Origin of the sequence: Chryseobacterium lathyri, assembly GCF_019970085.1 — a bacterium.
Lineage (GTDB): Bacteria > Bacteroidota > Bacteroidia > Flavobacteriales > Weeksellaceae > Chryseobacterium > Chryseobacterium lathyri.
The window spans coordinates 173,015-288,357 of the sequence record NZ_JAHXYG010000005.1 but is presented as its reverse complement, the minus strand read 5'-3'; the positions used below and the strand labels follow the sequence as shown (position 1 = coordinate 288,357).

Genomic DNA, 115,343 nt, shown 5'->3' with positions numbered 1-115,343 from the left:
CCTAATGATGGATCTGTCAGCCAGAAATGGAATCCACCCCATATATTGGAAGGGTTCATTACCGTTGCAATAAAAGGATGGTTGTATGGGTATGTTCCGCTATTGGCAGGGTTGACAGGATCTGTGACATACCATGTTGTAATAGGAAGAGAAGCTGTACCTGATGTACTGAATGTATTATATTGTGTAGTAACTCCGGCAGGAACAGTGTAGGTACCGTAAGGAGCATTAGGAGCTGCAAACATATAAGGACCGGGCACTCCCGGTGTACCGGTACGGAGTCGGCCTACGGCATCATATGCACTATAGTTTTGTATAATCAGGGGAGAAGTCTGGGCAAAAGAAAGAACTCCTGCCAAAGCTGATAAAAGTAATGATATCTTTTTCATAGTAATAAGGGTTATTGGATGATCAGGTAAGTGTAAACATCTGTTCCGGAAGTGATGGTAAACCATTTGGCGCTTCCCCACGATGTTGTAACAGTGTCAGGGGCAGTATTACACGGAGCGGCAGTTCCTCCGATATCCCCATTGAAGTAGGTCTCAGGTACTGAAGTTCCGGCATGATACATCTGGAATTTAGACATAGACCATTTTGTGTTATTGGAAATAACGCCGCCCGGAACTAGGCTTCCATGATTCCAGGGTCTTGGTGAGGCAGGGGATCCTGCTCCCAAAATAACATCCCAGGTAGAAATCGGGTAACCGGAAAAAGAATATTGATCTCTGTAATTCTCATATTTTACAATAGTGCCTGGCGGTATGATTATGGGGTCAGGATCTTTGGAGATAACTAACGGATAACATCCTCCTCCTACGTTGTTATTGGCATAAATAGTTCCATGGAAATCATAATTGGAAGTCAGATTCTGAATGATCAGAGTTCCTCCCTGGGCGTATGCTGAGGAAACAGAACAGATCCCCAGCAGGAGTAGCAGCTTCTTCATGATCTATTTCTCAGATTTTAAGTTTTTACGGATCTCATCACTTTTCTGCATGTAGATGTTGGTGGCCCATACAATAATCTGGCTCATATCGCCTCCTGTCTTTCTCATTAATTCGGCTTCTGTTACGCCTGAGGAAATAATAAGTTCTTTGGAAGCCGGTACAAGAAGTGCTTTTCTTCTGTCACTCAGTTCGGAAGTGTTCCTTTTCTTTTCTTCTTCGGTAGGTCTGTTCTGAGGATCACCAAGACTTTTGAAAGCTTTGTCGAAGTTTTCCATTTGAGGAGTCTTCATACTTTGTACAGTATTGACAGCTGCTCCTTCACTATTACAGGAGATAATACTTATTACAGCAATTGCTGATAATAATAAATGTTTTTTCATAGCTAAAGTTTAATGATTGGGGGTTAAAAATTAATTTTTGATAAATTTATAAAAAAAACTAATATGAACAACATATTATTCACTTTTTAGTGTCTTCTATGTTAAATTTATTTTATCTTATTTAGCTACGACGTAATAATTTACACTTATGTATTATTCACCTTCAAGGGTTTTTTTTGCTTCGGCAAGCTCTGTTTTTTCCTTTTCTCCAAGTTGAGGATACTTCAGATCCATCTTCTCCAGAGTATCAATAATAATCTGTATAGCGGCTACTCTTGCAAACCATTTATTATCTGCGGGAAGTATATACCATGGGGCGTGATCCTTTGAAGTTTCGTTGATAGCGGTTTCATAAACTTCCATATACTTTGGGAAAAGCGCTCTTTCAGGAAGATCTGCGGCAGAAAATTTCCAGTTTTTTTCCTGTTCATCAATTCTGTCCAGAAGCCTCTTCTTTTGCTCGTCCTTAGAAACATTTAAAAATATTTTCACAATAGTAGTTCCGTTCTGTGCCAGGTGCTGCTCAAAATTTCGGATACTTTCATATCTGTTTTCCCAGAATTTTGCATCAAAATCCTTTACAGAAGACCATGTTTTCTCGCTGAGGTTATATTCAGGATGGACCTTACATACCAGAACACTCTCATAATGTGATCTGTTAAAAATACCAATCATTCCTTTCTGCGGGAGCGCCAGATAATGTCTCCACAGAAAATCGTGGGAATATTCCTTTGAACTTGGAGCCTTAAAGCTGGTAACATTGCATCCCTGTGGATTTACACCTCCGAAAACATGCTCTATCAAACTGTCTTTTCCCGCTGCATCCATTGCCTGAAGAACCACAAGCAGGGATTTGCTGCCATCAGCATAAAGCTTTTCCTGCAGTTCGCGCAGTTTTTCTTTTTCAGCGATTAACAACTGCTCACCTTCTTCTTTTGTGAGCTTTCCTTTATACTCTGTTGAAATTTTTTTTATCGAAATTTTTCCCTTTATCAGGAAATCATCTGAAAAATTGGTATCCATATTTTTTAATATTTAAAGATTGAAAAATTGAAGATTTAAAGATTAAGAATTAAAAGGTATTATTAACTAATATCCAAATTTAACTTCTAAATCTTACTTAAATGTAATAAAAAAACCGTCTTCATATGAAGACGGTTTTTTTATTTTTTTAGTAGAGATTACTTTGCTGCTGCTTTTTTAGCAAGTTTAGCCGCTTTCTTTTCAGCTTTTGCTGCTGCTTTCTGCTCTTCAGCTGTTAAAGGCTTTGGTTCAGGAGCATTAGCGTCTACATTACCTTTGATGTAGATTACGCTTCTGCTGTTAGCAGGGTCATTAGAGAAAACTTCGATCATTTTATTGAAAGGTCCGTTAAGAGTAGTGTTATATCCCACTTTAATCTTAGCAGATTTTCCTGGCATAATAGGATCCTGGCTGAACTCAGGTGTAGTACATCCACAAGAAGGTTTTACATTAGAAAGGATCAAAGGCTTGTCACCAGTGTTTGTTACTGTAAAGAATCTTGTACCGTCAGCACTTGGCTTAATAGTACCATAGTCAAAAGTAGTTTTGTCAAACGTAATTGTTTGTGCAGATGCCAATGCAAATGTTCCGAATAATGCAATTCCTGCAATTAATTTTTTCATATTCTTGAATGTTAATATGTTTGTTAGATAAATTTCAAGAAACAAAGTTAAAAATTATTTTAATTCATACTTAAAATTTTTTTTCTTTAGACTATTTTTGCAAATTGTAAGCAAAAGAAATAGAATTTTATGCAGATTTCAGAAAAGTACAATCCACAGGAAACTGAACAGAAATGGTACAACTTCTGGATGGAAAACAAATTTTTCCATTCGGAACCCAATGAGAAACCACCATATACTGTGGTAATTCCTCCGCCAAACGTAACGGGGATATTACACATGGGACATATGCTGAACAATACCATTCAAGATGTTCTCGTCCGCCGTGCAAGAATGCAGGGCTTTAATGCCTGCTGGATTCCGGGCACAGATCACGCTTCAATTGCCACTGAAGCCAAAGTTGTTGCTAAACTGAAGTCTGAAGGGATCAATAAATCAGATATTACCCGTGAAGAATTCTTAAAGCATGCCTGGGAATGGACCGATAAATATGGAGGAACTATTCTTGAACAGCTGAAAAAGCTGGGATGTTCATGCGACTGGGACAGAACCCGTTTCACCATGGAAGAAAAACTTTCTCAACAGGTGATTAAAAGCTTTGTAGATCTATATAATAAAGGATTAATCTACAGAGGTTACAGAATGGTTAACTGGGATCCGGAAGCAAAGACCAATATTTCTGATGAAGAAGTAATATTTAAAGAACAGAACGGAAAACTATATTTCCTTAAATATAAAATTGAAGGGTCAGAAGAATTTCTTTCCGTAGCTACAACACGTCCCGAGACTATTTTCGGGGATACTGCCGTATGCATCAATCCTAATGATGAAAGATATGCTCATCTGAAAGGTAAAAATGTAATCGTACCGATTGTTGACAGAGTAATTCCTATTATTGAAGACGAATATGTAGACATTGAATTCGGAACCGGAGCGTTGAAAATTACGCCTGCCCATGATACCAACGACTACGAGATAGGGCAGAAGCATCAGTTAAAAATGATCGATGCTTTGGATGATGACGGAAATCTTAACGAGCACGGTTTACACTATGCAGGTAAAAACAGATTTGATGTAAGAAAGCAGATCGCAAAAGAATTACAGGAAAAAGATCTTTTACTGAAAGCAGAAGATTATGTAAATAAAGTAGGAACTTCAGAAAGAACAGGTGCAGTTATTGAGCCTAAAGTTTCAGTTCAGTGGTTCTTAAAAATGTCTGAAATTGCTAAGCCTGCATTGGATGTAGTAATGGATGATGAAGTGAAATTCTACCCGGAAAAATTCAAGAATACCTACAAGCACTGGATGGAAAACATCCGTGACTGGAATATCTCCCGTCAGCTTTGGTGGGGACAGCAGATTCCGGCATTCTACTACGGAGATGGAGAAAATGATTTTGTGGTTGCAGAGACTAAAGAAGAAGCTTTAGAATTGGCAAAACAAAAAACAGGAAATCAGGAATTAACTCTTGAAGGTCTGAAACAGGACGAAGATGCTCTTGATACCTGGTTCTCATCATGGTTATGGCCAATGTCTGTATTTGACGGTCTTCTGGATCCTGAAAATAAAGATATCAACTATTATTATCCAACCTCTGATCTGGTTACAGGTCCCGATATTATTTTCTTCTGGGTAGCCAGAATGATCATGGCCGGACTGGAATACAGAAAAGAAGTTCCGTTCAAAAATGTTTATTTTACAGGAATTGTAAGAGATAAGCAGAGAAGAAAGATGTCAAAATCTTTAGGAAACTCTCCGGATCCGCTTGAACTGATGGATAAATATGGTGCAGATGGAGTTCGTGTAGGAATCTTATTGAGTTCTGCAGCAGGAAATGACCTTCTCTTTGACGAAGATCTGATGCTTCAGGGAAGAAACTTTATGACGAAAATCTGGAGTGCATTCCGTTTAACCCAAGGATGGAACAGAGAAGATAAACCATTGAACGATTCAGATAAAAATGCAATCGAATGGTTTGAACATAAATTAAATAAAACAATCGGGGAGATTGAGCAGCAGTTTGAGAAATTCAGAATTTCTGATGCTTTACACCTAATTTATAAACTAATTTGGGATGATTTCTGCGGATGGTACCTAGAAGCAGTGAAACCAAACTATGGGGAAGGAGTTTCTGAAGAAGTGTATAAGACAACAATAGCCTTCTTTGAAGAGTTGATGAAACTTGTTCATCCGTTTATGCCGTTCCAGTCTGAAGAAATCTGGCAGCTTATCTCGGAAAGAAGTATTGAAGAAGCTTTAATTGTTGCTCAGCAGAAGAAAGCTGCAGTATTTAATGAAGAGATAATCAAAAACTTTGAAACTGCTGAAGAAATCATTTCCGGAATCAGAAATTACCGTCAGACCAAAGGAATTTCGCCTAAAGAAGCTGTTGAGGTTTATACAAGTGCCTCAAACTTTGAAAATGAAGCGGTGATCAGAAAGCTGGCTAATGTTACTGAAATTCATTTCGGAGCAAAGACAGATAAGCCTAGCTTTACATTCCTTGTTAGTGCAACAGAAATTTCTATTCCTCTGAGCGAAAATTTAGATTTGGGTGAAGAGAAAAAGAAAACAGAAGAAGAATTGGCTTATTTGAAAGGATTTCTAATCTCTGTAGACAAGAAGCTTTCCAATGAAAAGTTTGTAGCTAACGCTAAATCTGAAGTTGTAGAAGTAGAGCGCCAGAAACAAAAAGATGCTCAGGATAAAATTGCAATTCTGGAAGAGAAACTGAAAAGTTTGTAAATTTAAAAGATAGACAGTAAGTTTGTCGGAATGTCAGGCTGAGCACAGATAAAAATCTGCGAACGAAAGTTCACGAAGCCTGATATCTTAAAATGAAACAATATTTTGTATATATTTTAAAATGTTTCGACGGCTCTTATTATACAGGAGTTACCAATGATATTGAAGCCAGATTGGCTCAGTATCAGTCTGGAAAATTTCCTGAAAGCTATACACACAAAAGAAGACCCGTAGAATTGGTCTTCTTTTGTGAATTTAATGACATTATGCAGGCTATTTTATTTGAAAAACAAGTGAAAGGATGGAGCCGAAAGAAAAAAGAAGCGATTATAAATGATAACTGGGAACAGTTAAAAGAATTATCTGTTTGTAAAAACAAAAGTCATTCGGATAATTTGGAGCAAGATCAAAAAGGCTTCGACTCCGCTCAGCCTGACAGTGTAAACAACAAAAATTAAAATGACACACATAGACAACATAAAAAAACTATTCTCAAGAAACTTCGTGGAAAGTCCTTTACTGGAAAGCTTTGAAGTTGGGAAACTCTATCTTTCCAGTGGAAAGCTCGTTGCCTGTGATCCTTTGATCACAAATGACATGTTGCCTTTCACAACAGAATTTCCAAAAGGTAATTTCTCTGTTTTACTACATAAAGAAAGAGAAAGCAACTGTGTTGCGTATGCAGAAGTTATTTTCAGCAATACAGAAATTACAGACTGGAAAATGGCTGTTACTGAAGGCCAGGATATCAAAGATCTTGCTGAAGAGGAAGTTTTCGGATATCCTGTAGAAAGCGGAATGGGATGCCTGATGGATGTAGATACCCAGCATAGCCTTAACGAGCTTGAAAAAAAGTTGTATCACAATAAAGGGGCAGATTTCATGGGAATCTATGAAGAATTTTTCCATGATTATTTCTTTGATGAGAAAGGAGCTATAGACCAGTATGCATTTCTGAAACCTGCTGAGGAGCATCCCGGAACAATCTTTGCCTTTGAAACAGGATATGGCGAAGGGTTTTATGCCAGCTATATTGCATACGACCAGGATCACAAACCTGTGAAGATAATTACCGAATTTATTGAAATAAGTTAATTAAATTAGTTATTTTTGAACCTAGTTCTCTGAAAACATTATATTAAACTCAGATAAAAGCACCAATGAAATTCTCATCAGAACAACCCAAAATTATTGTAGTAGGCAGCTCATCAATTGATCTCGTTTTAGAAACCGAAAAAATTCCTCAATCCAATGAGACGGTTCTAGCTGTCAAATCAGATAGTTATTTTGGAGGAAAAGGGGCCAATCAGGCGGTGGGAACTGCAAGGCTGGGAGCCAGTGTCTATTTTATAGGATGTGTGGGGATGGATCCTCTTGGCCAGCAGATCATGAGAAATCTTGTAGGTGAAGGTGTAAATGTAGGCTTTGTCCATGAAACCGATATGGAATCTACGGGAACAGCATATGTAACTACCAGCCATGGAAATGCAGCCATCGTAGTAGTTCCTGCTGCTAATAAACACCTCAGCATTCAGCATGTGGAAGATGCGGACCGTTATTTTAACAGTGTGGATCTTGTTCTCGTTCAGCTTGAAGTGGCGATGGAGGTAGTAGAATATGCAATCCGAAAAGCTAAAAAATACGGAAAAAAAGTAGGCCTTTATGCTTCGCCGGCGATGAGAATCAGTGAAGGAATTATAGAAAATGTAGATTTTATTGTGACAAAAAGTAGTGAACTGCATACTGTTTTCGGTGAAGATAAGCGAGAAGAGATCCTTAAAAAATATTTCAATAAGGTTTTCGTAAGGGATGATACCAATTCAACGGTTTATTTTGACGGAACGGAAATGAAGTACTATAGGAATGATAAAGACGAGACGGTTTACAAAATGGGAATGGGAGATGCCTTTACTTCAGGATTTGCTGTAGCACTATGCCACGGAAATTCTATCGAAGATTGTGTGAAATTCGGTAATGAAGTTTCTTCGAGGGTTTCCGGAGGGAAAGGTTCACAGACCGGACTTCCCAGAATGTCGGATTTCCTTTCCTAAAGCTATTTGCCGCATATTGAAAGCTGTAAACTTAACATAAAAATATAAGTAAAATCTCCACTTTTATAGTGGATTTTTTCTTTTTATAATATGGAAAAACTGGAACTCATTACAAAAGACCATATATCTCTGGCAGCTCATCTTTTCAGGCCTGGAAAAAGTAACGGAAAGCTGCTTCTGATCAACTCTGCAACAGGTGTAAAGCAGCAGGTGTACTTTTCATTTGCCCATTTCTTCTCAGAACATGGATTTACGGTCCTAGCTTATGATTACAGAGGAATAGGACTGTCAAAACCGGAAAACATGAAAGGTTTTAAAGCCTCCATGAGAATCTGGGGTTCTGAAGACTATAAAACGATCACTCAATATATTAAAACAGAATTTCCGGAATATAAGAAGTATTGTCTTGGACACTCGGTCGGGGCATTGATTCTTGGTATGAATGAAGATTCCATGATGTTTGATGAATTCATTTTTGTGGGAACTCAGAATGCATTCGTAGGAAACCTGAAGATTCGCACAAAAATAGAAGCTTATCTTGGCTTTGGAATTGTTCAGCCACTAACCACCAGATTATTAGGCTATTTTCCGGCAAACTGGTTTGGACTTGGAGAAAGTCTGCCAAAAAATTGTGCATATGACTGGAGAACCTTAATTTTAAACAGGAAATCAACCAACAGGCTGTTGGAGAAAATTGATGACTATTCTAAAACATTGACGCAAAAAGTGTTTGTGATCCGGGCAGAAGACGATGTATGGCTGACTGAAAAAGGAGTATTGAGCCTTTTGAACAATACATATCCTAACCTTAGACCTATTTACAGGCTGATAAAAGCCTCAGAATCTGATAAAAACGAAATCGGGCACGTCAATTTTTTTAGAAGTTATAACAAAAAACTCTGGAATATTATTTTAAACGAATTGGCAGATAAATGAAAAGTACGATCGAAAACACTGTAGAATTTGTAAAAGAAAAATTAGAAGGCGCCGAAGCCGGGCACGACTGGTATCACATTGAAAGAGTATGGAAGCTGTCGAAAAAAATAGCGGCATCAGAAGACTGTAACCAGGAAGTTGTGGAGCTTTCCGCATTGCTGCATGATATTGCTGATCCAAAGTTTCATAACGGAGACGAAACCATTGCTCCAAAAATAGCAAGAGAATTTTTAGAAGAACAACAGGTTTCTGAAGAAGTGATAGAAAAAGTTTTATTTATCATTAAAAATATCTCGTTTAAAAACAGGGGCGAAGTTCCGGCTGAATTGCCAATTGAGCTTAAGATTGTACAGGATGCAGACCGTATAGATGCGATAGGTGCTATTGGAATTGGAAGGACGTTCAATTTTGGAGGCTTTAAAAATAATCCGATGTATGACCCGGAAGTTCAGCCAAGTCTGAATATGTCTAAAGATGAATATAAAAAGTCTAACGGAACAACGATTAATCATTTCTATGAAAAGCTTCTGCTTTTAAAAGACCTGATGAATACTGAGAAAGGGAAGGAGATCGCTCAGCAAAGGCATGATTATATGCTGGGATTCCTGGATCAGTTCTACAAAGAATGGAATGTAGATTAACATTCCTCTGAAAAATCTTAAATCAGTATCTTTGCAGTATGGTATTTATCATTTTTGTTATCTTTTGGGCTTGTGTCCTTTCTTTGGTTTTATTTAAAGTAAAATCGGGAAGGCTGGCAAAATGGGCAAAGCTGTTCCGTATCCTTACACTGGTTTTTTCAATCTCAACGTTTACGTATTGGTTCATTAAAAAAAGTGCGGTAAGCTTTGTAGATAATTCTGTAGGACTACAGGTGGTCAATAAGCTTCCACAGACACTGGATTTTTATCTGATCAAAGTGGATACTGCCAAAATCCAGAATCTGGAACCTAAACATATCGGGAAAATACGTCCGGAATATTATAGGATAGAATATCTTAAAATGGACCAATCCGACGAATACTGGATCATAGGATATTTAGGCAAAAAGAATATGGTCTATTTCTCCCAACATGCTGTTCCAAACAAAAATATTGACCAGATTGTTGAAGTCCAAAACTATATCAACCAGAGTGTAAAACTTTCGGAAACAGCAAAAAAACAGGTGGAGACCTATAACTATGAAAATGCAAAGCTGGGAATCTGGGTATCCTTAGATCTCCTGCTCCTCTTCCTGAACCTCGTACTTTTGTTAAGAAAAAATAAGCAATGAGTAATAAGCAATAAGTAATAAGCAGTTTTTTTAAACCTTATTACTCATTGCTTATATATTATGGATAATCAAGAATCTGCATGACTTGTTCCTTAAATTCTTCAGGACAGTTTTTAATCAGCTTATCTTTATTGTGCTTACTGATCTGGTGGGGTTCCAGCCACTCGGTCCGGTTGGAACTCAGACTATGGTTATCGTAGACTCTTTTTATTTTATGATCCTCGTAAAACGTATATTCATCACCGAGCCACGTACTGGCAATACTGATTGTGCAAATTTCTTTTTCCATGACATTTGTTTTTAGGATACTGTGCTTTATAATGAACATCAGTATATCCTAATTTACTGTTTTTTTTCAACAAAAATAGCTTTTTAAGCATCTTTTTGCAGGTCTGGCTGAAAAATGCAACAATTAAAAACTTATTTGGTTAATTTAGTTAAAACAGAGTTCCGTTATTATCGGTGGCCATTTGCGGGATATGTAGATCGGTTTTCCATTCCTCATTCATCTGTTTAATGAAATAGGCGGAAAGTAGGGGAGACGCTTTTTCAATATTCTGATGAACAAAGAAGTATACATTCTGCAGACCTTCTTTTTTCCATTTTGTCAGACGTTTCATCCAATCATCCAGCCTTTCATAGTCGCTTTCAGCATTGGCGCCAACATATCGGATAAAAGCGTTGGGAGTAGTGAGGCGCATATGGAGCATATCTCTTCTCCCGGCAGTATCTACAATAATATTGGTAATGTTGTTGGCTTCAAAAAGCTCGCAGGTTGTATTGAAGATCTCTTCATCAGAGAACCATTCCGTATTGCGGAGTTCAATAGCAAGAGGAACTTCCTGAGGCCAGTCTTTTACAAATTTTTCCAGCCTGTCATAATCTTTAGGTTTAAAATTATCATGAAGCTGTAAAAAAGCCATGCCTAGTTTCTGATCAAAATTCATGATGGCCGATGCAAAATTGGTTACCGGTTCAGTAACGTCAATCAGTCTTCTGAAATGCGAAACAGTATTGGTGATTTTTGGAAAAAATTTAAAATTTTCAGGCGTCTTTTCTTTCCAGACCGCTACCTGTTCTGGGGTAGGCATTCCGTAAAAAGTAGCATTCAGCTCAATAGAATTAAACTGTTTGGCGTAATAGGTCAATTCGTCCTTGTTTCCTTTAGGATAAAATCCTTTAAGATCGGTTTTGTTCCATTTTGCACATCCAATAGAAATATTTTCCAATCCTTTTTTATTCTGACTTAGAATTTCCTTAGTTCCGGAATGATCTTTAGGAAGTGTAAAATCTATTTTTGAAGGGTCTTCTACCTGGCCGAATTTCATATCTATATTTTTAGGATTAAACGAGTATAACAAATATAAAACAAAACCGCAGAAATTTTCTGCGGTTTTATCAAATTAATGTAAATGATATTTTATTAGAATAAAAATATTATTTTATAGGTATAGCAACAATACTCACATTGTCATTAGTGGCTACTCCAAATTGTCCATTATAGGAGGAGCTGGTAACATTTGATAATCGTCCGGTTAGAACTACGGTGTATGTACCTGCAATTAGCTTAAGAGACATATTGGGAGTCGTATTCATATTTCCTGTTGTACCACCTGCGGCACTGGCTCCTGTATAAATACCGGAACTCGGACCATAGGCAGCTCCTGTAGTTAATGTAGAACCGGCAGGTAGTGCTGTAAACTGCCAAAAAACACGATATAGTCTTGGTACCCCATCTGTTATTGCATTTCCTGTAGTGGTTGTTAAACTTGCTGAAACATTTGCGCTGAAAGTAACTAAAGAAGGTCTGGTTAATGTAAAATTAAACGTACTTAAATTAGTATCAACATTAGTTACAGCATTAGGCACTGTTATCGTCGCTGATGTAGCCACACCGTCTGTACCATCTGCTCCGACCAGTATACTAACATCATTTGTGCTTAATGAACGTCCCCATTTTGCACCGTCATTTATATATTCGCCAGGATAAACCTCATTACCTGCAGATGATGTATTGGTTGCCGTATTATATACTTTCATACCTGCCACATGTGCGGAAAGCGGAGAGGCAAGGGCTGTAGAAGTAAGAGTTACTCTTGGAAATAAAAGCCCTTTTGATGATGAGCTTAATTCTAATAATGCATTGGCATTGGGTGCTGTAGTTCCTATTCCTACATTACCTCCATTAATAACTGTAAGGGCTGTGGTTCCATTGGTCATAAGGTTGACAGGAGCTGTACTTCCCGTAGATGAACCTAAGAACAGTCCCGTAGAAGTTCCTCTAATGGCAACTTGCGCTGCTGACCCTACATCCTGAAAAATATCAAGGAAAGAGGCGGCATTAGAAGACCATGTCATACTGGAACGGTTGGTTCCCTGAACAGTGGCCTGACCATCAGTAGCCGTGTGAAGAAGTCTGAAAAACGGTCCGGATGCAGTATTCTGGAATCTTAAAAAATTGGTTCCCATTTCAACCGTTCTGTTTCCGGCAAGTGTTCCGTCTGAGTTATAAATATTAACATCATTTCCTGTATTTATTTTTACCCAGACAGATCCGTCAAATGAATAATACCCAACTGCATTTATGTTGGCAGCGGTTCCTGTTTGAGTTCCCGTTGCAATGCTATTCACATAAATGAGAGTCGAAGTAGGAACAGAAGCCATGCTTTGCGCTCTTTGTCTGTCTACACGGGGTATTAGCAAACCATCTACGTTGGTAGTGGTTCCTGTTGCATTTTTAGCAGTTACATCTAATGTTGCAGCTGGAGTAGATGTATTTATACCTACTTGTGCGGAATAAAATAACGGGAAAATAACTATCCCGAATAACACATTTTTTTTCATTTGTTTATTTGTATTTAATTGAAAATTATTATTTTAATAAGGCCGAAAAGATATTAATGAATTTTAAATTCATTAATACTTTTTATTTAAATCAAATTGGAAATGGATTTATAATATTATTCAGACTTCACGGGAGTCAGTTAAATCCTATGAACTAACTTGTACCCAGGTTGTATAAATCTTTAATAATCAGTGTAGAAAGTTTTACAATTCAGTATTTCGCAGTGAAATTCATTTAAACAGTATAATCAATAATGTTTTATGTACTTCCTTTTATAGCAACTAATATCAAAAACTTACGAACGAGTCTGTCAATCTTATTTGTATCTTATGAAATACAAACAATAGAGAAGGGATATAATGTAAAATTTAATTTCATAAATGTGTGTGTGTTTGTTTATATAAAGTTAATAAATATTTTTATAAAAAATGATTTCATTTTTTTATATACTAAATAATCTATTGGAGGTGTAAGATTTATTTTTAATGATCTTCTACTGGTCTGAATTTCATGATTAAACTGATATAATAAAACAAAAAGCTGGGACATTTTTGTTTGTTCCAGCTTTATTTATTATTGAACTGTCTTGTTTGTCGTCTTATTTTACTCCCTGTGTTACCATTCTGTTCGAAATAACAGAATAAATACAACCTGTGGTTTTTAAATTGACAGTAATAGTAGCGGGAGTAGACCGGTAAGCAGTATCACCATATGGCTCAATGATCTTACCGTTTGAGTCTTTTACAGTTCTCCCCTTTATCGTATAGGTCATCGTTGCTGTTCCTATAAATCCGCTTGAAGGATTGAAGGTAACAATACCTGTCGTTTTATTATAAGTCCATGTTCCCTGTGGAGTCACTTTTTTACGGTACAGCGTAAGATCTGTATCATTGTTTTTTGTAAAACTGAATGTCGAATAATCAATATTAGAATTGCTTCCGGTTGGTGGGGTCGTAACGCTGATAGGGCCTTTATAAGCTATATCATTAGTGAAGACAGGAATATTAACCGGTTGTAACTTACACGTAGAAGCTATATCATCATTAGCAACAGCGGCATAAGGAAGAGTAAGCTTTACATTTCTGATAATATGCTGTTGATAAGCTCCTCCTGTAGCTGCTGCAAAACCAAGCTTCAAAACAGCCGGAACCGTTGCATCCAAAGTTTGAGGAGTAGCGGCTCCTTCAACATCCGAAGTATTAAAATCAGTGATCTGAGGATTGGCATTCTCGGTATAAGGTACTGAAGTTTTGTAGTGGTAATAATTGATGACATTCACAGGAGTTCCGTTCTGTGTAGTCTGGATATCCACTTTTATATCAAACCCGTCTGTTGTGGTCGGAGTTGTAAAATGGGGAATTAGATCTAGGTATACTTTCCTGAACTCTCCGGCGTTGTTTCTGAGGTCAAATAAAGAGGGAAGTGAATTGGAAGTCGCAAGATAGCTTCTGTCAGTTTGCAGGATTCTTCCTACCGCACCTGAGTTGCTTAAGGTAGAACGGGTAACCAATACGGGATATCCGGTATATCCCAATCCTAAACCATTGGCATTAATGGCGGCTCCTCTTGCCCCTCTTAAAGTGACATGGCTTGTTGCCTGGCTCCATGCTACCCCCGCAATACCATTTACTCTGGATTCACCCTGAAAACGCTTCGATTTAAAATTTCCGAACTCATCCAGGGCAATACCCAGATAAGCCCCAGATAAACCAGCTTTTCTTTGGCTTGCATAGGTATTTTGTGTCCTGTTATAGGAATATCCGATACCGGCACCAGGTGCTCCAATGGTAGGGCTTGTTACTGCTCCGTCATAAAGGAAAAAAGACAATCCGTCTCCATAGGCACCACCCAAGGGTGTTCCATTTTTCATGTCATATTCAAATTCAACATGAAGCCCGTTTACCGAAGTAAAAGTTCTTCCGTTGATAAACAATCCTCCAAACTGTCCTGAGCTTGCAGGAGTAAGCTGTATTCCTGTAGAAGTATGGGAAGCGCTTCCTTGTATCGAAAGTTCTGGTGCCGCAGAAGCATTCATTAATGAACTTGAATAGGAATAAAACCCATAAATACTTGCTACCTCAGTACTATCTGTCTGTGCATACGCGAAGTTGGTAAACAGAACGAAAATCAGGCTCATCCAAGACAGCCCTTTTAAATTCTTTTTCATAGCTGCTTATTTTACAACAAATACGATGTTGATGAAAGATGCTGAGGTAGCATTTGATAAAACATCATAATTTAATACACCTGTGTTGCTGATGCTGTTTATTTTGAAAACAGAAGTATCATAACCCGTTACATAATAGTGTAAATCTGTTGCGTTTGGAAAAAACGGAATCGCAGCCGGAGCTGATGTGCTTCTTGCATTTGCCGGGATATTGGAAAACTGGTTTTTATATAAAGTATACAGATCCTTTGTCTGTCCTGTTGCAGGAGTAGTTGTGTCAAAAACTACGCTCGGCATGTAAAAGAACTTAGCAACATACGGAGAAAGGCATACCCAGTCCGGAGCGGCAGGCGTTCCTACATTTTGACTGATACATTTTTTGTTGGTATCAAAAATAACGAGTCCTGTTGCTGGATTGGTAACTGTTGCTAGATTGCTTATTCTTGGTAAAAGAAGTCCTTTAGAAGTGCTTGTAATGTCTAAAGCTGAGCTTGGATCAGGTGTAGAAGTGTTAATACCCACCTGAGCAGTAATGGTACAAAAAGCCATTACCAAAATTAAAGTAATAATCTTGTGCATTTCGAAATAATTTTTTTGTGTTGTTTTTGTGTACTATTAGCAAACTTCCTGCCAATAGTAAATTAATTGTTTAATTAAATTTTTTTGTTATTTTATATTATAAATAAAATTTGTTAAATTCATCGTTTAGCATTTATACAAAGCTGTTTTTTTGTGTTTTTTTCTATTTATACATTTTGGTATTCCTGTATTTTATTTGTGTTTTTTTATGAATACCTATTTCTTTTGTATAATCTGGAAATGAATTATTATAATTAATTTCTGTTTTTGATTACAAATGTTTAATATTAAATTATATCATATTTATTCAGAATATATCTGCTTTATATATTTTAATAAAGCTCAAATGATCTATTTTTCTTGCTGATTTAATATTAAATACTTTAATTTGGAATCTGTGTTTTTTAATAAATTTTCAACAAATGTAATATAAAATTATGAAAGATAATACTTAGAAATTATTGCAGCAGACACTTGATTCACTATTTGGTGAATGTAGAGTGAGTATTTTAAGCATTAATGAAGGATTAATGAGAAGTTTTGTTTTTCTAACTTGAGCGTTAAAATTTGTTAAAATTTTGATATAAACAAAAAGCACACTTTTCAGTGTGCTTTTAATATTTAGTTAGTTCATTACAAATTGCTATGCCTCACAAGCGGAGCAGGTCACAAAATTGACCATCATTTCTTTAGAGACAGAGGAGCTTCTTTGGTAATAAAGAGTTTTTACACCTTTTTTCCAAGCCTCGATATAAAGATAATTGACATCTTTTACAGGCATTGTAGATGGAATCTGTAAGTTCAGAGATTGAGCCTGATCAATATATTGCTGTCTTTGAGCAGCCTGAGAGATAATTTCCATAGGAGAAATCTCTTTGAACGTTTTGAATACTGCTTTCTCTTCGTCTGTCAGCTCTTTAAGATGCTGTACAGAACCATGGTTCAGCATGATCGTTCTCCAGGTTTCTTCATTATCAAGACCTTTTTCTTCAAGTAATTTTGCCAAATATTTGTTCTTACGCATAAAGTTTCCTTTGGCAAGACCTGCTTTATAATAGTTAGAAGCAAATGGCTCAATTCCAGGAGAAGTCTGTCCTAAGATCGCAGAACTTGAAGTGGTAGGAGCAATAGCCATTGTGGTGGTATTTCTCAATCCGTAACCTTTCAGTAATTCCGGCTCTCCATAGATGTTGGCTAATTCTCTTGAAGCAGTTTCTGCCTGCTCTTTGATGTGTTTGAAAGCTCTCGCATTGAATTGAGTTGCCTCAAAACTTTCAAACGGGATCATATTTTTCTGTAAATAAGAATGGTATCCTAAAACTCCCAATCCAAGCGCTCTGTGACGCAGTGCAAAGTTTCTGGCTCCCTGCAGGTAGTAGTTTCCTTCTGTTTTTTCAATGAATTCAGTCAAAACAGCATCCAAGAAATAAACAGCTAATTTTACAGCATCAGTATCTTTCCACTCGTCATATAATTCCAGGTTCATAGAAGATAAACAGCAGATGAAAGATTCTTCTCTGGTAGAAGGAAGCATAATTTCGGAACAAAGATTACTTGCATTGACAGGCATTCCTAAGTCCTTGTAAACCTGAGGTTTGTTTCTGTTAACATTATCGGTGAAGAAAATATATGGAAGACCTTTTTGTTGGCGGCTTTCAAGAACTCTTGCCCAGATTTTACGCTTATCCATATCCCCATCAATCATATCCTGCATCCAGTAATCAGGAACGCAGATCCCTGTAAACAGGTTCTGGATCGGGCTACCGATATCTTTGATGGATAAGAATTCTTCAATATCGCCGTGGTCAATATCCAGATAAGCAGCAAAAGCACCTCTTCTTACGCCTCCCTGAGAAACTACATCCATTGCTGTATCGAATAATTTCATGAACGAAACCGCTCCTGAAGATTTTCCGTTATCCGTTACGGCAGTCCCTCTGTTTCTAAGCTCTCCAAAGTACCCTGAAGTTCCGCCTCCGATTTTCGTCTGCATAATAACTTCACCCATTTTGTGAGTAATTCCTTCAATGCTGTCAGGAATGTGAACATTGAAACAAGAGATAGGAAGACCTCTTTGTGTTCCCATGTTCGCCCATACAGGAGATGAGAAACTGATCCATCCTTTGGTAATCATTTCTTTGAAAGCAGGTTGTAGTTCCGGCTTGTATAATTTTTTTGCAGCTGCAGTGGTAATTCTGTCGATGGCTCCGTCCACAGTTTCTCCTTTCAACAGATATCCTCTGTTCAGCATCTGCTCAGACTCTTCATTGAGCCACCATATATTTGAATTTTGTTCTTCCATAGATGTTATATTTTCGAATTCCGGAACAGTGTTTGTACTCCGGAATTTTGTTGCTTTTTATATTGATTGTAATATTTCCACTTTGTGCGTACCGTTCAGTCCGCTTTCATCTCTTAATCTTTGAAACTCCTTAAAAGAAGGAGTATTCAAAACCTCATGCTGAACCTCTTCATTAATGTAGTTTGAATAATGTAAAAAAGTAACTCCGTCTTCTTTTACGTACACCTTATATTCAAATGTCTCCTGATCCAGATTTTTAAAATCATCCAGAAACTTTTGAATATGGGTTTTGTTTTCTGAAACATATTCAGGCTTTACGGTGTAGGTTACAATTACATTGATCATTGTTGTACTTTGAATTTTTTGTCGCTGTAAAGAATGAAGAAACTTTATTTGAATGATATAATTCGATAGGCTCAGTTTGATATTGCTGATACTATCTGCTTTGACGCTCGCTTCGCTCGCGCTACATTCACTTATATTAAAACAAATCGTTCGCTGTAATACTCTTGTCGTGTTTTGTATAATCTACCGGTCTTTTAGCAAAGAAATCATCCATTGAATTTGCGAAAACTTCTTCCTCAAACCATTTCATTGGACGGTATTGCTCAGGGGAAACATTGTAACGGGTTTCCATATCGATTTTCTTTAAGCTGTCGTCTACACGGTATTTCATGAAGTTCAGAAGATCTTCTTTTGAGAAAACGCTTAATTCTCCCAGTTCGAAGATCCAGTCAAGGATTTCACCTTCCAGCTCAATGGACTGATCTACCAATGTGTAGATGTCTTCAATATCTGAATCTGTCAACAGATCAGGCTGTTCTTCACGGATCTTGTTGATCAGATAGATTCCTGCATTGGCGTGAATCTGCTCGTCAACGGATGTCCATGCGATGATATTGGAAACATTCTTCATATACCCTTTGAATCTTGTGAAAGAAAGGATGATCGCAAATTGTGAGAATAAGGATACGTTTTCGATCAGGATGCTGAATAATAAAAGAGAAGATACATATTCTTTCGGTGTTGTAGAATTGGCGTGTTTCAGAACGTTTGACAGGAAGTCAATTCTCTTTTTCACGGCAGGAATTTCTATAACATTGGAAAATTCTTCGTTATATCCTAATACCTCTACCAATCGGGAATAGGCTTCAGAATGACGGAATTCACATTCTGCAAAAGTAGCTCCAAGGCCGTTGAATTCAGGTTTTGGCAAGTGGTTGTATAGGTTCCCCCAGAATGTCTTTACAGACACCTCGATCTGTGCAATGGCTAAAAGTGCATTTTTTACAGCGTGTTTTTCGTGCGGCTCTAACTGCGAATGAAAATCCTGAACATCTGCAGTAAAATCCACTTCCGAATGCACCCAGAACGATTTGTTGATCGCCTCTACAAACTGAAGAACCTCAGGGTATTCAAATGGCTTGTAACTTACTCTTTTATCGAAAATTCCCATATTAAAATAGCTTTAAAAATTAAATAATCTGCATCACTGTGGATAACGTTGAAGTAATGCTTAACTTCTTGTATGTTTGGTATTTACGTGAGAAACATATTCACATTCATGAGTGGAGGTTTCTTGTAAAGAACTAATGACAAAGTTCGAAAAAAAGAACTGATTTTGAAAGGGGTAAATAGTAATTGGCTGAGTTTTAACTGTAAAAGTTTTCCACATTTACATGAAACCAGCACGGATAATGGCTTAGACGGGGGTATGAGTAAAAAATAAATGAAAAATTAAAGTTACAGTTAAACACTTTTCCTTAATGTACTGTAAATAAAGGTTTAAAAAGTTAAACAATAAAATATTCGAATAAATTATTGTTCTTGTAACAAATTGAAAATAACACCTACTTATTGGGTATAAAACAAGCATCACTTCATGTTAGTAATTCAGGATTTACATAAATCATACGATACGGGGAAAAGCAAACTGCACGTTCTTAAGGGGATTAATCTTAATATTTCCGAGGGCGAGTTTGTTTCTATTATGGGAAGTTCCGGTTCCGGGAAATCTACACTTCTTAATATCATCGGTATTCTGGATGAAAAAGATTCGGGAACATATGAGCTGGATAATGTTCCGATTGAGCATCTGTCTGAAGTGAAAGCTGCAGAGTACAGGAGCAAGTTTCTGGGTTTTATTTTTCAGTCCTTCAACCTGATCAGCTATAAAACAGCTCTGGAAAATGTAGCGCTTCCTTTATATTACCAAAACGTTCCGAGAAAAGAGCGTAACCAGAAAGCATTGGAATATCTGGAAAAAGTAGGTCTCGGGCAATGGGCAGGACATCTTCCCAACGAGCTTTCCGGAGGACAGAAGCAGAGAGTAGCCATTGCAAGAGCGCTGATCACAGATCCTAAAGTAGTTCTGGCCGATGAGCCAACCGGAGCGCTGGATTCAAAAACTACGCACGATATTATGAAACTTCTTCAGGATATCAATAATGAAGGAAGAACCATCATCGTTGTCACCCATGAACCAGATGTAGCCGCACAGACGAAAAGAAACGTAATACTGAAGGATGGCATCATAGAAAGTGATGAGTTTATCAAGCAGATTGTTTTGTAAACTGTATTGATTTGAATTTGATAATAAGATAATTTGAAAATTTAGAGCCTGTTTTTTAATCTTTAAATTTTCAATCTTTAAATACTAATAAAAATGTTTGACCTAGATCGTTGGCAGGAAATATTCAGTTCTATTCGCAGTAATGTATTGCGGACGGTGCTTTCGGGGTTTACAGTGGCTTTGGGGCTTTTTATTTTTGTTGTTCTTTTCGGAATAGGGAAAGGGCTTCAGAATGCCTTTACCGAAGGTTTTGCAAGAGATGCACAGAATCTTATCACGATCTATACCGGTAAAACCACGTTGGCCTATAAAGGACTTCAGTCTGACAGAACGGTCACCATGGATAATGAAGATTATGATTTCCTGATCAATACAGATAAAGAAAAAGTAGGTGATGCCAGCCCAAGATATACCACAAGTTTAATGGTAAAATACGGAAAGGAAAGCGGTACTTACCAGATTAACGGAGCGGAACCGGGAGAAAAGGTTATTGAGAACAGGAAGATGCTGGACGGGCGCTATCTTTCGCCTATGGACCTTGCAAGAAAACAGAATGTAGCGGTGATCGGAAGGATGGTTCAGCGTGACCTCATCAAGAACGGAAGTCCGGTGGGAAAAGACCTGAATATCAACGGAACCATGTTCAAAGTAGTAGGGGTATTTTCCGATGACGGAGGAGACTGGGACGAAAGACATATTACCGTTCCTATTACAACCCTTCAACAGATGAAAAAAGGTTCGGATACCGTATCTACCGCATATATTGCCTATAACGAAAAACTAACACCCCAGGAAGCCATAAAATATGGGGATGAGCTTAAAGACCGCTTAAAAGCCAGGAAGAATGTTGCTCCTGACGATGAAAACGGAGTCCGTGTCTGGAATAATGCCCAGAATATGAATGAAACCTTCCAGTTTATGGCCGTGCTTACCCTTATTGTAGGCTTTATCGGACTGGGAACATTGCTGGCAGGAATTATCGGGATCAGTAATATCATGGTGTATATCGTAAAAGAAAGAACCAAAGAGATTGGTGTACGTAAGGCTATTGGAGCCAAACCGAAAAGTATTGTAGCTCTTATTGTACAGGAAAGTGTGGTGATAACGGTAGTTTCAGGAATTGTTGGAGTGGCAGTAGGTGTATTGGCGCTTAGTTTAATAGGAGACAGTCTTGAAGAATATTTCATCAAAAGCCCGAGTGTAGGGTGGGGAACCATCTTTATGGCATTTATAGCTTTGGTGTGTTCAGGGCTTATTGCAGGATTCGTTCCGGCATACAGAGCTTCGAGGATTAAACCAATAGAGGCGTTAAGAACTGAGTAGTGATGCGGTAAACAGATGATTCTTACGACATCATCATTGATCAATTATCAATCATCATTCATATATTATTTTAAACTTATAACTCAAAGAAGTGAACATTTTATTTAAAAAAGATACTTGGCAGGAAATTTATTATTCACTGAGGAATAATAAGCTCCGCACGTTCCTTACCATGATTGGGGTAGGTTGGGGAATGTTTTTGTATGTGAGTCTTCTTGGAGCGGCAAAAGGGATGGAAAATGGTTTCGATAAGCTGTTCTCCGGATTTGCGACTAACTCTATTTTTCTTTGGGCTCAGAAAACCTCTATTCCATATGAGGGATTTCCGAAAGGAAGGGAAGTTCATCTGCAGTTATCCGATATGGATATGCTGAAAAGAAAAGTGTCTGCTATAGATTACATCTCTCCGCAAAATGCTAGGGGAAGCTTTACCGGAACACCCGGTGAATCCATGTCAAGAAACGGTAAAAACGGCACCTATTCCCTGACGGGAGATTATGCGGTAGGAAATAAAATTTCTGAGAAAAAACTTATTTTCGGACGCTATCTTAACGATGCTGATGTTATGGGAAATAAGAATGTAGTGGTGATTGGGGAAGAGATTTATAAGAATTTCTTTGATGCCAAGAAAAAAGAAAATCCCGTTGGGAAGCAAGTCAATATAAAAGGACTGTTCTTTAATGTGATTGGTGTTTTCAGAGTGAAAAAAGGAGGTGGTTTTGAAAATGACCGGACTGCTTTTATTCCTCTTTCAACCTATACAAAAATGTATAACGCCGGAGAACAGATTGATATGTTTGCCATCGTGAGCAAGCCCAATGCTAACGTTAATGGAGTAGAAGAAGACGTAAAACTTGTACTGAAGACTAAAAATAAAGTATCTCCCGAAGATACCAATGCTTTCGGAAGTTTTAACCTAGGTAAAGAATTTAAAAAACTGACAGGTTTCCTTACAGGAATGCAGCTTTTAACAATCATCGTAGGAACACTGACGATCCTTGCAGGAGTTATTGCCATCTCGAATATCCTTCTGATCACGGTAAAAGAAAGAACAAAGGAAATCGGGATAAGAAGAGCTTTAGGAGCAAAACCAGCTGAAGTAAGAAACCAGATTCTTCTGGAAAGTGTTGTTATTACACTCTCTTCGGGGATTCTCGGATTCATGTGCGGGATATTTGTTCTGATTATTTTAAATATGGTGACCCAGAACCAGGATGAGTTTCCATTTTATAACCCAACCGTAAATTATGGAAACGTATTCGGAGCCATGGCAGTAATGGTGATTCTTGGCTTGATTATCGGGATGATTCCTGCACAGCGTGCAGTAAAGATCCGGCCGATTGAAGCCCTAAGATCAGAATAGTAATATGTTAATTTGAAAATAAAATAATTTGAAAAAATAATGATTGGCTTTAATGTTTAAATATTTAAATCCTCTCAATTAATTTTTCTCCTTTTAATCGTAAAAAATAAACTAGATATATGAAAAAGAAATTCACTTGGAAAAAAGCCATTTATATTGTACTCGGGCTTTTATTTGCAGTGGCATTGATCTTCGGGATTGGGTATCTCGTAAAATCAAATTCTAAAGAAAGTGAAGCTTTCCTGACCAGAAAACCAAAATACCAGGACATGGAAGATAAGGTGATGGCGACAGGGAAGATCATTCCAAAAGAAGAGATCGAGATCAAGCCGAATATTGCAGGAATCATTGATAAAATTCTGGTGGATGAAGGAGATAAGGTAACGGCAGGACAGCTGATTGCTACAGTAAGAATCATTCCTAATATTGCTGATGTAAACAATGCTCAGCAGGAAGTGGTGAATTCTCAGCTGCAGATCAGCAACGCTAAAATGAATGTGGATAATATGCAGAAGCAATATTCTATGCAGGAAAAACTGTACAAGCAAGGCGTTATTTCCAAGCAGGAGTACTTGAACTCTCAGCAGCAACTGTTTTCACAGCAGCAGACCCTTAGAAATGCCAACCAGCAGCTGGCTACAGCTCAAAAAAGATTACAGATCGTAAAAACGGGGGCTACTCCGGAACTTCAGGGCCTTGCAACAACGCAGATCCGTTCCAAAGCAGCAGGTACTGTTCTTGAAGTTCCTGTAAAAGTAGGAAGCCAGGTAATCGAGGCTAACTCATTCAACGCAGGGACAACCATCTGCTCCATTGCAGACCTTAATTCTTTGATCTTTCAGGGAGAAATAGATGAAGCTCAGGCAGGAAAACTGAAGCAGGGAATGGATATGAAAATCGTGATCGGTGCCCTTCAGAACAAAACATTTCCGGGAAAACTGACCATGATTGCTCCTAAAGGAAAAGATAATCTGGGAACGATAAAATTCCCGGTAGAAGGTGACGTAAATAACCCTAACAACGAATACATCAGAGCCGGATTTTCTGCTAACGGTGAAATTGTCCTGAAATCTGAAAAAAATGCATTGCTTTTGGATGAATCACTTATCCAGTACGAAAAGAAAAACGGAAAAGATACCCCTTTTGTAGAAGTGAAACAGCCGGATGGAAAGTTCAAGAAAGTATATGTGAAATTAGGGGCCAGCGACGGGATCAATGTTCAGATCCTTTCAGGAATCACCAAAGACTCTGAAGTGAAAGTATGGAACCCTTCCGATAAGGACAAGGAAGAGCTTAAAGAAAAGAAAAAATAGTAAACAATCACTATATATTTAAACTGTAAGATCCTGGGAAATTTTTTCTCAGGATTTTTATTGTTTAAATGGATGTAATGGATATTTTTAATAAATTGTCTTACAAGAAACAGTAACCATACAATCTCATAACTATGAAGAAAAGCTACCTGATTCTCTTTTTCTTTATCATTGTAAAATTCATCCTCCAATATTCTCTGATCAGCTCCGAATATGAGTTACACAGAGATGAATACCTCCATCTGGATCAGGGCAATCATCTGGCTTGGGGATATCTTTCCGTTCCGCCGGTGAATTCATGGCTGGCCTGGCTCGTTAAAACACTCGGAGGGTCCATATTTTGGGTGAAATTTTTCCCGGCATTCTTCGGAGCAATGACCATTGTTGTTGTATGGAAAATTATTGATGAGCTTCAGGGTAGTTTGTATGCCAAAATATTGGCTTCAACAGGGATCCTGCTTTCAGTACTTCTTCGCATCAATTTGCTTTTTCAGCCGACTTCCCTGGAGGTATTGCTATGGACCCTTATCTATTATGTTCTGATCCTGTATTTTAATTCCGAAAAAGTAAAATGGCTCTACCTTGCTGCGGTGATCTTTGGGATAGGCTTTTTGAATAAATATAATATTGTCTTTTCCGTATTGGGAATTATTCCTGCCGTTCTACTGACCAGACAAAGAAAAATATTTGCTCAGCCTCATCTTTATGGTGCGGCCTTCGTAGCTGTATTAATTATGCTTCCTAATCTGATCTGGCAATACAAATTCGATTTTCCAGTTGTTTCACATATGAAAGAACTTTCGGAAAGACAACTGGTTCATGTTGACCGGTTCGGTTTTTTTAAATCCCAGATCCTTTTCTTTATAGGCTCGTTATTGGTCATTATTGCAGGCTTTTATGCGTTGTTATTTTACAAACCGTTTGAGAAATTCAGATCTTTCTTTTGGGCATATGTCATAACTATTGCCCTGTTTTTATTTTTCAAAGCTAAAGATTATTACGCTGTTGGGATTTATCCGGTTTTCATAGCATTCGGGGCTGTTTTTCTGGCGCATATCTTTGATAAAAGTTGGAAAAAGTTTCTTAAGCCTGTTTTTATCCTTGTTCCTGTACTTCTGTTTCTGCCTCTGTATAATCTTGCTTTTCCCAATAAAAGTCCGGAATACATAGTCAACCATCCTGAAAAATATAAAAAAATGGGATTGCTCCGCTGGGAAGACGGTAAAGACCATCCGCTGCCCCAGGATTTTGCAGATATGCAGGGATGGAAAGAGCTTGCCCAAAAGGTTGATAAGGAATATTCTCAGCTTTCAGAAAGTGGCAGGACTTTGGTTCTTTGTGATAATTATGGACAGGCAGGAGCTGTTAATTACTATTCCAAAAAAGGAGTACAGGCAGTTTCCTTCAATGCGGATTACATCAATTGGTTTGATCTCAGTAAAAAATACGATAACCTGATCCGGGTAAAAGAATTTTCCAAAGAAGAAGATGAATTAAAAGAGACAGGTCCTTATTTCGAAAACTCCAAAGCCGCAGATTCCATTGTCAATAAATTTGCCCGTGAAAAAGGAACTACAATCTTTAGTTTTAAAGGAGCAAAAATTGACATCCGTACAAACATCAGGGAGGAAATTAATGAGGTGAAGCACAGATATTAACACTTAATTAACTATAATGGATCATATCATAGGGTGAAATATTTTCTAATTTCGCTGTAATTGTAATGCCCTATGAAATCACTATCCAAAATTTTATTTTTATCCTCAGCTTTGTTATTTTTAAGCTGCAGTTCTCAGAAAGAAACTCAGAAGGCCCAAGTAGTCTATAAAACAGATAACCTCTCCATCATTCAGCTGTCCAATGGTATTTATCAGCATATTTCCTATCTGAACACAGACTCCTTTGGAAAAGTAGAATGTAATGGGATGATTGTGAAAGACGGAAATGAAACCATAATCCTGGATAGCCCTGCCAATGATAAAAGCACAGAGGAATTGATTTCATGGATTAAGAATAACCTTCATTCCAAAGTGAATGCTGTTGTGGCAACCCATTTCCATGATGACTGTGTAGGCGGACTGAAAGAGTTTGGTAAAAATAATATTCCGTCTTATGCCAGCAATAAAACCATTGAACTGGCAAAGCAAAATGGAGCAAATGTTCCGGAGCATGGATTTAATGATACCATCACACTGAATGCCGGAAAACACAAAATTTTGGTGAAATACTTTGGAGAAGGACATACAAAAGACAATGTAGTAGCCTATATTCCTGATGAGAAAGCAATGTTCGGAGGTTGTCTGATCAAAGAAATGAATGCTACAAAAGGATACCTCGGAGATGCCAATGTTCAGGCCTGGTCCCAAACCGTTGAAAAAGTAAAAGCCCAATATCCTGATGTCAAACTTATAATTCCGGGACATGGAGAAACAGGTGGGATAGAACTCCTGGATTACACCATAAAACTCTTCAAAAATAATTGATTCACAGATTATATTCGACAATAAATATGACTGACAGCTGATTTTAAATTTTAATAAGTTTAAAATCAGCTGTTTCTTTTTTTAATCTTTTTATTATTGTAATAAAATATTAACGCAACAATATTGCATTAATGAGATTTTATTTTAACTTTGTGATGAGAAGCGAACAGCTGAAAAACAGACTAACATCCAATATTATTTAGTAAAATGAAAAATTTCGAGGTTATTATTATAGGCGGAAGCTATGCCGGGTTATCAGCAGGAATGTCTTTAGGAAGATCATTAAGAAATACCCTGATCATAGACAGTGGGAAACCATGTAACAGACAGACGCCCCATTCACATAACTTTATTACCCATGACGGAAAAGCGCCAAAAGAAATTGCTGATCTTGCCCGCAAGCAGGTCGAAGCATATGATACAGTGAAGTTTCATGAAGATTCTGTCATAAAACTGAGAAAAACTGATGAAGGATTTGAAACGGAAACTTCTGGGGGCGAAAAATTTTACGCTAAAAAACTGATTTTGGCATCAGGAGTGATTGACCTCATGCCTGATATTCCCGGATTTACAGAATGCTGGGGAATTTCAGTTCTCCATTGCCCGTACTGCCATGGCTATGAAGTGAGAGATGAAGTAACCGGAATTTTTTCAGATGGTGATATGGCCTTTGAGTTTTCAAAACTGGTATATAACCTGACAAAGAACCTCTTCATATTCAGTAATGGCCAATCGGCTCTTTCAAAAGATCAGAAAAACAAACTGGCCCAGAATAATATCATTCTTGTTGAAGATGAAATTGAAAAAATAGAGCATGAAAGCGGAAACATCCGGAAAGTCATCTTTAAAAGCGGAAAAGAAATCTCCTTGAAAGCACTGTATGCCAAAATACCTTTTGAGCAGAACATCAATGCTTCAGGATATCTTGGCTGTGAGCTTACCGAACATGGGTTTATCAAAATTGACTCTATGCATAAAACCAATATTTCCGGTGTTTTTGCTTGTGGTGACAATGTCACCATGATGAGGTCTGTAGCCAATGCTGTTGCCCAGGGAAATTTCACAGGAGCTATTGTCAATAAAGAGCTTGCAGAAGAAAGTTTTTAATTATATATTATAAATTGGTGCCGTCCCCGCAGAAATTTTCTGTGGGGATTTTTTACTTAAAATTTTGTTGCTAAAATATATTATCGTAATATTGCGATATAATAAAAAGTATGGGAGCTACAAAAACAGATTTCTTTACAGATGAGCAGAATAAGATCGCTGTCATAGCAAAAGCTTTGGGACATCCGGCAAGAATTGCCATCATTGAATATCTTCTGAAAGTTAATGAATGCATCTGCGGAGATATTGTCAATGAATTGCCTCTTGCACAGCCTACCGTTTCCCAGCATCTGAAAGAATTAAAGAATGCAGGCCTAATCAAAGGAAACATTGAAGGCAATTCTGTATGTTACTGTATCGATGAAAAAGCGTTCGAAATTTTAAATGCTTTCTTTTCAAATATTATTTCCACCGTTAAAAAGCAGAATTGCTGCTAAATTTTTTTGAATTGAATCATCGTAATATTGCATTATAACAATTAAAATATTGAATTATGAAATTATCAGACATTAAAAGCATTTTACCAGGCTTGGAAAATGTAGAATTCCAACTGGAGGACGGAAGATTTGTACCGGAACACTTCCACGTTACTGAGATAGGAATGGTTACCAAAAACTTCATCGATTGCGGAGGAACCATCAGAAGAGAAGAACACATAAATTTTCAGCTCTGGAATGCAGAAGATTACGAACACCGTCTTAAACCCGGAAAATTATTACATATTATTAATTTGTCAGAAGAGAAGCTGGGAATCGGAGATTTTGAAATTGAAGTAGAATATCAGGATCAGACTATTGGAAAATATGATCTGGAATTTAACGGTAACAACTTTATCTTAAAAAATAAACTGACGGCTTGTTTAGCTACAGACGCCTGTGGAATTCCTCAGGAAAAGCAAAAAATAAGCTTAAGCGGGCTGAAGGCTAATCAGGATTCTAGCTGTACACCAGGTTCGGGCTGTTGCTAATATTAACCTTTATAATGACTGGAATGTATCTTAAATTGACAAAATATATAGAAGAACTTCTTTCTATAGAGATCGGCGAAGAAAGAAAAGCTGTTCTGCAGCCATTAATAGATTTTGTAGAGCAGAAAAAAAGAAATCAAGAATCAATATCTATTAATTTTATCTGTACCCATAATTCCCGGAGAAGCCATCTGGCACAAATCTGGGCACAAACTGCATCCGCCTATTTTAAAATCTCTAATGTAAACTGCTATTCCGGAGGTACAGAGACAACTGCTTTATTTCCTAAAGTTGTTGAAACATTGATGGAAGCTGGCTTTCATATTTGGAAATTAAGTGAAAGCGAAAACCCTGTATATGCTGTTAAGTATTCTGAAAATGCTTTACCTGTCATTGGATTTTCTAAAAAATACGATGATCATTTTAATCCAAATACAGGTTTTGCTGCAGTTATGACCTGCTCCCAGGCAGATGAAGGATGCCCTTTCATTTCAGGTGCAGAGAAACGTATTCCTGTTACCTTTGAAGATCCGAAAATCTCAGATAGCACGCCTGAACAAACCAGAATATACAGAGAAAGAAGTCTACAAATCGGGGCCGAAATGTTTTACGTTTTTTCCCAAATAAATCATTAAAAATGAAGACCAAATTAAAATTTCTTGACCGGTATTTAACTCTTTGGATTTTTCTGGCTATGATCATCGGAGTCGGTTTGGGATATTTTTTTCCTGGTATCTCTGTAATAACAAATTCATTTTCTTCAGGTACGACTAACATCCCTTTAGCTGTCGGCTTAATCCTGATGATGTATCCACCTCTGGCGAAAGTAGATTATAGCCTATTGCCACAAGTGTTCCGGGATAAAAAAGTAATATCTGTTTCGTTATTATTAAACTGGGTCGTAGGTCCAGTCTTGATGTTTGTTTTAGCTGTTATTTTTCTTAAGAATGAGCCGGATTTTATGATAGGGCTCATTCTTATAGGCCTGGCAAGATGCATTGCCATGGTTATTGTCTGGAATGATCTGGCAAAAGGAAACCGGGAATATGCAGCTTTGCTGATCGCCTTAAATAGTATTTTTCAGATTATATCCTATAGCTTTATGGTATGGCTGTTTATTAATATTCTTCCTCAAAAATTAGGATTGGGTAATTTTAATGTTTCTGTACCTATCAGCGACGTAATGGAAAGCGTTTTAATTTATCTGGGAATTCCTTTTTTAGCCGGTTTTCTAAGCCGTTATTTTCTTACGAAACTCAAAGGAAAAGAATGGTACAGCCAAAAATTCATTCCAGTCATATCACCTGTTACTTTATACGCCTTATTATTTACGATTGTCTTAATGTTTAGCCTAAAAGGGGATAAAATATTGGAACTGCCCATGGACGTGGTAAAAATTGCAATTCCACTGATCATTTATTTTGTATTGATGTTTTTTATTAGTTTTTCAATAAACAAATGGCTGAAAGTTCCTTATGATAAAAATGTCTCCATTGCTTTTACGGCGACAGGAAATAATTTTGAATTGGCTATTGCAGTAAGTATTGCTGTTTTTGGAATTCATTCCTCACAGGCTTTTGTAGGAGTTATCGGTCCTTTAGTGGAAGTTCCTATATTGATATTATTGGTTAAAGCAAGTTTGTATTTAAAAAGCAGGTATAAATTGGAGTAAAAAAGTCACCATTGATGGTAAATTACTGCATAATGCCTGAAATTTTATTCCAAAATCGGATTTTAGGATAAAGAAATCTTACAGGAAATTCCGTACATTTGGGGTGAAAAATTTCAAAAACTAAAAGTAAAATGGACATTATTTTCGACCTGATTGAAAAAGAGAGACAAAGACAATCCCATGGATTAGAGCTTATTGCATCAGAAAACTTTGTTTCTGAGAACGTAATGAAAGCAATGGGAAGTGTACTGACCAACAAATATGCTGAAGGATATCCCGGAAAAAGATATTACGGAGGCTGTGAAGTAGTAGATGAGGTTGAAACATTAGCCATCGACAGAGCAAAAGAGCTTTTCGGTGTTGACTATGTTAATGTACAGCCGCATTCAGGATCTCAGGCGAATGCTGCCGTTTATCTTGCCGTTTTGAAAGCAGGAGACAAAATCATGGGTATGGATCTTTCAATGGGAGGACACCTTACTCATGGTTCAGGGGTTAATTTCTCAGGAATTCAGTATCAGGTGGTTTCTTATGGTGTTCAGAAAGAAACAGGACTTATCGATTACGATCAGATGAGAGAGGTTGCTTTGAGAGAAAGACCGAAAATGCTTATTGCAGGTTTCTCGGCCTATTCAAGAGATCTTGATTATGCTAAATTCAGAGAGGTTGCAGATGAGATCGGGGCTACACTTTGGGCAGATATTGCTCACCCGGCTGGTTTAGTGGCCAAAGGGCTGTTGAACTCTCCGTTTGAACACTGTCATGTAGTAACGACTACTACCCACAAGACTTTAAGAGGTCCAAGAGGAGGAATGATTATGATGGGCAAAGACTTTGAAAATACATATGGCCACAAAACGCCGAAAGGAGAAACAAAAATGATGAGCCAGGTATTGGATGGAGCCGTTTTCCCTGGAATTCAGGGTGGGCCGCTTGAGCACGTTATTGCTGGTAAAGCAGTTGCTTTCGGAGAGGCATTGGATGGTCAGTTCGAGACCTATGCCAAGCAGGTTAAATCTAATGCACAGGCACTGTCAAAAGCTATGACTGACAGAGGCTTCAATATTGTAAGCGGTGGTACAGACAATCACTTAATGTTGGTAGACCTTAGAAATAAGAATGTAAACGGAAAAGAAACAGAAAAAGCTTTAGTGCTTGCAGATATTACATGTAACAAAAATATGGTTCCTTTTGATGACAAGTCGCCATTCACCACTTCCGGTATCAGATTGGGAACGGCAGCGATCACGACAAGAGGCCTTAAAGAAAACGATATGGATACGATTGCGGGACTAATTTCTGATGTGGTTGACAATATTAAAAATGAAGAAGTTATTGCTTCAGTAAGAAAGAAAGTAAATGAACTGATGGAAGGCAAAGCCCTGTTCAACTATTAATTTGATTAAAAAACATTATAATAAAGAATGGGCATCTGTCCATTCTTTTTCATATCTATTATGGAGAAGAAATCTTTCACCTTTGATGAAATAAAGCTGAAACTGGTAAATTACTGCGTTTATCAGGACCGCTGTCATGCAGAAGTTGAGCAAAAAATGAGAGAATTTCTGCTGATTGATGAGGCAAAAGATGAAATTATCCTCTACCTTTTGAAAGAGAATTATCTTAACGAAGAAAGGTTTACACGCAGCTATATCAGGGGAAAGTTTTATATCAAGCACTGGGGTAGAAATAAGATAAGAATGCATCTTAAGCAAAAACAGATCTCGGAAAAGCTAATTAACAGCTGTTTTGATGAAATAGATGAAGATGATTATGAAAAAATGATCAGGAAAATCTTCGAAGATTATTATTCCAGGCAAAAAGGAATGCAGGAATATCAGAAAAAATCTAAAACAATAAAATATTTAATGAGCAGAGGCTTTGAATATGAAAAAATAAGTGATACTTTTGACGAAACATAAATAGATAATTGAAAAAAGAAAAAATTTGGCTTTCACCTCCTCATATGGGAGGAAGTGAGCTTGAATATATACACAACGCATTTGATACCAACTGGATTTCCCAATACGGCTCTAACATAGATGAATTTGAAAAGAGCCTGGAAAATTACTTAGGCAACAATTCGCATGTCACAGCTTTGTCTTCCGGTACTGCAGCTATCCATCTGGCATTGAGATTATTAAATGTAGAAGAAGGAGATTTTGTGATCTGCCAGTCTTTTACCTTTGTAGCCTCTGCCAATCCTATTCTTTATCTTAAAGCCATTCCTGTATTCGTAGATAGCGAAAGCGAGACCTGGAATATGTGTCCAAATGCCCTGGAAGATGCCGTAAAGCATTGCATACAGCAAGGAAAAAAGCCTAAAGCTATTATTGCAGTATCCTTATACGGAATGCCCTTTATGGCAACAGAAATACTCCAGATCTCAAGAAAATATGAAATTCCTATTGTTGAAGACAGTGCAGAAGCACTGGGAAGTAAATATAAAGGACAGCCCTGCGGAACTTTTGGAGACCTTTCTGTTATAAGTTTTAACGGAAACAAAATTATTACAACCGGTGGCGGCGGAATTTTGATCTCAAGAAATGCACAATTCAAAAGCAGAGCACTTATTCTTGCAACACAAGCCAAGGATAATGCAGAATTTTACAGCCATTCTGAATTAGGATATAATTACAGAATGGATAATATTGCAGCAGGGATCGGAAGAGGACAGATGGAAACACTGGACGAAAAAATCAAACAGAAAAGAAAAAATCATGATTTTTATCAAGAACTGGTGAAAAATAATGAAAATATTGAGCTGTTTTCTGCTCCCAACAATGACTTTTTTTCAAACTATTGGCTTAATACCGTTATTTTAAAAAATGAGCTTTCAAAAGAAAAGCTTAGAGAGATATTTTCACAGAATGATATAGAAACCAGATATCTATGGAAACCAATGCACCTTCAGCCCCTATATAAAAAGTGTGATTTTTTTGGAAATAATTTATGTGGTACACTTTTTGACACAGGACTTTGCCTGCCGTCCGGGACCAATTTAACAAATGATTATAGATCTAGAATTTCTGAAGTTTTAGAAAATGAAATTCATTAAATTTGTTTAAAATTTAAGGATAGATAGGATTTTATTTTATTTTTGTATCCATTCTTAAAGAATTAATATTAATAAAAGCAGGTGTTAACCTATTTAAACATGAACACATATTCAGACAATGTATAACTCTCTTAGAAAAAAAATATTTGGAGGTGATAATGTTGTCAATCTCTCAGACGTAAGATATCTTCCCAGATGGATAATACTTGTAATAGATATTATTATTCTGGTAATGTCTTTATTTCTTTCTACTTATACTATTGAAAAAATTACCCAAAAAGAGTTTATTTATCATGAAGATAAAAGCATTGTTTTTGCCTTTATTATTTTGATAAATACAATCTTTATGTATTTTTTCAAAACTTATGCAGGAATTATAAGGCACTCTACGTTTATTGATCTTTTCAAACTGCTGATTTCCTGCTTCTGTACTATGACAGTAGTAGGATTAGTCAACCTTATTTATTTCTGGTCTACAGGCGGAAAGTTTATACTGACACCATTCCTGATACTCTACTTCATCATTTCTTTTATGGGACTGTTTCTTTTCAGATTGTATGTGAAAGAATTTTTTCATATCGTCAGAGAATATAGAAGAAGTGCTCTAAAAAAGAGGATTTTGGTATTGGGTATTGATGAGCAGTCTATTGCTATAGCCCGTGCTATTTTAGATAATCCAAGCTTGCCTTATCAGGTAGTAGGATTTCTTACGCAGAGAACAGACTCCAAAAGGGCTTCTTTATTAGGAAAGCCTATCTATGAGAAAAGCAGGATTGAAGAATCTACAAAAGACGATCTTATTATTGACGGAGTCATTATTGTAAAAGAAATGATGTCTAAAGATGAAATGAACTCATGGGTTAATTTATTTTTAGAAAAAGACTTAAATATTTTCAAAGCTCCATCTGTACAGAAATTAAGAGACAGTGACTTGGGGGGAGCAATCAGGAATCTTCAGATAGAGGATCTTCTTAACAGGAAACCAATAAAAATAGAAAGCGAAGAGGTCAAAAGCAGACATTTTAATAAAAACATCTTAGTGACTGGTGGTGCCGGATCTATCGGAAGCGAAATCGTAAGACAGGTAGCTCAGTTCAATCCTGCATTGATTGTTGTACTGGATCAGGCTGAAACTCCGTTATATGATATTGAACTCGAAATGAAGGAAAAATTTCCTCATATCAGATTTAAATTTGTTTTGGCTGATGTTTCAAATATACATAGAGTTGAACCTATATTTCAGATCTATAACTTTTCAATGGTGTACCATGCTGCCGCTTATAAACATGTTCCATTGGTTGAGGAAAATCCTAATGAAGCTATCCGTGTTAATGTTTTAGGTTCAAAAAACATTGCTGTTTTATCAAGTCGTTATAAAGTCAACAGATTTGTAATGATCTCTACAGATAAAGCTGTAAATCCTACCAATGTAATGGGGGCTTCCAAAAGGGCCGCTGAATTATTCGTTCAATCCTTACAGCATGTTGAAGGAAATAAAACAAAATTTATTACAACAAGATTTGGAAACGTATTAGGTTCAAACGGTTCCGTTATTCCACATTTTAAACGACAGATTGAAGCTGGGGGACCAGTGACGATTACCCATCCTGATATCGTAAGATATTTTATGACAATTCCTGAAGCTTGCGAACTAGTTCTCCAGGCGGGAACAATGGGACAGGGAGGAGAAATTTTTGTTTTCGATATGGGAGAACCTGTGAAAATACTTGATCTTGCGAGAAGAATGATTAAATTATCAGGTTTTGAACCTAACATTGATATAAAAATTATCTATACAGGTCTTAGACCAGGTGAAAAACTGTATGAAGAGCTTTTAAGCGATAATGCTAAAACACTTCCTACTCATAATGAAAAGATCATGATTTCTAAAGATCCAACTATGGAATTCCTGGAAATAGAAAGCCTCATTAAGTTGATTACTGATGCTTCTGTAATGGAAGATAAAGTAAATGTGGTCAAGCTTTTAAAAACAATTGTTCCGGAGTTTAAGAGCAATAATTCTGTGTATGAACAATTAGATAAATAAATGAATTATAAATGTATATTTGTACAATTTAAGAATATGAAAAGTAAAATATTGGTTGTATTAACTGCGCTTTGGTTGGTGTCTTGCAAAACGAATCCAAATGCGAAAAATGACCTAAATTATATGCAGAATATAGAAAAGGTAGCTATTGAATCATCTTCCAGAAATTCTAATAATACAATACAAGTTGGTGATCAATTGGTAATATTGATTACTGCTAAAGATATGGATGTTGTAAAACCGTTCAATCAAAACTACTCTTCATCTGAGATTATCCAAACAAATGCCTTCGCTGGTGGAAATACTCCAAATCAAGGAGTTACAAGTATTTCAGGGCCTACCTATATTGTTGATAATAATGGTGAAATAGATTTTCCAGTGTTAGGTAAAATTAATACAAATAATAAAACATTAATTGAACTTAAAGATGAATTAAGAAGAGAATTGAGTCAGTTTATTATTAATCCTACTGTAAATATAAGGCTTGCAAATTTTAAAGTCACTGTTTTGGGAGAAGTAAATAAACAAGGAGATTACACTATTTCCAGTGGACAGGCTACTGTTTTAAATGCATTAGGTTTAGCGGGGGACCTAACTATATATGGAAAAAGAGATGATGTATTGGTAATAAGAACTGAAAATGGATTAGTGACTCATGGAAGAATTAATCTTAAGGATGCCAATATGATTAATTCTCCTTACTTTAATTTAAAACAGGGCGATGCTATTATTGTAGCAGCTACCAATGTAAAAGATCTGGCAGCTAAACAAAATCCAAATACAGGGATTTACTTAACAGCATTTTCAATTGCAATTACAGCGGCAGCTGTTGTTGTAAGTTTAATAAAAAAATAAATTATAGTAAATTAATTGATTATAGCGTTGAGGTTGATATTTTGATTTTTGAGCTGACAAATTAGAAGTAGAAATGAAGATGAAATAGTTATTTTAGATAAAACTAATCTGAAGATAAAAGTATGATTCTATTTTATTGTAGTTTCCCATCATGATTTTTTTAAGCTCAATTTTGGGATACTAAAGAGAATGCTTTTATCTATGAAGCTAAGCTTGTATAGATAGAATTTAATTGATTCGAGATAATATATAAAAATACAAAAGAGTATTTACTTAACAAGGTGAAAACACAATTTTAAATTTAGATAATGGATAATCCAACTGCAGAGGAATCAAAAGAAATAAATATTCAAGAAATAACAAAGCCCTACTTGAAAAGATGGTTTTGGTTTATAATTATTCCCATAATATCTTTAATTATAACTTATTTCTATTTAAAGCTAGCAACTCCAATATATAATATTAAGTCATCTGTACTTATAAAAGATGCTAAAAAAGTACCCTCTGTAGCGGGCGACTTCGGTGTTTTACAGGATTTATCAGGCCTTGGGGGTATGGGAACAAATAGTATTGAAAATGAGATAGAGATCTTTAAGTCTAAAAAATTAATGGAGCAGGTGGTCAATAAATTAAGGTTACACACATCAATATATTCAAAGTATAATTTTAGATCAAAAGAACTTTATAAAGATACATCCCCAGTAATAATTCAGGTCATTAACGAAAAGCTCTATGAGAAAGGACCTAAAGAGCCTATTTCTATCAAAATTTCGGGACAAAATGTAATTTTGAGTAGTAAAGAATTACCTGAAATTGAAACTCAATTTAATAGAACTATTAGTCTACCCTATGCAAATTTGATAATTTTAAAAAATCCAAACTTTAATAAAATAAAAGCAAAGGAAATAGGAGAATTATACTTTACTTATTCTACAGTTGAAAATTGTGTAGATGGTTTACAGAAGATGCTAAAGGTAAGTTTATTAAATAAAGATGCTACTGTCATTGGGTTATCTTTAGATTATTCTAACATAGATAAAGCGAAAGATATTGTTAATAGCCTTGTGGGTGCATATAATAATGAAGCCATTTATGATAAAAATTCAGAATCCAAGAAAACAAAAGACTTTATTGATGAGAGAATTAATATAATATCAACTGAACTTGGGCAAGTAGAAAATGAAAAGGAAGATTTTAAGGCTGCTAATAATATTACTGACATAGCTACTGAAGTGAAGATTAATCTTGAAACTTCGGCTGAGGCTAGGGCAAAACAAATTGATTTGGAATCTCAACTTGAATTGACAAATAATTTAGTTGATTTTATGGGCAGGCAAAGTACTTCTCAAGTATTACCCTCTAACATTGGTTTAAATAATAGTACTGCTACTGCAAATATCACCGCTTATAATCAGCTAGTTTTAGAACGCAACAGATTGCTTGAAAATGCTACACCTCAAAATCCACTAATTATAGATTTAAATAAGCAGATATTAGCTTTGAAAGGATCTGTAATGGAAAGCTTAATTAAAAATAGAACAGGACTTCAATTGGCAAAGAGTCAATATGAGAGTGAACAAAATAAAATTAACTCGAAAATTACAAAAATTCCATCTCAGGAAAAGAAATTTAGAAGTATTGAAAGACAACAACAGATAAAAGAAAATCTTTATCTATTGTTATTAGAGAAAAGAGAAGAAACAGCAATTTCTTTAGCTGTTACTGCTGATAAAGCTAGAATTATAGATTATGCATATGCTTCTTCCAGACCTGTTGCTCCTAAAAAAAATATTTACTTAGGGGGAGCATTATTTATTGGATTATTGATACCTTTTGGTTTGATCTATGTAAGAGAGCTGCTGAATAATAAAGTCAAATCAAAGCATGATTTAGAATTCCTATCCCGAGGTAAGGCTGTAATAGGTGAGATTCCTAGTCTCAATAAAGGGCAAGATGAACTGATAAAACTTAATGATCTCTCACCTTTAGCCGAAGCATTTAGGATTCTAATTACAAATATGAATTTTATGCTTCCAAAAAAGGAAAAGGCAAAAATAGTTTTTGTTACATCTACTGTAAAAGGTGAAGGAAAGACATTTATTTCTGTTAATTTAGCCCTTACCCTTGCAACACCAAGTAAAAAGGTACTTATAATTGGCTCTGATATTAGAAATCCTCAACTTCAGAGATATAATACGGCAAGAAAAGGATTATTAGGGCTCACTGAATATTTGTACGATAGTAAGGTAGACATTAGTAAAATTGTTCATTTATCAACATTTAACCCTTATCTTGATGTCATTTATTCTGGAAGTATACCTCCTAATCCTACAGAGCTTCTTACGAATGGTAGATATGAACAATTAGTTAGTGAATTACAAGATAGTTATGATTATATAATATTAGATACAGCGCCTTTAATGTTAGTTACTGATTCTTTCCTAATCGCTGAAATGGCTGATGTAACATTATATGTGTCAAGATCTGGTTATACAGAGAAAGCATTAATGGAATTTGCAAATAACAGTATTGATTCAGGAAAAATAAAAAATGTTGCGTTTGTATTGAATGATGTAAATAAAGACTTTTTAGGCTACGGTAATAAATATGGTTATGGATATAATGCTGAGGAAACAAAATGGTGGCAAAAAATATTTAATAAATAAAAATGTCTATAATAAATGTTATTTTAAGTGGTGGAATAGGTTCAAGGCTTTGGCCTCTTTCGCGAAAACGGAATCCTAAACAATACCTTAAGATATTTCAAGGTGAATCTTTGTTTAGTTTAACAATTAATAGAAATAAAAATTTTGTTGATAGTTTAACAATTATATCAAATTCGGATCATTTTAAAATTGGAGAAGAATGGCTTAGAGATATATGTATACCTGTGCAATCAATTATAGAATCTATTCCGCGTAACACTGCTGCTGCTGTTGCTTTGGCTTGTCTTGCTGCTAAGCCGGAAGACATTTTGTTGGTGACCCCTTCGGATCATATAATTGATTGTGCTCCCTCTTATGAAAATGCTGTTCAAGAGGCGATTTTATTAGCTACGCAAGGGTACATTGCGACATTTGGGATTAAGCCTAATAAACCTGAAACTGGATACGGGTATATTGAATACAAGGGTAATGATGTTTTAAGATTTCGAGAAAAACCAAATAGAGAGACTGCTATAGAGTTCGTTAAAAGTGGAAATTTTATGTGGAATAGTGGCATGTTTTGTTTTAAAGCCCAAACAATGCTTGATGAACTGCTCTTTCATGCTCCTGAAATATTAGATACTGCAAAAAATGCGTGGGACAATAAGGTTGATAGTACTTCTATATCTGCAGAGCTAATGAAGATTATCCCATCAAGAAGTATAGATTATGCTGTGATGGAGAAAAGTAAGAAAATAAAAATGGTTAAATCTGATTTTTTCTGGTCTGATTTAGGAACTTTTGATTCTTTATATGATTATCTTATAAAGAATGGACATTCAGTTGATGAAAATGGAAATATGTATATAGGAGATGAGAAAAAATTCGCCCAATTTATTGGATTTGAGAACTCTATAATTGTTGATACTTCAGATGCTATATTGGTCTTAAATAAAGAAAATTCTCAAGATGTCAAGTACATATATGAAAATCTTGAGAGAAAAAATCCTGGCTTAACATAGCTTTAAAAACTCTCTGAACTAAATAAGCTTTAAATAATTAATAATAAATATAATTTAGAACACAAATATGGGGAAAATAGCACTAATTACCGGAATTACTGGACAAGATGGATCCTTTTTAGCTGAATTTTTGATTGAAAAAGGGTATGAAGTTCATGGCATTATACGTCGTTCATCATCTTTTAATACTGATCGAATAGAACATCTTTATTTTGATGAATGGGTAAAGGATATGCATCAATCTAGATCGATAAATTTGCATTATGGGGATATGACAGATTCTAGCTCATTAATGAGAGTTATACAGCTTACCCAGCCTGACGAAATTTATAATTTGGCCGCTCAGAGCCACGTTAAAGTTAGTTTTGATGTACCAGAATATACTGCTGAAACAGATGCTGTAGGAACATTGAGGCTTTTAGAAGCTATAAGAATTTTAGGAATGGAAAAAAAGACTAAAATATATCAAGCCTCTACATCTGAATTATTTGGCTTAGTTCAAGAAGTTCCTCAAAAAGAAACTACACCTTTCTATCCTAGAAGTCCATATGGCGTTGCTAAGCAATATGGTTTTTGGATTACAAAAAATTATAGAGAATCCTATGGTATGTTCGCGGTAAATGGTATCCTTTTTAATCATGAAAGCGAAAGAAGAGGAGAGAATTTTGTCACAAGAAAAGTAACACTTGCTGTAGCTAGAATTGTTCATGACTTGCAAAAAAAGCTTTATATGGGGAATCTTGACTCCTTAAGAGATTGGGGATATGCTAAAGATTATGTAGAATGTATGTGGCTTATGCTTCAGCATGATAGACCTGAAGATTTTGTTATTGCAACAGGGGAAATGCATACAGTACGTGAATTTATTACTAAAGCTTTTAAAGTTGCAGGCATTGAAATACACTGGGAGGGAACAGGAGTTGATGAAAAAGGTATAGATAATGCTTCGGGAAAAATTCTAGTTGAAGTAGATCCTAAATATTTCAGACCTGCTGAAGTTGAACAACTTTTGGGAGATCCTACTAAAGCCAAAACAATATTAGGATGGAATCCGACAAGAACATCATTTGATGAACTTATAGAGATCATGGTTAAACATGATTTAGAATATGTAAAAAAGAGTTAGGCGAATATGGAAAAGGATAGTAAAATATATATAGCAGGGCATAAAGGCTTGGTTGGCTCTGCAATTTGGAAAAAACTTTCTGAAGCTGGCTATTCAAATTTGATTGGAAAAACTTCTAAAGAGCTTGATTTAATGGATGCTGCTGCAACAGCAACTTTTTTTGAAGAAGTGAAACCCGAATATGTTTTTCTAGCTGCTGCTTATGTTGGGGGAATTATGGCTAATAATAAATATAGAGCCGACTTTATATATAAAAACTTACAAATTCAGCAAAACATAATTTACCAATCTTATAAACACAATATTAAAAAACTTCTTTTCTTAGGAAGTACATGCATTTACCCCAAAAATGCTCATCAGCCTATAAGTGAAAATGAACTTCTCACAGATATATTGGAATATACTAATGAACCTTATGCTATTGCAAAGATAGCAGGAATTAAGCTTTGTGAAAGTTTTAATATCCAGTATGGGACAAATTTTATTTCCGTAATGCCTACAAATCTTTATGGTCCTAATGATAATTTTGATTTGGAGAAAAGTCATGTTCTTCCAGCCATGATTAGAAAAATACATCTAGCATATTCATTAATGAATGATAATTGGGAGGCTGTTCGTAAAGATTTAAATAGAAGACCAATTGAGAGTATTTCAGGTTCTGATAGCAATCAGAGTATCGAAAATATTTTGTCACAGTATGGAATCTATAAAGACAGAGTTGAACTATGGGGGACTGGTAAACCTATGAGAGAATTTTTGTGGAGTGAGGATATGGCTGATGCATGTGTATTTTTAATGCAAAATATTAATTTCAATGATGTTATAGAAGGAGTAGGAGAAGTTAGGAATACTCATATTAACATTGGTACAGGTAAAGATATTACTATTCACAATTTGTCCAATTTAATTGCGAAAGAAGTAGGTTTTGTAGGTAATATTGTCTTTGATTCTTCTAAACCTGACGGGACAATGAGAAAACTGGTAGATGTGTCAAAGTTGAATTCTTTAGGATGGAAGCATACCGTTGAGATTGAAAATGGAATTAAAGAGATTTACAATTGGTATATTAATAATTTGTAATGAATATCGGAAGAAGTGATATTGTTTGGAATTATTTAGCAACTTTTTTTAAGATTGCTTCTTCTGCCTTACTACTGCCCGTTATTTTAAATAAAATGCCGGCAGAAACTGTAGGAATATGGACTGTATTTATTTCTATTACGGCATTTTCTTATCTTTTGGATTTTGGCTTCAATCCATCCTTTGCCAGAAACGTTACTTATGTTTTTAGTGGAGTGAAAAAATTACAATCAAATGGTTTTGAAAGTAATTTATCGGAAAACGAAATAAGCTATCCTTTATTAAAAGGTCTAATCATTGCAATGCGGTGGTTTTATGCTAGACTGGCTGTTATATGTTTAATTCTATTATCTATACTAGGAACCTTTTATATTTTTACATTACTTAAAAAATATAATGGATCTCATTCTGAAGTTTATATTTCTTGGGCAATTTTGTGTGCTATAACATCTTATAATTTATACACACTTTATTATGATTCCCTCTTGGAGGGAAGAGGTATGATAAAAAGATTAAAACAAATTAATGTCATCGGACAAATTTGTTATCTGGTATGTGCAGCGATTTTAATCTGGATGAATTTTGGGCTTATTGCTATTGTTTCAGCTCAGTTGTTATCCGTTTTGATAATACGTTTTTTTTCTTATCGCAGTTTTTACGATGCTGAAATAACAAAAAAATTACAAGCATGTAAAGGAAGTCCTCAAAAAGATATACTTAACTCTATTTTTCCTAATGCTGTGAAAATGGGTTTAACCTCATTAGGTGGATTTATGGTAACTAAGTCTTCTCTTATTATCGGGTCGTTTTATTTAACGTTAAATGATATAGCATCTTACGGTATAACAATACAGTTGGTAAGTGTTGTTTCAGGATTAGGTAGTATATATATACTAACTTTTATACCTAAAATAGTAGACTCTAGAGTTAAAAATAATATAGATTTTATTAGCTTAATTTATAAACGTGGTATTATTTTTCTGCTTTTTACTTATTTCGCATGTGGATTTATGATAATCGTGGCGGGACCTTACATTTTAGAAATCTTAAATAGTAAAACTCACTTAATGTTGTCTTCACTGATAGCACTGCTTTTATTTTCGTCATTATTAGAAACAAATGTATCTATGGCTGGAGCTATACTTGTAACTAAAAACTCTGTTCCTTTTTTCAGAGCATCACTTCTCTCAGGGCTGGCAATTGTAGTTGGGTTATTACTCTATTTTATTTTTTTTGAAAAAAATGTTTTAGGAATGATTCTAATCCCTTTTATAGTAACTTTAGTTTATCAGGGCTGGAAATGGCCGTATGAGGTATTAAAAGATTTGAAAATAATTAAAAAAAATAAGAATGGCTGAAGTAATTATAATTTCTTATTTTTTTCTAAGTTTTATTTCTTTATTTAGTATTTTGGAATATAAAACATTCCCGGTAAAAAACTTTTTGATTTTTTTTGTGGCCGTAAGTCTAATTCTCATTGCTGCTTTAAGACCTCCATTTTTTGACAGGGATTATGGTTTATATTATTTTATGTTTTTAGATCAATATGAAACAGAATCAAAAGAACCTTCATTTAATTTTATTTTATTTTTCGTAAAACAATTTTTAAAACCTGATTTTGATTATTTTGTTCTGATATATGCTATTCTGGGAGTAGGTACTAAAGTTTATGCTATAAAAAAATATAGTGAATTTCCTTTATTATCACTATTAGTATATTTTTCATATTTGTTTTTGCTACAGGATATGACCCAAATTAGAGCTGGAGTAGCCTGCGGTTTAATTTTATTATGCATAAAACCTCTACAGGATAGAAATTGGAAACTCTTTTTAACTTTAGCTTTAGTAGCATTTCTATTTCATTATTCTGCTTTTTTTGTGTTTCTATTTTGGTTTATAAATCCTACAAAAATTAATAAAAAAGTTTACGCATTCTTGATTCCAGTATCTTATATAGTGTCTAGTGTGTCATCTGGAACACTAGCAATGGTTCAAGACTATCTTCCTCTTTTTATGCAAAAAAAAGTAAATGCTTATGATTTCATAGATGGTACCGAATTAAATATTTTTAATGCATGGCAGCTGATGAGAATTGCAATAGCCTACTTTGCACTTTATCATTTAGATAAATTGGAGCGATTGAATAAATACAGTATACTGCTGTTTAAATTTTATATTTTTAGTATTTGTACATTTGCACTATTGTCCTTTAACCCTGTTTATGCAGGACGAATATCAGATTTATTTATAGCAGGGGATATTCTTTTCATTCCAATAGTTTTCTCTGTTTTAACACCTAAATTGTTAGGGAGAATCATTGTAATTGTGATAAGTTTCGCATATTTTTATTTAAACTTTTTTTATATAGGTATTTTTAAACCTTAAACAAATGATGGAAGTATCAATTATTATTATTAATTATAATACAGAAGAATTGCTGAAAAAATGCATAGCTTCGATAATTTGTAAGACAGAAAATTTAGTATACGAAATTATCGTAGTAGACAATCATTCTGAAAATAGCCCTCATAAAATGTTAGCAGAAAATTTTCCAGATGTAATTTTTGTACCCAGCACAGAAAATCTAGGTTTTGGAAAAGCAAATAATTTAGGAGCATCATATGCAACAGGAAAGTATTTATTTCTTTTAAATAGTGACACTATCTTGATTAATAATGCGATTAAAGTGTTATTTGATTATAAAGAAAAAGATATAAGGAAAGAAATAGGTGTTTGTGGAGGAAATTTATTTACACAAGATATGAAACCGAATTTTTCTTTCTCTATGTATTACCCTTCTTTATACTCGATAATAGCCTATCGTCTTCATTTATCATTTTTATTGAATAATGAAATCTTTAATTTTATAGGTACACCAAAAGAAGTTTCTATAATAATTGGAGCAGATCTCTTCATGGAAAGAAAATTATTTAATGATCTAAATGGTTTTGATCCGGCGTTTTTTATGTATGTAGAAGATGGAGAATTACAACTTAGAATAAAAAAGAAAGGTTTAAAAATGATGTCTGTTCCGGAAGCAGAAATTATCCATTTACAGGGAGCATCTTCAAGTACTTTTTTCAAAATGAAAACTGAGTTTGATAGTTATTTTTACTATTTCAAAAAACAGTTTAACAGAAAAAGTCAAAGTAGGTATAAGAACATCGAGCTTTTTTCAAATTCTCTCAAATTGTTTTACTTTATCTTGATAAATAATAAGTCCAAGAAAAAAGATTATTTAGATATCCTAAAATATATTTATGCAAAACAATAATTCAAAATTGTATAAAATTCTTCACAATCCTATCTTGTATATGTTAACTTTTCTAAGACTTTTAGGGAATGTTTTGCTATATCCGGTTAATATCATTTTATTTAAAAAAATAGGTTTTTTATCATATGTATCACTAAGAAGTTCAATAAGAAATCATAAAAATATTAAAATAGGAAAAAAAGTACAGATTAACCCTTTTGTTACTTTATGGCCTATTAAATTAGATATAGGTAATAATACACAAATTAATCCGGGAACAGCGGTCTACGGAATAGTCTCAATAGGTGAGAATGTAATGATTGCACCTAATTGTATGATTGCAGGAGGAAATCATATGTTTTCACAAACCGACATACCTATGATCCAACAAGGCTCAAGTGAATATGGTATTATAATTGAAGATGATGTTTGGATAGGTGCAAATTCTGTGATTACTGATGGTGTTATTATAAAAAAAGGAAGTATAATTGCGGCAGGAGCTGTAGTAACAAAAAATACCGAACTAAATTCTATAAATGCTGGAGTACCTTCAAAAATTATAAAATACAGAAAATAATGATTTATGTAAAAATATCCGGAGGGTTAGGTAACCAACTTTTTCAGTATGCATTTGGTCAATATGCTGCTGGAATATTGAATACGGAGGTTAAATATTTTTCACAAACTAGAATAGATAATAAAAATTTCACTAAAAGAGAGCTTGATATTCAACAGTTTGATCTGCCAATTCTTTTTGAAGATGATTTTGATGAAAATTTATATTATAGATCTAAAGGAGCTTTAAGGTCAATTGAACGTAAGTTAATTCAAAAACTTCCTTTTCTTAATCGTAAACATAGAGTACAAAATGTGCACATTCATAGCCCAGAAGTGTATATAAATAATCATTGTTATTATGATGGTTATTGGCAGAATGAAATGTATCCAAATTATATTTTCAAATTGTTAAAGGATAAGATTAAACTTGATTCTAAATCTTCTATTAAGCTTGAAAATTTAATTTTAAGAATTAAGAATTCAAACTCTGTAAGTATTCATATCAGAAGAGGTGATTATATAAATATAAAAGCTAATGCTAAAATTTTTCAAATATGTACCAATGATTATTATAATAGATCAATTAAGTTTATTAAAGAAAAAGTAGATAATCCTATCTTTTTTATTTTTACTGAAGATAAGGAATGGGCAAGGGAGAATTTTAAAGGAGATGAATTTTATTTTGTTGATGGAAACACTGCGATTGAAGATATGTTGCTTATGAGCATGTGTGAGAATCAAATTATAGCAAACAGTACTTTCAGTTGGTGGGCTGCATGGTTAAATTCAAACGAGACCAAAATAGTAATAGCGCCAGAAGATTGGTATGTTAATTTTTTAAAAGATAATGTACAGCATTTTATTCCTAACAATTGGGTTAGATTATAATGATTGGTAAGTATAAATTAAAAATATGAATGAGAACATTTTAGTTTCAATTGCAATTCCGTTATTTAATGCAGAGAAGTTTTTAAGTTTTACCTTAGATTCTATTTTGAACCAAACATATAAAAATTTTGAATTAATTATTACTGATGATGGTAGTACAGACAGATCTATAGAAATTGTAAATTTGTATAATGATCCAAGAATAAAATTGTATATTGATGGTATGAATAAAGGAATATCTTTCCGGCTTAATCAGCAGATTGATTTGGCCAAGGGGAAATATTTTATAAGAATGGATGCAGACGATATTATGTTTGAAGATCGTATAGAAAAACAGATAAAATTTCTAGAAAATAATCCAGATGTAGATGTGGTAGGTTCCTCAGCGGTAATAATAGGAGATGATAATGAAATCATTGGATATAGATCGGCTTATATTCCCAAATCATATGATGAAGCCTTGAAAAAATCTACGTTTATACACCCTACAGTAGCAGGTAAAACAAAGTGGTTTCGGAAGTATAAATACGATGAGGGACTCATTGGAGCGGAAGATTTTGATTTGTGGCTTAGAAGTAGAGAGTTCTCAGTATTTCAAATAATAAAAGAACCCTTACTTTTTTACAGAGATCCATTAAAATTTAAGCTTAAAACATATAACTTTCGTTTAAAACAGCAAAGAAAAATTTTTAGTAAAGATAATTATTTGAAAAAAAATAATATTAAACAGAAGAAAATAATTTTGATTTCATATATAAAAAGTTTTTTAGCTTTTTCTATAAGTATAGTTGGACTGGATAACTATTATATTGCTAAGAGAAATTCGAATTCAGATATTAATATGGCTCTTAAATATGAAGAAATTTTAAAAAAAATGTTGACTAAACATTAAAATATGAAAATAAAAACACATTTGATTTTTTGTTACATTTTATTAGCAAGCTTTTTTAGTTGCCAGGATCCTTCTTTCACATATAAAGATCCTTCCAAATCATTGCTTAATACTTACAAATCCAGAATGCTAATTGATAACAAAAAAAATTATAATATTATATATTATGATTTAACCCAATCTTTGCCAGCAAATTATTCTAAAAATGGAGATGTAGATTATACAGACATTATTCAAAACGTTTTAAATGAGAAAAGGAATGTCAAATTTCCTAATTTCCCATTGCTTATCAACAGTAAAGGACTTTATTTAAGAAGTAATTCTAATATTTATTTTCAACCTCAATCTGTAATTTTAACAAAACCAGATAGCTCACCTAAAGAAGATATTGGAAGTATTAAAGATTGGTATGATATCATACGAATTTATAATGTTGAAAATGTTATTATATATAATCCCAATATTATTGGCGACAGAAAAAAGCATATAGATAATAGAGGAGAGTGGGGGGCAGGAATAGGAATAAGAAATGCTAAAAAAGTTTCTGTTTATAATGCAAATATAAAAAATACTTGGGGAGAAGGACTTTTTATTGGTTCTGAAGATGGTGGATATTGTGAGGAAATCAATATTCGGGACTTGAGAGTAGATTTTGCAAGAAGAAATGGAGTTGCTGTTACTTCTGGAAAAAATATTTTTTTAGATAACATACTGGTTACAAATACTTACGGTACGAATCCAATGTTTGGTATTGATATAGAACCCAGCTGGCACAAAGATATTATCGACAATGTAAATCTTAAAAATATTATAACATTTAACAATAATAATGGCGGGCTCTATATTGTCCTTTTTGGTTTTTCAACAGATGATATAAAATATAGGAGAAATGTTAGTGTTAATATAGATAATTACTTCAGTGATGATTATAATTATCCTTTTGGATTTCTGACAAGTAAAGTGAAAAGTAAATATGAACCTACCGGAACTATCAATATTACAAACGGAAATTGGAAAATTTTAAAAGAAAGTTTTATAGATCTACAAAATGATAATAAAAAAGTTAAATTAAACATTAAAAATATATCGACGGTAGATTATAAAAATACAAAACGAACTCTTAATAGGAAAAACTACTAACAGAATATATTTTGGATAATCATAAAGTTCTTCACATTATAACTGTATCTTTTACAATTAATCATTTTTTTGGAAAACAGTTTAAATATCTTAGCAATAGAACAAATAATCGTTATTTTCTTGGATGTACACCATCAGAAGAGTTTTTTCAGCTGTCAGATTCTTTAGGATATGTGCCATTTCCTGTAAATGTTACAAGAAGTATTAGCCCGATTACAGATTTAGTAGCAATTTATAAGATCTATAAGTTTATACGTAAAAATAATATAGAAACTGTTGTAGGGCATACTCCAAAAGGTGGTATGGTTGCTATGATTGCTGCTTTTTTTGCCAGAACTGAAGATAGAGTGTATTTTAGACATGGCATTATTTATGAGACAAGTACAGGGTTAAAAAGACTTTTACTTAAAAATATTGACAGACTTTCAGGAACATTGGCTGCCAAAGTTGTTTGCGTAAGCCATTCTGTAAGAGAATTTAGTAATACTGATCGTTTAAATTCACCCTCTAAGAATATTATTTTAGGTTTGGGAACTTGTAATGGAATTGATACTGAAAATAAATTTAATCCTGAAAAACAAGACTTGTCATTAGTTAACCGTATTAGATCTGATATAAAAATTGATGAAAAAGATTTTGTAATCGGTTATGTTGGCAGGCTAGTTAAAGATAAAGGAATTAATGAGCTTATTGAAGCTTGGCAAATATTGAAATTAAAGTATGCGAATTTAAAGCTTCTTCTAGTTGGGCCGATTGAGGATAGAGATTCAATTAGTGAAGAATCAAAAAAAACTATTGAAAATGATCCTCTTATTATACATACTGGATTTGTATTAAACGCAGCACCATATTTTAATTTGATGGATATATTTGTGTTACCTACCTACCGTGAAGGTTTTCCAACTGTTTCTTTGGAAGCTTCTTCGATGAATTTGCCAGTACTAATTACTAAAGCAACCGGATGTACTGAGTCAATCATTGAGAATAAAACAGGGCTTTTTATAAAAAATGATTCTTCGGATATCATTCAAAAAATAGAATTTTATATTGAAAATCCAGACATGAAAAAACTTCATGGGTATGAGGGAAGGAATTTTGTACAACAAAATTTTGAAGAAACTAAAATATGGGATTTAATACATGAAAATTTAGGTTATTAAAATGAATATTATTATCACAGGAGTTTCCGGGTTTATAGGAGAAAATCTATCAAATTATTTAGTCGGGTGTGAATACAATCCCTCAAGATTGTCTTTGAGAAGCAATTGGAAGCTTGCAAATACTTCAGACGCTATAATTCACCTTGCAGGAAAAGCTCATGATACAGAAAATACTTCTTCAGATGAAGAATATTTTGAAGTAAACACAGAATTGACAAAAAAAATATTTGATGAATTCTTAGATTCCGAAATTAGTGATTTCATATATTTTAGCAGTGTAAAAGCAACAGCAGATACGGTTGAAGGAATTTTAGATGAAGATCACATATCTAATCCTCAGACGCCTTACGGAAAATCAAAACTTTTAGCAGAACAATATTTATTATCTAAAGATCTGCATGAAGGTCAAAGGTTATTCATCATTCGTCCATGTATGGTTCACGGTCCGGGAAATAAGGGAAACCTAAATCTTTTATATAAAGTAGTGGAGAAAGGAATTCCGTGGCCGTTGGCAGCATTTGAAAACGAACGCTCTTTTCTAAGTATTGATAATCTCAATTTCTTGATATTGCAAATACTTAAAGATAAAAATATTCAGTCAGGAATTTATAATTTTGCAGACGATGAAAGTATTTCTACAAATGATTTGATAGAAATTATAGGAAAGGCTTCAGGCAGAAAAAGCAAACTGTGGAGGTTGCCTTCCGGAATGATTACTGCAGCAGCAAAATTAGGTGATATATTAAAGTTGCCTTTAAATTCTGAAAGATTGAAAAAGCTAACGGAAAGTTATCAGGTTTCTAATGAAAAAATTAAAAATGCTTTGCGTATAAAAAAACTTCCTGTTTCTGCAGAAGAAGGACTTTTTAAAACAATAAAAAGCTTTAAAAACACATGATGGAATATATAATTATAATAATTATCTTATTTATTGTAATACTGTTATATTTTAAAATAGCTGATAAATATAATATTATTGACAAACCCAATCACAGAAGTGCACATACTCAGATTACATTAAGAGGAGGAGGGATTATTTTTCCTGTAGCATTTGTTATCTTTTGTTTATTCAACCTTAATGAAGCCGTACAGAACTATTGGTCCTTTGGATTAGGACTTTTGGCAATTTGTATCATTAGCTTTGTTGATGATGTTAAAACCTTATCAAATAAAATCAGACTTTCGGTTCATTTAATTTCGGTAATTCTGCTTTTGTATTTTACAGGAGCTTTTAGCCTAATGTCTTTTTGGGTTTGGCCTATTTTATTTGTTATGATAATAGGAACCTTGAATGCTTATAATTTTATGGATGGAATTAATGGAATGACAGGGATTTATAGTCTTATAACTTTAGGTTCATTAGCATATATTAATAAGAATATTATTCAGTTTACAGATGAAAATTTTATCGTATATCCGATTTTGGCATGTTTGGTTTTTTTGTTTTTTAATTTTAGAAAAAAAGCGAAATGTTTTGCAGGAGATGTCGGAAGTATGGGGATAGGCTTTTGGGTAATAGGCCTTGTCACACTCCTTATTATGAGAACAGGTGAATACAAATATATCCTGTTACTTTCAATTTATGGAATGGAAGTAGTTCTTACGATTACAGAAAGGATACTGTTAAAAGAAAATATTTTTGAAGCTCACAGGAGACATTTATATCAGCTTTTTGCCAATGAGAAAAAAGTTTCACATTTAATAATAAGTTCAGTTTATGCTATTTGTCAGTTATTAATCAATATATTTTTAATTTATTCACAATTTCCTATTTGGTTCATAATTTTGATTATATTTATTCCACTTGGAGGAATATATCTGAGCCTAAAATGGAAACTTAAAAAGGAATATAATTTATAGAAACATAAGATGAAAATAAAAGAAACACTCTTAAAAGATTGTTATATCATCGAGCCTACAATTTTTGAAGATGATAGAGGATACTTCTTTGAAAAGTATAATGAAAAAAAATTTGAAGAATTAACAGGAATGAATGGCCATTTTGTTCAGGATAACATTTCAAAATCTTCATATGGTGTGCTCAGGGGACTCCATTTACAGAAAGGAGAATATGCTCAGGCCAAACTAGTGTCATGCTTGGAAGGAAGAGTTTTTGATGTAGCAGTTGATTTGAGAGAAGATTCACCAACATTTGGAAAATGGTTCGGTATCGAATTGACTCCAGAGAATAAGCTTCAGCTTTATGTTCCCCGGGGATTCGGACATGGGTTTTCGGTTTTAAGCGAAACAGCTGTTTTTTCTTATAAATGTGATAACTTTTACAATAAAGAATCTGAAGGAAGTGTTATATGGAACGATCCGGATTTGAATATTGATTGGAAGCTTCCAATCGAATCTATCATACTTTCTGAAAAAGACAGAGTGCTCCCTAATTTTTCCGAGAAAAATTTTTAAATAATATATTGATAACCACTTTCCTAAAGTGGTTATTATTTTTTACACCTCACTCTTTTATATTTTGTATCTTTGCACACTCAAAATCAAAACGATGCGCACAAAATCTGTAGGGAAGAAGAAAATCAATGTGGTTACACTTGGATGCTCCAAGAATGTATATGATTCTGAAGTATTAATGAGTCAGCTGAAAGCAAATGGAAAGGAAGTGGTTCACGAAGGCCGCGGAGATATTGTAGTAATTAATACATGCGGATTTATTGATAATGCCAAGGAAGAATCAATTAATACAATTCTTGATTATGTAGACGCAAAAAACAGAGGTGAAGTCGAAAAAGTTTTTGTTACAGGCTGTCTTTCCGAAAGATACAAACCGGATCTTATTAAGGAAATTCCTGACGTAGATCAGTATTTCGGGACAAGAGATTTGCCCATTCTCCTAAAGCACCTTGGTGCAGATTATAAACATGAATTGGTAGGAGAAAGACTGACAACAACTCCCAAACATTATGCGTACCTCAAGATCTCAGAAGGTTGTGACCGACCTTGTTCTTTCTGTGCGATTCCTTTAATGAGAGGCGGACATATATCCACGCCTATCGAAAAATTGGTTTTGGAAACTCAAAAGCTTGCAAAAAAAGGAACAAAAGAGATTATTCTTATTGCGCAGGACCTTACTTATTATGGTCTGGACCTTTATAAAAAACGTGCGCTTGGAGAACTTTTAAAAGAGCTTGTAAAAGTTGAGGGGATAGAGTGGATCCGCCTTCATTATGCTTTTCCAAGTGGTTTCCCAGAAGATGTTCTTGATATTATCCGTGAAGAGCCTAAAGTTTGTAATTACATTGATATCCCTCTTCAGCATATCAATTCAGATCTGTTGAAATCAATGAAACGTGGAACAACTCATGAAAAAACAAATGCATTATTAGCTAAGTTTAGAGAAAAGGTTCCGGATATGGCTGTTAGAACTACCTTGATTGTAGGTTATCCGGGAGAAACAGAAGAAAGATTCCAGGAATTGAAAGACTGGGTAAGAGAGCAAAAATTTGACAGGTTGGGTTGCTTCACCTATTCTCATGAAGAAAATACAGGAGCTTATGTCTTAGAGGATGATATTCCACAGGAAGTGAAAGAAGCAAGAGTAGAAGAGATTATGGAGCTGCAATCACAGATTTCTTGGGAGAAGAATCAGGAGAAGATTGGAAAAACTTTCAGATGTATATTTGATCGAAAAGAAGGCAATTATTTTATAGGAAGAACAGAATTTGATTCACCTGACGTAGACAATACTGTTTTGGTTTCGGCCGATGAAACTTACATTTCTATAGGAGAATTTGCTGAAGTGAAAATTACTTCTGCAGAAGAATTTGACTTATATGGGGAGTTGATTTAACAATCTAGTCCTGTTGCAATTATAACAATTGTATGGCTTTAGCAGATAATTAAAAATATTAATAAAATTTAACATAATTAAAGTAGCTATTAATTTAATGATTAGGCTGATTTTCAGGTAGTTGGTGTTTTGCCTGGTAAAACTCTTTTATTTTTTTTATATAAAATGAATAAATTTGAAAATTATGTCTTAAATTTGCGCAATAAGCAATGTTTTAAAATCAAATGCTTCAATAAGTTATCTATCTAATAATGTTAAATAGGAACTTTAATGTTTAGCACAAGTTGGGATGCATGTCCCATTTGCAAATATTGATGGAAAATAATGTAATTTAAAATCTTTAAAAACTTATGAAAAAATTTTTATTAACAGCGACAATGCTCGTTGGCCTTTCGGCAGTTTCCAAGGCTCAGACAACGGGTCGTGTAGGTATTAACACAACTACACCAGCCGCAACACTAGACGTAGTAGCTAATACTACTGACAATGCTAGACCTGATGCCTTACTAGTCCCTCGTTTGTCAAGAGCTCAGTTAGCAGCTAAAGATGCAGCATATACGGCTGCTCAGAATGGTGCCCTTACATTTGTTACCACTTTAGATGGTAGTGCAGCTGGTAAGACAGTAAATGTAATTGGAACTGGCTTCTATTACTATGATGCTCCAAATTCTGTTTGGGTTGCTGTAGGTGGTGGTGGTTCAACACCTCCAAACTTCCAGATTCAGAAAGGTAGACTTCACTCTTTAAATGCTCCTATTACATGGGCATCGGATGATTATTCTGTCGTTACTACTGCTATGGGAGGAACTAGCCAGCTATTATTGCCTGCAGCCACGTCACTGCCATTAAACTCAGTAAGATGTGTATCTGCGAATGGCCCAGGTAACGTGGGTTGGGATCCTGCAGCGGTTCCAGGTATCACTAGAGGAATGAATAGCATACCATCAACGGTAACTTCAGGTGGATCTTTCTGCTTTATTGTAGTGAGTAATGCTGGTGTAAATAACTGGGGTATTCTTTCAGGTAGATAATAACAATCATTAAATTTTAAACAGATGAAAAAAATCATATTAGCACTGTTTGTATCACTAGGTACATTGGCCAGTGCACAGGCTTTATCTAACGGTGTAATTGCAAACACTTTCCCTAATGAAAACATTTTCTTAGATGCCTCTACAAATAACAATGCTGCAGTAAATGACGGTAAAGGTCTATTGTTTCCTACAACAGATCTAACAGCTTTTACATTTAAAGTAGCTAGTTTAGATGGTATTAACTTCCCTTCTGCTTATGATGGCATGATAGTTTTTAATATTGGTGTTGGTAACACGCTTACAAATGATGGCGTTGTTTCTACACCAGTAAGCCGTGGTTTCTATTATTTTGATAACCCTAATAAAAGTACTGATGTTACCGGAGGTAGATGGCTACCAATAGGAGGTGGTAATGCCAAATTTGACGTAACCGCTGCTGAAACAGCTACAAATACATTAGTAGCAAATAAGCAAGTTTACGCTATTAAAGGGACATTTAACGCAACAGGAAGTTCAACAGCTGTAAATATCCCAGCGCCGACGGGTATGACTGCTTTATATGGTATTACTATTTATAAAGCGGGTACAAACACTGTATATGACAGAAGCTTGTATTCTTATACAATTGCAACTACTGCAGGAAATGCAATTACAGGTTCGCCAAGTATGTCAGTGGTTTATCCTTCTGGAACATATGACTATGTAATAGAATATTTAAAATAAGATAATACTTATATCTAAATATAAATTAAAACCAATGAGAAATCATTGGTTTTTTGTTTTAATATGATGAAGTTTATTAATAAGAAGAATCCTTAATATTCAAAATCTCATTTGGTACTTAATTTGAATATGAAGAAGAATGTTTAAAATGAAGATTTTACTAATTATATTTTTTAAACATAGAAATTGATGTTTAATCCATTCTACTGTTAAAACCTTTGTTAAAATAAATATAGAGTGATATATGCTGTGCTCTTGTTGACTTCTATTAAGCGCTTCTGTCCATTTGATATCATAAAATTTTTATTTTTTCGAGTGAGCTGTACTTATATTTTAAATTTTCATTGAATATTTAAAATACTGATTATCAATTATTTGTATAGTTCATATTTTGAATTTTTTTGACAATAAGTTAATTATATTAACTTTTAGGTTGTTTTTTTAACGTTTTTTAACAGTGCTATCTAAAACCCCTGATAATAGGGACTTACAGCTCTTGTTAACATATAATTTTGTTTTCATTAACGGTTTTTAACATATGGAGTAGGGACTTAACAACATTCCTTATACTTTTGCTCCGTCAAAACCAATAAAATTCAAGATGATGAAAAGATTCATTCTCGTAATCATAATGATGATTTCAACCTTAGGTGTTTATTCTTTTACAGGTAATACCTTAGATGCGAAGAAAACAAGTTATGCATCGTACTACCACGATAAGTTTAATGGTAGAAAAACAGCAAGCGGAGAGATTTTTAGTAACTCAAAGTTCACTGCTGCAAACAGAACGCTTCCGTTTGGGACTAATATTAGAGTTACCAATCTGAACAATGGAAAACAGGTGATAGTGAAGATCAATGATAGAGGACCTTTCCATGCATCAAGAGCATTAGATATTTCTAAAGCTGCGTTCGATGAAATCGGGGATACCAATCGTGGTACCATTCCGGTTGAATATGAAATTGTCGACTAAATTTATGATTTAAATTTATAAAAGCCAGCTGAATCAGCTGGCTTTTTATTTTTAGTCTTTCTATACATTAAATTCCAATAAAGCTGGGCAGTGATCAGAATGTACAGCTTCTTTTAGAATTACTGCTCGTGAGAGCTTATCTTTCAAAGTATAGGTTGCGAAATTATAATCCAGTCTCCAGCCTTTGTTCTTCGCCCGGGAATTCTGTCTGTAGCTCCACCACGTATAATTATCGGGCTCATTATTGAAAAAACGGAAACTGTCGATCAGTTCACATTCCTCAATAAAACTGGTCATCCATTCTCTTTCCATTGGCAGAAAGCCGGAAACGTTCTTTAAACGGACCGGATCATGAATGTCAATAGCCTGATGGCATATATTGAAATCGCCGGAAATAATAAGGTTAGGAATCGTTTTTCTCAACTCCTTTATATAAGCCAGGAAATCATGGCAGAACTGCATTTTGAAATCCAGCCTTTCAATATTGCTGGCAGACGGAACATACACTGAAATGACAGAGTATCCGTCAAAATCTGCACGGATGATCCTGCCTTCATTATCATAGCTTTCGATACCACATCCATATTCAATATGGTTAGGTTTGATTTTAGACGCAATTCCGACGCCGCTGTAGCCTTTTCTTACGGCAGAATGCCAATAGCTGTGATAACCGACTTTTTCGAGACTTTCAATGTCTATCTGATCGTTTCCTGCTTTACTTTCCTGAATACAGACAATATCCGGATCAGCAGTTTTCAGCCATCCCAAAAAATCCTTAGTAAAGGCAGCCCTGATTCCGTTAACGTTATATGTGATTAACCTCATGAGTTTTTAATGAAATTTAAAATGTTCGTTATATTTTGATGGAATAAATTCAGTGATATCATAATCTGCTACCTGATGAATATAAAAAGGATCTTCTTTAATGATGTCTTCAATTTCATATTTAGAAGCTGCATTGGCAAGAATAATTCCTCCCGTTCTCGGTTCTTTTCTTCCGGAAGCAATGAAGTTTCCGGAGGCGTAATGTTTTTCAAGAAAGTTATTGTGTTCCGGGATCAACCGTTCCACATTTTCCAGGTCACTTTTGTAGGTCAGCGAGATAATAAACATTGTTTTTTTGCTAAGATATGAACTCTTTAAGATTATTAAAAGTGGTTATAAAAAGAGGCGGCAAAAATCATTCGATTTTTGCCGCCTTAAACCCAAAATTTAAATAAACTATGAAAAAAACTACTTGGGTTCTAAAATGCTGATAGGAATAATACACTCTTCCAATGAAATTCCTCCGTGTTGGTATGTCTCTTTATAGTAATTCACAAAGTGATTGTAATTCTTCGGATAAGCCAGGAAAATATTGTTTTTTGCAAAAATATATTTCGAACTTAAATTCCCTTTTGGTAGAAACAGTTTTTCAGGGTTGGTAACGGCCCATACATCACTGTCGTCATAGGTTAAACTCTTTCCTGTTTTATAACGGATATTGGTTGATGTTTCACGGTCTCCAACTACTTTACTAGGTTTTTTAACGTATACTGTTCCGTGGTCTGTAGTGATCACAAGTTTGTATCCACTTTCTGCAGCCGCTTTAATAATCTTCAGCAATGATGAATTCTCAAACCAGTTAAGCGTAAGAGATCTGAATGTTTTATCGTCCCTGATTAGCTGGTCTACAATATGATTATCTGTTTTAGCGTGAGAAAGAATATCAATAAAGTTGTAAACAATTACCAGAAGGTCATTATTTTTATGCTGGTTGAAATCATCATAAATCTTTCGCTCAAAATCCGCATTCAAAACTTTAAGATACTTCATAGATTTAGACCCTAAACCAATTCTTTTCATTTGGTCTTCCAGGAAATCGCGCTCAAACTCATTCTTATTTCCCTCTTCATTATCATTGAACCATTTATCCGGAAAACGCTTCTCAATTTCAGAAGGCATCAGTCCGGCAAAGAAAGAGTTTCTAGCATACTGAGTGGCTGTAGGAAGAATACTGTAATAATAATCTTCCGATATTTTATTGTAATATTTTGTGAATAATGGTTCAATAACCCTCCACTGGTCAAAGCGGAGATTATCCACCATAAGAAGAAGAACCTTTTCTTTCTCTACCTCGGGCTTTACTTTTTCTTTAAAAAGAGTATGGCTCATTAATGGTTTGTCAGGATCCGTAAGCCAACTTTCGTAATTTTTTTCAATGAATTTGGCAAACTGGATATTGGCTTCCTCTTTCTGTGATTGCAGAAGATCGGAGAACTCATTATCCGCTACCTTATCAAATTTAATCTCCCAGCTTAGAATCTTCTTATAATATTCTGCCCATTCCTGGTAAGTTCTGATATAAGAAAGTTCCATAGACAGGTTTCTGAATTCCTGCTGGTACTGGAGAATTGTTTTCTGCTCTACAAGATTATCCTCCTGAAGATTCTTTTTTAACGACAATAAAATCTGGTTAGGGTTTACCGGCTTTAGTATGTAATCAGCAATCTGAGATCCGATGGCTTCTTCCATGATATGTTCCTCCTCACTTTTTGTTACCATCACAATCTTTAAAGAATTATCTTTTTCCTTAATCATGGGAATGGCTTCCAATCCCGAAATGCCGGGCATATTTTCATCAATAAGCGTTAATGCGAATTTCTCTGAATCCATTAGTTCCAGAGCTTCATTCACGTTGTTAACAGGGGTTACCTGGTAACCTTTTTTTTCTAAAAATACGATATGGGGCTTGAGTAAATCTATTTCATCATCTATCCATAATATCTTTTCCGACATAATTTATTTTTTTACATGGTTATAGCATCAAAATGTTGACCAATCCCTTTTAAATTCTCACAAATTAGAGACAACAAAAGTTAAATATTAGTTAAATGAAAATCCTGCCATTATTATTGACATTCAATTCATTTAAAAACCGGTCTTTATATAATTTAAAGCTCTTTCCAGAACTTCATCTTTTCCTTCCTTTATGCCTGTTATAGTGGGCTTTATGACAATATCGGGGATAATTCCTATCCTTTGGGTTTCCCTTCCGTCAGGATAATATGCTCCCAGTCCTGTAAAACAGGTATCCAGATCCGCAATTTTAAATCTGATCACATCCCCGTTGGCTCCCGAAGTATTACTCCCGATTACCTTAGCTTTTGGGTGCTGCTTAAACATCATAGCAGTGGTTTCTGCCTGGCTCTGTGTATTCTCATTCACTAAGACCACAACATTTCCTTTGTAGTAATCCGGATTCTTTCTGCCGATGCTGCTTTTTGCGCTATAAAATTTACTTAAATATTCCGTCTCAGGGAAATTAAATTGATAATAAATTGATTTTTCCGGAAGAATCAGCTTGCTTAAAGGAAAAATGGTCTGTTTAGGATAATTTCTGAGATCAAAAATGATGGATGTTGTTGTTTTTAAATCCCTATACATATCGTTCAGGTCACTTTTTTCAATACTACCCATATTGACATAGCCTGTTTTCTTACTTTCATCCAGAAATTTCCACTTCGGCTGAACAGTTGGTGTTTCCCTGACAATATCTTTAAGAAGATAGGTTTTGGCAGTAACAGCAAGGTTTTGTCCGTTGCGCTCTATTTTTAAGGCAATAGAATCATTATTACTGAAAAGAAAAAGATGTTTCACTTTTGAAATCTTCCCCCAGGAATTGGAAGCCGGAATATATTTTCCAAAACTGTTGACCATCTGAGGAATTGTCCGCCCATTGACGTCGTAAATGACATCTCCGGCTTTCAAAAATGTTTCTTCGTTCAATTTATTTTTAATGATCTTCGTTACCATCAGTTTTCCTTCTGCATAAATATATTCCACAGGAACTTTTCGTCTCCCATATTGATGGGCATTGAAGGTAGGTGAATAAAGAAAAGCATGCAAGTCATCAATTTTTGCCACCAGTTCCGCAAGAGCCAAATGATAGCTTTCATCATTATTAATATTGAGGAACTTTGGGATCATTTCCGTTAAGACATCATTCCAGTTCTGATCTGTTTGATACTTGTATGGGAAAAAGTATTCTACCAGATTCCAGTATCTGAACAGTTCCAGAAGACCGATTTCTTTTGAAGTGAATTGTGAACCGTATGAATTTTCATTCTTAAAGTAAACCTTTTTTCCACCTTTTCCGAAATAATGACTGCTGCCTGAATTTCTGTTCTTTTGAATAAAAAGCAACTTTTGACTTACCTCTTGAGTGAATATTTCTTCATTTCCAATCCAATTCAGATCAAAATTTCTTAAAAAATAGACCTTTTTTTTATCTTCTTTCGAGCATTTTTTACATTCCTCCACTTTTCCAAGACTGCTGATCCATTTGGAATATAATTCGTTCAACTGATTTTTATCTTGGATATGCTCAAGCTGTTCAATTTTTTGAAAAAGCTGCTGATCCCAATCAAATTCCCCTTTTGCAACACGGGGATGATAGTATTTTAAAAATCCCCAGACTTTACAGAGTGATTCTAATTTTTGAGTTTCAGATAATGACTGCGCAGAAAAATGTAAGCTGAAAAAAAATAAGATGAAAAGAGAAATTTTTCTCATTAAAATGAAGCATTATTTATGCTATCAAAGATATATGTTTAAAACAGAATATGGCGAAAAACATCTGTGTAAATTTGTGTAATCTGTGGTTAAAAATAAAAACATAACTCACATACATATCTTCACAAGTATCACAAATAATTACTTCATGGGCCATGCAGATAATATGTTTTCTCAAGTTTGAATTCTTTAATAGCAATTTATCATGCTTAAAATTTAAAATCCCTAACTTTGTTTACTAATACCAAAGTTTCAATGCAGAATAAGCTAAAGATCATTAACGACCCCGTTCATGGTTTCATCAGAATCCCACACGAAATTTTATTTGACGTTATAGAGCATCCTTATTTCCAGAGACTGCGCAGAATCGGACAGACCGGACTTCTGAATCTGATCTTTCCGGGAGCCACCCATACAAGATTCCATCACGCTTTGGGAGCGATGCATTTGATGTTTACGGCATTAGAAACCCTACGCCAGAAAGGAGTTAAAATTACTGAAGAGGAAGAAAAAGGAGCCATGCTTGCCATCCTGATGCATGATATTGGTCATGGGCCTTTCTCTCATGCATTGGAAAACATGCTGATGGACGACTGGCATCACGAAAAACTTTCACTGCTGTTAATGAATAAGTTAAACGAGGAATTTGATGGGCAGCTTTCTATAGCTATCGAAATGTTTCAGGGAAAATATCATAAAAAGTTTTTTAACCAACTTATTTCCTCCCAGCTTGATGTCGACAGGCTTGATTATCTGAACAGGGACAGCTTTTTCACAGGCGTTTCTGAAGGAAACATCAATACCCAAAGAATCATTTCTATGATGAATGTCTGCAGCGAGGGCGAGTTAGTTATTGATGCCAAAGGAGTCTATTCCATTGAAAACTTTCTGACAGCCAGAATGTTTATGTATTGGCAGGTATACTATCATAAAACATCTGCATTGGCAGAGTTTCTTTTAGTTAAGATCCTGGAAAGAGCAAAATATCTGATTTCCGAAGGGATGGATCTGCCTGCCGGGGAAAACCTGAAATATTTTCTGAATCGTGGAAAAAGTTCTGCTACCGATGAAGATATTTATAGATTTACGCAACTTGATGACAATGATATAATTCATGCGATGAAATCCTGGCAGGATTCAGAAGACTTTATTCTTTCCTATTGGTGCAGATGTGTGATCCAGCGAAACCTTCCGAAAACGGTTATCTCAACACGTCCTTTCAAACGAAAATTTATTGAGGAAAAAATAAAAAACACCAATGAATTTTTCGGAATCAATAATGGAAAAGAGCTTGTACACGAGATTAAAAGAAAATTACTGCCTTATGACACCAAAAAACAGCCAATTTATTTACTCCAGAAAAACGGTAAAAAGATTAGGTTAGAAGAGTCACAGGACCAGTTATTGTCTGGGCTTATGGTACACAAGACTACCCGGTATATTCTTACCTTTCCAAGAGATATTTCCCACATAATATCTTAAATAATCTTAAAATTCACGTTCCTAAAATCAAAAAATGTTTGCGAATTACAGAATTTCTTATCTTTGCAGAATATGGAATTTACAGCTTCGCAAATTGCAAGTTTTATTGACGGACAAATAATAGGCGACGAAAGTACGGTTATTACAGGGGTTTCACCAATTGAGAATGGTGAATCAGGACATCTTTCTTTTATAGCACAGGATCGATTTTCACATTTTTTAAATACCTCAAAATGCTCCGTTATTATTGTTTCGGAAAAACTTATAGATAAAGTTGATTATAATCCTACCTTAATTGTTGTAAAGGATGCCTACCTTTCTTTCCAGGTTTTAATGAATCTGTACCAGGAAATGCAGGGAAGAAAAGAGGGAATCGAAACCGGTTCTTCTATTCATGAGACTGCAGTAATTGGAGAAAAGGCCTATATCGGAGCATTTACTTATGTTTCGGAGAAAGCTAAGATTGGAGAAGGTTCTCAGATCTATCCGCAGGTCTATATTGGGAAAGGAGTTAAGATTGGTAAAAACTGTAAAATCGACAGCGGCGCCAGAATCTATGACTACTGTATTATCGGAGACAATTGTGTGATCCATTCCAATACGGTTGTAGGTGGCGACGGATTCGGCTTTCAGCCTACTGCAGAAGGATTCAAAAAAATTCCTCAGCTAGGAAACGTGATTATCGAAGACGATGTAGAGATCGGTTCAAACTGCAGCATCGACAGAGCTACAATAGGGTCTACCATTATCGGAAAAGGAACAAAGATCGATAACCTGATCCAGATCGCACATAATGTGAAGATCGGGCAGAATAACGTTATTGCGGCACAGGCCGGAATTGCAGGATCTACTACAATTGGAGACTGGAATCAGATCGGTGGACAGGTAGGAGTAGTTGGCCATATTAAAATTGGGAACCAGGTGAAAATTCAGGCTCAGAGTGGCGTGAATTCCAGTGTTAATGATAAAGAAACATTGTATGGGTCCCCGGCGATAAGCTACAATGACTATCTTAGAAATTATGTCCATTTCAGAAATTTCACTGAAATTGTAAAGAGAATAAATAATCTTGAGGATATCTCAAAAGATAAAACTAATGAGTGATATGCAAAAAACACTCCAGAAAGAAGTAACACTTTCTGGAATTGGCCTTCATACAGGTAAAGAAGTAAAACTTACCATTAAACCAGCTAAAGAAAATACAGGTTTTGTGTTCGTAAGAACAGATCTGGAGGGACATCCTCAGGTAGAAGCTGATGTTAATTATGTAGTAGCGACAGAAAGAGGAACAACATTAGAGAAATTAGGTGTAAAAATTACTACTTGTGAGCACCTTTTGGCTGCATTAGTGGGGTGTGATATTGATAATGCCATTCTTGAAATGGATGCCTCCGAGCCGCCAATTTTAGATGGATCTTCCAAATTCTTTGTAGAAGCTATTGAAAGTGTAGGAATTGCAGAACAGGGTATTGCCAGAGAATACCTGGTCATCAAAGAAGTGCTGAGCTATGCAGACCCTGCATCGGGATCAGAAATTACCATTATTCCTTCGGATACCTATGAAGTGACTACTATGGTAGATTTTGGAACTAAAGTTTTGGGAACTCAAAATGCTACCCTTAAAAATATTTCAGAATTTAAAGACGAGATCTCTTCTGCAAGAACATTCAGCTTTTTGCATGAATTGGAAATGCTTTTAGATCACGGTTTGATCAGAGGCGGAGATATCTCAAACGCTATTGTATATGTGGATAAAGATCTTACACCTGACACCACAGAAAAATTGAAAAAAGCATTCGGAAAAGATAACGTTTCTATCAGACCGAATGGTATTCTTGATAATCTTACGTTAAACTATCCCAACGAAGCTGCAAGACACAAATTACTCGATGTAATTGGCGATTTGGCATTGGCTGGTGTAAAAATAAAAGGTAAAGTAATTGCGAACAAACCGGGACACTATGTGAACACCCAGTTTGCGAAAAAACTGAACCGACAGTGGAAATTGCAAAAGAAAAAAAATGTTCCGGATTTTGATTTAACCAAAGAACCGGTTTTTGATATCAACGGAATTATGCGTCTTATGCCGCACAGACCACCGTTCTTATTGATCGATAAAATTCTTGAACTTTCAGATTCCCACGTAGTAGGCCTGAAAAATGTTACCATGAATGAGCCTTTCTTTGTAGGACATTTCCCCAAAGAGCCTGTAATGCCAGGAGTATTACAAGTGGAAGCTTTGGCACAGACAGGAGGTATCCTTGTATTGGCCAGCGTTCCGGATCCTGAAAATTACTCCACTTATTTTATTAAAATAGATAAAGTAAAATTCAAGAGAAAAGTAGTTCCCGGAGATACAATGATTTTCAAAATTGAACTCATAGAGCCTATCAGAAGAGGAATTGTACATATGCAGGGATACGGATATGTGGGAGACACAGTGGCTGTAGAAGCAGAGTTAATGGCTCAAGTTGCAAAAAATAAAGTTGATTAAATGATTCATCAATTAGCCGCCGTAGATAAACGTGCAAAAATCAGCAAAAACGTTATTGTAGAACCGTTTACTACAATTGCAGGGGACGTGGAGATCGGAGAAGGAACTTGGATTGGTCCTAATGTTACCATCATGGATGGAGCCAGAATAGGTAAAAACTGCAGAATTTTTCCGGGAACGGTAATTTCTGCAATTCCTCAGGATTTAAAGTTTGATGGTGAAGATACCCAGGTAATTATCGGTGATGAAACAACAATCAGAGAATGCGTTACCGTAAACAGGGGAACAAAAGCTCTCGGATTTACTAAAATCGGTAAAAACTGCCTTATCATGGCAACTTCTCATATTGCACATGATTGTGTGATCGGAGATCATGTTATCATTGTAAACGGTTGCGGTATTGCAGGACATGTAGAAATTGGAGACTATACTGTAATGGGAGGTCTTAGTGCTGTGCATCAGTTCGGTAAAATCGGGAAACATGTAATGATTTCCGGAGGAACTCTGGTAAGAAAAGATATTCCGCCCTATGTAAAAGTAGCAAGAGAGCCTATGTCTTATGCAGGAATCAACTCGGTTGGTTTGAGAAGAAGAGGGTTTACTAATGAGAAAATTTTTGAGATCCAAAAGATCTACAGAACAATTTTCCAAATGAAAATGAACGTTTCTCAGGCTGTAACTTACATTGAAAAAGAAATGCTTCCAACTGCTGAAAGAGATGAAATCCTTCAGTTTATCCAAAACTCACCAAGAGGTATTGTAAAAGGATACGGAACAACCAAGGAAAGTAATTAATACTTTACCTGAAGTAAAAAACTAAAATAAAAGATAACATAAATTAATGGCAACAAGCAACGATATCAGAAAAGGACTTTGCATTGAGTACAGTAACGATATTTTTAAAGTAATAGAATTTCTTCACGTAAAACCGGGGAAAGGACCTGCTTTCGTAAGAACAAAATTAAAGTCAGTAACTAACGGGAAAGTGATTGATAATACTTTCTCTGCAGGACATAAAATTGACGAAGTAAAAGTAATCACCAGAAAGTTCCAGTATCTCTATGATGATGAGAACGGATTCCACTTTATGAATAATGATGATTTCTCTCAATTATATTTGAACAAAGAAATGATTGAAAATTCACAGTTCATGAAAGCAGGAGAAGAAGTAACGATCATTCTGAAAGAAGCTGACGAAACGCCGCTTTCTGCTGAACTTCCTCAGTCTGTTTACCTGGAAGTTGTTGAAGCTGATCCGGGAGTAAAAGGAAATACAGCTACCAATGCTCTTAAGAACGCAATCGTTGAAACCGGAGCCAGAGTGATGGTTCCTCTATTCATCGAGCCGGGAGACAAAATTAAAGTAAGTACAGAAGACGGCAGCTACTTAGAAAGAGTAAAATAATAATAAAATTTACATCAATTCGGTTTGCATCAGCAGTCCGAATTTTGTTTTTATAAGAAAACCAATTGTTATGAGATTCCATTCTCCACAAAAGCTCAAAACTATTGCCGATTTAATAGGCTCAGAATTTGTTGGCCCTGAAGACTTTGAAGTCTTGGGAACCAATGAGATTCATATGGTTAAGCCGGGTGACATTGTTTTTGTCAACCACCCGAAATATTATGATAAAGCATTAAATTCTGCAGCAACGATTATTCTGATCGACAAAAAGGTAGAATGTCCGGAAGGAAAAGCACTTCTGGTTTCTGATGATCCTTTCAGAGATTTTAATAAGATCAATACCCACTTTACAAGAATATATAATTTCACTGAGGAGCTTCACGACGTAGAAATCGGAGAGGGAACAAAGATCCATCGTACGGCTGTTATCGGAAATAATGTTGTGATCGGAAAAAATACTTTAATTTTTCCAAACGTTGTTATTGGAGACAGAACGGTAATTGGTGATAATGTTGTCATTCAGTCAAACACGGTTTTAGGAGGTGATGCATTTTATTACAGAAAGCTGAATGGAAATTTTGACCGTCTTATTTCGGTTGGAAATGTAGTCATCGAAAACAATGTAGAAATTGGAAATGGTTGTACGATAGACAGAGGCGTTACGGATTCTACCGTAATCGGGGAGGGTTCTGTTTTAGATAACCAGATTCAGATAGGACACGACACCGTTATCGGAAAAAAATGTCTCATTGCATCACAGGTGGGAATTGCAGGCTGTTGTATTATAGGAGATGAAGTAACACTTTGGGGACAGGTAGGCATCGCTTCCGGAAATAAAATTGAAAGCGGATCTGTTATTCTTGGTAAAACAGGAGTCAACAGAGATCTTAAAAAAGGAACCTATATTGGGATGTTTGCAGAAGATTTCAAAGGCTATTTGAAAAAAGAAGTAAAGCTGAGAAATCTCAAATAAACTATTCACTTGGTTTTGTCTAAAATCAAAGAAAAATAAGTAAATTTGTGAGCATTAATAAAATATTTAAATAAATTAAAACATCAATAAAATGTCAATTTTAGTAAACAAAGATTCTAAAGTAATTGTACAAGGATTTACAGGGAACGAAGGTACTTTCCATGCGGGCCAGATGATTGAATACGGAACCAATGTAGTGGGAGGAGTTACTCCGGGAAAAGGAGGATCTGAGCATTTAGGAAAGCCTGTATTCAATACAGTAGCTGATGCCGTTCAAAAAGCTGGAGCCAATGTAAGTATCATTTTCGTACCACCTGCATTCGCTGCTGATGCGATCATGGAGGCTGCTGAGGCAGGTATCAAAGTTATCGTATGTATTACTGAAGGTATTCCTGTAGCGGATATGGTGAAAGTAAAATCTTACATCGCTGACAGAGACTGCAGATTAATCGGTCCAAACTGTCCGGGAATCATTACTTCTGAAGAAGCTAAAATTGGTATTATGCCAGGATTCGTTTTCAAAAAAGGTAAAGTAGGTATCGTTTCAAAATCAGGTACCCTTACTTACGAAGCTGCTGATCAGGTTGTAAAAGCTGGTTACGGTGTTTCTACAGCAATCGGTATTGGGGGTGATCCAATCATTGGTACTACTACAAGAGAAGCTTTGGAACTATTCATTAATGACCCTGAAACTGAAGCGGTAGTAATGATCGGTGAGATTGGTGGTGGATTGGAAGCTGAAGCTGCAAGATGGTATAAAGCCAGCGGATCTACTAAGCCGGTTGTAGGATTTATTGCCGGACAGACTGCTCCTAAAGGAAGAACTATGGGACATGCTGGTGCTATTGTAGGTGGTGATGAAGATACTGCTCAGGCAAAAATGCAGATTATGAGAGAAAACGGAATCAATGTTGTAGATTCTCCTGCAGATATCGGTGTTACAGTTGCTAAAGTTCTAGGATAAGACATACAAAAACAAAACATATGAAAAAACTTTTATTAACCTCAGCATTGGCCCTTTCAACTCTGTCGTTTGCCCAAATTGATTTTGCAAATACAAGATTTGGTGTCACGGCAGGAGGTAATTACTCCAGAGTAAGAAATGCCCATAACCCTTCTGGTCCAAGATTCGCGTTCCAGGGTGGAGCTTTAGCTCTTATCCCGGTAGGAAAAGCTAACCAGTTCTTTATACAGCCCGAAGTCGTGTATTACGGTGCAGGAGAAACCGGAAAAGATAAAGATGCTAAAGGAAAAGATGGTTATGATGCAGTATATGGTAACAATTATCTGAGCGTACCTATCTATTTTAAAGGATATTTTTCTGAAGCAGAATCAGAATTCTTTGGAATGATAGGACCAAGATTTAACTTTTTGATGAGTCAGAATGTTAAAAATGCTCCTATAAGTAGACCATATTATGATCCGGATGTTACCGATCCTCTATATCCGTCAGTAAGTGGAAAAGCATCAAGCTTTAACCTTGCTTTAGGATTAGGAGTTGGTTATAGCTATAAAAGACAGCTGGAAGTAGCTCTTAAATATGACTTAGGTCTTTCAGATACTTATCCTGATCTTGCAAAAGAAAAAGGAGGTTCTGATAAGAAAAAGTCCGAGCAGGTGATCAGCCTCAGCTTAAGCTATATCTTCAAATAGAATAACTCGTTATTCAATGATAAAAAATCCCAGAAATTAAAATTTCCGGGATTTTTGTTTTTAATAGAAGTATAAAGTTAGTTGGAAGAGAAAAGTTATTGAGTATACCAAGAACAACCGGAATCACTTCCGGTAAACTTCCATCTTCCTTCTTCAGACTTCCATCTATGAGTTTATTAACCTCTGATCCACTTCCAGATCTCCTTTAAAGTCGCTTTATTCCCATACATCAAAATCCCTACACGATAGATTTTTCCGGCAAGGAATATCATAAGAATGGTAGTTCCCAGCAATAATACAATAGACAAAGCAATCTGCCACGCAGGAACGCCGAAAGGTATTCTCGCAATCATGGCAACCGGAGAGGTAAACGGGATAATAGACAGCCAGAAGCCCAACGGACCGTCAGGATTGTTCATCAGGGAAAAGCTGCCATACATTCCTAAGGTAAGCGGTAAAATAGCAAATAAGGTGAACTGCTGGGTCTCAGTTTCATTATCTACTGCAGAGCCAATGGCTGCATAAATGGAACTGTAAAAAATATATCCCAAAAGAAAAAATACGATGAATACAAAAATGATCAGTGGGAAATTCAGTTCCAGTAAACTGTGTGAAACCTGTGTTGCGATCTGGGCAATATCCAGCTTACTGGCAATCTCCTCATTGCCTCCCGGAATGTTCTTTTGGAAAGAAGAAAATCCGGTATTTAAAACCAATGCACCTATAACAGACATGGAGATCCAGATCAGGAATTGCGTCAAAGCAACCAGTGTTACCCCTAATATCTTACCCATCATCAGCTCAAACGGCTTCACAGATGAAATAATGATCTCTACCACACGGTTGTTTTTCTCCTCAAGAACACTTCTCATAACCCTTACTCCATAGATAATAATGAACATGAAAGTTACATACATCAAAAGGATGCTTAAACCGCTTTTTACCCCAAAAGCAAGATCAGAATCTTCCTTATTATTATCAGAAACATTAATGGTTTTTAAAGTAAAACCTTTGTCAAGGCTGTTCAGTTGGGCTTCTTCAATACCGAGCTGCTTGATTTTTTCCTTTTTGATCACATCCGTAATATCAGAAACGATCTTCTGTTTCGTATCAAGGCCCATTTTGACATTCACGACGAGTCTTGTACTATTTTCAAGTCCGGTATAGTCATGATCTTTCAATTCGGGAAGGATCAGGATGCCATCCAGAGATTCATTATCCTTCAGGTTATTGATCTTAGCTTTCTCATCCGCTGCAGAAACAAATACATAATTCAGCTTGTCATTAGATTTTAGCTTGTCTTTGAAAAGCCCGCTTTTATCCACAACCTCAATAATGCTGTGGGATTCGTTGGCTTTAAACATTAATCCGATCACTGCTCCAAACCCAACCAGTAAAAGAGGAGCCAGCAATGTTAATATAATGAAGGATTTTTTCTTAACCTGCGTAAGAAACTCCCTTTTTGTAATTAAAAAAATATTGTTCATAAAAAATTAAGAATGGTTACTTACAGCATTAATAAACACTTCATTCATGCTCGGAATTCTTTCGTCGAATGATCTTACTTTTCCTACGTTGACAAGGTCCAGAAGAATATCATTTTGCCTGCTTTCATTTTTCAGATCGAAAGAAACCATATTGTTTTCATTAGAGAAATTAAAAATATCATAGCTGTTTTTGAAATTCTCAAATTTTATTTCATCTACTTCAGAAAGAGTGACTCCAAAAATATTCTTCTTAAATTTTTCTCTTACATCAAAAACTCTTCCGTCAATAATTTTTTTAGAATTGTTGATCAGCGCTACGTAATCACACATTTCCTCGACACTTTCCATTCTGTGGGTAGAAAGAATGATCGTAGTTCCATTATTTTTAAGATCAATGATCTGGTCTTTAATTAAGTTGGCATTTACCGGATCAAAACCCGAAAAGGGCTCATCAAGGATCAGAAGATGCGGGCGGTGAAGAACCGTAACTACAAACTGGATCTTCTGTGCCATCCCTTTCGAAAGTTCCGAAAGTTTCTTTTTCCACCACTGGTCGATGTTCAGTTTTTCAAACCACTTCTTGGCTTCGTTCAGAGCATCATTCTTACTCATTCCTTTCAGTTCCCCGAAATAAAGGATCTGATCGCCCACGCTCATGTTCTTATACAGTCCTCTTTCTTCAGGCATATAACCAATGTCTCTGATGTGGCTGGGATTAAGCTTATTTCCATTAATGAATACATCTCCGGAATCGGCTTGGGTAATTTGATTGATAATACGGATGAAGGAAGTTTTCCCCGCTCCATTCGGGCCTAGAAGACCATAAATACTGCCTTGTGGTACATGGATGCTGAAATCATCCAATGCTACTTTCTTCCCGGCACTATAGGTCTTTCTGATATGTTCAGCTTTAAGCATTAAATTGTTTTTAACAATGAGTATAAAAAAGTCCTTAAAGTTACGGAAATATTAAGGCAGAACTGATGCAAAAGAAAAAATCCTGATGATTATCAGGATTTAATTTTATTGTTTTACAATTTGAGTAACCTTTTGGGTATTATCGCTTAAAATATAGCGAATCAGATATTTCCCGGGTTTCAGTTTTTCAATATTGATTTCTCCGGAATTCATGTTGACAGAGTAATTGGCTACCTGCGTTCCTAAAATTGAATAAAAGGTAACACTCTTGATCTTTAATGCAGAATCTTTTGCTTTGATCAAAAGGAAATCTTTTGCAGGATTTGGATATGCTACCAATACACCGTCATCAGACTTCTGTGTGATGGAACCCGGCTCTCTCAGCTGTGCCTGCATATTGTTGGAAAAACCAACGAAAGCGCCCGTAAATAGAAATAAAAGTAAAAGTTTTTTCATCAAATTATAATTTCTCGAATGTATTAAAACAAAAATAAACAATTCTACAATTCTATACAATAGTTTTTTATATAAGTTGTAGTAAATTTGTAGAAACTTATTCAAAAAGTATTCCAAAATGATACATTCAAGAAATAGAAGACTTAGAGTTAATGAATCTATCAGAAGTTTAGTAAGAGAAAATAGTCTTACAACTGATGATTTTGTAATGCCGATTTTCGTAATGGAGGGCGAAAACCAACAGGAAGCGATACCGTCGATGCCGGGGATTTTCAGGAGGAGTATAGATTTAACGGTAAAAGAATGTAAAGAGTTATTTTCTTTGGGTGTAAAATCTGTCAATCTGTACATGAAAGTGTCAGAACATTTGAAAGACAATACAGGAAAAGAAGCCTGGAACAAAGACGGGCTGATGCAGCAGACGATCAAAGCCATCAAAGATGCAGTTCCGGAAATGATTGTGATGCCTGATGTCGCTTTAGATCCTTATTCGATCTACGGTCATGATGGGATTATTGAAAACGGAAAGATCGTGAATGATGCTACCAATGATGCACTGGCAAGAATGTCCGTATCTCATGCTGAAGCCGGAGCTGATATTGTGGCGCCAAGTGATATGATGGACGGAAGAGTACTGGCAATTCGTGAAGCTTTAGAGGAAAGCGGATTTATCGATGTAGGAATCCTTAGCTATTCAGCAAAATATGCAAGCTCCTTCTATGGACCTTTCAGAAGTGCCCTGGACAGTGCCCCGAAAGATAATATGGAAATTCCGAAAGATAAAAAAACCTACCAGATGGATTTCCACAATTCCCGTGAAGCGCTGAACGAAGTATTCAAAGATATTGATGAAGGAGCCGATATTATCATGATCAAACCGGGACTTCCTTATCTGGACATTGTTGCTAAAGTCCGTGAAGCTATTGATCTTCCCATAGCAGTTTACAACGTGAGTGGAGAATATGCCATGGTAAAAGCAGCTGCACAGAATGGTTGGCTGGATAATGATAAAACTATTATTGAAAGCCTGACATGTTTCAAAAGAGCAGGAGCAGATATGATTTTTACTTATTTTGCGAAAGAAGCAGCAATGATTCTGAATAAATAAAATAATTACTGAACAAAATAAACTGCCCCTAATTTGTATTTCAGGGGCAGATTCTATTATTGACAAATAACTAAATAGTAATTTGTTACATAATATTGAAATCTTTTCCTTTTGTGAATTTTGCTGCAAAAGGAGCCTGGTTTCCGGAGTATTTCAAAACAAAATGTTTCTTGGTATCCGTATTTATTTTAGCATCCACTTCTACATTCTGTGTCTGAAAACTCACATCTAACCCCACTCCCGATTCTTTTTCAAGGAAGATTTCTACACTTTCAGCATAAAACAGGGAAGTGCTCAGATAATTGAACTTAATATTCTTTCTATAGGTTTTAGATTTACTTTGTGTAAATAGAGAATAATTTTTCAGAATCTCAATTCCGGGAGAATCAATGTTGGTAACTCGGGATTTGGTTACGCCGTTTACTCTCACTGAAAAGCTTTTGGCGTTTTTAATATTTCCGTTCACCCCGATATTGAATAAAGACGGAAGCGACAGGCCGTATTCAACCATGCTCTCTTTTGTGAATTCAAAATCAGGGATCAGTGCAGGATGCTTAGGCGTATTAATCAGTTGCTCCTTTACTGTATTAAGAGCATCCCCCGAAAACAGGTATCCGATAAGGTTGTTTCCTGTAGTTCGCCAGTTTCTCCCGTTCCATTCGAAAATCTCACAAAGCAGTGTATCTGTGGATGAATGGGGAAGAAGATCCATATCCTGCCATTTGAAAACTTCCTTGGCATAAGGTCTTCTGTCGACAATATTAATACCCAGATCCAGCGCAAGAAGATCTGTCAGGTCTTGATTACTTTCCATATTATTTTAATTCTTGGTTTGGTCGTATAAAATTATGAAATAAAATAATTCTTACAACCAGCCTTTTCTTCCGTAAACATAAGTATCATCAAACTGCTTATCGCTCATGAACAGGTATAGAATCCCTTCAATAAAAGGAATAATAGAGGCTGCTCCTAAAGTGACAATATTAAGGACAAGCTGAATTACACCTTCTTTCGTATAGCCAAGATAGAATTTATTCAACGCCAGCCAGCCTACGAGAATTCCCAGTATTGCTGCCGGAATTTTCTTTTCCGAACGGTAAGGAACATTATTCTGCTGATTTTGATTCTGGGTACCTTCTGTTTTTGTATAACCGTAATTTTCCATTGTTAATTTATTTGTGATGAGTAAAATGATTTCTCAATACGTCGGATAAAACCCTTAAGAGTTACAGAATAGCAGTTTAAATAATTACTTTCACTAATGTTTTCATGCTGAGGAGATTCGGAGTTCTATAAGGCCTGACCTATAAACAATATAAAAATTAAGATTATTCGCTTAAAAACGACAGGTACATTTCATAATCTAAAATTTGAATTCAAAAAAACTTTATCTTTGCTCCTATGATTTTACGAGGAGAAAACTTAATCAAAGAATACGGTCCTAAAAAAGTAGTAAAAGGCGTTTCTGTACAGGTTCAACAGGGAGAAATTGTTGGTTTGCTTGGTCCCAACGGAGCAGGAAAAACCACTTCGTTTTACATGATCGTAGGACTGGTTAAGCCTACTTCAGGGAAAATTTTCCTGGATAAACAGGAGATCACTACCGATGCCATGTATCGCCGTGCTCAAAAAGGAATCGGGTATCTGGCACAGGAAGCTTCAGTTTTCAGAAAGCTGTCTGTAGAAGACAATATTATGGGTGTTTTGCAGCTTACAAAGCTTTCAAGGCGTGAGCAGCAGATTAAATGTGATGAGCTGATTGAAGAGTTTTCACTGCAGCACGTACGTAAAAACAGAGGAGACCTTCTTTCGGGAGGGGAAAGACGTAGAACCGAAATTGCACGCTGCCTGGCCACAAGCCCTAACTTTATTCTTCTCGATGAGCCTTTTGCCGGAGTAGACCCCATTGCGGTGGAAGATATCCAGAAAATTGTAAGAAGCCTGGTAGATAAAAATATCGGAATCCTGATCACGGACCACAACGTACAGCAAACCTTAGCCATCACCAATAAAACATACATCATGTTTGAAGGAAAAATCCTGAAAGAAGGGCTTCCGGAAGATCTTGCCAATGATCCGCAGGTAAGAGAGGCCTATCTTGGTGAGAACTTTGTGTACCAGAGTATTTTAGACAAACCGAAAAAGAAAAAGTACATTTATAATATCTGGGCAGGTAACTTCGATTCGAAAGCGCAGCTGCAGGGATTTGTAGATGATAACTTTGGACAGTATGACGATCTGAGACTGATGTACGGATTTGAAGACATCAGCTTCGCATCGCTTGCCAATTCTGAGATCGAACATATTTTCAATGATGTAGTAGATAAAAATGCTAATAATTCATTCGTTTTCCAAAGAAAAGAACTGACTTCTCAATATCCTCTGGAGCAGGCGCAGGCTGAATCCAAAGCTGCCAGCAAACCAGAGCTGCATTACCTCACAACCTATTTTTACGAGGGATAAAAATCACATCTGTAATAAAAGCATTTGCTGAAAAATAGAATAAAACGTACCTTTTCTCTCGGAAACGGTACGTTTTTTAGTTAAAATAACTCCTATGGCAAAACCCTTTAACAGAACAGTTACTTTATTCGGGATCTACAAACAGCTCGTTCCATTTATAAAACCTTACCGTTTGATGATTTACGGGACGCTCTTTCTCACTTTTTTAGGAGCTCTCGCAGCACAGGTCAATCCTATTGTATTAAAATATACGGTGGATGAGGTAACAGAGCTTACCCATCTTCCGCATCCGATGTCTGAGGGTATTCATATTCTGGTGGTGATTTCCATTATTTTGCTTGGAAAAGAACTGCTGAATATCTTTATCAATTTCGGACAGAAATTTTATGGTGAAAAAATAAGGATTAATGTAAGCTCTGTTCTGGCTCAGTCAGCTATTGATAAAATACTAATGTACCGGGTGGCCTATTTCAATGATGAGAATCATGAATCCGGGAAATTACAGATCAGGATAGACCGCGGAATAGAAAGTTTAACAAGGCTGGTACAGAATTTTTTCATCGATATACTGCCGCTTTTTTCCAATGCCATTATTGCCCTGATCATCATGTATATGCAGAATGTATATGTAGGGATGGTTTCTACGATCATTGTCCCTATTTATTTTTATATAAGTTCACTACAGGCAAAAAAGCTTGGAGGAGTTCGCCGCCAGCTTAGAAATCAAAGGGAGAGAAAAACTTCAGGGCTTTTGAACCTGATCAATTCTATTATGGTGATCAAAAGCTTTGTCCGTGAAAAATTTGAAGGAAAAAAACAGTACGACCTGCAGATGGAGCTGATGGAAAGCCAGATGTTCACTAGAAAAACCAACTTTATTTATGATGGTTTAAAAACATTCATCGAGCAGTTCGGTGTGGTTTTAATTATTCTTTTGACTGTTTATCTGGTGCTGGATCAGCAGATGACTATTGGGGCGATCATGCTGCATATCATGCTGTTCAATAATATATCGGCACCTATACGCCAGCTGCATAGGATTTATGACGATATGAACGACGCCATGATCTATGCTGAAGGCTATTTTGAAATCCTTAATGCAGACGATGAGAAAGAACCGAACGGAACTTTTATAGAAAAGGAGATCAAGGGGAATTTTGAATTAAGAAATGTAGATTTCAGCTATCCGAACGGAACAAAAGCCCTGCATGACGTATCCATGAAAATAGAGAACGGAAAAACTACTGCATTAGTAGGGTTGAGTGGGGCCGGAAAATCAACGGTGATTAATCTTCTCTGTAAATTTTACCTTCCGGATTCCGGAGAAATATTACTGGATGGAGTCAATTTAAATAATTTTGACAATACCTTCCTGAGAGACGATCTTGGTCTGGTATTACAGAAAAATCATATTTTTCAGGGAAGCATTGAAGACAATATCCGATATGGTGACATGAATGCCAGTTTCGAGGAAATTCAGGCAGCGTCAAAAAAAGCCTATCTTCATGATCAGATTCTGGATCTTCCGGATGGTTATCAGCACGATGCTACCCAGCTTTCCGGTGGCCAGCAGCAGAGAATTGCCATTGCCAGATTATTCCTGAAAGATCCACCTATTATTTTCCTGGATGAACCAACTGCCAGTCTGGATGCTATTGCTACTGAACAGATCAAAAATTCATTGGATGCCATCAAAGAAGGCCGTACCGTGGTTATTATCTCTCATTCACTGTCGCAGATCCTGGATTCTGACACTATTTATGTGATGAAAAAAGGAAGGGTAGTGGAAAGCGGAACACATGATGAGCTGGTTCAGATGAATGGAACATACCGTGAGATTTTCGATGCCTCGGCTAGAAGTTTGAATCTGGATAAGCTGGTAAATTCTTTTAAAGATAACTGATCTTATGCTTTTTATTTCTCGCAGACCATACAGGCTCCGCATATTTTAATTAATGAATCTGCCAAATCTGCTCAATCAGCGAGAGAATATATATTTTCCATGGTAAACTTTTGAGGGCTTAAATAGAGATTAAACGCAAGATTTTATGGTAAGACTCCATATTTAAAAGTTCTCACCATAAAACTTTGCGTTAAAAAAATACAATCAATTTACTGTGCTTTTTCAGCAACCTGATAAGCACCTACATCCGCTCCAAAGGCAATGTTGATTCTATTATAACTGTTGATTGCAATCACAGCCATGGTAAGATCCAGTATTTCAGTTTCAGAAAAATATCTGCTGACTTCCGAATAAATTTCGTCAGGGATTTCTTTACCATTTAAAGAGGTTAAACTTTCAGCCCAAAGCAATCCGGCTTTTTCTCTGTCTGTGTAAAAAGAGCATTCTCTCCATGCGCTTACCAGAAAAATTCGTTGTTCAGTTTCACCTTTGGCTCTTAATTCCTTGGAGTGCATATCCAGGCAGAAAGCACATCCGTTTATCTGTGAAACACGGAAATACAGAAGCTCCAGAAATGAACTGTCGAGTGATGAATGCTGTACCTGAAACCCCATATTGTGGAGGGCGTTTACAGCTTTGTTTCCCATTGCAAATGCATTGATTCTTTGTGACATAATAATTGGTTTTTTGATTAATTATGAAACAAATGTAGACCGGAATTTTCCGGAATTTTTTAACATTTGATAAAAAACTATTTCTGTGCTCTGATCCGGCTTAAAGAAACCTGGGTGATCCCAATATAATCTGCCATGTCCCCAAGACTGATTCGCTGGATAAGATCAGGTCTTTGCTTCAGAAAATTGTTGTATCGTTTTTTACCGTCGTCCTCAAGCATTTCGCTGATCCGTCCCATCATATTGATCGGAGCTTTTGAATACAGTTTACTGAAAAGTGTTTCCGCCGTATGGTATTTCTTACAAAGTTCCTCAATAACATTTTTGTGTATGCGCAAAACTTCACATGGCTCCAGTGCAACGATCATATATTTTGAAGCACTGCCCGTCAGAAAACCGTTCAGTTCTGTGAAAAAAGAATTTTCTGCAAAAAAAGTCATGATAAAATCTTTATCTCCGTTATCAAAAAATAGCTTTACCAGACCTTTCTCAAGAAAATAAAAATACCTGCAGGTTTCATCTCCTTTTAAAAGAAAGTCACCTTTTCTGTAAGTTTTTGCTTCTAAATTTGATGTCAGAGCTTCCATTACAGATTGTTCCGGTTTTATAATACTTTCAATGGTTTGAGTGAAACGGGGAGAATTCATATTCAACAATATTGCTTATAAAGAAATTAAATATAATAAAAAAGCACCTAAATTTATATTCTGTACACCAAAAAAGATTGATAGATTTGCCATAACAATATGAACGATCACTATCTTAAAAAACTCGACAGAGTAACGGCTATTCTCACACAATTACAGTCAAAACCGACCGTAAGGGCACAGGACCTTGCTGCAAAATTTGATGTCAGCATCCGTACGATCTACCGGGATGTGAAAACGCTGGAAAATGCCGGAATTCCCATTATAGGAGAAGCGGGAAACGGCTATTCCCTGATGGACGGTTATAAGCTTCCGCCCATTATGTTTACAAAAGAAGAGGTATTGAGCTTCATCACTGCGGAAAAACTGATGCAGAAATTTTCTCACCAAAGCCTTGGAAGCCATTACCAGATGGCCATGGAGAAAGTCCGCTCTGTGCTTCGGAATTCAGATAAAAATCTGATCCTGAATATTGAAAAACAGATCGATGTTTATAATCACCATCCACAGACAAATGATACGATCAAAAATGTGATACCCACCATTCTGGAAAGTATTGCAGATAAAACACAGCTGATTATTGAATATAAAACAGTTGATTCCCGGGTAACGAACAGAACCATTGAAGCTGTTGGTATTTTCTTTGAATTCAATTATTGGTACATTATGGCTTTCTGTACCATGAGAAAAGATTTCAGGCAGTTTCGTGTTGACAGGATTTTGCAGATTTTCAAAACCCAGAACCCTTTTTCCCAGGAATATGGACAGATCAATGATTACAGAAGGTATTCAAGCGGAGAGAAAACCAGGGTCAGGCTTTTAGTTGAGAAAAAAATAATAGGACATATCGTAAATTCCAGGAGATATTATGGGTTTATTGAAGAAACGAAAACGGAAAATGGAATGGAAATGATCTTTGATACAGAATGGATAGATGAAGGTTTTCCGAGGTGGCTGATCACTTTTGCAGATTATGCAACTATTTTGGAGCCGGAATCATTAAAAACAAAGCTCAGAAATTTGGTGGAAAATATTTCAAAAAGTTTGGAATGAAAAACATAAGCTCGGGCTTCACATTCGTGAAGCCCGAGTTTTAGAAATTTATATCATCTGAATAAAAAATTTCACTTCAACTGAATGACAAAAATCAGAAACAACAAAATCGGGGTGTCTATACTTAATGAATGGATAATTTGAATAATTTTGATTCTGCTGTTTCATCTTTTTGCCTGGATTGAATTATCATTTTCAGTCTAAATAAAGGCATTAATGATCCTAAAATCTCTCCCAAAAAAAAGGAGGTTCAATTCCTAATGCTCTCAGATAGGTATAACCCTGTCCGCGGTGATGAATTTCATTATCCACGAAATAAAGAATATTCTGATATACCGGGAATTCATACTGTCCGAATAAATTGAAGGTTTCCTGGAAACGCTCTTCAGTAATCAGGCTGAAATAGTGGTTGATCACTTCTGTTTCTTCATCCCATTTTTTCAGGATATCTTCTTTTGTTTTTGGGTTGAATCCTTCCTCATTGTAAGCTTCCATGTTTTTATCAACTATTCCTTTCAAAGCAGATCCTCCGATACTGATCAGTTCTACTGCCAGCTTTGCGAAAGGTCTCATGCCTCCTACAGAGAATTCAAATAATTCTTTTTCAGGAAAAGCTTCTATTACTCTTCTTGTCAGATTTCTGTGTCCTTGCCAGTGCTCTAATAATTGATCGGATGTCATGAACTGTTTTGTGGCTGTTGCTGTAGTTGTCATAATTGTATTGTTTAGTTTGTTATTGTTGATACAAAGGTATGACAGCATTATGACAACAGTTTGTCAGTAGGATTTTTGATATTAAAAAAATATTTTATTTCTTTTTTAAAATATCTATACCTGTTTTTCCGTTAGAGAGAAAATGTATGGGTAAAAAAAATTGATCCCTATTAGAATTTTAAAATGAAGAAGTATATTTTACCTGTTATTCCAGCTCTTTTATTACTGTCATGTAATAAAATCGAAGAAAAAATCGACCAGACTGTTCAGAAAACTACTGAAACTGTACAGCAGAAAGCTCAGCAGGCAGTTGAAGAAACAGTAAAGAAAACAGTCAGTGAATCAATTAATTCTTTAACGAATTCCCAGGATGTAAAGTTCAGCCAGGTATTTCCCGATGATGGAAAGCCTGTAGTTTCAGAAGAGACCGGAAAGAAATTTAAATTTCCTAACGGTTCCGAAGGCTATATTTTCAAATATAAATCCGATATCGCAGTACTGCTTCCCTTTCTGGAAAAGCAGCCTTCTTCCGACGAAAACAAATCAGACAAAACAGCCCGTAAAATAGACGGACAAAGCATCATTGACAAAATAAGTTTTGTCTCAAAATTCCTTCCTGAAAATACTATTGATACCAGTTTCCTGGAGGATATCAAAAACGATAAAAATATAGAATATTATAAGCTGAAAAGGTTTCCCAACAACAGTACAATAATCTATAACCCCAAAAACCAGACCGTCATACAATATGTAGAGGTAAATAAATAATTTGTAAGTGACCGGATTTTTCCGGTCATTTTTTGTACACAGTCATTGCGAGCCATTCGCGAAGCAATCTCAATCTGTTGAAAACTACGTATTAGCAGGGATGAAATCATTTTTATTTCTTATGTCTACTAATCACTTTTTCAGACAGAATAGGAAGTTATTACTATTTCTTTTTCAGATTATTAATAAGCTACTTAATGTTTTGTAAATCAATTCTTAATTTTTACAGAATAATATGTTTTGCATAAGTTGGGAAAGGGATTTTTATTATATTTTTATTTTTTGTGTTTAATATTGATATTTTTACTAGATTTATTAAATTATTAACAATATATGAAAAGAAAATTATTTAATAAAAAAATCTGTGTATTAGTATTAAGCGGAGCGGGTACTATGGTATATGCTCAGGAAGGTGTAAAAGAAAATAGTATAGATGAAGTTGTGGTTACTACAGGTAGAACTAAACCTAGAACCATAATTACATCAGCAATTCCTATTGATAATATTTCGGCAGTACAGCTAAAATCCACAGGACAAATTACTTTTGATAAAGCTTTGACGTACTCGGTACCATCTTTTAATTCATCACAGCAAACCGTTTCTGATGCAACGGCTCATTTTGATCCGGCAGATTTAAGAGGATTAGGGCCTTCCAGAACATTAGTTTTGGTTAATGGTAAAAGAAAAAATCAAAGCGCTTTAATATATGTAAATGATACGCCGGGAAAAGGTGAGGTAGGTACGGATCTGAAAAGTATTCCATCTGCGGCCTTACAGAATGTAGAGGTATTGAGAGATGGTGCATCTGCACAATATGGCTCTGATGCTATTGCAGGAGTGATCAATATTATTCTTAAGAACAGCGTTGGAAAAAGTACAGTCAATCTTTTTTCAGGTATTACTTCAGAAGGAGACGGCTTTAATATCGGAGCAGATTTTAATACAGGAATCAGAGTTGCAAAAAATGGAAGTTTGAACCTTACATTGGGATATTCTTCCCAAAATAAAACTAACCGTGCAGGTTCTGTTACAAAAGATGAACTTTTTGGTGTTGATAATGCCTGGACGCAGGCTAATCCTGGTTTAGGAATGATTATAGGGCAGCCGGAGACAAAAGTTGCTAATATGTTTGTAAATTTTGAATTGCCAACAGGTGAAACAGGCAAGTTTTATGCTTTTGGTGGTACAACTTACAGGAATGGAACTAGTTTTGGCTTGTATAGAACACCCTATTGGGTAACTTCAGATTTTGGTTTATTAACTCCAAAAGGGCAACCTTATAATGGATTTCAGCCGGAATTTAAAACGGATGTTTATGATTATAATTTAACCTCCGGGTGGAAGGGAATGTTTGGAAAATGGAGTTTTGATGGGAGTGCAACTTTTGGCTCTAATGCAGTAGATTATGTTGTAGGAAACACGATTAATACGTCTTTGGGAGCAAATTCACCAACCCGTTTTAAAGCAGGTGGTCATCAGTTTAGTAATATTATAGGAAATATAGACATCAACCGAAATTTTGGTGCATTTGTTTTAGGAGCTGGTGTTGAAGTACGTAATGAAAACTATCAGGCGAAGGCAGGAGAAGAGGCATCTTATATAGGAAGTGGTGCAGAATCGTTTCCAGGACTGCAGTCTCAAAATGAAGTCAATAAAAATCGTCAGAATATTGGAGCTTATATGAATGCTGAATGGGATGTTACGAAAAACCTGTTACTTGGAGGAACTGTGAGATATGAAAATTTCAGTGATTTTGGAAATAATGTTTCCTGGAAAGGAAATGCAAGATACAAGTTGTTAGATGATAAATTAGTTTTCCGTGGGTCTGTTTCTACAGGATTTCGGGCACCTTCATTACACCAGATTTATTATTCCAATGTTCAAACCAAAATTACAGGGAATACGGTAGCTAATCAGGGTACTTTTAACAATGACTCTCAAATTGTAAGATCAGATCTTGGGGTACAAAAATTAAATGCTGAAAAAGCCTTTAACATTACTGGGGGATTTGCCGTAAAACCTTTTAAAAACCTGACGATTACAGCAGATTATTATAGAATAAAAATTAAAGACCGGGTACTTTTCTCAGGAGATATTGGTTACAAAACCGGTGCTCCGGGTAGTCCGGATATAACAAACCCTGTGGAAGTAATATTAGACAATAATAAAATAACCTCCTTAAAGTTTTTCACTAATGCTGTAAATACAGTTACTGAGGGGATAGATTTCGTAGCTAATTATTATACTTCCGCTATTGGCAAAGGAAGATTGGGAGTTATTGCTGCTTTCAATTATAACGAAACTAAAATAGTAGATAATATTGCCGTTCCGCCTATTTTGGCTGAAAATGATTACTCGGAAAACTTTTTTGATAGAAAAGAACAATCTAGAATTACCTCTGCAAGGCCAAAAACAAAAACTATTCTTAGTCTTTCGTATGACATTTCAAAGTTTAACTTTAACCTTAATAATACTTATTTTGGTTCTGTTACATGGCAGCATGCAACTGATCCTGTCAAAGATCAGACATTTTCCGGTAAAGTAATTACTGACATCGTTTTAACGTATAAAATCACCAAAGATCTTAAAGTTTCCGGAGTCGTAAATAATTTATTTAATATTTATCCGGATGTAATAGACAGCAAAGGCGATGTAGTAACAGATCTTGGAGGAAGGTTCAAATATCCTTGGGAGGTGAATCAGTTCGGATTTAACGGAACAACTTTTCAGCTCAATGTTAATTATACTTTTTAATCTATAAATAAAGGAATTGGCGTTTGCTTTGTCATGCTTACCAAAGAGGAAGCAATCTCAAAAGATATAAAAACCCACATGTACAAATATTAACTGACATTAATTCCTAATGTCAGTTAATCATTTTTTCAGATAGAATAGGAAGTTATTACTACATTTTACTTTTTACATTGTACAAAAAAAAGTACTTTAGTAGTATGAAAATTTATACAAAGACAGGAGATAAAGGTCAGACTGCATTATACGGCGGAACAAGAGTTTCCAAAGCCAGTGCAAGAGTGGACAGCTACGGAAATATAGACGAGCTTAATTCATTCATTGGTATTTCTAAAAGTCATATTGAAGATGAAGAGGTTCTAAAACAGTTGAAGAAAATTCAGTTTGATCTGTTTACGGTAGGCTCAGAAGCTGCAACGCCGGTTGATAAATTAATGTTGGCCAACGGAAAATCCCGTCTGCCACTGATTATTTCAGACACTGAGATCGAAGAGCTGGAGCAGTGGATGGATGCCTTTGAAGAAAAGCTGGAGCCCCTTCAATACTTTATTCTTCCCGGTGGTGGAAAATCTGCAACATTTTTACATGCTGCAAGAACCATCTGCAGAAGAGCGGAACGTTCCCTGGTTTTCCTGAATGAATCTGAAGAAGTACGTCCAGAGCTCATCAAGTACCTGAACAGGCTTTCTGATTACCTTTTTGTTTTAGCAAGATATATTTCAAAAATCAACAACAAACCGGAAGAATACTGGAATCCGAATGAAAGATAAAGCATTACTTTTCATCAACGGAGACCATCCCAAAACTTTTCCAAACCCGGATCAGTATGGCTTAATTGCCTGCACGGATGGCGCTTTTCATTATCTGAAGCAGTTGGGTTTTCCTTTAGACAAGCTGGATTTTATTTCCGGTGATTTCGATTCCCATTCAGGAGCAGATGAAGATGTTTACCAGGAAAAATTTATTCTTACCCTGGATCAGGACAAAACAGATTTTCATAAAGCTTTGGAAATTATTTTAGAAAGGGGATGTCTTTCTGTAGATGTTTTCGGGGGAAGTGGCGGCGAGCAGGATCATTTTTTAGGGAATCTTACCGTTGCTTATGCATTTAAAGACCGGTTGGGAATAAAATTCTATGATGATTTTTCTGAATATTATTTTGTTCCGCAGAATTTTAAAATAAAAGGAGTTAAGAATAGAATGATCTCATTGTATCCTTTTCCGTCGGTTGAAAATATAACAACAACAGGATTGAACTGGCCTTTGACCAACGGGAATTTAAGTATCACTTCAAGAATAGGAACAAGAAATTTTGCGGTTGAAGATGAAGTTTCCATTCAGTATCAGTCCGGAGATCTGTTGTTTTTTGTAGGAATTAATGAAATAGAATATCCCGGAATATATTGAAACAATTCATAAAGATATCGGTTCTGCTTATCGCAGCATTTTGTGTTTTTTCCTGTAAAACACAGGATTTTATCCAACCTGAATATGGGAAAAATAAATCAGGGAAATCTATTGAAATCAAAAAAGTATACAATTTCAGAACAGTCGGGAATATTAAAAATATTGAAGGCAGAACTTTAAAAGCAGGAAAATTTTACAGAAGTGGTCATCTTCACCAATTGAGGAAAAGATCCTTCAAAGAAATGCAAAGCCTGGGAATAAAAGAAGTCATTGATCTTAGAAATTCAAAAGAAATATCTGATAAGCCGGATCAGCTTCCCGATGGCATCATTTATAAAAAATATTCAGCCTTTAAAGATGAGGGAGACCAGCTGACCAAAGCGAAAAAGCTTGTTTTAAAAGGAAAAGTTAATGGTTCCGATGCTGATAAAAGAATGATTGATTTCTACCGTGAATATATAACGGAAAACCCGGAAGTGATCAAAAAAATCATCACTGAAATCCTGGAATCCGATCAGCCGGTTCTCTATCACTGTACCGCAGGAAAGGACAGAACAGGAATCACAACGGCTTTAATTCTGACTATTCTAAAGTTTGATAAAGAAACAATTTACAATGATTATCTTTTATCCAATAATTACAGAGAGAAATTGGTCCTGAAAAGACTAAATCTAGCAAATAATCTACATTTTCTATATCCCAGAATGGATGTGAAGGTCCTTGAAAAACTGAGCTGGGTAGAAATCGCTTATCTCGATGCAGCTTTTGATGAAATCAATAAGAAATATGGCTCCACCGACACTTATATTCAACAGGTATTGGGAATTTCGGCAGATAAGAGGGAAGAATACATTAAGAAGTTTACAAATTAATAATCTGTTCAGGTTTTTGTCTGATCCTGTTTTGAAATTTATAATAAATTTAACGCTTAAAAATCAAACTTTTTTAGCAATTTTGCATTTCGTAATTCACTTGTCAAGAAATGAAAATAAAGTACTCGGAACTTATTGATCAGACATTATATTTTCCTACGGAAGAATTTAATGTTTCTGAGAACAATTTGTTATTTCACGATGTTCCTTTAATGGAAGTCGTTGAAAAATTTGGCACCCCGCTAAAAATTAGCTACCTGCCAAGAATTTCTCAAAATATCCAGAAGGCGAAAAGCTGGTTTAAGGAAGCTTTTGAGAAAGCCGAATATAAAAAGAATTATACCTACTGCTACTGTACAAAATCCAGTCATTTCAATTTTGTGCTTGAAGAAGCTCTTAAGAACGATATCTCTATCGAAACTTCTTCAGCATATGATATGGACATTGTAAAATCTCTTTATGAGAAAGGAAAAGTAGATAAAAATATTGAAGTCATTTGTAATGGATTCAAAACCGATGATTATCTGGTGAAAATTTCAGAAATGATCAACAGTGGCTTTGAAAATATTACCCCAATCCTGGATAACTACCGTGAGCTGGATAAGCTTACCGAAAGTATAGATACCACTTTCGATATCGGGATCAGAATTGCTTCAGAGGAAGAGCCTAAATTTGAATTCTATACCTCAAGATTAGGAATCGGGTATAGAGATATTATCCCTTACTACAGCCAGAAAATCGCTGAGCATCCGAATGCAAGACTGAAAATGCTTCACTTCTTCATTAATACAGGAATCAAAGACACAGCTTATTACTGGAACGAATTATATAAATGTCTCCGTGTATACGCACGTTTGAAGAAGATTGCCCCGGAAGTGGATTCACTGAACATTGGTGGTGGTTTCCCGATCAAAACATCTTTAAACTTTGAATACGACTATCAGTATATGGTAGAGGAAATCGTTTCTCAGATCAAAAAGTTCTGTGAAGAAGAAGGAGTAGAAGAACCTAATATTTATACGGAATTCGGAAGCTTTACCGTAGGGGAAAGCGGTGCAAACCTTTATAAAATCATCTCTCAGAAACGTCAGAATGACAGAGAGAAGTGGAATATGATTGATTCTTCATTCATGACCACACTTCCTGATACATGGGCAATTTCAAGACACTTTATCATGCTTCCATTGAACAGATGGGAAGATACTTATGAAAGAGTATTCTTAGGAGGACTAACCTGTGATTCGGATGATTATTATAATTCTGAACAGCATACGAATGCAATCTATCTGCCGGTTTTCAGCGATACAAAGCCTCTGTATATCGGATTTTTCCATACGGGAGCGTATCAGGAAACAATCGGAGGATATGGTGGAGTTCACCACTGTCTGATGCCTCAGCCGAGACACGTCCTGATCCAGAAAGACGAAAACGGAGAACTTCAGTACGAAATTTTCCGTGAAAAACAGGAACCTGAAGATATTCTGAAAATTCTGGGTTACTAGTTATAACGAGGAACGGGAGTGATAAAGCAATCTCATCTTCATAATCTTAACAACTTAAATTGCTTCTTAATGTTTCAATTTTAATCATTAAGATTTTTGTGAAAAATAAAGCTCTCAACATTTGAGAGCTTTTTCTTTTAAAAATATTTTGAAAGCTTATCCAGCTCCAGTTCTTCATAATCTGTAACTACGATATCCGCTAAAGTATAATCCTGATTTTTTGAATGCGGGCTTCTGTAGGCAGCACAGAAAATTTTCGCCCTGTTGGCGGCAAGGATCCCGTTGGTGGAATCTTCAATAACCATGCAGTTTTCTACCGGTTCTTCTGCCATTTGTGCTGCGAGAAGAAATACTTCAGGATGAGGTTTGGATTCCTTTAGAGCGGCACCGCTTATTTTCCCGCTGAAATAATCTTCAAGCCCGAATTTCTCAAAAACCATATTGATGGTCGTCATTGTAGCCGAAGAAGCCAGGATAAGTTTAATGTCGTTTTCATGATAATGTTGGATCAATTCCCTTACTCCCGGAATCAGATCAAATTCCTCATCATTATCAAAATAATCTTTGAAGTATGATCTTTTAATGCCGGCAATGGCTTCGTGGGTTTGGTTTAAACCATATTTCTGAATCAGCGTTTCACAGACCCTTTTTGTGGAAGCTCCTGTGAAAGAAGTGTAAAGATCTTCGGAAACAGCAATTTCCAGTTCGTTGAAGGTGGCAAAATAAGCTTTTCTGTGCAGTGGTTCCGTATCTACAATAACCCCGTCCATATCGAAAAGAACAGCTTTTAAGGACATATTTTGTTTTTTACAAAAATAACTTTTAAAATTTAAACATTAAAAAGATTTTAGAATTAAAAAATTCGGAGCTCATCACTCTTGATTTATAACTCAACGACTATTTGTATCTTTGTGAAATCATTTAATCTTTAAATCATTTAAATTTTTAAATAAAACATGAGAACATACGCAGGAATTCCTGAAGAAAATGCAACGTTAGAGAACTCTAAAGTAATGCTGGTAACTGTTCCTTACGATGGAACTTCAACATGGGGAAAAGGAGCTGATAAAGGCCCTGAATTATTCTTAGATGCTTCAGAAAACATGGAGCTTTATGATATTGAAACAGGAACTGAGCCTTTCCTTGACGGTGTATATCTGGCAGGAGAAATTTCTGAAAATTCAAGTCCTGAAGCAATGACAGAAGCCGTTTACCAAAAAACAAAAGAGCTTTTGAACAACGAAGGAAAAGTATTTACACTTTTCGGCGGGGAGCACTCGGTTTCTATCGGTTCTATCCGTGCGGTAGGAGAGAAGTTTGAAAATCTTACTGTTCTTCAGCTGGATGCTCATACCGACCTGCGTCCTGAATTCCATGGATCTACTTCTAACCACGCATGTGCGGTTTTTGAAGCGAATCAGAAGCATAACCTGGTTCAGGTGGGAATCCGTTCCATGGATGCTGAAGAAGCTCAATATCTGCCGGAAGGAAGAGTATTTTTTGCCCATGAGATTGCGAACAATGACAACTGGATCAATGATGTTTTAGAAAAAGTTTCAGGAAACGTATATATCACCATCGACCTTGATGCTTTTGATCCGTCAATTGCTCCTTCTACAGGTACTCCGGAACCAGGTGGACTTCAGTGGTACCCAACTCTGGAATTGTTGAGAAAAGTATTTGAAAAATGTAATGTAGTAGCGTTCGATATTGTAGAATTAATGGATTCTCCGATGGCTAAGCCAACAGCTTTCTTAGCAGCTAAATTATATTATAAAATGCTTGCTTACAACCATATTTATAACAATAACTAAAATTCCGCAAGAATCAGATTTTTTCTGCCCTATATTCTTTGGAAATTTGTGAGGTAAAAAAGAAATAGTATGTCCGCACAAAGTCAGATAGATTATAACAGAATTGCCAAAGCGATAGAATATATCCAGAGCAATTTCAGGCTTCAGCCAAGTTTGGAGGAAGTGGCAGAGAATATTCACTTGAGTCCGGCTCATTTCCAGAAGATATTTACAGAATGGGCAGGAACAAGTCCTAAGAAATTTTTACAGTTCATCAGTCTTGAACATGCTAAAAGTTTACTGAAGGAAGAGAAGGCGACTTTATTTGATACCGCTTACGAGACGGGACTTTCCAGCACAAGCAGGCTTCATGACCTGTTTGTGAATATAGAAGGAATGTCTCCGGCGGAATATAAAAACGGCGGAAAAAGCCTGAACATCAATTACAGTTTTTCCAAAAGTCCTTTTGGATATGTAATGGCAGCATCTACGGAAAAAGGGATCTGCTATATGGCTTTTGAAGACGATAAAGAAACAGCATTGGGGAATTTATATGCTAAATTTCCCAATGCTTCTTTTTTTGAAAAACAGGATGCCCTGCAGAAAAATGCCCTCTCCATATTTGATAAAGACTGGACGAAGCTGAACACGATTAAACTTCATCTAAAAGGAACAGATTTTCAGCTTAAAGTATGGGAAAGTCTTCTTTCTATTCCAATGGGGAAACTTTCCACCTATGGAAATCTTGCTGAGAAAATAGGAAACCCGAATGCCTCAAGAGCTGTTGGAACAGCGATTGGCAGCAACCCTGTAGCTTTTCTTATTCCATGTCACCGTGTGATCCAGTCTACCGGAAATATTGGAGGTTACCGATGGGGTAGCGGAAGAAAGCAACTGATCGTGGGGTGGGAAAGCTCGCAGGTTTACGCTGGAGATTAGATTCCGTGTTGCCTTAATCTGATTTAAGTTTTGGCTAAAGCCAGATTGATGTTTTTATTTATAAAACGGACTAAAGTCCGTTCCTATTGATATAAATACTGCAAATCATATATTTAAAATATTATTACAGAATAAAAATCTTAGTTTTTTTCAAAAACTTAAGTGCAATTTATTCAATGTTTTAATAATAGCTTAAAAACTAAAGTGTTAAAAAAAATTACGACTTTTATGGTTAAAGAATTAATTAAAAGTTACTAGTCCATTATACTTTTTACAAATCAAAATCATGAACAGCCTGTTTGAAGAAATATCAGAATATCCTTTGAATATTCTTCCGCGTGACGGAACCGTCCATTATTATGGAAAAGTTTTTAGTAAGGAAAAATCAGATTTTTTCTATGAATATCTGCTGAGTCAGATCCCCTGGGAAAATGACGAGGCAATGATCTTCGGTAAATTAATTTTGACAAAAAGGAAAGTAGCATGGTTTGGCGAGAGAGCTTTTGAATATACCTATTCAAAACGGACAAAATTGGCGAAATTCTGGACTCCGGAACTGTTAGAATTGAAGAAAAAATGTGAAGAGGTTTCAGGCGAGACTTATAATTCCTGTCTTCTTAATTTATATCACGACGGAAGTGAGGGAATGGCTTATCACAGCGATGGCGAAACCGATCTTAAGAAACACGGTGCTATTGCTTCTCTGACTTTTGGGGCGGAAAGAAAGTTTTTATTTAAGCATAAAACAACCAAAGAGAAAGTAGAAATATTTCTTGAAAACGGAAGCCTTCTGATCATGAAAGGAACAACTCAGGAAAACTGGCTGCACAGACTGCCGCCGACCACCAAAGTGAAAACGCCACGGGTGAATCTTACGTTCAGAACGATTGAGGAATAAAAAAAGATGATAGTTTCGGGAGCCTCAGCCACCATCTTTTTGTACAGAAATTATTAACGTCTGTTGACTGAGGTTCTTGAAGTCAGCCGGTCCATAATAAAAAAATCCGGTCGCTGAGGTTTCCCAAACGACCGGATTTTTATGTTTTCTGATATATATCTATACTTGGCTGGTGACTGAGGTTCTCGAAGCTACCATTTCTTTCTATTTCAATACTTCAGCTTCAATAGAGCTGTCATTATACACCTTGATGAAGGCTTTTGTATAGTCGTCTTTCGTTGCAAAATTTGGATTCTCCATAAATTTCTGAGGGTTGATTGCAAAAAGCGGCCACCAGGTGCTGCTGATCTGGATCTGGATCTTGTGTCCTTTTTTGAAAGTATGCATCACATCCTGCAGCCTGAAATTCACTGCAGTTTTCTGGTTGGGAACCAATGCTTCTCCCTTTTCTCTTGAATTTCTGAATCTGGCAGGCATGATCTCGCTTCTTACCATTTGATGGTAGTTTGGATAAATCACACCGTCTTTCTTCTCTGCAGGTTTAAAATCTTCAGGGTAAACATCAATCAGCTTTACTGCAAAATCTGCATCTGTAGAAGTGGAAGCAATATTCAGTTTAGCCATAATCTCTCCCGCAAAACTGATGTCTTCCGTTAAAACATCTGTTGTAAACGTTAAAACATCAGGTCTTCCCACTGCAAATCTCTGATCTTCAGACATATAATTTTTAGGAGTAAATCCATTGAAATCTTTCAGGTTATCAGAACTTAAAACCGGATTGTTCGGGTCGCTGTAATATTCTGAAAACCCTTGGCCTGCTGCATTTTTTAAAGTGCCGCCTGCCAGGTAGAAATTAACTTTCTGGGCATTTTTTGGGGGATAAGAGGCAAATTCTCTCCATTCTTTAGAACCTGTATCATACATCAGGGCTTCCGGAAGTCCGGCATCTTCTTTCGTGTTTCCTTTTAAATAATGATTAAAAAACTTAGTTTCAATATTTTTTTGGTAATACGTTGCAATGCTGTCTCCGAAATAGATCTGGTTGTGGAAATGTTTTCCCTGCTCCTGAGCCCATGCTCCGTGAGAGAAAGGTCCCATGACAATGGTATTTTTGGCTTTCGGACTTGTTTTTTCTATGGTTTTGTAAATATTCAGAGGTCCTGAAAGGTCTTCGGCATCAAACCACCCTCCAACCGTCATTACGGCATGGTTTACATTTTTCAAATGGGGAAGCAGGCTTCTTTTCTGCCAGAATTCATCATAGTTGGGATGGTTCATGATTTCGGTCATGAAGAAATTGTTCTGATAATATTTTTCATAGCCATCTTTCAAAGTACCCATGTCTCGGTAAAACTTCAGACCGTCTTCCGAAGTTTGCTTTACAAAAGTATCCATATACCAGGCCTTGTTTTCAGGCTTTGTTTTCTGAACTCCAAAAACAGGGAATGTTCTGAAATAGCCCAGCATGAATCTGCCGTTGTGAAGAAAATCATCATTCCAGAAGTCCGAAATAGGAGCCTGGGGAGATGAAGCTACCAAAGCCGGGTGCTGTGCCAGTATGCCTGCCGCTGTATAAAATCCCGGATATGAAGTTCCGTATTGTCCTGCCTTACCGTTATTGTCTTTGATATTCTTTAAAAGCCATTCTATGGTATCATAAGTATCCGTGCTTTCGTCCACATCTTTTTTGGTTTTACGGTCCACCTGAGGGGTCATATTGGTAAAAGCACCTTCACTCATGTATCTTCCGCGGACATCCTGGAAGACAAAAATATACTTATCCTTCATCAGGAACTGGTTAGGCCCCAGTTTGGTTCTGTATTCATTTTCTCCGTAAGGAGCAATGCTGTAGCAGGTTCTCTGCATCAGGAAAGGATATTTGTTCTTATTTGAAATATCTTTCGGAATATATACCGCTGTGAAAAGCTTTACTCCGTCACGCATTGGGATATAGAATTCCTTTTTGGTGAAATTATCTTTTACGAAAGTATCCTTCTGGTCTGTACTCTGTGCAATTCCAAGGATAAAAAAGAAAATAAATAAAATTGAAATATGGATCTTCATAAATAAAATTTACCGCTAATTTGGAAATAAAATGGCTTTAATATACCTTATAGACACAATCTTTCAATGGAAAATAGAAGGAAATAAAAAACTATAAAGCTCTCAAAGTATAAACACCTGCCGGATCTGTGGGGAATTATAAAAAAAAACATCCCCATTTGGGGATGTTTCGTAAATATTTATTGAAGATTAACTATTTGAAAAATTAAGCTTTTAAATATCTTGAATAAGCATAACCTTCCTGACCGTCATCAGTTTTCACTTTCCACCAGTCATCAGAAGTCTGCTCAATCAAAGTTACCGATGATCCTTTTGCAACTTTTCCTACTACAGCAGCCTCAGTAGAAGGCTCCTGTCTGATGTTCAGATTAGAATCTTCCGTAGCTACCGTTAAAGAAGCTCCTGAAGTTAATCCTGCTACCTGTACATCAATATTGATATCTGAAGCCGAATAAGTAGAATCAATGGTTCCTAAAGCATTCCATACTGCATCTTTCGCTGCTGTGCTGGAAGCGTTTCCAGTAACATAAAGAATACCATCCTGCTCCTGAACCTGAAGGTTAGAAATTCCTGCAGACTGAGCTGCTGAAACAACACTTGAATATTTATCTTGTAATGTGCTCATCTTAAAATTATTTTACCACTAGGTTATTGTTATACTTTCCGATTTTCAAAGCATCTACAGATTCTTTGATTTTTCTTGCCTGAGGGCCTGAAACATTTCCTGTAAGCGTAAGTTGTCCGTTTACAACCTCTACTTTTACAGATGGGAAATCTTTAACAGCATCCTGAACTTTTTTCTGAACCGCCGGATCTACAGCAGATGCTGTTTCCACTGGTGCAGCTGTAACCGGAGCAGCTACAGTAGACATATCCATCACTTCTTTTACACCATTAATTGCTTTTAATTTTGCAATCATAGCATCTTTAGACTGCTGATCTTCGAAAGTTCCGCTTAAATGAGCTACTCCTTCTTTTACTTCTACAGAAGCATTGGGATTAGAAGTTACCACAGTTGTAGCCTGAGTCTGAAGATCGGCATCTGAAATTTTCTTTTTGCAAGACACCGCTCCAAAAGATATAGCTACAGCTAATGCAGCCATTGCGATAGTTTTTTTCATAGTTGTATATTTATTAATGTTGTTAATACAATCAAATGTAATAATAAAATTTGTACCAAAATAATAAAAGCTTAATAAATGTTTCTTAATTTTTTTACAATATTTTCGGAATCAGTGATTTAATTTTAATGTATTATAAACTTAACCCAATCTTAACCGAATTCAGACAAAATCTTGTACCAATTGAAAAACTATTATATTTGTGGGAATTGAACTATTTATATGAAAGGACAGAATAAACTTTTTATTGCCATTATCATTGCGCTTATCCTGGGAGTAGGAATCGGAGGTCTGGTACACGTACAGTATCCTGAAAGTGCCGAACCGTTTTCCAAAAACATCAAACTGTTGGGAACCATTTTTATCAGGCTCGTACAGATGATTATTGCACCGTTGGTTTTTACTACGCTCGTCGTTGGAATTGCCAAAATGAGTGATATCAAAATGATCGGGAGGGTAGGGACAAAAGCCATGCTGTGGTTTATCAGTGCTTCCTTGGTTTCTCTTTTTATAGGACTGGTATTGGTCAACTGGCTGGAGCCGGGACATGTAACCAAACTGCCTATCCAGGATGCAGCTGCCGCAGAAGATCTTTTAAAAAGCAGTAAAGGGTTTTCCTTGGAAGACTTCGTAAAGCATATGATCCCTAAAAGTTTATTTGAAGCTTTTGCTACCAATGAGGTGCTTCAGATTGTTGTCTTTTCCATTATGTTTGGGGTAGCCCTTGCTAATTTAGGGGAAGAGTATTCAAAGCCGGTAGTTAAACTTTTTGATATTATTGCCCATGCTATTCTTAAAATGGTAGGCTATATCATGTGGTTTGCACCACTTGGAGTTTTGGGAGCTATTGCTGCCGTAGTGGCAATGAACGGGTTTGAAATATTCAAAGTTTATGCAATTTACCTGAGAGACTTTTTCTTTGCATTGGGTGTACTTTGGCTTGTTCTTCTATTGGTAGGCTATCTGATCTTAGGCAACCGTCTTTTCGAACTCCTTAAAAGAATAAAAGCCCCGTTACTGATTGCTTTTTCAACAACAAGTTCAGAAGCCGTATTTCCAAAACTGGTGGAAGAGCTTGAAAGATTTGGATGTAACAATAGAGTTGTATCTTTCATCCTGCCTTTAGGATATTCATTCAACCTTGACGGAAGTATGATGTATATGACGTTCGCCTCCATTTTCATTGCCCAGATCTATGGTATTGAAATGGAAATTGGGCAGCAGATCACAATGCTTTTAGTTCTGATGCTTACGTCGAAAGGAATTGCCGGAGTTCCGAGAGCTTCTTTGGTGATTATCGTGGCAACATGTTCTATGTTCGGAATTCCGCCGGAAGGTATCGCTTTGATCCTGCCGATCGACCATTTCTGTGATATGGGAAGAAGTATGACAAATGTATTAGGAAATGCATTGGCCACTTCCGCTGTTTCCAAATGGGAAGGACAGCTTGAAAATACACCTCAGGAAGTTTAATCGCACATGACAAAACAATATATAGAGAATCATAGACAATATTTCCTTACAAAAGGCCTTACCGTAATCAATTCGGTCTTTTCTGATGATGAGATTGAAAAGATCGCAAAGAGCATTCGAAATGCTGATAAATCGAGAGAGAATTTCAGAAAATCCGATGACCTTTTTGCTGTAAGACAGTTCCTGAAAGAAATTCCGGAGGTTAAAGATCTGATATTTAACGATACCATTAAAACCATTGTAAGAAAACTTTTCGGAGAAAAGTATTTTGCTGTAAAAAGCATTTATTTTGACAAACCGGAAACCTCAAACTGGTATGTGGCGTATCATCAGGATCTGACAATTTCAGTAGATAAAAAGCTGGAAATGGAGGGCTTCGGACCTTGGACCACTAAAAAAGATCAGTTTGCTGTACAGCCGCCTCTGTCGTTTCTTGAGAACATATGTACCATCAGGATCCATCTGGATGATACGGATGAATATAACGGAGCATTGAAAGTTATTCCGGGATCTCACACCAAAGGAATCTACAGACCGGAAACGATAGACTGGAGTGAGGAAACGGAAAGATTCTGTGATGTACAGAAGGGTGGGGTCATGATTATGAAACCTCTTACGCTTCACGGTTCCAACAGAACTACCGATGGCAGGAGAAGAAGAGTGATCCACATAGAATTTTCTGATATGGAGCTGCCACAGGGACTAAAATGGTCTGAAAAATTAAATTAAAATCAGCTATAAAATGGTATCAGACGAACATCAATTTCCGGCCATTGATTCAAAAACTTCTAAAGGCTTGACTTTGGCTATTAAAGTTTTTTTTTCAATATTCGCCATATTGACACCGCTGATGATGATTTTAATGGTATGGTTTACCTTAGCTTCAAACAGCATTAAGTTTGAAATAAAAATTTTAATTGTTGTATTAGCGATATTAGTTATTGGTTTATTTGTATGGCTTTTGATGGTACAAATAAGAGAAAAATCAACCACCAAAATAATTCGGGTAACGGTTGACAAAACAGGAATTCATCATTATAGTAATCAGGGCTTAGTAAAATCAATACAGTATAGTCAACTGATGCCAAATCCTGAAAACGGAGAATATGACATTTTTATATATCTTGACCAGAGCGATACTGATATGGATTTGTGTTTTTATGTATTCGATGATGCAGTAAATAAAGTGGTAAGGAAAGCATTATTCATAGAAGGAGATATTGTAATTATTAATGGAAACTCATTAAAAAAACATTTCCTAAAAGGAATTAGTCTGTTCAGACCTGATTTGAAAATTGCGCCCGGTGTCCTGGATTTATATAATCTAAAGAAAAACTTATAGACACCTATAAAAAATGCACTTCAATTTCGAAGTGCATTTTTTTTGATTAGTAAAGATAGAATTAATAAAATTGAAATTCAGCCATCTTAGATTGCTGTTTTCCAGCTTCTTTACCATTATTTAACAGAAATCTCATCAATAAAAATATAAGACTCACCGCCAGCTCCCTGATGCCATTCCGGAAGCTTTCCGTAGTAGTACGCTTTTACCTTGATGTATCGGGCTTCCGTCGGAAGAATTTCTGTTCCGAAATCCCTGATCTGTACTTTTTCATCTTTAGGATCTATGGTAGTATCTAAAGTTTTCAGAAGAACAAAGTCTTTCCCGTTCATGGAAGCATAGTATTCCACTTTTTTAGGCATCAGGATCCAGGCTTTGCTGTCCTGAAGATAAGTGGATGATAATTTAGTAATCTGTTGTGGAGATTTTAAATCGATCACTGCTTCAAAATCCTGTCCCTGATAGCCGTGCCATTCACCCTTTCTCCAGTTCACATCACCGTTGATGCCGTCGATAAGAGCCAGTTTTCCATTGGCGGTATATTGTGGATTAACTTTTGAATTGATAGTAATATCCCAATAATTGGGTCTTCTGTTGAAATTGGCTACAGTAACAGAGCTTTTTTCTCCATTTCTTTCCGAATAGGCAAGAACCTGAGTGGTTTTGCTGATGGTGAAAGGTCCTTTATAGGCTGTGAAGGTTTTTCTTACGTTAGCATCGCTTTCGCTTAGGGTCATATAATAGACTTTATCAGCAGGGTTCAGTGGAGTAATCTGTACTTTTGCGGAAAAATCAAAGATTCTGTCGGAGGCAATAACCGGTGCCGGAGTCAGCTGTGTATATTTAAAATCTTTTGACGGCTTGCTGTTTTCAAAACCTAATTTCTGCAGTTCGGATTTGCTGGTGTTCTTGCTGATCACTTTTGTACTGCCGTCTTCCAGATGAATTTTAACCTCATCAAAATAAGGTGTAGTTGTCTGCCATTCGGGCAATCCCGGCGTTACAGAATAAATTCCCATTGAGCTTAAGATATACCAGGCGCTCATCTGACCACAGTCTTCATTTCCGATAAGCCCGTCCGGCGTATTTTTATAAAAATGATCAAGGATATATTTAATCTTCGCATCCGTCTTTTCCGGTTTCCCCACATAGTTGTATAAATAAGCAATGTGGTGGCTTGGTTCATTCCCCTGAGCATACTGCCCCATCAATCCTGTGATGTCTGCCTGCTCTCTTCCCGTTGTTTTATCCGGTGCCGCAAAAATAGCATCAATGAACTGTTCAAATTTTTCCTTTCCGCCATGAGCTGCGATCAGTCCCGGAATATCCTGTTGTACCGAATAGGAATAATGCCATGAATTTCCCTCCGTGTAATTATTGTTGACTTCCGCCGGATCAAAAGGTTCATACCAGTTTCCGTTCTTTCTCGGCTGCATAAAACCGTTGTTCGGATTGTAAAGATTTTTCCAGCTCTGGGAACGCTTCATGAAATACTGATAATCTTCTTTTTTGCCTAAAATCTTAGCCATTTGTGCAATACACCAGTCGTCGTAGGCGTATTCTACCGTTTTTGAAACACTCTCGTGTTCATCATCAATACTGATGTAATTATTCTGTTTATAAGCATTTAAGCCAAAAATATCCAGCATGGCAGAATTTTTAGACGCTTCGAATGCTTGTTCATAATCAAATCCCTGAATGCCTTTCGCCATTGCATCTGCAATTACAGAAACAGAATGGTAACCAATCATGCATTCCGTTTCATTGGAAGCCAGTTCCCAAACCGGAAGTTTTCCGCCCTGCTCATACTGCTTGATAAAAGTATTGATGAAATCGGCTGTTCTCTTTCTGTCGATCAGTGTCATCAGCGGATGAGCAGCTCTGAAAGTATCCCAAAGCGAGAATACAGAATAATAATCAAAGCCTGCTGTTGTATATAGCTTATTGTCTCTGCCTCTGTATTTTCCATCCACATCCATATTGATATTCGGTTGGGTAAAAACATGGTAAAGAGCTGTATAAAAGACAGAAAGTTTATCCTTATCATCAGATTTTACTTCAATTTTTGACAGTTCCTTATTCCAATCAGTTTCGGCCTGTTTTTTTACAGTTTCAAAATCATTGGATTTTCCTTCTGCCATCATATTTTTTTCCGTTCCTTCATAACCTGTGGGGGAAACAGCCACTTTTACGCTGATCTTTTCTCCTTTTTTAACATCTCCCGAAAATGCCAGAGCCAGTTTTGTTCCTGTGAAAAGCTTGTCTTCCTGCTTTCCGTTAACCTCTTTCTTTGAGATTTTCATTGGTTTTGAAAATTCAATTCTGGCGTAGATATACTGATTGGTTGCCCAGGCTTCACTTCTTCTGAAAACTTCTATAGTTTTGTCATCAATAATCTTTACTTCACCTTCAAGCAGTTTATCCCTGTGGTTGAGGTCCAGAATAATATTAGCCTTACCTGAATTATTAAAAATATATTCATGGTAACCGACTCTTTTGGTGGTGGTCAGGCGAACATCAATATTGTTTTTATCTAATTTGACGGAATAAAATCCCGCAGAAGCCTTTTCATTTTTGTGCGAAAATTTTGAAGAATAATCTTTGTAATTAAGGCTTGCATTTCCCATCGTAGGCATCAGCATAATATCTCCGTAATCCGAAACCCCTGTTCCGTTGAGATGCGTATGCGAAAAACCATAGATCACAGAATCTGAATAATGATAACCGCTGCATCCGTCCCAGCTCCCGTCTATCCTTGTATCCGGAGAAAGCTGAACCATTCCGAACGGAACAACGGCTCCGGGAAAGGTGTGGCCATGACCTCCGGTTCCTACAAAAGGATTTACATGCTGCGAATAATTCTGGGAATAGATAATCTGGGCAATACATAGTGAGAAAACTGCCAGGCTTTTTTTCATATCATAATTTTATATCAACGAATATATTAAAAACATTAGATCGGAATGTAATAAAAGAAGGCCGGAATTGTGAGAAGCAGGAATAAAACCTGTGCATATTTCGCAGGATTAAGTTTTGGCTAAAGCCGGATGAATGGTAATAATATATTGGTTAGTGGGCTAAAGCCCATCCTTTTTGAATTTATATGGATTGCTTACACCTTTTAATCTTAAGACCTAAACTTCTCCTTCAAAAAGATCATCTAAATAATTTTGTTGATCAACTTCCGTTCGGTCTGTCCCCAAAAATTTTTTCCAGGCTCTGGACTCATGATATACAATGCCCATTTCCCAAACACAATATGTGGGAAGATGAATTTTATTCCTGTCCCAGACTTCAAATTTTCCTGAGCCATCATAATAAACGCTTTCCCATAGTTCGTTTTCGCTCCTCCATGTGCAGACCAATAACAGGTAATGCTCACCGCATCTGTGCATAATGACAAAACCCAGGTCATCTTTATTCTGGAAATTTTCCTCCGCATTTTCGATGCAGGTTTTTGCATTGATAATATCCTGAGCAGAAACTGCAGACGGATCTTCAGCAAGGTCATACCATTTGAATCTTGTCTTTCCTGGCACAAAAACACCTTTGGGAGATGCATATTTAGAAGGATAGCTGTTGGTATTCATAGGTTATTTTTATGGTAATAAATTATATTGTAAGAGTGAGGATAATAGAATTTTTGTAATCTTATTTATCACATCGGGTTATAGATTTTATTGATTCTAAATTGTCGAAAAAATACGTAAATTTGTGAACAATTTATATTTAGTATGTTGACGAAAGAAAAGGTTCAAGATTTCCTTAAAGAGATAGAAGTAGACGATTTGGTGAATAACTTTCAAATCATGGGTAATGATGTTTATATTGACATGACTGCCCATTCACCGGCAATGCACGAAAAGAAAAAGCTGGAGGCAGCTATGAAGCAGGCTTTTGCCAGTGAGTTTGGAGAAGATATTAATCTGAAATTAAAAATTGTTTCTCCGGAGCCCAGCGAGATTCAGCAGAGCCAGATTAAAGGTAAGCAGATTGCAGGAATTCAGAATATTATAGCTATTGCTTCCGGAAAAGGAGGTGTAGGAAAATCTACAGTGGCTGCAAATATGGCAGTTACTTTAGCTAAAATGGGTTTCAAAGTAGGATTACTGGATGCTGATATCTATGGACCGTCTGTTCCTACGATGTTCGATACGGAAGGTGAAAAGCCGATCTCTGTAGAAGTTAACGGTAAAAGTATGATGAAGCCTGTAGAAAATTACGGGGTGAAAATGCTGTCTATAGGATATTTCTCAGGAGCCAATCAGGCTGTAGTTTGGAGAGGCCCTATGGCTTCCAAAGCTTTGAATCAGATGATCAGAGACGCAGCATGGGGTGAACTTGACTTTTTATTGATTGACCTTCCTCCGGGAACGGGGGATATTCACTTATCCATCATCCAGGAAGTACCTGTAACCGGTGCTGTAATTGTGAGTACCCCTCAGCATGTAGCATTGGCAGACGTAAGAAAGGGGATCGCAATGTTCCAGATGGAAAGTATTAACATTCCGGTTCTTGGATTAATCGAAAATATGGCGTATTTTACGCCGGCAGAACTTCCTGATAACAAGTATTACATCTTTGGACAACAGGGAGCTCAGTATCTTGCTGAAGATCTGGGGATTCCGGTATTGGGAGAGATTCCATTGATCCAGAGTATCAGAGAAGCGGGAGATGTCGGAAGACCGGCTGCGCTTCAGGAAGGATCTAAAATTGCAGAGATCTATACCGAAACGGCAAGAAATATGGTGGAAAGTCTTGTGGAAAGAAATAAAAACCTTCCGCCTACAGAAGCTGTAAAGATTACCACTATGGCAGGATGCTCGCCGAAAGCTAAAAAATAATGATTTTCAATTAAGTTTGAAAAAACCGAATTGAACTAAAGAAATATGGAAACAAATATAACACACGAAGATACAGTAACGAGAGTAATGGAAGCTCTGGAAAGCATCAGACCGTTCCTGAATAAGGATGGAGGCGATATCGAGCTTATTGACGTGAAGGATAACCAGGTTTTTGTAAAACTTTTGGGTAACTGTTCCGGGTGTTCGCTGAATTTTTCAACCCTGAAACTGGGCGTAGAAAATACCATTAAGCAACATGCCCCGGAAATTGAAAAAGTAATCAATGTAGAGTAAAAAATTACACGAAATATTTTTTTAAGACAGGTTTTTTCAGCCTGTCTTTTTTTGTGCTCCCATTTCCTGATACTATTTTTAAGGGTTATGTTTGATGAGCATTTTAACGTTCCACGATTTACACTTATAGCTGTCTTTTATACTGATTTTTATTGGCTTTATTTATTTTTTTTAATTATATTTGTTAAAAACGCATCTTATGTTTGAATTTCTGCAAAACTTAGAGCCACTGCAACAGGGGTTCTGGTATACAGCCATAGCAGCTAGCCTTATCTTTCTAATTCAAACGGTTCTTACTTTTGTCGGAGGCGGCCACGGAGATACAATTCATGCTGATTTTAGCGGCGACAGCCATGCTGACAGTCCTTTTCAGTTATTTTCTTTCAGAAACCTGATCAATTTCCTTTTAGGATTTGGATGGAGTGGTGTAGCATTCTATGGTTCAATAGGCAACAAGTCACTGTTGATTTTTGTTGCAGTGCTTGTAGGAGCCGGATTTATATTTCTGTTCTTTATTCTTATCATGCAGATCCTTAAACTTACGGAAGACAATACGTTCAAGATGGAAAACCTGATTGGAAGGGCAGGAGAAGTTTATCTTACCATTCCTGCAGATATGAGCGGAAAAGGCAAGATCACCATTTCTGTGAACGGAACCAGCCACGAACTTCCTGCAATGACGGAAGCAAAAGAAAATATTCCGTCCGGTGACTCTGTGAGAGTCACTTACATCTATGACAAGATTCTTGTCGTTTCAAAAATTTAATTATTATCAACCATTTTATAAAAACTATTTATGGCAATACCAGGAAGTCTTATTTTAACATTAGTTATTGTACTTGTACTATTCGTCACATTTTTGGCCCTTATCTCTAGGTACAAAAGATGTCCTTCGGATAAAATTTTGGTTATTTACGGTAAAACAGGCGGTACCTCAGCAAAATGTATCCATGGAGGTGGTGCTTTTGTTTGGCCCGTTATTCAGGATTTTGCTTACCTTGATCTGAAACCCATTTCTATAGAGGCCAATCTTACCAATGCCCTGTCCAGACAGAATATCCGTGTAGATGTACCATGTAGATTCACCATCGCCATTTCTACAGAACCGGATTCTATGGGAAATGCAGCAGAAAGATTATTGGGACTGGCTCAGGAACAAATCCAGGAGCTTTCCAAAGATATCCTGTTCGGGCAGCTTCGTTTGGTGATTGCTACGATGACAATTGAAGAAATCAACTCAGACAGAGATAAATTTTTAGACAATATTTCTAAAAACGTAGATACGGAATTAAAGAAAATCGGTTTAAAGCTGATCAACGTGAATGTAACGGATATCAGAGATGAGTCCGGATATATTGAAGCTTTGGGTAAAGAAGCAGCGGCAAAAGCTATTAACGAAGCTATTATCAGTGTTGCCGAGCAAACGAAGATCGGGGAAACCGGAAAAGCAATTGCCGACAGGGAAAAAGATACTCAGATTGCAGAAACCCAAAGAGACAGAGACGTAAAAATTGCCATCACGCAAAAAGATAAAGAGATCAGTATTGCAGCGGCCATAAAAGATGAATCTATCGGTAAGGCGGAAGCGGAAAAAGAATCCAGAATTGCCACCTCACTAGCAAATTCCATTGCAGTAAAAGGGGAGAATGAAGCTAAAATTACCATAGCCAACTCTGATGCTGAAAGAAGAGAAAAAGAGGCGGAAGCATTAAGAATTGCCACTGCAGCAGAAAAAGTACAGGCCGCAAGATCTTTGGAAGAATCTTACCTTGCAGAACAGAAAGCGGAAGCCGCAAGAGCAGAAAGAGAACGTTCTACGCAACAGGCCAATATTGTAGTTCATGCAGAAATTGCAAAACAGAAAGCCATTATTGATGCGCAGGCTGAAGCTGAGAAAATCAGATTACAGGCAAAAGGGGAAGCAGATGCTATTTTTGCTAAAATGGAAGCGGAAGCAAAAGGTCTTTACGAAATCCTGACCAAGCAGGCTGAAGGTTACGATAAAATAGTACAGGCTGCAGGAGGGGATACCAACAGTGCCTTCCAGTTACTGTTAATTGAAAAACTTCCTGAATTGGTTAAAACTCAGGTGGAAGCCGTTAAGAATATTAAAATCGATAAAATTACGGTTTGGGACAGTGGAAACGGACAGGACGGAAATGGTTCTACCGCTAATTTTGTTTCAGGAATGATGAAAACAGTACCGCCGCTGAACGATCTGTTTAATATGGCTGGTCTTAATTTACCCGAATATTTAAAAGGAAAGCCAGATGAGGTACAGAAAGAAGTTGTACTGGTTCCCGAGAAGAAAGAGAAAAAGAATTTTGATGATATGAATCCGGAGCCTGAAACTCCGAAAGCGTAACATTAAGATAATGGATATACCTCGGGCGGAAAGCTTTGCTTTCCGCCCGAGGCTTTTTATTTTAAAATAACTTTTACGTGGTGATCTGCAAAAATCTGAAGTATCTTATCAAATTTAGTTTTAAATATTTTTTTGCTTCTTTGATGATTAAGCCAGGTTAATTTTGACATAGTTTTTACGCCAAATCCTCCGCAGAGGCAATCATTCAATGCCCCAAATCCACGTCCGAAATATCCGCCAATACCGTTAACTTCTTCTCCTAAAGTACAGAAGAAGCCATCTAAATTATGAAATTCATTTCCGTCGATCTGAATACTGATATTTTCTTTTACCTGGCCTATTGTCGTTGTGTGAAGGGCATAAACAAGCCAGCCCTGTAATTCTTCTTTCCTGAAACTTTTCCAGATATTCTTTTGGACAATTTCATTATTGAGCCTCATTTTCCAGGCTTTATGATAACCTGGAGGATGACACCATATTTGTCCCAATAAAGTGATATTATTTTTTTGGGACTTTACTATTCTGATATTGCTAATAAAAGTCTTGGTTACAATAGATTTTTTATCATCAAGCAAACAGATGAAACCGTTGTTTTCATAGATTTTTGCGGCATTTTCTATTGCTGATATCAGATTAGAAACGTTATCAACATTAATGAGCCGTACGGTACGGTAAATAATAGCCGCAGGGCTTTCAATATTTTTTACGTTGTCAATAAGGGCAATGATTTCCAGTTCTGTTTCACTGTCAAAGGCAAATCCAAACATATTTTTTAATTATTTCAGGGCATTAGTAAGGGAGTAAATTTACTGAATTTACAAGTCAAAAAAAAAAGCCCCGGAAATCCAGGGCCTTTCAATCAACTCAATCAGATATTCTATTTTACAATAACTCTCTTGATGTGACCTTCTGATGTTTTCACAAGGTAAACGCCTGCAGAAAGCTTTGAACTATCTATTGTTAAAGCATTTTTCTCCTTTCCAAGCATCTTTCCTGACATATCGTACAGCTCATAATCCTGTGCCCTGTTGAAATATAATGTATTTCCTTTCGTTACAGGGTTAGGAAATACATTGAATGTCGCTCTATCTGTTTTTATTTCTCCGGTTCCTAATGTTATAGGAGAAGCAACTTCGTACAGTGATAATGTTCCGCTGATTTCGTTGGCAATAATCACATAGCCTTTTCCGGTTGTTGTATTTCCTGGAGCGATGTAAGTGATGCCTTCAGGTCCATTATCACCACCGTAAGCTGAGGTAGAACGGGAATGCTTGTAATCCGTAAACGTAGGATTATTGGGATCAGTAATATTATAAACCATTACTCCTCCGGTTCTTTCTAAAGTGATAAAAGCATAAGTCTGTCCATTGATGGTGCCCAAGGCAACCCCTTCCGGTTCAGGACCTTTGGCACGGCTTCTGTTTTTAACACCGTTGCTTTCATTATCAGCATTAAAAATAAGTGGATGCTTTGCGAAAATGTATCTTTCAAAACGGTCACCGCTGTCATACACCAACTGTTTTGTATCTGCATTGAAAATAGAGAACGAACGTGCTCCCAAAGCTGAGATCTCTTCAAATTCTGAGTCTGCATCTGTATTTCCTGTCGCGCTGGAAACCCTGAATCTTCCTAAATTATGGGAAGCCCTTAGAACAGATGCCTGGGGAAACAACACAGGATCTAAAGTATAAGTATTAGCCCCAACTGTTGTTCTTTCACTGTATCCGGAAAGATCTTTTTCATCCCCTTCATTGGCTGTGACGATATAATTGGTAGTTCCTATTTTGTAATTCTGTACTGCATCAGGAATGTAGTAGGCTTTTACAGGCCAATTGGCGATCAGTACCTCACCATTATTATCCGAAGCATCAAAACCATTACCCGGAAGGCTCATATCTTTCTTACCTAATCCCCAGATTCCTGTAATTGCTTTTGTGGCTAAATTGATTTCGGCGATTGCATTATTTTCCTGTAGCGTTACCCATGCTTTCTGGCTGTCTGAACTTACCGTAACATATTCAGGTTCCAGATCCTGGGAAAGAGTATTGTTTGTTCTCACTTTTCTCAGCCCCGTTGCCATCAAAGCGGCTGTCTGGGAATCGAAACTGTTAAAATTAAGGGTTGTAACATTACTTTGCGTAAGATTTCCGATACCACCCGAGATATCAATGATGCTGATCGTTCCCTCAGGATCTGTGGTATAGGCATCATTGGGCTCACCCTCATTAGCCGTGATCACTTTTGTTCCGTCCGGAGTGAAAGTGATCATATCAGGAAGAGCACCTACAGTGACTTGTTTCAGGAAGTTTCCGTTAATATCAAAAAAGACCACGGAACCGTTCTGTTGTGGATCTGCATTCGGGGAAGCCGTTGCAATGATTCCGTTTTTAACAGCGATACTTGTGATTCCTCCATAAGGGGCCATATTCACCGTTCTAACTACAGAAAGAGCATTAGGATTAGTGAAATCAATAATATCAAAAACATCCGTGATCGAACTGATGGTAAATAATTTCTGGCTGGCCGGGTCATGAACGACAATCTCCGTAGAACTGTTGTTATTTCCTGAAGGATCAAAACTTCCGACATAGTTCAGCTGAATCTGCCCTGAAGGAACCGGTGCAGGCTTATCATTATCCACAATATAAACAGTGGCTGTATTATCTCCGGAAATAGCCGTTCCAGTTGGATTTTCAAGGCTTACCACGAAATATTCTGCCTGCTGTTCTTCCATCGTATCATCAATGATCGGGATATTGACTGTGTAACTTGCTGTAGAAGGTATAATATTGATCGTCTGATTGGCTAAAGTGAAGTCATTGCTGTCTGCCGTACTGAACGGTGCCGGCTTTACCACAAGATTGACTGTAGCTGCGGAAGGATTGATTACATTGATCTTGAACGCGAGAGTTCCTGCATTTTCATTAACCTTAATGAAGTTTTTATCCAGAGAAACCGTTGTTACCGCTGTAGCAAAGGTACTGGAAGTTATTGTTGTTACTTCATTGTCACTTATATCCTCAACCGTATTGGGTTTTAAAGCCAGGTAATAGGTCTGTCCGGGAGTAAGTGCTGTTGTCGGAATTACTGTAATCTTATTACTGTTAAAAGTTGTAGTGAAGGGAACCTGAGTGCCTGAAGCATTTCCAATACGGAACTCTACAAGGCTTTGTGCATTAGAATCGTTGATCGCGGAATTATCAGTAAGTCTTACATTTTCATTGAAAGAAATAGCTGGGTTTACCGAAATGGAAGCATTATTTGTGTTGTGAGCAGGAAAATAGGCAGTCGTTGGAAGTGTAGTATCTATTCCTCCGGTAGCGGTGCCATCTACTGTAAAATTGTCAAAACGGTTATTTCCTCCCGTTCCACCTCCTGTGGCGGAAAATTCTACTTTTAATTTAAAATTCGGATTGTTGGAAACTCCTGAAACTGAAGAAAAATCAAAAGTGATCAGTTGAGGATCGGTATCTTGAGGATTAACAGTCTGATACGGAACAAAAGTAGTTCCATCTGTCGAATAAGACCAGGTCTGAGTTCCTGCCCCCTGACCGGATCTTCTTGTTGTGAATTTTACAATAGCATTTTGATACCCTGTTGTAGGAAGATTAAACTGTAAAGCTCCCCCGATTGGATTGTTGAATCGTAAATGGGTTCCGGAAGGATCGCCGTTTCTTGTATTTAAATTGGCAATACTGAAATTTTGTCCTGTCCCACCTGCAAAATCGATTTCGCTGGTCCCGCCTGCTACAGCAGTAAGAGATCCGCTGACCAGAGTGGAAGAGGGAGTTGTAATAGATGTGGCTGAAGCATTGTTGTTGAAATTCCAGTAATGGATAAGTGTCTGTCCGAAAAGTCCGCCCTGAAGGAAGAATGCGGCAATGACAGATCCTTTTAATAGGTAATTGTGGGTCATTTTTTACTTGCATTAGATGTATGCAAAAATGAACTTTATATACGGCAAGTATTTTAATGGAGTTTTAAGAAATGTTTAATAAAAAGGTAACAGTTATTGTGAAAAGTCAAAAATGGAAAGAAAGGTATATGAAAAAAAGGCAAAATTGCAAACCAACTGATCTGCTTTCTAGGTTTCTTTTATTTTTACTGTTTACTCAGTTACCTTGCTTCCTGAAATATTCAGTGTTTTATCCGCAGAAGTTTTCCCTTCCAGAGGATGTTTCTGCATATATAAAAATCCTGAAACAGCCATCAGAACCAAAAGTATAAAAACAACAAGAACTATTCTTTTTAACATATCCCTCATATTGCTAAATTTTTAATGTCCCTAATTTCCAAAGTAGATGTAGGATAGCCTCTATGTACGGCATTGATCATTGCTCTACCTACTTCGTGTAAAGTTAATGATTTTGAAGGTAATAAAACAGGAAAAACCCAAATAAATGGTTTAAAGAACCATTTCACATTAATCTGGCCTTCAACGGGTTTCATGAATCCGGGGCGGAAATTGAAGGCGTTTCTGAAACCCATTTTTTTCAAAGCATTTTCTGTCCTGCCTTTTACCCTTGCCCACATGAGCTTTCCGCTTTCTGTACTGTCCGTAGATGCTCCTGAAACATAGTTGAAGACCATTTCCGGATTTTGGTTCAGAACTGCTTTGGCAAAATGAATCGTAGTATCGTAGGTGATTTTCGTGTAATCTTCTTCGCTCATTCCCACGCTGCTGATTCCTGCACAGAAGAAACAGGCATCATAGCCTTTAAGATTTTCATCATTCAGAGATATGGACAGGAAGTCCGGAATTAAATATTCTTTGAGTTTAGCATGTGTTTTTCCGGAAGGCTTTCTGCTTACACTTAATATTTCGGAAACATTAGGATTTTCAAGGCATTCCATTAGAACACCTTCACCTACCATACCGGTCGCACCTGTAAGAATTATTTTAATCGGATTCATTTTTTTCTGTTGATATTATGTATGACGTACTACGTTTAGTTTTACTTTAAATGTACAGTAAAAATTTTACAATTTGAAAGATAATACTAAAGAGTAGCTTTAGAGGATGAAACCTTCCGTCATTGTGAATGATGTGAGCAATCTTTTTAATAATCTTAATCACTGGGATACTTTTAATGTTTTAAAAATTTAAAGATTGAGATTACTTCAATGGCATAAAAATAAAAACCAGCCAAATGATGGCTGGTTTTCAAATAATATAGAGTAGAAATTTACTTTTTTTCGTGCAACTGGCTGTAGATATTGTGGATAAGCCCATCAGCTACGGAAATTTTAGGAACAAATATCCTGTTGATATCCGACCAGGACATGACGTTATTGAAGATCCTGAGAGCATGAACCAGAACATCGGCTCTGTCTTCTCTGAGGGTATGCTTGGTCATCCTTTCCTCTACAGAAAGCTCATTAAACTCCTTATAAACCTTTTTAAGATGGGAAAGTGTCATCGGTTTGCCGTCTTTAGTCTTACTCATCGAGAAAACCTTATTGATATTTCCTCCGGAACCGATAGCTACAACAGGCTTTTTACTGACTATATTCTTTTTGATCTCATCCTTCATTTCCTGCCAGTTTTCCGGTGTTACCAGATTGTTCAGAAGACGGATGGTTCCGATATTGAAGGATTTTTCGTAGACCATTTTTCCGTTTTCGTAAAAAGTAAGTTCCGTGGAACCTCCTCCCACGTCAATGTACAGATAGGCAAACTCTTTATCAAGACCTTCAGCAACATGGTTTTCATAGATAAGGGTAGCTTCCTCGTCACCGGAAATAATTTCTATATTGATTCCCGAAGTTTCCTGAACTCGTCTGATGATTTCATTTCCATTGGAGGCATCACGCATGGCACTGGTGGCGCAGGCACGGTAATGCTCTACTTTATAGATCTTCATAAGGTCGCTGAAAATTTTCATAGAATCGACGACCATTTTTTCTCTTTCCTCACCAATCATTCCCATGGTGAAGACATCCATACCCAACCTCAAAGGAATTCTTAAAAGATTTAGTTTTATAAATTCAGGTTTCCTGTTGCTGATCTTTACTTCATTGATCAGAAGTCTGGCGGCGTTGCTTCCTATATCTATCGCTGCAATCTTCATTTTTTGCTTGTTTTAGCTTTTAAATATTTGTAGGTTTCTATTTGAGAACGGCATTCCTTTTTATCATTCCTCACATACTCGTTGCTCAATTTTTTGTCTAAAATACGAGCTTTTACGTTATCTCTTAACTGAATGTCGAGAATATCTTTCAATTCCTTCTTCAGTTCCTTATCTGTGATCTTTGCAGCCGCTTCAATTCTGTAGTCCAGATTTCGGGTCATCCAGTCGGCAGATGAGATGTAAATGTCTTCTGCACCTTTATTATAAAAATACATAACCCTTGCATGCTCCAGGTATTCGTCGACAATACTTATTGCCTTTATTTTTTCTTTAAACTCTTTTTGGTTGACGGGGCAGTAAATTCCTCTTACGATCGTTTTTGTAATGACTCCGGCTTTTGCAGCTTCGTAAAGCTTTTCAATAAGGGCTCTGTCACTCATGGAATTGGCCTTAACGATGATCTCTGCTCTTCTTCCTGCTTTGGCTTCTTCGATTTCCTTATCTATCTGGTGAACGATCTTTTCGCGCATGAACTGTGGACAGATCATTAAATTTTTACAGGTTTTCAGAATCGGAAGAAAATCATCTTTTGGTTTTTTCAGGACATTAAATACTTTATTGATATCCGCCATGATGCCACGGTCTGAAGTCATTAATAAATGATCACCATATATTTTTGCCGTTTTTTCATTGAAGTTCCCGGTGCTTACAAAACCATACTGGAGTGTTTTATTGTGTGCTCTTTTTTTGATTACACAAAGCTTAGCGTGTACTTTTTTATTCGGGAGGCCTACCAACACGGTAATTCCCTCAGGCTCAAACATTTCTTTCCACTTAAGATTGGATTCTTCATCAAACCTTGCCTGAAGTTCCAGCATGACCGTTACTTCTTTACCATTTCTGGCGGCGTAGATCAGGGCATTGCTGATCTTTGAATTACTGGCAAGGCGATAAGCAGTGATCTGGATAGATTTTACATCTGGGTCCATGGCAGCTTCGCGTAAAAGATCGATTACCGGATTGTATTTGTGATAAGGAAAAGTAAGCAGAACATCTTTTTTCAAGATAACATCAGTCACTCTTTCTCCGTTTTCAAAAGCCTGATGGGTAAAAGAAGATCTTTCCTCTGGTCTTTCATACGTTTCAAAAACATCAGGAAAATCCATAAAATGTTTGAAATTATGAATTTTTCCTCCCGGAATAATGCTGTCTTTTTTTGTTAAATTCAATTTTCGGATAAGAAGTTCCAGTAAAGCCTTGTCCATATCCTTATCAAAAACAAAACGGGTAGGTTTTCCCTTTCTTCTGTTTTTAAGTCCCTTTTCTATTTTTTCTGCAAAATTGGTCCGGATATCATTGTCAAGATCCAGTTCAGCATCTTTCGTTACTTTAAAGGCATTGGCAGAAAATTCGTCATAGCCAAAATAAGAAAAAATATGCGGAAGGTTGAATGTAATAACATCTTCAAGCAGCATAACGTTTTTTTCTTCCGGATCTTCCGTAGGCAGCAGGACAAATCTTCCTACAAAACGTGACGGAATTTCAATAATTGCATAATTGCTAGAATACTGCCAGTCTTTTTTTCTCATGGCGACACCCAGATAGAGGCTTTTATCCCTCAGATAAGGCATCGGAGTATTTTCATGAAGCAGGATAGGGATCACATTGGATTCTACTATTTCATCAAAATATTGTCTCACGAATTCCTTCTGTTTGGCGGTCAGGTTCTTAGAGGTTTTAATAGAAACCTTAAGCCCCGCCATTTCAGCTTGAATATGCTTCCAGGTTTTATCAAAATTCTGCTGTTGTCTGATCACAATTTCGTTAATACGCTGAAGAATCTTTGATGGTGGCTGATAGAAAGATTCAGCGATCACTTTTTCTTTAAAATCCATTGCCCGCTTTAACCCTGCCACACGTACCCTGAAAAATTCATCTAAATTGTTGGAGAAAATTCCCAGGAAGCGTATTCTTAAATGTAAGGGGACATTTTCATCCATAGCTTCCTGTAAAACCCTTTCATTGAAAGCAAGCCATGTAATATCTCGCGGATTGAAGTGTACTGACATTCTAAAGTTTATATTTTATCAAAAATAGCAATTCGTACAGTTTAATCTGATATTTCTAAGGTTAAACTTTGATTAATTTTTTAATATTCTCAATGTTCAAACTGTCTTGAATAGTACAATTTAACATAATCTGGCGGATGTTGTTTACTTTGACCATTTTTGATTCTGTCATTTTGTCACAAAATAGGATATGGTACAGATATTGAGAAATTGAGAGTGTAAATTAAAATATAAAAATTAGAAAAAATATAAATATTATGAGTAAAATAATTGGAATTGACTTAGGAACAACCAACTCATGTGTTGCTGTAATGGAGGGTAAAGACCCTGTTGTTATCCCTAACGCGGAAGGTAAAAGAACGACTCCATCTATCGTAGCATTTACAGAAGATGGTGAGAGAAAAGTAGGGGATCCTGCAAAAAGACAGGCTGTAACGAATCCAAAGAAAACTGTATACTCTATCAAAAGATTTATCGGAACTCATTTTAAGGAAGATGCTAAAGAAATTTCAAGAGTACCTTATGAAGTAGTATCCGGACCAAACGATACGGCAAAAGTAAAAATCGACGACAGAGAATATACACCACAGGAAATTTCAGCAATGATACTTCAGAAAATGAAGAAAACAGCTGAAGATTATCTTGGACAGGAAGTAACAAGAGCGGTAATCACGGTTCCTGCATATTTTAACGATGCACAGAGACAGGCTACTAAAGAAGCTGGAGAAATCGCAGGTCTTAAAGTAGAAAGAATCATCAACGAGCCTACAGCTGCTGCATTGGCTTACGGTTTGGATAAAAACCATAAAGACCAGAAGATTGCTGTATATGACCTTGGTGGAGGTACTTTCGATATCTCTATCCTTGATTTAGGTGACGGAGTATTCGAAGTATTATCTACTAACGGTGATACACACTTAGGAGGTGATGACTTTGATGATGTGATCATCAACTGGATGGCAGATGAATTCAAGGCTGAAGAAGGAGTAGATCTTAAATCTGATGCTATTGCACTTCAGAGATTAAAAGAAGCTGCTGAAAAAGCAAAAATCGAGCTATCTTCTTCTGCTCAGACAGAGATCAACTTACCTTATATCACAGCGACAGCGACAGGTCCTAAGCACTTGGTAAAGACTTTAACTAAAGCTAAATTCGAGCAATTGGCTTCAGATTTAGTAAGAAGATCTATGGAGCCGGTAGCAAAAGCATTGAAAGATGCAGGTTTATCAACTTCTGATATCGATGAGGTAATCCTGGTAGGTGGTTCTACAAGAATCCCGATCATTCAGGAAGAAGTGGAAAAATTCTTTGGTAAAAAACCTTCAAAAGGAGTTAACCCGGATGAGGTAGTAGCTGTTGGAGCTGCAATCCAAGGAGGAGTATTGACAGGAGACGTAAAAGATGTATTGCTTCTTGACGTTACACCACTTTCTCTAGGTATTGAAACAATGGGTTCTGTATTCACGAAATTAATTGAAGCGAACACTACGATCCCAACTAAAAAATCTGAAGTATTCTCTACAGCTTCTGACAACCAGCCGGCTGTAAGCATCAGAGTAGGACAGGGAGAAAGACCAATGTTCAACGATAATAAAGAAATCGGAAGATTTGATCTTGCAGATATTCCACCTGCACCAAGAGGAGTTCCTCAGATCGAAGTAACTTTCGATATTGATGCCAACGGTATCCTAAGCGTTTCTGCGAAGGATAAAGGTACCGGAAAAGAGCAGACGATTAAGATCCAGGCTTCTTCAGGTCTTTCTGACGAAGAAATCGAAAGAATGAAGAAAGAAGCTCAGGAAAACTCTGCAGCAGATGCTAAGAAAAAAGAAGAAGTTGAAATCTTTAAC

Annotated in this window: 107 protein-coding genes and 1 pseudogene (2 of these 108 running past the window's edge); 71 read left to right on the top strand and 37 right to left on the bottom strand. The window is 36.2% G+C overall.

From position 1 onward, the window contains the following. The 5 genes from LC418_RS17245 to LC418_RS17225 form a co-directional block, all read right to left on the bottom strand. Positions 1-389, bottom strand: partial view of a hypothetical protein gene (locus LC418_RS17245; RefSeq protein ID WP_111956496.1) — the 5' portion only. It extends 136 nt beyond the left edge of the window; only the first 389 of its 525 coding nucleotides appear in the window; the start codon lies at positions 387-389; its stop codon lies off the left edge, out of view. An 11-nt stretch (positions 390-400) separates the two neighbouring features. Further along, entirely contained in the window at positions 401-946 is a 546-nt protein-coding gene (locus LC418_RS17240) for a hypothetical protein (protein WP_223560044.1), read from the bottom strand. Between the two features lie 3 nt (positions 947-949). Next, positions 950-1,327, bottom strand: a complete 378-nt coding sequence (locus tag LC418_RS17235) for a hypothetical protein (RefSeq protein WP_111956500.1) — start codon at positions 1,325-1,327, stop codon at positions 950-952. A 153-nt stretch (positions 1,328-1,480) separates the two neighbouring features. After that, positions 1,481-2,350, bottom strand: coding sequence for a polyphosphate kinase 2 family protein (locus LC418_RS17230; protein ID WP_223560043.1), 870 nt, complete (start codon positions 2,348-2,350; stop codon positions 1,481-1,483). A gap of 158 nt (positions 2,351-2,508) precedes the next feature. Beyond that, positions 2,509-2,973, bottom strand: a complete 465-nt coding sequence (locus tag LC418_RS17225) for a DUF1573 domain-containing protein (RefSeq protein ID WP_080780350.1) — start codon at positions 2,971-2,973, stop codon at positions 2,509-2,511. 129 nt (positions 2,974-3,102) lie between these two features. Here LC418_RS17225 and LC418_RS17220 point away from each other — a divergent pair, with 129 nt between their 5' ends. The 7 genes from LC418_RS17220 (at position 3,103) to LC418_RS17190 (ending at position 9,978) form a co-directional block, all read left to right on the top strand. After that, positions 3,103-5,718: a valine--tRNA ligase gene (locus tag LC418_RS17220; protein ID WP_223560042.1), complete on the top strand. Its 2,616-nt coding sequence runs from the start codon at positions 3,103-3,105 to the stop codon at positions 5,716-5,718. 92 nt (positions 5,719-5,810) lie between these two features. Further along, the gene (locus tag LC418_RS17215; RefSeq protein WP_223560041.1) at positions 5,811-6,176 is read left to right on the top strand and encodes a GIY-YIG nuclease family protein; all 366 of its coding nucleotides are present in this window, start codon (positions 5,811-5,813) and stop codon (positions 6,174-6,176) included. A gap of 1 nt (position 6,177) precedes the next feature. Continuing rightward, a complete protein-coding gene (locus LC418_RS17210; protein WP_111956510.1) occupies positions 6,178-6,813 on the top strand; it encodes a DUF4241 domain-containing protein in 636 nt (211 codons plus the stop codon). A 65-nt stretch (positions 6,814-6,878) separates the two neighbouring features. Further along, positions 6,879-7,769: a ribokinase gene (locus LC418_RS17205; protein WP_111956512.1), complete on the top strand. Its 891-nt coding sequence runs from the start codon at positions 6,879-6,881 to the stop codon at positions 7,767-7,769. 90 nt (positions 7,770-7,859) lie between these two features. After that, a complete protein-coding gene (locus LC418_RS17200) occupies positions 7,860-8,705 on the top strand; it encodes an alpha/beta hydrolase family protein (RefSeq protein ID WP_223560040.1) in 846 nt (281 codons plus the stop codon). After that, a complete protein-coding gene (locus tag LC418_RS17195; RefSeq protein WP_111956516.1) occupies positions 8,702-9,346 on the top strand; it encodes an HD domain-containing protein in 645 nt (214 codons plus the stop codon). Before LC418_RS17200 ends, LC418_RS17195 begins: the two co-directional genes overlap by 4 nt. 38 nt (positions 9,347-9,384) lie before the next feature. Then, positions 9,385-9,978, top strand: coding sequence for a hypothetical protein (locus LC418_RS17190; protein ID WP_223560039.1), 594 nt, complete (start codon positions 9,385-9,387; stop codon positions 9,976-9,978). 58 nt (positions 9,979-10,036) lie between these two features. Here the strand turns inward: LC418_RS17190 and LC418_RS17185 are convergent, their stop codons facing one another. The 8 genes from LC418_RS17185 to LC418_RS17150 form a co-directional block, all read right to left on the bottom strand. Then, entirely contained in the window at positions 10,037-10,267 is a 231-nt protein-coding gene (locus LC418_RS17185) for a hypothetical protein (protein WP_111956898.1), read from the bottom strand. Positions 10,268-10,415: 148 nt separating this feature from the next. Then, positions 10,416-11,306 (bottom strand): DUF72 domain-containing protein, encoded by an 891-nt coding sequence (locus tag LC418_RS17180; protein WP_223560038.1) that lies wholly within the window; start codon positions 11,304-11,306, stop codon positions 10,416-10,418. Positions 11,307-11,415: 109 nt separating this feature from the next. Beyond that, positions 11,416-12,822, bottom strand: coding sequence for a hypothetical protein (locus LC418_RS17175; RefSeq protein WP_111956522.1), 1,407 nt, complete (start codon positions 12,820-12,822; stop codon positions 11,416-11,418). A 599-nt stretch (positions 12,823-13,421) separates the two neighbouring features. After that, positions 13,422-14,990 carry a hypothetical protein gene (locus LC418_RS17170; RefSeq protein WP_223560037.1) on the bottom strand — a complete coding sequence of 523 codons (1,569 nt, stop codon included), beginning with the start codon at positions 14,988-14,990 and terminating at the stop codon, positions 13,422-13,424. Between the two features lie 6 nt (positions 14,991-14,996). Further along, positions 14,997-15,569 carry a hypothetical protein gene (locus tag LC418_RS17165; protein WP_111956526.1) on the bottom strand — a complete coding sequence of 191 codons (573 nt, stop codon included), beginning with the start codon at positions 15,567-15,569 and terminating at the stop codon, positions 14,997-14,999. A 643-nt stretch (positions 15,570-16,212) separates the two neighbouring features. Continuing rightward, complete coding sequence (locus tag LC418_RS17160; protein WP_223560202.1) at positions 16,213-17,880, bottom strand: ribonucleoside-diphosphate reductase subunit alpha; 1,668 nt, start codon at positions 17,878-17,880, stop codon at positions 16,213-16,215. A 48-nt stretch (positions 17,881-17,928) separates the two neighbouring features. After that, the gene (locus tag LC418_RS17155) at positions 17,929-18,216 is read right to left on the bottom strand and encodes a hypothetical protein (protein WP_223560036.1); all 288 of its coding nucleotides are present in this window, start codon (positions 18,214-18,216) and stop codon (positions 17,929-17,931) included. A 136-nt stretch (positions 18,217-18,352) separates the two neighbouring features. After that, entirely contained in the window at positions 18,353-19,327 is a 975-nt protein-coding gene (locus LC418_RS17150; protein ID WP_223560035.1) for a ribonucleotide-diphosphate reductase subunit beta, read from the bottom strand. Positions 19,328-19,753: 426 nt separating this feature from the next. Here LC418_RS17150 and LC418_RS17145 point away from each other — a divergent pair, with 426 nt between their 5' ends. The 35 genes from LC418_RS17145 (at position 19,754) to LC418_RS16975 (ending at position 56,936) form a co-directional block, all read left to right on the top strand. Then, entirely contained in the window at positions 19,754-20,443 is a 690-nt protein-coding gene (locus LC418_RS17145; protein WP_111956536.1) for an ABC transporter ATP-binding protein, read from the top strand. 93 nt (positions 20,444-20,536) lie between these two features. Next, positions 20,537-21,766 carry an ABC transporter permease gene (locus tag LC418_RS17140; RefSeq protein WP_111956540.1) on the top strand — a complete coding sequence of 410 codons (1,230 nt, stop codon included), beginning with the start codon at positions 20,537-20,539 and terminating at the stop codon, positions 21,764-21,766. Between the two features lie 91 nt (positions 21,767-21,857). Further along, complete coding sequence (locus tag LC418_RS17135) at positions 21,858-23,129, top strand: ABC transporter permease (protein ID WP_111956542.1); 1,272 nt, start codon at positions 21,858-21,860, stop codon at positions 23,127-23,129. A gap of 119 nt (positions 23,130-23,248) precedes the next feature. Further along, positions 23,249-24,442, top strand: a complete 1,194-nt coding sequence (locus tag LC418_RS17130) for an efflux RND transporter periplasmic adaptor subunit (RefSeq protein WP_223560034.1) — start codon at positions 23,249-23,251, stop codon at positions 24,440-24,442. A gap of 134 nt (positions 24,443-24,576) precedes the next feature. Then, on the top strand, positions 24,577-26,100 hold the full coding sequence (locus LC418_RS17125; RefSeq protein WP_223560033.1) for a glycosyltransferase family 39 protein: 1,524 nt from the start codon (positions 24,577-24,579) through the stop codon (positions 26,098-26,100). 72 nt (positions 26,101-26,172) lie between these two features. Continuing rightward, the gene (gene bla, locus LC418_RS17120; protein ID WP_223560032.1) at positions 26,173-26,925 is read left to right on the top strand and encodes a subclass B1 metallo-beta-lactamase; all 753 of its coding nucleotides are present in this window, start codon (positions 26,173-26,175) and stop codon (positions 26,923-26,925) included. 207 nt (positions 26,926-27,132) lie between these two features. Further along, entirely contained in the window at positions 27,133-28,032 is a 900-nt protein-coding gene (locus tag LC418_RS17115) for an NAD(P)/FAD-dependent oxidoreductase (RefSeq protein ID WP_223560031.1), read from the top strand. 110 nt (positions 28,033-28,142) lie between these two features. Next, complete coding sequence (locus LC418_RS17110; RefSeq protein WP_034729278.1) at positions 28,143-28,469, top strand: ArsR/SmtB family transcription factor; 327 nt, start codon at positions 28,143-28,145, stop codon at positions 28,467-28,469. A gap of 56 nt (positions 28,470-28,525) precedes the next feature. Beyond that, entirely contained in the window at positions 28,526-28,999 is a 474-nt protein-coding gene (locus LC418_RS17105) for a DUF6428 family protein (protein ID WP_223560030.1), read from the top strand. Positions 29,000-29,022: 23 nt separating this feature from the next. Then, entirely contained in the window at positions 29,023-29,634 is a 612-nt protein-coding gene (locus tag LC418_RS17100; protein WP_223560029.1) for a low molecular weight phosphatase family protein, read from the top strand. 2 nt (positions 29,635-29,636) lie between these two features. Continuing rightward, positions 29,637-30,671, top strand: a complete 1,035-nt coding sequence (gene arsB / locus LC418_RS17095) for an ACR3 family arsenite efflux transporter (RefSeq protein ID WP_111956554.1) — start codon at positions 29,637-29,639, stop codon at positions 30,669-30,671. A gap of 131 nt (positions 30,672-30,802) precedes the next feature. Continuing rightward, the gene (gene glyA, locus LC418_RS17090) at positions 30,803-32,068 is read left to right on the top strand and encodes a serine hydroxymethyltransferase (RefSeq protein ID WP_111956556.1); all 1,266 of its coding nucleotides are present in this window, start codon (positions 30,803-30,805) and stop codon (positions 32,066-32,068) included. Positions 32,069-32,128: 60 nt separating this feature from the next. Beyond that, a complete protein-coding gene (locus tag LC418_RS17085; RefSeq protein ID WP_223560028.1) occupies positions 32,129-32,593 on the top strand; it encodes a regulatory protein RecX in 465 nt (154 codons plus the stop codon). Positions 32,594-32,637: 44 nt separating this feature from the next. Next, positions 32,638-33,729, top strand: a complete 1,092-nt coding sequence (locus LC418_RS17080) for an aminotransferase class I/II-fold pyridoxal phosphate-dependent enzyme (RefSeq protein ID WP_223560201.1) — start codon at positions 32,638-32,640, stop codon at positions 33,727-33,729. A gap of 118 nt (positions 33,730-33,847) precedes the next feature. Then, on the top strand, positions 33,848-35,776 hold the full coding sequence (locus LC418_RS17075) for a polysaccharide biosynthesis protein (protein ID WP_223560027.1): 1,929 nt from the start codon (positions 33,848-33,850) through the stop codon (positions 35,774-35,776). Between the two features lie 36 nt (positions 35,777-35,812). Continuing rightward, the gene (locus LC418_RS17070) at positions 35,813-36,631 is read left to right on the top strand and encodes a polysaccharide biosynthesis/export family protein (protein WP_223560026.1); all 819 of its coding nucleotides are present in this window, start codon (positions 35,813-35,815) and stop codon (positions 36,629-36,631) included. A 308-nt stretch (positions 36,632-36,939) separates the two neighbouring features. Continuing rightward, positions 36,940-39,297, top strand: coding sequence for a GumC family protein (locus LC418_RS17065; RefSeq protein ID WP_223560025.1), 2,358 nt, complete (start codon positions 36,940-36,942; stop codon positions 39,295-39,297). Positions 39,298-39,299: 2 nt separating this feature from the next. Further along, positions 39,300-40,298 carry a mannose-1-phosphate guanylyltransferase gene (locus LC418_RS17060; RefSeq protein ID WP_223560024.1) on the top strand — a complete coding sequence of 333 codons (999 nt, stop codon included), beginning with the start codon at positions 39,300-39,302 and terminating at the stop codon, positions 40,296-40,298. Between the two features lie 67 nt (positions 40,299-40,365). Continuing rightward, positions 40,366-41,424, top strand: coding sequence for a GDP-mannose 4,6-dehydratase (gene gmd, locus LC418_RS17055; RefSeq protein ID WP_223560023.1), 1,059 nt, complete (start codon positions 40,366-40,368; stop codon positions 41,422-41,424). Between the two features lie 6 nt (positions 41,425-41,430). Beyond that, positions 41,431-42,504 carry a GDP-L-fucose synthase family protein gene (locus LC418_RS17050; RefSeq protein WP_223560022.1) on the top strand — a complete coding sequence of 358 codons (1,074 nt, stop codon included), beginning with the start codon at positions 41,431-41,433 and terminating at the stop codon, positions 42,502-42,504. Next, positions 42,504-43,862: an O-unit flippase-like protein gene (wzx, locus tag LC418_RS17045; protein WP_223560021.1), complete on the top strand. Its 1,359-nt coding sequence runs from the start codon at positions 42,504-42,506 to the stop codon at positions 43,860-43,862. Before LC418_RS17050 ends, wzx begins: the two co-directional genes overlap by 1 nt. Then, positions 43,855-44,889: an EpsG family protein gene (locus LC418_RS17040; RefSeq protein WP_223560020.1), complete on the top strand. Its 1,035-nt coding sequence runs from the start codon at positions 43,855-43,857 to the stop codon at positions 44,887-44,889. Before wzx ends, LC418_RS17040 begins: the two co-directional genes overlap by 8 nt. Positions 44,890-44,893: 4 nt before the next feature. Then, positions 44,894-45,778 (top strand): glycosyltransferase family 2 protein, encoded by an 885-nt coding sequence (locus LC418_RS17035; protein WP_223560019.1) that lies wholly within the window; start codon positions 44,894-44,896, stop codon positions 45,776-45,778. Next, complete coding sequence (locus LC418_RS17030; protein WP_223560018.1) at positions 45,765-46,334, top strand: acyltransferase; 570 nt, start codon at positions 45,765-45,767, stop codon at positions 46,332-46,334. The genes LC418_RS17035 and LC418_RS17030 overlap by 14 nt, the downstream gene beginning before the upstream one ends. Continuing rightward, on the top strand, positions 46,334-47,203 hold the full coding sequence (locus LC418_RS17025; protein WP_223560017.1) for an alpha-1,2-fucosyltransferase: 870 nt from the start codon (positions 46,334-46,336) through the stop codon (positions 47,201-47,203). Before LC418_RS17030 ends, LC418_RS17025 begins: the two co-directional genes overlap by 1 nt. A gap of 25 nt (positions 47,204-47,228) precedes the next feature. Then, positions 47,229-48,095: a glycosyltransferase gene (locus LC418_RS17020; protein WP_223560016.1), complete on the top strand. Its 867-nt coding sequence runs from the start codon at positions 47,229-47,231 to the stop codon at positions 48,093-48,095. Between the two features lie 3 nt (positions 48,096-48,098). Further along, the gene (locus LC418_RS17015) at positions 48,099-49,235 is read left to right on the top strand and encodes a hypothetical protein (protein WP_223560015.1); all 1,137 of its coding nucleotides are present in this window, start codon (positions 48,099-48,101) and stop codon (positions 49,233-49,235) included. 11 nt (positions 49,236-49,246) lie between these two features. After that, a complete protein-coding gene (locus LC418_RS17010) occupies positions 49,247-50,395 on the top strand; it encodes a glycosyltransferase family 4 protein (protein WP_223560014.1) in 1,149 nt (382 codons plus the stop codon). 1 nt (position 50,396) lies between these two features. Further along, a complete protein-coding gene (locus tag LC418_RS17005; protein ID WP_223560013.1) occupies positions 50,397-51,293 on the top strand; it encodes an NAD-dependent epimerase/dehydratase family protein in 897 nt (298 codons plus the stop codon). Beyond that, the gene (locus LC418_RS17000) at positions 51,290-52,255 is read left to right on the top strand and encodes an MraY family glycosyltransferase (RefSeq protein ID WP_223560012.1); all 966 of its coding nucleotides are present in this window, start codon (positions 51,290-51,292) and stop codon (positions 52,253-52,255) included. The genes LC418_RS17005 and LC418_RS17000 overlap by 4 nt, the downstream gene beginning before the upstream one ends. Positions 52,256-52,264: 9 nt before the next feature. After that, positions 52,265-52,810: a dTDP-4-dehydrorhamnose 3,5-epimerase gene (gene rfbC / locus LC418_RS16995; protein WP_223560011.1), complete on the top strand. Its 546-nt coding sequence runs from the start codon at positions 52,265-52,267 to the stop codon at positions 52,808-52,810. Positions 52,811-52,904: 94 nt separating this feature from the next. Further along, positions 52,905-54,206 (top strand): 30S ribosomal protein S12 methylthiotransferase RimO, encoded by a 1,302-nt coding sequence (rimO, locus tag LC418_RS16990; RefSeq protein WP_111956606.1) that lies wholly within the window; start codon positions 52,905-52,907, stop codon positions 54,204-54,206. A 377-nt stretch (positions 54,207-54,583) separates the two neighbouring features. Further along, the gene (locus LC418_RS16985) at positions 54,584-55,237 is read left to right on the top strand and encodes a hypothetical protein (RefSeq protein WP_223560010.1); all 654 of its coding nucleotides are present in this window, start codon (positions 54,584-54,586) and stop codon (positions 55,235-55,237) included. Between the two features lie 24 nt (positions 55,238-55,261). Then, entirely contained in the window at positions 55,262-55,963 is a 702-nt protein-coding gene (locus LC418_RS16980; protein ID WP_111956610.1) for a hypothetical protein, read from the top strand. A gap of 601 nt (positions 55,964-56,564) precedes the next feature. Further along, positions 56,565-56,936 (top strand): septal ring lytic transglycosylase RlpA family protein, encoded by a 372-nt coding sequence (locus LC418_RS16975; RefSeq protein ID WP_048502358.1) that lies wholly within the window; start codon positions 56,565-56,567, stop codon positions 56,934-56,936. A gap of 60 nt (positions 56,937-56,996) precedes the next feature. Here LC418_RS16975 and LC418_RS16970 read toward each other — a convergent pair whose 3' ends face one another. The 4 genes from LC418_RS16970 to LC418_RS16955 form a co-directional block, all read right to left on the bottom strand. Beyond that, positions 56,997-57,761 carry an exodeoxyribonuclease III gene (locus LC418_RS16970; protein ID WP_111956612.1) on the bottom strand — a complete coding sequence of 255 codons (765 nt, stop codon included), beginning with the start codon at positions 57,759-57,761 and terminating at the stop codon, positions 56,997-56,999. A 6-nt stretch (positions 57,762-57,767) separates the two neighbouring features. Further along, the gene (locus LC418_RS16965) at positions 57,768-58,049 is read right to left on the bottom strand and encodes a YciI family protein (protein WP_223560009.1); all 282 of its coding nucleotides are present in this window, start codon (positions 58,047-58,049) and stop codon (positions 57,768-57,770) included. Between the two features lie 120 nt (positions 58,050-58,169). Beyond that, complete coding sequence (gene porX, locus LC418_RS16960) at positions 58,170-59,714, bottom strand: T9SS response regulator signal transducer PorX (protein WP_111956614.1); 1,545 nt, start codon at positions 59,712-59,714, stop codon at positions 58,170-58,172. 132 nt (positions 59,715-59,846) lie between these two features. Then, positions 59,847-61,490: a S41 family peptidase gene (locus LC418_RS16955; RefSeq protein WP_223560008.1), complete on the bottom strand. Its 1,644-nt coding sequence runs from the start codon at positions 61,488-61,490 to the stop codon at positions 59,847-59,849. Between the two features lie 255 nt (positions 61,491-61,745). On the opposite strand from LC418_RS16955, the gene LC418_RS16950 reads away from it, so the two are divergent. From LC418_RS16950 to LC418_RS16915, 8 genes are all read left to right on the top strand, one after another. After that, positions 61,746-62,972: an HD domain-containing protein gene (locus LC418_RS16950; protein WP_223560007.1), complete on the top strand. Its 1,227-nt coding sequence runs from the start codon at positions 61,746-61,748 to the stop codon at positions 62,970-62,972. A gap of 72 nt (positions 62,973-63,044) precedes the next feature. Then, positions 63,045-64,076, top strand: coding sequence for a UDP-3-O-(3-hydroxymyristoyl)glucosamine N-acyltransferase (gene lpxD / locus LC418_RS16945; protein ID WP_111956620.1), 1,032 nt, complete (start codon positions 63,045-63,047; stop codon positions 64,074-64,076). Further along, positions 64,069-65,466, top strand: coding sequence for a bifunctional UDP-3-O-[3-hydroxymyristoyl] N-acetylglucosamine deacetylase/3-hydroxyacyl-ACP dehydratase (locus LC418_RS16940; protein WP_111956623.1), 1,398 nt, complete (start codon positions 64,069-64,071; stop codon positions 65,464-65,466). The genes lpxD and LC418_RS16940 overlap by 8 nt, the downstream gene beginning before the upstream one ends. Further along, entirely contained in the window at positions 65,467-66,261 is a 795-nt protein-coding gene (gene lpxA / locus LC418_RS16935; protein ID WP_111956625.1) for an acyl-ACP--UDP-N-acetylglucosamine O-acyltransferase, read from the top strand. Positions 66,262-66,307: 46 nt separating this feature from the next. Next, on the top strand, positions 66,308-66,871 hold the full coding sequence (efp, locus tag LC418_RS16930; protein WP_040997887.1) for an elongation factor P: 564 nt from the start codon (positions 66,308-66,310) through the stop codon (positions 66,869-66,871). 70 nt (positions 66,872-66,941) lie between these two features. Further along, positions 66,942-67,844: a UDP-3-O-(3-hydroxymyristoyl)glucosamine N-acyltransferase gene (locus LC418_RS16925; protein WP_223560006.1), complete on the top strand. Its 903-nt coding sequence runs from the start codon at positions 66,942-66,944 to the stop codon at positions 67,842-67,844. A gap of 91 nt (positions 67,845-67,935) precedes the next feature. After that, on the top strand, positions 67,936-68,808 hold the full coding sequence (sucD, locus tag LC418_RS16920) for a succinate--CoA ligase subunit alpha (RefSeq protein WP_111956630.1): 873 nt from the start codon (positions 67,936-67,938) through the stop codon (positions 68,806-68,808). A gap of 20 nt (positions 68,809-68,828) precedes the next feature. Then, positions 68,829-69,497 carry a porin family protein gene (locus LC418_RS16915; RefSeq protein WP_111956632.1) on the top strand — a complete coding sequence of 223 codons (669 nt, stop codon included), beginning with the start codon at positions 68,829-68,831 and terminating at the stop codon, positions 69,495-69,497. Positions 69,498-69,673: 176 nt separating this feature from the next. Here LC418_RS16915 and LC418_RS16910 read toward each other — a convergent pair whose 3' ends face one another. From LC418_RS16910 to LC418_RS16900, 3 genes are all read right to left on the bottom strand, one after another. Then, the gene (locus LC418_RS16910; RefSeq protein WP_223560005.1) at positions 69,674-70,984 is read right to left on the bottom strand and encodes an ABC transporter permease; all 1,311 of its coding nucleotides are present in this window, start codon (positions 70,982-70,984) and stop codon (positions 69,674-69,676) included. A 6-nt stretch (positions 70,985-70,990) separates the two neighbouring features. Beyond that, complete coding sequence (locus tag LC418_RS16905; protein ID WP_223560004.1) at positions 70,991-71,902, bottom strand: ABC transporter ATP-binding protein; 912 nt, start codon at positions 71,900-71,902, stop codon at positions 70,991-70,993. Between the two features lie 105 nt (positions 71,903-72,007). Beyond that, positions 72,008-72,358: a T9SS type A sorting domain-containing protein gene (locus LC418_RS16900; protein ID WP_111956638.1), complete on the bottom strand. Its 351-nt coding sequence runs from the start codon at positions 72,356-72,358 to the stop codon at positions 72,008-72,010. Positions 72,359-72,476: 118 nt separating this feature from the next. On the opposite strand from LC418_RS16900, the gene hemB reads away from it, so the two are divergent. Beyond that, entirely contained in the window at positions 72,477-73,466 is a 990-nt protein-coding gene (gene hemB / locus LC418_RS16895; protein ID WP_223560003.1) for a porphobilinogen synthase, read from the top strand. An 85-nt stretch (positions 73,467-73,551) separates the two neighbouring features. On the opposite strand, the gene LC418_RS16890 is transcribed toward hemB, so the two are convergent. Further along, positions 73,552-74,280, bottom strand: a complete 729-nt coding sequence (locus LC418_RS16890; RefSeq protein ID WP_223560002.1) for a hypothetical protein — start codon at positions 74,278-74,280, stop codon at positions 73,552-73,554. Between the two features lie 51 nt (positions 74,281-74,331). Further along, positions 74,332-74,631, bottom strand: coding sequence for a TM2 domain-containing protein (locus LC418_RS16885; RefSeq protein WP_111956646.1), 300 nt, complete (start codon positions 74,629-74,631; stop codon positions 74,332-74,334). 236 nt (positions 74,632-74,867) lie between these two features. Here LC418_RS16885 and lptB point away from each other — a divergent pair. Both lptB and LC418_RS16875 read left to right on the top strand, forming a co-directional pair. After that, positions 74,868-75,593: pseudogene (gene lptB / locus LC418_RS16880) on the top strand (LPS export ABC transporter ATP-binding protein); the annotation flags it as partial. 511 nt (positions 75,594-76,104) lie between these two features. Continuing rightward, a complete protein-coding gene (locus LC418_RS16875) occupies positions 76,105-77,832 on the top strand; it encodes an ABC transporter ATP-binding protein (RefSeq protein WP_111956906.1) in 1,728 nt (575 codons plus the stop codon). Between the two features lie 209 nt (positions 77,833-78,041). Here the strand turns inward: LC418_RS16875 and LC418_RS16870 are convergent, their stop codons facing one another. Beyond that, positions 78,042-78,506 (bottom strand): carboxymuconolactone decarboxylase family protein, encoded by a 465-nt coding sequence (locus tag LC418_RS16870; RefSeq protein WP_223560000.1) that lies wholly within the window; start codon positions 78,504-78,506, stop codon positions 78,042-78,044. A gap of 77 nt (positions 78,507-78,583) precedes the next feature. Further along, positions 78,584-79,153 carry a Crp/Fnr family transcriptional regulator gene (locus LC418_RS16865; protein ID WP_111956652.1) on the bottom strand — a complete coding sequence of 190 codons (570 nt, stop codon included), beginning with the start codon at positions 79,151-79,153 and terminating at the stop codon, positions 78,584-78,586. Between the two features lie 99 nt (positions 79,154-79,252). Here LC418_RS16865 and LC418_RS16860 point away from each other — a divergent pair, with 99 nt between their 5' ends. Next, a complete protein-coding gene (locus LC418_RS16860; RefSeq protein ID WP_223559999.1) occupies positions 79,253-80,206 on the top strand; it encodes a helix-turn-helix transcriptional regulator in 954 nt (317 codons plus the stop codon). A gap of 222 nt (positions 80,207-80,428) precedes the next feature. On the opposite strand, the gene LC418_RS16855 is transcribed toward LC418_RS16860, so the two are convergent. After that, positions 80,429-80,920: a DinB family protein gene (locus LC418_RS16855; protein ID WP_111956656.1), complete on the bottom strand. Its 492-nt coding sequence runs from the start codon at positions 80,918-80,920 to the stop codon at positions 80,429-80,431. A 183-nt stretch (positions 80,921-81,103) separates the two neighbouring features. Between LC418_RS16855 and LC418_RS16850 the strand changes: the two genes are divergently transcribed. The 6 genes from LC418_RS16850 to LC418_RS16825 all read left to right on the top strand — a co-directional run bounded on the left by LC418_RS16850 (position 81,104) and on the right by LC418_RS16825 (position 88,220). Next, positions 81,104-81,688: a hypothetical protein gene (locus LC418_RS16850; protein WP_111956658.1), complete on the top strand. Its 585-nt coding sequence runs from the start codon at positions 81,104-81,106 to the stop codon at positions 81,686-81,688. A gap of 333 nt (positions 81,689-82,021) precedes the next feature. After that, the gene (locus LC418_RS16845; RefSeq protein ID WP_223559998.1) at positions 82,022-84,442 is read left to right on the top strand and encodes a TonB-dependent receptor plug domain-containing protein; all 2,421 of its coding nucleotides are present in this window, start codon (positions 82,022-82,024) and stop codon (positions 84,440-84,442) included. 197 nt (positions 84,443-84,639) lie between these two features. Beyond that, positions 84,640-85,209 (top strand): cob(I)yrinic acid a,c-diamide adenosyltransferase, encoded by a 570-nt coding sequence (locus LC418_RS16840; protein WP_223559997.1) that lies wholly within the window; start codon positions 84,640-84,642, stop codon positions 85,207-85,209. Then, positions 85,199-85,846 carry a thiamine diphosphokinase gene (locus tag LC418_RS16835; protein WP_111956664.1) on the top strand — a complete coding sequence of 216 codons (648 nt, stop codon included), beginning with the start codon at positions 85,199-85,201 and terminating at the stop codon, positions 85,844-85,846. Before LC418_RS16840 ends, LC418_RS16835 begins: the two co-directional genes overlap by 11 nt. Continuing rightward, positions 85,843-86,718, top strand: coding sequence for a tyrosine-protein phosphatase (locus tag LC418_RS16830; RefSeq protein WP_223559996.1), 876 nt, complete (start codon positions 85,843-85,845; stop codon positions 86,716-86,718). Before LC418_RS16835 ends, LC418_RS16830 begins: the two co-directional genes overlap by 4 nt. A 110-nt stretch (positions 86,719-86,828) precedes the next feature. Next, positions 86,829-88,220 carry a type III PLP-dependent enzyme domain-containing protein gene (locus tag LC418_RS16825; RefSeq protein ID WP_111956668.1) on the top strand — a complete coding sequence of 464 codons (1,392 nt, stop codon included), beginning with the start codon at positions 86,829-86,831 and terminating at the stop codon, positions 88,218-88,220. 137 nt (positions 88,221-88,357) lie between these two features. Here the strand turns inward: LC418_RS16825 and LC418_RS16820 are convergent, their stop codons facing one another. Next, a complete protein-coding gene (locus tag LC418_RS16820; protein WP_111956670.1) occupies positions 88,358-89,017 on the bottom strand; it encodes an HAD family hydrolase in 660 nt (219 codons plus the stop codon). Positions 89,018-89,176: 159 nt separating this feature from the next. On the opposite strand from LC418_RS16820, the gene speB reads away from it, so the two are divergent. The 3 genes from speB (at position 89,177) to LC418_RS16805 (ending at position 91,850) form a co-directional block, all read left to right on the top strand. Continuing rightward, positions 89,177-90,034, top strand: coding sequence for an agmatinase (speB, locus tag LC418_RS16815; protein ID WP_111956672.1), 858 nt, complete (start codon positions 89,177-89,179; stop codon positions 90,032-90,034). A 69-nt stretch (positions 90,035-90,103) separates the two neighbouring features. Then, on the top strand, positions 90,104-90,952 hold the full coding sequence (locus tag LC418_RS16810; protein WP_223559995.1) for a bifunctional helix-turn-helix domain-containing protein/methylated-DNA--[protein]-cysteine S-methyltransferase: 849 nt from the start codon (positions 90,104-90,106) through the stop codon (positions 90,950-90,952). A 286-nt stretch (positions 90,953-91,238) separates the two neighbouring features. Continuing rightward, positions 91,239-91,850: an alpha-ketoglutarate-dependent dioxygenase AlkB family protein gene (locus LC418_RS16805; protein WP_223559994.1), complete on the top strand. Its 612-nt coding sequence runs from the start codon at positions 91,239-91,241 to the stop codon at positions 91,848-91,850. Between the two features lie 204 nt (positions 91,851-92,054). On the opposite strand, the gene LC418_RS16800 is transcribed toward LC418_RS16805, so the two are convergent. From LC418_RS16800 to LC418_RS16790, 3 genes are all read right to left on the bottom strand, one after another. After that, positions 92,055-93,914, bottom strand: a complete 1,860-nt coding sequence (locus LC418_RS16800) for a CocE/NonD family hydrolase (protein ID WP_223559993.1) — start codon at positions 93,912-93,914, stop codon at positions 92,055-92,057. Positions 93,915-94,119: 205 nt separating this feature from the next. Beyond that, positions 94,120-94,539, bottom strand: coding sequence for an SH3 domain-containing protein (locus tag LC418_RS16795; RefSeq protein ID WP_223559992.1), 420 nt, complete (start codon positions 94,537-94,539; stop codon positions 94,120-94,122). 7 nt (positions 94,540-94,546) lie between these two features. Further along, positions 94,547-95,035 (bottom strand): BON domain-containing protein, encoded by a 489-nt coding sequence (locus tag LC418_RS16790; protein ID WP_111956682.1) that lies wholly within the window; start codon positions 95,033-95,035, stop codon positions 94,547-94,549. Positions 95,036-95,257: 222 nt separating this feature from the next. On the opposite strand from LC418_RS16790, the gene LC418_RS16785 reads away from it, so the two are divergent. Genes LC418_RS16785 through LC418_RS16775 form a run of 3 tightly spaced genes read left to right on the top strand, consistent with a single transcriptional unit; the run spans position 95,258 to position 97,850 of the window. Beyond that, on the top strand, positions 95,258-96,508 hold the full coding sequence (locus LC418_RS16785) for a dicarboxylate/amino acid:cation symporter (protein WP_111956684.1): 1,251 nt from the start codon (positions 95,258-95,260) through the stop codon (positions 96,506-96,508). A gap of 6 nt (positions 96,509-96,514) precedes the next feature. Then, positions 96,515-97,237 carry a phytanoyl-CoA dioxygenase family protein gene (locus tag LC418_RS16780; protein ID WP_223559991.1) on the top strand — a complete coding sequence of 241 codons (723 nt, stop codon included), beginning with the start codon at positions 96,515-96,517 and terminating at the stop codon, positions 97,235-97,237. 13 nt (positions 97,238-97,250) lie between these two features. Then, entirely contained in the window at positions 97,251-97,850 is a 600-nt protein-coding gene (locus LC418_RS16775) for a hypothetical protein (RefSeq protein WP_223559990.1), read from the top strand. A 116-nt stretch (positions 97,851-97,966) separates the two neighbouring features. On the opposite strand, the gene LC418_RS16770 is transcribed toward LC418_RS16775, so the two are convergent. Then, positions 97,967-100,768: a GH92 family glycosyl hydrolase gene (locus tag LC418_RS16770; RefSeq protein ID WP_223559989.1), complete on the bottom strand. Its 2,802-nt coding sequence runs from the start codon at positions 100,766-100,768 to the stop codon at positions 97,967-97,969. A 216-nt stretch (positions 100,769-100,984) separates the two neighbouring features. After that, complete coding sequence (locus tag LC418_RS16765; protein WP_223559988.1) at positions 100,985-101,440, bottom strand: hypothetical protein; 456 nt, start codon at positions 101,438-101,440, stop codon at positions 100,985-100,987. Between the two features lie 144 nt (positions 101,441-101,584). On the opposite strand from LC418_RS16765, the gene LC418_RS16760 reads away from it, so the two are divergent. The 4 genes from LC418_RS16760 to LC418_RS16745 all read left to right on the top strand — a co-directional run bounded on the left by LC418_RS16760 (position 101,585) and on the right by LC418_RS16745 (position 105,353). Continuing rightward, the gene (locus LC418_RS16760; RefSeq protein WP_111956694.1) at positions 101,585-102,694 is read left to right on the top strand and encodes an Mrp/NBP35 family ATP-binding protein; all 1,110 of its coding nucleotides are present in this window, start codon (positions 101,585-101,587) and stop codon (positions 102,692-102,694) included. A gap of 45 nt (positions 102,695-102,739) precedes the next feature. Further along, on the top strand, positions 102,740-102,988 hold the full coding sequence (locus LC418_RS16755) for a NifU family protein (protein WP_002977212.1): 249 nt from the start codon (positions 102,740-102,742) through the stop codon (positions 102,986-102,988). Positions 102,989-103,187: 199 nt separating this feature from the next. Then, positions 103,188-103,754, top strand: a complete 567-nt coding sequence (locus tag LC418_RS16750) for an NfeD family protein (protein ID WP_111956696.1) — start codon at positions 103,188-103,190, stop codon at positions 103,752-103,754. A 30-nt stretch (positions 103,755-103,784) separates the two neighbouring features. Beyond that, the gene (locus tag LC418_RS16745) at positions 103,785-105,353 is read left to right on the top strand and encodes a flotillin family protein (protein ID WP_223559987.1); all 1,569 of its coding nucleotides are present in this window, start codon (positions 103,785-103,787) and stop codon (positions 105,351-105,353) included. 56 nt (positions 105,354-105,409) lie between these two features. On the opposite strand, the gene LC418_RS16740 is transcribed toward LC418_RS16745, so the two are convergent. From LC418_RS16740 to ppk1, 6 genes are all read right to left on the bottom strand, one after another. Continuing rightward, positions 105,410-106,120 (bottom strand): barstar family protein, encoded by a 711-nt coding sequence (locus tag LC418_RS16740; RefSeq protein ID WP_223559986.1) that lies wholly within the window; start codon positions 106,118-106,120, stop codon positions 105,410-105,412. Positions 106,121-106,230: 110 nt separating this feature from the next. Beyond that, the gene (locus tag LC418_RS16735; protein ID WP_223559985.1) at positions 106,231-109,269 is read right to left on the bottom strand and encodes a choice-of-anchor I family protein; all 3,039 of its coding nucleotides are present in this window, start codon (positions 109,267-109,269) and stop codon (positions 106,231-106,233) included. A 192-nt stretch (positions 109,270-109,461) separates the two neighbouring features. Then, positions 109,462-109,608 (bottom strand): hypothetical protein, encoded by a 147-nt coding sequence (locus tag LC418_RS16730; protein ID WP_223559984.1) that lies wholly within the window; start codon positions 109,606-109,608, stop codon positions 109,462-109,464. 5 nt (positions 109,609-109,613) lie between these two features. After that, positions 109,614-110,267 carry an NAD-dependent epimerase/dehydratase family protein gene (locus LC418_RS16725; protein ID WP_223559983.1) on the bottom strand — a complete coding sequence of 218 codons (654 nt, stop codon included), beginning with the start codon at positions 110,265-110,267 and terminating at the stop codon, positions 109,614-109,616. Between the two features lie 272 nt (positions 110,268-110,539). Then, complete coding sequence (locus tag LC418_RS16720; protein WP_111956706.1) at positions 110,540-111,424, bottom strand: Ppx/GppA phosphatase family protein; 885 nt, start codon at positions 111,422-111,424, stop codon at positions 110,540-110,542. Next, positions 111,421-113,493: a polyphosphate kinase 1 gene (gene ppk1 / locus LC418_RS16715; RefSeq protein WP_111956708.1), complete on the bottom strand. Its 2,073-nt coding sequence runs from the start codon at positions 113,491-113,493 to the stop codon at positions 111,421-111,423. Before ppk1 ends, LC418_RS16720 begins: the two co-directional genes overlap by 4 nt. 257 nt (positions 113,494-113,750) lie before the next feature. Here ppk1 and dnaK point away from each other — a divergent pair, with 257 nt between their 5' ends. Continuing rightward, on the top strand, positions 113,751-115,343 hold the 5' portion of the coding sequence (gene dnaK / locus LC418_RS16710) for a molecular chaperone DnaK (protein WP_223559982.1). The gene runs 306 nt beyond the window's last position; only the first 1,593 of its 1,899 coding nucleotides appear in the window; the start codon lies at positions 113,751-113,753; its stop codon lies beyond the right edge, outside the window.

What these genes read in the sequence shown, in the direction of transcription:
- LC418_RS17240 (WP_223560044.1), bottom strand. Translation starts at nt 946, where the DNA reads ATGAAGAAGCTGCTACTCCTGCTGGGGATCTGTTCTGTTTCCTCAGCA.
- LC418_RS17235 (WP_111956500.1), bottom strand. Translation starts at nt 1,327, where the DNA reads ATGAAAAAACATTTATTATTATCAGCAATTGCTGTAATAAGTATTATC.
- LC418_RS17230 (WP_223560043.1), bottom strand. Translation starts at nt 2,350, where the DNA reads ATGGATACCAATTTTTCAGATGATTTCCTGATAAAGGGAAAAATTTCG.
- LC418_RS17225 (WP_080780350.1), bottom strand. Translation starts at nt 2,973, where the DNA reads ATGAAAAAATTAATTGCAGGAATTGCATTATTCGGAACATTTGCATTG.
- LC418_RS17220 (WP_223560042.1), top strand. Translation starts at nt 3,103, where the DNA reads ATGCAGATTTCAGAAAAGTACAATCCACAGGAAACTGAACAGAAATGG.
- LC418_RS17215 (WP_223560041.1), top strand. Translation starts at nt 5,811, where the DNA reads ATGAAACAATATTTTGTATATATTTTAAAATGTTTCGACGGCTCTTAT.
- LC418_RS17210 (WP_111956510.1), top strand. Translation starts at nt 6,178, where the DNA reads ATGACACACATAGACAACATAAAAAAACTATTCTCAAGAAACTTCGTG.
- LC418_RS17205 (WP_111956512.1), top strand. Translation starts at nt 6,879, where the DNA reads ATGAAATTCTCATCAGAACAACCCAAAATTATTGTAGTAGGCAGCTCA.
- LC418_RS17200 (WP_223560040.1), top strand. Translation starts at nt 7,860, where the DNA reads ATGGAAAAACTGGAACTCATTACAAAAGACCATATATCTCTGGCAGCT.
- LC418_RS17195 (WP_111956516.1), top strand. Translation starts at nt 8,702, where the DNA reads ATGAAAAGTACGATCGAAAACACTGTAGAATTTGTAAAAGAAAAATTA.
- LC418_RS17190 (WP_223560039.1), top strand. Translation starts at nt 9,385, where the DNA reads ATGGTATTTATCATTTTTGTTATCTTTTGGGCTTGTGTCCTTTCTTTG.
- LC418_RS17185 (WP_111956898.1), bottom strand. Translation starts at nt 10,267, where the DNA reads ATGGAAAAAGAAATTTGCACAATCAGTATTGCCAGTACGTGGCTCGGT.
- LC418_RS17180 (WP_223560038.1), bottom strand. Translation starts at nt 11,306, where the DNA reads ATGAAATTCGGCCAGGTAGAAGACCCTTCAAAAATAGATTTTACACTT.
- LC418_RS17175 (WP_111956522.1), bottom strand. Translation starts at nt 12,822, where the DNA reads ATGAAAAAAAATGTGTTATTCGGGATAGTTATTTTCCCGTTATTTTAT.
- LC418_RS17170 (WP_223560037.1), bottom strand. Translation starts at nt 14,990, where the DNA reads ATGAAAAAGAATTTAAAAGGGCTGTCTTGGATGAGCCTGATTTTCGTT.
- LC418_RS17165 (WP_111956526.1), bottom strand. Translation starts at nt 15,569, where the DNA reads ATGCACAAGATTATTACTTTAATTTTGGTAATGGCTTTTTGTACCATT.
- LC418_RS17155 (WP_223560036.1), bottom strand. Translation starts at nt 18,216, where the DNA reads ATGATCAATGTAATTGTAACCTACACCGTAAAGCCTGAATATGTTTCA.
- LC418_RS17150 (WP_223560035.1), bottom strand. Translation starts at nt 19,327, where the DNA reads ATGGGAATTTTCGATAAAAGAGTAAGTTACAAGCCATTTGAATACCCT.
- LC418_RS17145 (WP_111956536.1), top strand. Translation starts at nt 19,754, where the DNA reads ATGTTAGTAATTCAGGATTTACATAAATCATACGATACGGGGAAAAGC.
- LC418_RS17140 (WP_111956540.1), top strand. Translation starts at nt 20,537, where the DNA reads ATGTTTGACCTAGATCGTTGGCAGGAAATATTCAGTTCTATTCGCAGT.
- LC418_RS17130 (WP_223560034.1), top strand. Translation starts at nt 23,249, where the DNA reads ATGAAAAAGAAATTCACTTGGAAAAAAGCCATTTATATTGTACTCGGG.
- LC418_RS17125 (WP_223560033.1), top strand. Translation starts at nt 24,577, where the DNA reads ATGAAGAAAAGCTACCTGATTCTCTTTTTCTTTATCATTGTAAAATTC.
- bla (WP_223560032.1), top strand. Translation starts at nt 26,173, where the DNA reads ATGAAATCACTATCCAAAATTTTATTTTTATCCTCAGCTTTGTTATTT.
- LC418_RS17115 (WP_223560031.1), top strand. Translation starts at nt 27,133, where the DNA reads ATGAAAAATTTCGAGGTTATTATTATAGGCGGAAGCTATGCCGGGTTA.
- LC418_RS17110 (WP_034729278.1), top strand. Translation starts at nt 28,143, where the DNA reads ATGGGAGCTACAAAAACAGATTTCTTTACAGATGAGCAGAATAAGATC.
- LC418_RS17105 (WP_223560030.1), top strand. Translation starts at nt 28,526, where the DNA reads ATGAAATTATCAGACATTAAAAGCATTTTACCAGGCTTGGAAAATGTA.
- LC418_RS17100 (WP_223560029.1), top strand. Translation starts at nt 29,023, where the DNA reads ATGTATCTTAAATTGACAAAATATATAGAAGAACTTCTTTCTATAGAG.
- arsB (WP_111956554.1), top strand. Translation starts at nt 29,637, where the DNA reads ATGAAGACCAAATTAAAATTTCTTGACCGGTATTTAACTCTTTGGATT.
- glyA (WP_111956556.1), top strand. Translation starts at nt 30,803, where the DNA reads ATGGACATTATTTTCGACCTGATTGAAAAAGAGAGACAAAGACAATCC.
- LC418_RS17085 (WP_223560028.1), top strand. Translation starts at nt 32,129, where the DNA reads ATGGAGAAGAAATCTTTCACCTTTGATGAAATAAAGCTGAAACTGGTA.
- LC418_RS17080 (WP_223560201.1), top strand. Translation starts at nt 32,638, where the DNA reads ATGGGAGGAAGTGAGCTTGAATATATACACAACGCATTTGATACCAAC.
- LC418_RS17075 (WP_223560027.1), top strand. Translation starts at nt 33,848, where the DNA reads ATGTATAACTCTCTTAGAAAAAAAATATTTGGAGGTGATAATGTTGTC.
- LC418_RS17070 (WP_223560026.1), top strand. Translation starts at nt 35,813, where the DNA reads ATGAAAAGTAAAATATTGGTTGTATTAACTGCGCTTTGGTTGGTGTCT.
- LC418_RS17065 (WP_223560025.1), top strand. Translation starts at nt 36,940, where the DNA reads ATGGATAATCCAACTGCAGAGGAATCAAAAGAAATAAATATTCAAGAA.
- LC418_RS17060 (WP_223560024.1), top strand. Translation starts at nt 39,300, where the DNA reads ATGTCTATAATAAATGTTATTTTAAGTGGTGGAATAGGTTCAAGGCTT.
- gmd (WP_223560023.1), top strand. Translation starts at nt 40,366, where the DNA reads ATGGGGAAAATAGCACTAATTACCGGAATTACTGGACAAGATGGATCC.
- LC418_RS17050 (WP_223560022.1), top strand. Translation starts at nt 41,431, where the DNA reads ATGGAAAAGGATAGTAAAATATATATAGCAGGGCATAAAGGCTTGGTT.
- wzx (WP_223560021.1), top strand. Translation starts at nt 42,504, where the DNA reads ATGAATATCGGAAGAAGTGATATTGTTTGGAATTATTTAGCAACTTTT.
- LC418_RS17040 (WP_223560020.1), top strand. Translation starts at nt 43,855, where the DNA reads ATGGCTGAAGTAATTATAATTTCTTATTTTTTTCTAAGTTTTATTTCT.
- LC418_RS17035 (WP_223560019.1), top strand. Translation starts at nt 44,894, where the DNA reads ATGATGGAAGTATCAATTATTATTATTAATTATAATACAGAAGAATTG.
- LC418_RS17030 (WP_223560018.1), top strand. Translation starts at nt 45,765, where the DNA reads ATGCAAAACAATAATTCAAAATTGTATAAAATTCTTCACAATCCTATC.
- LC418_RS17025 (WP_223560017.1), top strand. Translation starts at nt 46,334, where the DNA reads ATGATTTATGTAAAAATATCCGGAGGGTTAGGTAACCAACTTTTTCAG.
- LC418_RS17020 (WP_223560016.1), top strand. Translation starts at nt 47,229, where the DNA reads ATGAATGAGAACATTTTAGTTTCAATTGCAATTCCGTTATTTAATGCA.
- LC418_RS17015 (WP_223560015.1), top strand. Translation starts at nt 48,099, where the DNA reads ATGAAAATAAAAACACATTTGATTTTTTGTTACATTTTATTAGCAAGC.
- LC418_RS17005 (WP_223560013.1), top strand. Translation starts at nt 50,397, where the DNA reads ATGAATATTATTATCACAGGAGTTTCCGGGTTTATAGGAGAAAATCTA.
- LC418_RS17000 (WP_223560012.1), top strand. Translation starts at nt 51,290, where the DNA reads ATGATGGAATATATAATTATAATAATTATCTTATTTATTGTAATACTG.
- rfbC (WP_223560011.1), top strand. Translation starts at nt 52,265, where the DNA reads ATGAAAATAAAAGAAACACTCTTAAAAGATTGTTATATCATCGAGCCT.
- rimO (WP_111956606.1), top strand. Translation starts at nt 52,905, where the DNA reads ATGCGCACAAAATCTGTAGGGAAGAAGAAAATCAATGTGGTTACACTT.
- LC418_RS16985 (WP_223560010.1), top strand. Translation starts at nt 54,584, where the DNA reads ATGCTCGTTGGCCTTTCGGCAGTTTCCAAGGCTCAGACAACGGGTCGT.
- LC418_RS16980 (WP_111956610.1), top strand. Translation starts at nt 55,262, where the DNA reads ATGAAAAAAATCATATTAGCACTGTTTGTATCACTAGGTACATTGGCC.
- LC418_RS16975 (WP_048502358.1), top strand. Translation starts at nt 56,565, where the DNA reads ATGATGAAAAGATTCATTCTCGTAATCATAATGATGATTTCAACCTTA.
- LC418_RS16970 (WP_111956612.1), bottom strand. Translation starts at nt 57,761, where the DNA reads ATGAGGTTAATCACATATAACGTTAACGGAATCAGGGCTGCCTTTACT.
- LC418_RS16965 (WP_223560009.1), bottom strand. Translation starts at nt 58,049, where the DNA reads ATGTTTATTATCTCGCTGACCTACAAAAGTGACCTGGAAAATGTGGAA.
- porX (WP_111956614.1), bottom strand. Translation starts at nt 59,714, where the DNA reads ATGTCGGAAAAGATATTATGGATAGATGATGAAATAGATTTACTCAAG.
- LC418_RS16955 (WP_223560008.1), bottom strand. Translation starts at nt 61,490, where the DNA reads ATGAGAAAAATTTCTCTTTTCATCTTATTTTTTTTCAGCTTACATTTT.
- LC418_RS16950 (WP_223560007.1), top strand. Translation starts at nt 61,746, where the DNA reads ATGCAGAATAAGCTAAAGATCATTAACGACCCCGTTCATGGTTTCATC.
- lpxD (WP_111956620.1), top strand. Translation starts at nt 63,045, where the DNA reads ATGGAATTTACAGCTTCGCAAATTGCAAGTTTTATTGACGGACAAATA.
- LC418_RS16940 (WP_111956623.1), top strand. Translation starts at nt 64,069, where the DNA reads ATGAGTGATATGCAAAAAACACTCCAGAAAGAAGTAACACTTTCTGGA.
- lpxA (WP_111956625.1), top strand. Translation starts at nt 65,467, where the DNA reads ATGATTCATCAATTAGCCGCCGTAGATAAACGTGCAAAAATCAGCAAA.
- efp (WP_040997887.1), top strand. Translation starts at nt 66,308, where the DNA reads ATGGCAACAAGCAACGATATCAGAAAAGGACTTTGCATTGAGTACAGT.
- LC418_RS16925 (WP_223560006.1), top strand. Translation starts at nt 66,942, where the DNA reads ATGAGATTCCATTCTCCACAAAAGCTCAAAACTATTGCCGATTTAATA.
- sucD (WP_111956630.1), top strand. Translation starts at nt 67,936, where the DNA reads ATGTCAATTTTAGTAAACAAAGATTCTAAAGTAATTGTACAAGGATTT.
- LC418_RS16915 (WP_111956632.1), top strand. Translation starts at nt 68,829, where the DNA reads ATGAAAAAACTTTTATTAACCTCAGCATTGGCCCTTTCAACTCTGTCG.
- LC418_RS16910 (WP_223560005.1), bottom strand. Translation starts at nt 70,984, where the DNA reads ATGAACAATATTTTTTTAATTACAAAAAGGGAGTTTCTTACGCAGGTT.
- LC418_RS16905 (WP_223560004.1), bottom strand. Translation starts at nt 71,902, where the DNA reads ATGCTTAAAGCTGAACATATCAGAAAGACCTATAGTGCCGGGAAGAAA.
- LC418_RS16900 (WP_111956638.1), bottom strand. Translation starts at nt 72,358, where the DNA reads ATGAAAAAACTTTTACTTTTATTTCTATTTACGGGCGCTTTCGTTGGT.
- hemB (WP_223560003.1), top strand. Translation starts at nt 72,477, where the DNA reads ATGATACATTCAAGAAATAGAAGACTTAGAGTTAATGAATCTATCAGA.
- LC418_RS16890 (WP_223560002.1), bottom strand. Translation starts at nt 74,280, where the DNA reads ATGGAAAGTAATCAAGACCTGACAGATCTTCTTGCGCTGGATCTGGGT.
- LC418_RS16885 (WP_111956646.1), bottom strand. Translation starts at nt 74,631, where the DNA reads ATGGAAAATTACGGTTATACAAAAACAGAAGGTACCCAGAATCAAAAT.
- LC418_RS16875 (WP_111956906.1), top strand. Translation starts at nt 76,105, where the DNA reads ATGATTTACGGGACGCTCTTTCTCACTTTTTTAGGAGCTCTCGCAGCA.
- LC418_RS16870 (WP_223560000.1), bottom strand. Translation starts at nt 78,506, where the DNA reads ATGTCACAAAGAATCAATGCATTTGCAATGGGAAACAAAGCTGTAAAC.
- LC418_RS16865 (WP_111956652.1), bottom strand. Translation starts at nt 79,153, where the DNA reads ATGAATTCTCCCCGTTTCACTCAAACCATTGAAAGTATTATAAAACCG.
- LC418_RS16860 (WP_223559999.1), top strand. Translation starts at nt 79,253, where the DNA reads ATGAACGATCACTATCTTAAAAAACTCGACAGAGTAACGGCTATTCTC.
- LC418_RS16855 (WP_111956656.1), bottom strand. Translation starts at nt 80,920, where the DNA reads ATGACAACTACAGCAACAGCCACAAAACAGTTCATGACATCCGATCAA.
- LC418_RS16850 (WP_111956658.1), top strand. Translation starts at nt 81,104, where the DNA reads ATGAAGAAGTATATTTTACCTGTTATTCCAGCTCTTTTATTACTGTCA.
- LC418_RS16845 (WP_223559998.1), top strand. Translation starts at nt 82,022, where the DNA reads ATGAAAAGAAAATTATTTAATAAAAAAATCTGTGTATTAGTATTAAGC.
- LC418_RS16840 (WP_223559997.1), top strand. Translation starts at nt 84,640, where the DNA reads ATGAAAATTTATACAAAGACAGGAGATAAAGGTCAGACTGCATTATAC.
- LC418_RS16835 (WP_111956664.1), top strand. Translation starts at nt 85,199, where the DNA reads ATGAAAGATAAAGCATTACTTTTCATCAACGGAGACCATCCCAAAACT.
- LC418_RS16825 (WP_111956668.1), top strand. Translation starts at nt 86,829, where the DNA reads ATGAAAATAAAGTACTCGGAACTTATTGATCAGACATTATATTTTCCT.
- LC418_RS16820 (WP_111956670.1), bottom strand. Translation starts at nt 89,017, where the DNA reads ATGTCCTTAAAAGCTGTTCTTTTCGATATGGACGGGGTTATTGTAGAT.
- speB (WP_111956672.1), top strand. Translation starts at nt 89,177, where the DNA reads ATGAGAACATACGCAGGAATTCCTGAAGAAAATGCAACGTTAGAGAAC.
- LC418_RS16810 (WP_223559995.1), top strand. Translation starts at nt 90,104, where the DNA reads ATGTCCGCACAAAGTCAGATAGATTATAACAGAATTGCCAAAGCGATA.
- LC418_RS16805 (WP_223559994.1), top strand. Translation starts at nt 91,239, where the DNA reads ATGAACAGCCTGTTTGAAGAAATATCAGAATATCCTTTGAATATTCTT.
- LC418_RS16800 (WP_223559993.1), bottom strand. Translation starts at nt 93,914, where the DNA reads ATGAAGATCCATATTTCAATTTTATTTATTTTCTTTTTTATCCTTGGA.
- LC418_RS16795 (WP_223559992.1), bottom strand. Translation starts at nt 94,539, where the DNA reads ATGAGCACATTACAAGATAAATATTCAAGTGTTGTTTCAGCAGCTCAG.
- LC418_RS16790 (WP_111956682.1), bottom strand. Translation starts at nt 95,035, where the DNA reads ATGAAAAAAACTATCGCAATGGCTGCATTAGCTGTAGCTATATCTTTT.
- LC418_RS16785 (WP_111956684.1), top strand. Translation starts at nt 95,258, where the DNA reads ATGAAAGGACAGAATAAACTTTTTATTGCCATTATCATTGCGCTTATC.
- LC418_RS16780 (WP_223559991.1), top strand. Translation starts at nt 96,515, where the DNA reads ATGACAAAACAATATATAGAGAATCATAGACAATATTTCCTTACAAAA.
- LC418_RS16775 (WP_223559990.1), top strand. Translation starts at nt 97,251, where the DNA reads ATGGTATCAGACGAACATCAATTTCCGGCCATTGATTCAAAAACTTCT.
- LC418_RS16770 (WP_223559989.1), bottom strand. Translation starts at nt 100,768, where the DNA reads ATGAAAAAAAGCCTGGCAGTTTTCTCACTATGTATTGCCCAGATTATC.
- LC418_RS16765 (WP_223559988.1), bottom strand. Translation starts at nt 101,440, where the DNA reads ATGAATACCAACAGCTATCCTTCTAAATATGCATCTCCCAAAGGTGTT.
- LC418_RS16760 (WP_111956694.1), top strand. Translation starts at nt 101,585, where the DNA reads ATGTTGACGAAAGAAAAGGTTCAAGATTTCCTTAAAGAGATAGAAGTA.
- LC418_RS16755 (WP_002977212.1), top strand. Translation starts at nt 102,740, where the DNA reads ATGGAAACAAATATAACACACGAAGATACAGTAACGAGAGTAATGGAA.
- LC418_RS16750 (WP_111956696.1), top strand. Translation starts at nt 103,188, where the DNA reads ATGTTTGAATTTCTGCAAAACTTAGAGCCACTGCAACAGGGGTTCTGG.
- LC418_RS16745 (WP_223559987.1), top strand. Translation starts at nt 103,785, where the DNA reads ATGGCAATACCAGGAAGTCTTATTTTAACATTAGTTATTGTACTTGTA.
- LC418_RS16740 (WP_223559986.1), bottom strand. Translation starts at nt 106,120, where the DNA reads ATGTTTGGATTTGCCTTTGACAGTGAAACAGAACTGGAAATCATTGCC.
- LC418_RS16735 (WP_223559985.1), bottom strand. Translation starts at nt 109,269, where the DNA reads ATGACCCACAATTACCTATTAAAAGGATCTGTCATTGCCGCATTCTTC.
- LC418_RS16730 (WP_223559984.1), bottom strand. Translation starts at nt 109,608, where the DNA reads ATGTTAAAAAGAATAGTTCTTGTTGTTTTTATACTTTTGGTTCTGATG.
- LC418_RS16725 (WP_223559983.1), bottom strand. Translation starts at nt 110,267, where the DNA reads ATGAATCCGATTAAAATAATTCTTACAGGTGCGACCGGTATGGTAGGT.
- LC418_RS16720 (WP_111956706.1), bottom strand. Translation starts at nt 111,424, where the DNA reads ATGAAGATTGCAGCGATAGATATAGGAAGCAACGCCGCCAGACTTCTG.
- ppk1 (WP_111956708.1), bottom strand. Translation starts at nt 113,493, where the DNA reads ATGTCAGTACACTTCAATCCGCGAGATATTACATGGCTTGCTTTCAAT.